Source organism: Enterovibrio paralichthyis (assembly GCF_019209835.1).
Taxonomy (GTDB): domain Bacteria; phylum Pseudomonadota; class Gammaproteobacteria; order Enterobacterales; family Vibrionaceae; genus Enterovibrio; species Enterovibrio paralichthyis.
This window is the reverse complement of the sequence record NZ_JAHUTS010000003.1, coordinates 288358-387581: the sequence shown is the minus strand read 5'-3', so window position 1 is coordinate 387581 and position 99224 is coordinate 288358. Positions and strand designations below refer to the sequence as shown.

Genomic DNA, 99224 nt, shown 5'->3' with positions numbered 1-99224 from the left:
TCGCGAGGGTAAGGGCTGTGGTCAATTGCAAAATAAAAGGCTCTAAGTATGGGGACTTAGAGCCTTTATAAGCCATCTGTTGGATCGTTCAACCGATCATTTATCTCTTAACTGATCGGCATTAGGGACGTCCCTGCCTTTTTCTTTGTTGTTTTAGGAATCTCTTCCTAATCCTTACTTCGCGTCAGCCAAGTCATTCCGGAAAGATAATTGCGACCCGTCAGGCGGGACATAATGACAACGGCCGAGACATGGACGATCACTGCAGCCAGTGTCATGTTCGCCAGCACTTCGTGCACCTCTTCCAGCCACTCTTCGCCCCAGAAGCGGTCGGTTTCCATCAAGATACCGGAGACGCTGGTGAGAATAAGTAACGTCCACAGTGCCCACACCATCATGGCACCTGCGGGGTTATGGCCAAGGTGATCATCTTTATGGGTCTGGAAAACCTCACGCAGATGCGCCAGTGCCTTGGATACAGACGGCAGAAACTGTCGCAAAGCAGCGGGAGAATCAACCACCATCCCCCAAAGCAGGCGAATTCCCAAGGCAACAAGCAACGCATAACCCGCCCATTCATGAATATCGCTTCCTTCTTCAACCACAAAGAAATTGGCGAGAAACAAAAAGGCGATAGTCCAGTGCGTCAGCCTGACGACGATGTCCCAGCGCGTCGGTTCAGTCATCTATTTCCTCTTTCACCTTTTTCATATTTGTCGGGTCAAAATAGATTTCAGCCCGTTTGCCATCGCTGGTGTGGCCATAAAGCTCATAACAGCCCGTGTCGGTTTTCTTAAACACTTTGATTTTATAGCCCATGGCTTCGACCTGCGCTTTGGCGTCGTCCATGCTCATCCAGTTGGATTCCGGTTCTTTGGTACAGGTAGGGTCAGCCATTGCCGAAAAAGCGGTGCCAAGGGCAGCAACAGCAAGCAGAGAGCGGGATAGTGTTGAAAGTGACATTGTATTTCCTCCATGGTGAATGCCCTTTCACACTACGCCCGCTGACTTAAGGATTACTTAAGGAATTGTCAATTTACTGTCGGCATGGTGAAAAAATGTCCATCTTGCCGTCATAGGCATTGGTCTTCACATCCATCAGTCCAAGCAACGAATGGAACAGGTTGTCCTGGCTGTAAGGCTTGCCCGTATTGCTCTGGAGGCACTGCTTGTCCAAGCCTTTGTCCTCATCAAACCCGGGCGATGACCAGAACAGCATCGGCACCCTGGTCTGGGTTTCAGGGGCCAGTGCGTATGGCATACCGTGCAGGAAAAGCCCATTCTCACCCAGAGATTCTCCGTGGTCTGAGATAAAGAACAGCGCCGTATTGTATTGCCCTTCCAGCGCTTTCAGTTTCTTGATGAGCTGTGACAATACATAGTCTGTGTAACGGATGGTGTTGTCATAGGTATTGACGATCTCCTCCACCGAACAGTTTTCGATGTCAGCTCGCGGACAATCCGGCTGGAAATAGGCCATGTCTTTTGGATAGCGCTGGAAGTAAGTCGGCCCGTGACTGCCAATGATATGAAGCGCGATCACACGATCCCCTTTCATGTCAGCAATTTCCCCGTCCATCCCTTCCAGCAAAGCCATATCAAAACAGGTAGAGCCGTTGCAGAGATCATCCACGCGCTGATTGTTCACTTCGGTACGGTGAATATGCTTCGCCACGCCCTTATCCCCGCCGTCGTTTTCTTTCCAGTAAACGTCAATTCCCGCACGGGACAGGATATCCACCACGTCATCCTGGTTGTCAGCCTGCTCCCGGTCAAAGTTGTCGCGGGTCATGTTGGAGAACATGCAAGGCACGGAAACCGCCGTCGCAGTGCCGCAGGACGACACATCCTTGAAGAACACCACATCCTCTTCCTGCTTGGTAAAGGCGTTGGTCTCTCTTGGGTAACCGGTATATTCGAAGTTCTGCGCCCTCGCCGTTTCACCGAGCACGAAAACCAGCAGGTCAGGTTTATCTGGGTTTGCCTTGGGTTCCTGCACCGCATCCAGGCCAATTTGTTTGTAGGGAATGGGTTCGGAGAAATAGCGATCTTTCACCAACTGGTAACCGCTATAGACAAAGTGGGTAGGGATAATCACCCGCTTCAGGTAGCTGTTATTGCGGCCAATAGACGCATAATCCTGGTAGTAACCCGCTGCGATAGCGCCAATTGCCACCAAAGAAATCACCACAGACAGCAGTTTGGTACCGAATAAATGCAAAACGCCTTTTTTGCTGATAGGCACAAACAGGATCGCCAGTGCCGGCAGTATGCCAAACGCAGTTATCCAGCCTATTGATGCAAAGCTGATGTAAGAGGTTGCTTCAGACGTGTTGGTTTCAACAATATTGACCAGCATATCCTGGTCGAAAATCGTGCCATAGAAAAAGCCCGCATAGGTGACTGCTGATGACACCAACACCAAAAGTGCAAAAAAAGGCCGGAATAGATACGGCCATGCAAAAACGTTAAAAATCACATTTAACGAAAAGAAAAAGAAAAACGGAATGGTCGCGACAAAGACAGGGTCGACATGCTCTAGCCCGTGGAAGATCTCAACCAAACGGTCGTAGATGGGCAAATTCATAAACAGCGCAAAATAGGCTGCCAAGATCATTGTTGCCAGCCACATTGGAATTGGCTTTATTTTCATAGTTCTCTCAGTTACAGGTAAACGCAGGAGTTAGGGGTGAAGCAGGAAACAGACTTTTCATTTCCCAATACAAACCCAACTTGAGTATCCAAATTCTGGTGCGGCGACATTCTATAATGCACCGTAAAGCAAGTTATCTGACCTAACTTAAGAAACACTTAAGGGTTGGACAAAATATCGCCTACAAACTATTGAGTCTTTGGTCAAAAACAAGGTTTTGGCAATTTTGGAAGTTCACATAACAAAAAACCGGCTCGTAGTGAGCCGGTTCTTTATTGATTAAGCACTCCGGGCGAACGTCCGGTTGCTCCAAGTCGCCTCAATGGGCTGTTTACCGCAGCAGAGCGCCATGATGATGCCGAAGCAGGCTCCCTGTGTGATCATGGCCGTACCGCCATAGCTGATGAAAGGCAATGGACTACCCATCACCGGCAGCAGGCCGCTTACCATACCAAGGTTGATAAATGCATACAGGAAAAAACTCATTGCCAACGCGCCACTGACCAAGCGTGAGAATGGTGAATTTGTGTTCGCTGCCAGCCAAAGCGCACGCCCGGAGATAAACAGGTACAGCACAATCATCACCGCACTGCCGATAAAGCCCCACTCTTCTGCAAACGTCGAGAAGATAAAGTCAGTATGGCTTTCCGGGATAAACCCAAGCTGGCCTTGCGTCGCACTCATAAAGCCTTTACCGCGCACACCACCAGAGCCAATCGCAATCAGTGACTGGATAATTTGATACCCCGAACCCAATGGATCAGATTCCGGATTCAGGAATTGGGTAACGCGCATTTTCTGGTACTCCTCCATAAAGAAGAACCACATGACTGGCACAACGGCCGCCACCAGTGCGAGTACAGAGCCAATGATGCGCCAACTCATCCCTGCCAGAAACAGCACAAACAAGGTATAGATGACGGTGAAAATAGCACCATCAAGGTCTGGCTGAATAACAATCAAACTGGCTGGAACCGCCGTCACTGCCGCACAAAGGAAAATCTTATGTAGTCCCGGTCTACCCGGGTCACGCACGATAAGCCATGCAGCCATCATTGGCACGGCAACTTTAACCAGCTCGGAAGGCTGGAAACGGATAGGCCCCAATGCCAGCCAGCGTTTGGCGCCATTCACTGTTTCACCGGCGGCGATTACCCCTAGGAGCAGGATGATGGTGATGACGAACAGGTGCGGCGCAAACTGTCGGTAGCGTTTTGCCGGGATCAGCGAAAACAACAAAAGGGCGAACATGGCAATCCCCGCTCGCGCCACGTGGCGTTCGAGGATTGGCATGCTGTATCCGCTGGCGCTCCAGACGCTCATTGAGCCAAGGGTGATCAGCGAGATGATCGCTATCAGCAGCGGAATATCGAATCTAAGATGAAATTTGTTCATTGCCTTGTTTTAACTATCTGAAAAACACAAAAACGCACCGAGCCTGCGCCCGGTGCGTTTTCCCTAATAAAATCAAGCTTTTGATGTTGGCGGTTTATTCCCACGCAGCAATTTGCGAATACGCCAAGTCAACGCGGTCATGATCGCAGCACACAGCGTGATGACAGGCGCTGCCATCAACCCCATGGTCACTGCACGGCTAAGGGTATCCGGCAGTGATGGCAAAAGGAAGCCGACGCCCGAAAGCAGACACACCCACAACGTAGCGCTGAGCCAACAAAAATAGTGGAATCGTGGTGCATCTTTCACACGCATACCCATCATCATCGGCACAATTGAGCGCACACCCGGGATAAAACGCGCCGCAAACAGCGCCACCAAGCCATGTTGACGCAACAGTGCATCCACGGTTTTCATGTTCTTTTCAGGCACTTTATCAAGCCAGGACTGCACCAGCGGCAGTTTGTTCAGCCAGCGTCCCTGCAAAAAGGCCAACCAGCTACCCACCGATGCCGCGATGATCAGCAACGGGAACGCGATAGCCGGGGTCAAAACGCCCACTGCCGCCAAGGTACCTACCAGCACAACCACACTGTCACAAGGCAAAGGTGCCGCGGGCAAAAAGCCGCTTTCCATACCGATTAAAACGGCGACGATAATATAAATCAGCACTGCACTGCCCGGTGCCAGTAAGGTATCGAAATCCTGATGCCAAAGGGCGATCAGCACTTCTTGAATAGCTTCAAACATGATATCTCCAACATGTTTTGGAAAAATAAAATAAAAAGGCGAAGGAGAAGCCGCTAACTAGCGCGTGTGTATATAGCGGAACTGGAAATTAGAAGGGTCCTGATCGGCACTTCTGCGTCGTTGGAGATCGAAATAGGACCAAGCCGCTAGAGTGGCAACCGCGCTGAAGAAAATGCGCAGCCCATTTTCAGGCAAATAAAGCCAGGGCGTCGCATCATTCCGCAGTGGTACCGATGAAAAAAACGGACGTTGGGCCGCGTTGCGGAGCAAGGGGGATACCGTCACTGCCCTTGGGGCTTTTTCACCAAAATCTAGGTTCTTAAACGCCTGCGCACTGACCCCGGAATTGCTGACGCTGAGCATGCTGAGACAAAGCGCAGCCGCACACATAGCGATAGCAAAAGGCAGATTTTCCAGCAGGCGTTTCAAGTGACATTCCTCATGTCTGAGATCAGACAGAATTTACTGCCAACGAACGGCAAAATACAACATATTTTATTCGTCGCCAGCGTTAGCAATCTCACAAGTTAAGATTCTGAACCACCTGACAACCACGCTTCACGTTTTGCCTGGTCAAGGAACGTCCAACACACCACCCGCGTGACCTTCTGTCCCTGCGCCATTTCAATGGTTCGCACTGCGTCAACGTTCATCGCTTTGAGCTGTTTATAGATGGCGTCCAGGTTCTCTTTTTTCGACACCATAGTGGTGAACCAAAGGCACTGGGTTTTACATTCTGCGCTTTGCTCGATCATGCGACGGATAAACGCTGCTTCGCCGCCAGGGCACCAAAGCTCCGCATTCTGCCCGCCAAAGTTCAGGCTTGGTTTACCCTGTTTCGCCACGGTTTGGACATCAAAGCGTTGTGTGCCTTTTTTGCGGGCATTGGCCGCCAGGTTACGCACTTTGCGTTCCGAGCCTTTGGTAGCCTCAGCCATGGAGGCATGGAACGGCGGGTTACACATGGTGAAAGTAAAACGCTCGTTGGCGTTAATGATGTCAGTGAAAATATGATCAGGATTTTTCTGCAGCCTGCACTGGACGCCCCCTTTCAGTGAGGGGTTAGCATCCACCAGCAGCTTGGCGCTTTTTACCGACACAGGGTCGATATCTGCACCGACAAACTGCCAGCCATAAACGCGGTGACCAATCATTGGATAAACGCAGTTCGCACCGGTGCCGATGTCCAGACCCTTTACTGCCTTTCCTTTCGGGATCTCACCAAAGGTCTCTGCCAACAAGTCGGCAATGTAGTGGAGATAATCCGCGCGCCCCGGAATCGGCGGGCAGAGGTAACCTGGTGGGATGTCCCAAAAGCCAACCTGATAAAAATGTTTTAACAGCGCTTTGTTGAGGGTCTTCACCGCCTCCGGGTTGGCAAAATCGACTGACAAATCACCAAACGGGTTTTTCTTTACGAAGGATTCCAGCTCCGGCGTCGCTTTGATCAGGGAAGGAAAATCATAACGTGCCCGGTGAGGGTTACGTGGGTGAAGCCCTTTCTTCGGAGCTGTTGGGGTTTTGTTTGGTTTAGCCATAATGATCTACCGTTGGCAGTGTCCGGAAATTGCAGGGCACGGATTCTAACACGGCATTCCATAATTCAAAGCAAATGACCAAGATAGACGTCAGTGACCCAGATAGACGTCAGTGATATAGCGGAAAGTCAGGAAACTCTTTTCCTGATAGCGCTCAAAAAGCATTTCCATCGCACTCACCAGTTTGGCGTACTCCGGCGTATCCCGGTCAGGGCAATATGACGAGGAATGCAGTCGCCCCAAAAGGCCATCGAAGTCAAACCGCTGCTGGTGTTCAAACGTCTGTTGTTTGACCTTGCCATCGAAAAACCCGGCGATGTCTTCAAAATCCAGGTTCATATGGCTGATTTGGCTGTAATCGGTAGCCAACTCATTAAGCAGAGCTTCGTATTCGCGTTGGAAAGGGTCGTTCAAATCGCGCGAGTTCCACACCAGGGCGACAAATCCACCCGGTTTAAGCACGCGCCGGAACTCCGCTTTAGCACTGTCGTTGTTGAACCAGTGGAATGCCTGCGCTGCGGTGATGATATCGACGCTGTTGTCCCCAAGCCCGGTTGCTTCTGCTGAGCCTGCTTGCGCCGAAAAGTCACCATTTCCGCCAAGCCATGCAACCGATGCTGCACGCATATTTTCGTTAGGCTCTATGCCGGTCACGCGACATCCCTTTGCCAATAACTGATGGGCGAAAATGCCGGTACCACAGCCGATGTCTGCAACCAAAGGCGTAGAGGAATCACAGGCGTCATAGATAAGATCCACGGCCGCCTGTGGGTAATCCGGGCGGTATTTCACATAGTCCGCTACCCGGTCTGAAAATCGTTCCTTCGAATCTTTTGACATATCGCTCCTTGTTTAGACGTGGGGTTTATCAATACTGTGCTCAGTAGGTTGCGGGGTAACTGTCATCACTTTCACACCGTTTGGCGTATCAAAGCGGTGCCAGATTCCTTTAGGCACCACGATCAATTCGCCCGCCGATAGAGAAACTGGCGTTTCTTCGCTGTCGTTGAGCAGGTAGATGGTCGTTTCCCCTTCCAGCACATGAACAAGTTCATCGCCCGGGTGACGCTCCCATTCGCTTTTGCCCGCGTAATAGGCAATGAAAACGCCACCGTCACGGTAGTCTGCCAGTGCGTCGAACGCCTCTTCCCCTTCACCGGTCAACGAGTGCTGCGGTGTACGGTTTTCCAGAAACGTTACTTTTTCAAACGCATTGGTCAGGTTGACTCTGCTTCCCTTCATTCCTTGTCCTTCGCTTACTCGCTGGTTTTGTTAAACCACTGCCCAAGTTTTTCTGCTGCCTTTTCGCCATGCTCGGCTTTCACATGCATGGCAACAGCCGCTGCGGCGGCCGCCAACGCGCCTAAATCATCAGAAAAACCGACTGCCGGCACCAAGTCCGGAATGGCATCAATCGGCGCGATAAAATAGCCCAGAGATGCAAAGATGGTGGTTTTCGCCCACTTTGGTGTGTCGTCATCGGTGGCGGAGTAGTAAAGCTTAATGGCATTTTCCAGCACATCGTAACCGGCCTTTTGCGCGAAATTCCGCGCTTTGCTCCAAAAGCCTTCTTCTGAAAACTCATCCAGGTACTTGTTGTCACTCATTGTCCGCTCCTTTTACTCACAGACTGATTACTGACTTTAACGAGCATTAACAAGAACCACAATATGGGAGATTTTTCACACAGATCACAATTGATAAAAAACCCACTTGGTCAGGCTGCTATCATTGGGCGCAAACAAAAAGACGGGAAGGATATAACGTCGATGACAAAATGGAGCCTGATCCGGCGATGGGTCACGTCTCAGTTTCAAAATCTCAGCGGCAAACATGTTGCAATTGGCTTTGCCGGTTATGCGCTGGCGAGTTGGATTTTGCTTCGCCTTGCAGGGGAGCAGGCGCTCACTTCTTCACTGCATGATTTCTTTTATTATCTGATAGTCACCGCCTCAACTGTGGGTTATGGCGACTTATCGCCCTCCACAGATGCCGGGAAATGGATAGTTTCGCTGTTTGTTATCCCGGTTGGACTTACCCTGTTTGCCGTTTGTATCAGCCGGGTGGCGGCTGTCACCATCGATTTTTGGCGCAAAGGATTACTTGGAAAAAGGAGCATTGACGTGTCCGGACATATTTTGATTCTGGGTTGGAATGAAAAACGTACCCTTCACCTTATCGACATGCTGCTCCATGAAGAGAAGGACAAACGCCCGATTGTGCTGTGTGTGCGGGTGGATATTGAAAACCCTATGCCTAAGCAGATTGATTTTGTCCGCACCACCAGCTTCACCGAAGAAACGGCCATGAACCGTGCCGGTGTGGCGGATGCCAGCTGCATTATTATCGACAACCCGGAAGATGACATTACGTTTGCTGCCGCGCTGTTCTGTGCCAGCAAAAACCCCAGCGCCCATATCCTCGCTTATTTCCAGGAGGAGGTACTGAGCGATCTGCTGAAAACTCACTGCCCGAACGCCGAATGTATTCCTTCCGTTTCCGTCGAAATGCTGGCCAAATCCGCTGTCGACCCTGGCTCTTCCGAGCTTCACCACGAGCTGCTCAATTCACAGAAGGGAATGACTCAATACGCCGTCAATTACCCCAGCGATGCCCGCCCAACTACAGTGGGTGACCTGTTCCTTTGGATGAAGCAAGACCATGAAGCCACCCTGATTGGTTTTCGTCGCGGTCGAGATTCCCATGTCAGGTTGAATCCCACCCTCTCACAGCAAATCCTGCCGGACGATTTACTTTTTTATATCGCCGATGAGCGGGTGCCGGAATTTAACTGGCGCAAATAACCGGAGCATGAAAAAAGGAAGCGTGAAAGCTTCCTTTTTACTCACCCTGCAATTGGCTTACAGCAGGTTCATTTTGTTGCGCAGGTTACGGCGCAGCAGGTAACCAATCTCCCTGCCCTGCTTGCCAAGGTACGCCCCCAGCAAACCACCGAATCGGGCACCGCTTCGCGAGCCTTCGTACAGGGTATCAAACAGCACGTTCTCCACTTCCACCAGGTAATTACGGCGGTCGTCAGAATCGAACCACGCCAGTGAATGTGAATTCAGTGGGCTGTTGATCAAGGTCAGCTGTTTCTCAGCCGGCAATTTACCCAACATTGCGCCAAACAGCTTGAGTAAGTTAAACGGACGCGGTGAAAGCTCGTTGGTGCGGGTAAATCCCGCTGCGAAGCAAACTGGAGCAATCTCAAGCCCTGATTCGTCCAGAATACAGTGACGCAGCAAAGATGCCGTACTTTCCGGCCACACCTCCACTTCCGGAGAAGGACGGCCAGCAATGTAGTCCCACTCATAGCCATAGCTGGCGACATCAATTTTGTTTAATGCCACGACAAGACGGCTGTCGAAATTTTCACCCAGCTCCGGGATCATAATGTCGGTGATCAGGCGGTAGCCTTCATTCAGGTTTTGCTGGGCGGCATCCATCACTACCACCACCATATCCACCAGCGGGTTGCCTTCTGCATCCTGTTCGCTGAGTGTCGCACCAATCTGCATATCCAGCTGTCTATCATGTTCAGCATTACCATTGTGGCCGGGATAATCCCACACCGTCAGGTTGCCCGCTTCATAGCGCTGGATTTCTGATTCTGAGGTGACTGCAGGCACTAGCGCCTCACCAAACAACGCTTTAATGGTCGAGGTTTTACCTACACCTTGTGGACCCGCAAACAGAATGTTCAGGGGTTTGTCGTCAAGTTGATGCAGACGTAGCTGCAGGGTGGCTTTCTTGAATTCATCAATCAGCGAAGAATGGCTGATGTCATAAGCCATTTGTTTGGAAAACGAGCTGCTTTGCATGGAATATCCCTCAGTTGGTACGTCTTAATCCACGTGTCTTAATCCACTTCGTTCCCTGAACTTTACGCAATGGCTCGTCTCAGCAATGTCTCACTCTTGAGCGCGATTAACATTTTGTTTACTTAGAGGATGTTGTACGGAAACCAAACGTGGTAGGCGTTGACGAAAATGGCCTGTGAGAACAGGCCATTCGGGGAGGATTATCAGACAGTAATGCCGAGCTGCAACCGTATCCGGTCACTGAGAATATCCCCCAGTGCCCGGCCATGGCGGCCAAGGAAAGCACCCAACTGCCCACCAAAACGATCACCGTCATAAGCGCCAATGTGAAGGGTATCGAAACAGAGGTTCTCAACGCTTTGCAGGTAAAGCAGCCTGTCGTCATGATCACGCCAGACATTATCGCCCTGACTGAGTGGCTGGTTGAGTAACAACAGCCTTTTTTCTTCCGGCATCGCCGCCATCATGCGTGCCAGTAATTTAAGCAGGTTATACGGTCTTCCGGTTGGCGACTCATGCCCCAGCGCGCTGAAGGCCAAGGGTTTGGTGTAGACACCCGTGTTGTGGATCAGCCGATAGCGCAATGTGGCCGCTGTGCAATCCAGCCAGATTTCTGCATCCAACGGCATCATTTCATCGACGCGCGAGCCACGGATCGAAGAGGCCACTTTGTCAGCTTTGCTGAACAGCACCATCAAACGTTGCTGCAGCTTCTCCCCCATCATCGGCAAGACGGTATGGCAAATATCGAGGTAAGCATCATCCAGATTACTGTTTGACGCGTCCAACACCACCATCACCAGATCAATCAAAGGCTCACCGCTTTGATCCGTTTCTCCTAGCAGCGCAGCAAGTTCAATTTGCGCCGCATCGGCATTTTGCCCATAGCCTGGCAGCGGCGCTTGAAATACGGTCAGGTTGTTCAGGGTCTGGCGGATGATCGTCCCCTCCACCGGTGTGCTCTCCTGTGTCTGGCTATTGCCGAAAAGGGCATTGAGCGTGGCCGACTTACCAGCGCCTTCCGCTCCAATCACCAAGATATTGGCGGTGGTTTGCGAAAGAACATCCAGCCTGCGGTTCAAACGCGCCTTATAGCCTTCGTCCATTTCAACACGTTTCGCAATGTCCGCCCTTATCGCTGCAAAAAGCGAATTGGAGGGTGGCTGCCCAGCGTGCGCCTGCTTTAACAACGCCAACGATTGGCGAAGATGGTTATTCAGATATTCATTTCCCTGCATGATGTTGGTTCTCCTCTAAAGACAGATTCACCACTGAACCACTCATCACTTTATGCATGGAATGACTTAACAGGTTGTCTCGCTGTTGATAGTCAAACTCAAACAATGGCTGTCCACGTTTAAAAACTCCCGTTTTTAACACGCCAAACACCCCAAAGTACCGCCGGTCTCCCCTTCTCCCGTATCTCTCACAACGGTGCCATGAGCGCCCTTTGTTCTCGGGGGAATTTTCGCAACGAAGAACAAATAAACTTAAGAAATGCAGACACAAAGGTCCGAAAAAGCGAAATAAACCCTTCCTTTATTTTTTGCCAATACCCATGAAACCGCGAATTCATTTTACGTTTAAAAGTTAAATCTGATTATTAAATCAGGCTCACATCTTTTATCACTAATAGGACGTGATTCATAAAGTGCACACATTTGAATTTCACAAAAAACGCTAATGACGAAACAAAAAGTTGCTGACTACGCTTTTCGTAGCCTGCTTTTAATGTCCAGAAATTGCATTTACTTTCGCCATTAAAACGTGGTTCAGGCTGACGTTAAGACGTTTCACTTCGCAATGACAATAGCTTGCATACCCAAACGAGCTGGAGGTGCTCGCTGCATCCTGCATCTTAAGTTTGATTGGGTATAAAACAACAATTAATGGAATTGCATATGCCTGTATATTTTTACGAAAACAATGTCAGACACAAAAACAAATACTGTCGACCGCGATCTCAGCGTAGAAATTAAATTCAGACTATCAATTTTCCACCAATAACGAGCGCAATACCAGCCAGCAAATCTTCACGAGGGTATCAAAATGGCAGACTCAACAGAAATAAAACCCACCGAGATTAATCCGCCACCAAAAAACTCACACAACCTTGAAGCAACCAAATATTTTATCTTCAATCAGACTGGCAACATCATGATGTCCAGTACCATTGATTCAAGCTCGGATATGTCAGATAAGGTGCAGCGAATATTCGCCGAAGTCTCTGTTTTCTTTGCAGGTATGTCGCGGGCGATGAGTTCGACAAAAAACCCGGCCACCGGTAAACCCTACTCCCTTTACAACTATGCGGCGCTGGAAAGCATCATCAAAGGCTCTGGCCTTTTCGTGCACGTCACCGAAGAGGATGTCACCCATACCAGTAAAAGTGGCGGCGCAACCTTCAGTAAAGAGTTGATTGAATCTTTACTCGGCCTTGCCACAGGTACCGGTCAACTGGCGTTTGCCTCTGCCATGATCTCATCTATCGGGAAGGAAGGGCTCAACATCTCCGCCAGCAAGGACAAAACCAACAGCAAGGTCGCCAACATTGTCTTTGTTTGCGAATACCTGCTTGGCATGCCCTCTATCAGTGCCATCGTGGTCTATGCCGACATGGCGAAGAACGAAGTCGCCTTCAAAGCAGGCCCCTGTATTAAAGGCCATTCATCCAGCATCACCCTGAACATGCACAAAGACACTTACATGTTCGTTACGCCAACCTTTATCCATGAATATGCCGGGGATCTGGACTCCATCAATGCGGATCCCAAATATCTGGAAATGATCAACTGGTTGAGCGGCCTGCTGTTGAGAACACCCGCTATCTTCACCGTCGCAGACCGCGGCAAAGGCTACGAGGCCGTGGAATCTGGCTCCGCCTTGGTGGCTGGCAGGGCTTACGCACTGCAAGGTCAGTTCATGCCGGTCGACAAGGTTTCCCTGGAGTGGGCGTCCGGCGCAACCACATCAACCTTTACCAACGCCAACTTCACTGGCGATCAAGTGGCATTCACCGTCACGGGTACCATGGATGATGAGTCTGCCATTAATCTGGTTGTCACCGACAAAAACGGCAAAAAACTGGTTGTTGCAGCCTCTCCTGGCTCGTTTACCGTTGCTGCGAAAGAGAGTTAAAACCCAGCCCCATCCCAATAAAAATGGGATGGGGTGTTCCCCGGGAGCCTGAGATGGAAGAAGCCACACTGACGGTTCAATCCCTTGTCGCAACGCAACCTTTGCTTGTCGGCTTACTGACAGGTGTGGTCGTCGCATTGCTGATCGCTTACTTCATCATCAAGCGTAGAAAGCCCAAAAACGAACCCGAGAAACCCGCCAAACAGGAAGATATGGTTTCTCCGCCCCACTACGTGATCCTGAATGAAACCGGCAACATTGTTATCGCCAGCCACCGCCATCCGACCGAAAAACTCCCCGAACCGGTGCAGCGTATTTTTATGGAGGCAATCACGACGCTTTGTATGATCACCAAAGCCATCGCTGCCACTATTGACCCGGAAACCGGCCGCCCCTGCTCTATCTACAACCAGTTCGCGCTGGAACGTATACTCGCCAACCACCCGCTGTTTGTTCACCTTGGCCAGGAGTCATCTCACTACAAGGCACGCAGGACGAAAGACTTCATTGAACAAACCTCCAACGATATGTTTGGCGTCAACGATAACCATGATGTGAACAAAAAGATGGCGGCGATTTACAACAGCATGAATGTCGCTGCTCAAACCATCAGCCAGCACGGAGAAAACCCTAACGCCCGTGTTGGACACCTCTCCCTTTACTGCGAAGACATTATGGGTATTCCAGTGATCACCGCCGTCCTTGTGCATATTGGTTATGAAGAAACGGTCAAACTCGCCGAGCAGGCGCAGAAGAAAGTGTGGGATATAAGAAAAGATTCAATCGGCATCCGAAAAGACTCATACCTTTACAACAGCCCCAGTATGCAAGAGCATTTTCCTGCAGAAACCCTGCAAATGGCGCTTAAACAGGCGCAGTCAGCGGTGTGGGTTGAGAAGAAAAAACCTGATGAGGATGAAAGCGAAAACCCGGCAGAAAAACCAGCCCCGGAAGGCTGATTCTTCCTCGCAGGATCACTGGGTCATGAGAGGTCTGCTTTGTCTGCTGCCGCAATCTGTTGTTGCGCTTTTTCAGACTCAGACTTCAACAGTTCATACCATTTTTTACCGCCTTCTACGTTTTCCTGAAACCAGATATACACCGGCGCGGCGGCATCCTGGAATTTGGCTTTTTCTTCAGGTGTTGGCACGTAAAGTTTCCCGCCCGCCTTTTTGAACGCTTCATAGGCAGCAATCGACTTACGCTTCGGTGACGCAAACGTAGCCTGTTGCAAGGCGCGGAAGCCATCCACAATCACTTTGCGAAGCGCAGGAGGCATATCAAGGAAAACCTCGTTGTTCATGTACCAAAGCGCTGACATATAGGCGTGACCATCCAGCGTGACGTATTTCAGCCCCGCTTCCGGAAACTTCATCCCCATAATATCGGTAATACCGTTTTTCGAGCCTTCCACCACACCGGTCTGGAAAGAAGTGTAAAGCTCAGGCCATGGGATCGGCGTTGGGCTTGCACCTAGCGCTTTCACCAATTCTTGTGGCAAGTCAGCCACCACAGTGCGGATTTTCAGCCCTTCAAGGTCACTCGGTTGTTTCACGGTGCGTTTGGTGTTGGCAAAGTTACGCCAGCCGCCGGTGTTACCGATCGCCATCAGGCGCAGCTTGTTGTCGGTGTCAGCCAGGATCGCTTTGCGTAGTTCACGCACAAAATCCCCTTGTAAGACAGCTTCCGTAGTGCGGTCATCCGGTAACACATAAGGCAGGTCAAGCACCTGAATGTAGGGGAACATGTTGGCTGCGCCGCCAGAGGTCGAAATATAGATATCGACCGAGCCATCTTCCACCGCCTGGATACACTCGGTGCCGTTGCCGCAAAGCTGGGTGCCGATGTAAAGATCTACCTTGATTTTGCCGTTGGAGTGGGATTCCACGAAATCTTTGAACACCACGAGGCCGTCATAGTCTTCGTCATTTTCATTGGAGTTAGCCACTGCACGAAGGTTGAAGTCTGCCGCCATGGCAGGAACCGACAACGCCGCGGTGGTCATTAACCCCGCCAGCAGTGCCAGCGCACTTCCCTTGAATGCCTTACGCATTTTGTTTGCCGTTATTTTCATACTTCACCTTTTCACTTCCGTGATTGCCAGCCAAAAGACTGTTTCCACATAAGGTGAGAACTTACGTTCTCGGTTGCTTATTTACCCAAACAACCTGAATCCTGCATCTTCAGGTCGATTAGGTTTAAAACCCAGACTCAGGCCAGTCCTAACCAGTGCGGGATAGTCATGGAAAGAGACGGGAAAAACGTAATAAGGAAAATCACGATCACTTCCACTGCCAGAAACGGCAGGATCGCGACAGAAAGCGTTTCGACTTTTTCGCCGGATACGCTGGAAGCCACAAAGAGCACCAGCCCCATCGGTGGCGTTGCCAAACCGACTGTAAGGTTCACGCTCATGATGATCGCGAAATGCACCGGGTCTATACCCAGACTGACAAAAACCGGGGCCAGGATGGGCCCCAGAATAATGATGGCGGGCCCCGCATCGAGGAACATGCCAACAACAAAAAGCAGGATGTTGATAAGAAACAGCAGCACCAGCGGGTTCTCGCTGATCCCGAGTGTCCATTGCGCCATGGATTCGGCCGCGTGGGAAAGGGACACCACGGTTTTAAAGGCCAGCGCCGCACCCACCAAAAGAAGCACCACCGCGGACGATTTTGCACTGGTGGTGAAAATATCCGGGATGTCTTTAAGCTTGACGGTGCGCAGCACAAACATGCCGACGATCAGGGTGTATAGCACAGCAATGGCCGACGCTTCCGTGGGTGTGAAAACCCCACCCAAGATACCGCCGAGAATGATCACCGGTGTCAGCAAAGGCCAGAACGCCGCTTTGGTCGCCTGCCCGCGCTCCCGCCAAGTAGCTTTTTCACTGGCAACGGGCAGGTTCTGGCGTTTCGCCATCAGGGCAATCAGCAACATCAAACCCAGGCCAATCATCAGTCCCGGCACAACGCCCGCCGCAAACAGCGCAGCTACCGAAATCTCCATGGTGTAGGCGTAAATGATCATGATGCCGGAAGGCGGGATGATCGGCCCAATCACTGAAGAGGCCGCAGTAATGGCAGCCGCAAATCTTCGCGTGTAGCCGTTCTTTTCCATCGCCGGGATCATCATCGAACCAATGGCAGAGGTATCTGCCACCGCCGAACCCGAAAGCCCCGCAAACAACATGCTCGACATGACATTCACATGCGCCAGGCCGCCGCGCACATGGCCAATCAGGGATTGGGAGAGATTGACCAGACTCAGGGTGATACCGCTTCGGTTCATCACCTCGCCCGCCAGCATAAAGAAAGGGATCGCCATCAGCGGGAAAGAATCAATCCCGTTATAGATATTGCGAAACAGTAAGGGGATATCCCGATCCATGCCTTCGGCATATATCATCAAGCCCGGTGCGGCGAGCAGCGCGAAAAACACCGGCATACCGATAAGCAGCAAAAGCAAAAACAGCGGTAAAAAGAAGATCAACATTTACAACCACATCCTTATGACAGCCTCATCCTGTTGCTCAGCGCTCTTCAGCGGGCGCAGCAACGGCATCCTCTTCCTTGATAAACAGTGCTTTCAGGAACATTTCGAGATTGGCGAGCAGCATGGTGCCAAAACACACCGGCATAGCGAGGTAGATCCACGCCCTTTTTAAGGGGAAAGAAGCCGCGCGGGTTCGGAAGCCGCGGTCAAAAAACTCCAGCGCCACGGTGAACAACTGCACCAACACCGCAAAAGCCAACAGCAGAAGCAACACGCGGATCACCCTGCCCACGTTATGCGGCAGGTAATTGAAGATCATATCGATGGAAACAAACATACCCTTGCGGTACGCCTGCGCCGCGACCAATGCCATCATCCAGATCATTAGCGCGCGGGCGACTTCTTCAGGCCAGGGCAAGGCGGCGTTGAACACATAGCGACACACAACCTGAAGCAAAATGCTGGCAACCATCAGTGCAACCAGCACCCAAGCAATAGAGGCACCCACCCTGTCTAGCGTATTGTTGACGCTTTCCAATGCGGAAATGACGGACTTCATTGCTGCCATTAAGCCACTTCCCCGACACGCCCAAAGCGGCTGCGTTCGAACACCAAACCTTCACCCTGCTGGGAATGGAAATGGTTCACTTTGCCAAGGAGAATGTCGTGGTCCCCTGCTGCCACAACGCCGTTCAGATCGCAGTCAAACCAGGCCACCGCCCCTTCAATAATCGCGCGGCCACTCGGCGCGCGTTGAATGCCAACGCCACGGAAACGCTCTTCGTGGCTGTCGCGGCAAAACTTCATGGCAAGTTCTGCGTGTTCAGCCGCCAAGACGCTGACCGTATAACCGCCAGATTCAAGAATGGGTTTCTTAGACGAAGAAGCACTGTTGATGCTCCAGAGCACAATCGCAGGCTCCAGAGAGACAGAGTTGAACGACGAGCAGGTCAGCCCGAAATCTTGCCCATCATGGTGGGTAGTAATGACCGTTACGCCCGTGGCAAAGCAGGACAATGCATTTCTCAGTTCACGGCTCATGCGACTTCCTCCCCTGCTGCTGCCGTCCAAAGTTCAAACCAGGTTTCCCTGTCTATGGATACTTTCAGGGCATCACTGATGCCGCGGATACGTTCCAAGTTGTTGGTGCCCAGCACAGGCAAAATGCCTGCGGGATGGGCGAGCAACCAAGCGATAGCGACGGCTTCAATACCGACACCCGCTTTGTCGGCTTCACGTTGCAACAGTGGCTTAACGCGGTTCGCCGCATCGCTGTTTCCAAACAATTCGCCGCCTGCCAGCGGTGACCACGCCATGGGCTTAATGCCGTCTTTTTGCATAAACGCCAGCGTGCCATCGGTGAAGTTATCGCGACACATCAGGCTCATTTCAATCTGGTTGGTGACCAGAGGGTGACGCATGCCCGATTGCAGCAACGCCCAGTCCCAACGCTTGAAATTGGAGACACCGACCGCTTTCACCAAGCCTTCTTCAATCAGGGAATCCAACGCCCCGCCTGTCTCACTATGATCCATAAACGGATCAGGACGGTGTATCAGCAGTAAGTCGAGATGGTCGGTTTTCAGGTTTTGCAGCGACTGTGTCACCGAATGGCGGATGTGCGACGCTGAGGTGTCGTAGTATTTCACCCGGCGCTCTGGGTACTTTTCTGAGAGCAACATGATGTCGCACTTTGAAACCAGCTGAATTCGGTCACGCAGCGACGGCGTGGCTTCCAATACCTGACCGAACACCTTCTCGCAGGCGTAGTCGCCATAGATATCCGCGTGGTCAAAAGTAGTAATGCCTTGCTCTAGGCACGCTTCTACTTTGGCGCGAACATGCGCTTCTGAGGTGTCTTTGTCATCCGCCAATCGCCAGACGCCATAAACCAAGCGGCTGAATGCAGGAAGGGATGGATGCAGTTCTGTGTATTTCATTATTTGCGCTCTCCTGCGCCAAGTGGAGTCAGTGGTGTGGTTGCCGGAACACGTCCGTATGCTTCGGGCATTGAGCAGGTTTTCAGCTCAGGCAGGATTTTCTGGCCGACAATTTCGCATTCAGATTTGTGCGGGTAGCCGGAGAAGATAAAGGCGCGGATCCCCATTTTTTGGTAGCGCTCAATTTTGCTCAGCACTTGATCGACACTGCCAACCAGCGCTGCGCCACAACCGGATCGTGCACGACCCACGCCTGTCCATAAATGGGGTTCAGTGAAGCCAAATTGATCCGCCAGTTCGCGCTGCTGCGACTGGAATGACACGCCGAGACTTTTCGAATCCAGCGCCCGTTCACGGATAACACGGCCAAATTCATCGTCCAGTTTCGACACCAGCGATTCTGCATACTCCTTTGCCTCCGCTTCGGTGTCGCGCACAATCATATGAACGCGAAGGCCATAATCGAGAGTGCGGCCATGTCGCTGCGCAACTTCATTCACCGCTTTCATCCGCGCTTCCAGCATGTCTTCGGTTTCCGGCCACATCAGATAGACATCGCAATCGGAGCCGCACAATTCGAGCGCATCTGGCGAATAGCCGCCGAAGTAAAGCAGCGGCCCGCCGTTTTGCTGGTAAGGACGGACAGGGTCTGTTGAAAGTGTGTCGAGTTTGTAAATTTCACCGTTGTAGCGGATTTCATCCTGCGTCCAGGCCTGACGCAGAATATCGACGACTTCTTTCGAGCGGCGGTAACGGTAGGCGCTGTCGGCCTTTTCGCCGGGGAAATCGGAAGAGATCACGTTCAGCGTCAGTCGCCCTTTCATGATGTGATCGAGCGTCGCCACCGCGCGTGCCAGCATTGCCGGATGTACCTCACCGCAACGGATGGCCGCGAGCATGTTGATGCGCTCAGTCAGTGGTGCCATTGCCGAAGCAAATGTCAGGGTATCCTGCCCAACCTGATAGGAAGAGGGGCAAAGAATGTTACGAAAACCCTGCTTTTCCGCCGTCAAAACGATATCGCGGGTGTTCTCCCAACTGCTTCGCAATGCACCGTCTGGCACACCCAGATAGCGATAGTCATCGCTGCAAATCGGTGCAAACCAGGACACCTCTGCGGCATCCAATCCCTCACTCGTGATAGGCACGACACTCATCTGAACTCTCCTGTTCTCTTTTTTAGAAGCAATAGCCAACCAACGTTCTTCTTGTTGCGTTTCACTCAAATCGAAATGAAAATGATTAGTGAATGAATTGTTAATAAATGCTATAAGAGAAACAGAAAAAGTAAATCAATGATGAATGAATTCATTCACCCTCTGGGCGGGAAAACAGAAAAAGGCCCAGTAACCTTCTAATATGCCGATGGTTATTATTTTTGAGATTTTTTGAAAATGAGTGAATCAACACGTTTGCCCCTGTTTATCCAGATAAGTGAGCTGTTGCGCAGGGAGATTTCTGCCGGGTATTGGCTACCCGGTGAAAGGCTGCCAACGGAAGCGGAACTGGCGAAAAAGCTGGATGTTGCCGTCGGCACACTGCGTAAAGCGCTGACTGAGCTGGAACAAAACGGCTTACTGGAGCGCATTCAGGGCTCCGGTACCTATGTGAAAAACACGCCGGATAATTCGGCGGTCTATCACTTCTTCCGACTTGAGCTGAAATCCGGTGGCGGCTTGCCTAACGCGGATTTTCTGAGTGTCGAGCGCCACACCAATACCTATGTGGCCTCATTGCTGGGGTTGGAATCCAATGCGCTTTTGTGGCGTTTCCGACGGCTGAGAAAGCTCGACCAGCAGCCCGCCGCCATGGAAGAGATCTGGATAAGTGGCGAACACATTGACGAAATCGACCCGGACGATTTGGTGGAATCGCTTTACGTTTATTACCGCGAGAAGCTTGGTTTCTGGATTTCGAAAGTGCAGGACAGCATTACCGTCGATCAGGTACCAGAATGGAAACACTCCGAATTCAAACCCGAAGTAGCATCTGCCTGCGGATACATCGAGCGCCTGAGTTGGTCGAACCGGGACCGCATCGAAGAGGTTTCCTTCACCTGGTACGACCCAGTGAACGTTCGCTACGCAGCAAGATGGACTTAAACCTGTTATTTCAATAAAGGATGGAATGGCATGACAAACAAGGTGATTCGCTACGGCATTCTCGGCTGCGGCATGATGGGACAAGAGCATATCCGCAATATCCAGCTGCTCGACAATGTTGAAATTACAGTACTTGCTGAGCCAAATGCAGAGATGCGGGAAAAAGCGCAAGCACTGGTGCCCAACGCCCGCACCGTCGAAGGGTTGGATGCCTTACTTGAAGCAGACGATATTGACGCGCTGGTTATCGCCACCCCCAACTTTCAGCATGCCGAGCAACTTCAGGGCATTATGAGCCGTTGCCTGCTACCAATCCTGATTGAAAAACCCATCTGTACCCAGCTCGCCGATGTCGAGCGTTTACTTGAAGCCGCGAAAGCCTACCCCGCACCGATTTGGGTGGCGATGGAATACCGTTACATGCCGCCCATTACCCTGCTGCTGGATTTGCTGGCGCAAGGGGAAGTTGGAGAGCGCCATCTCTTTTCCATCCGCGAGCACCGTTTTCCATTTCTGCACAAAGTGGATGACTGGAACCGGTTCAACCACAAAACCGGCGGCACACTGGTGGAGAAATGCTGCCACTTCTTTGATTTGATGCGATTGATGGCAAACGCCAATCCCGTCCGGGTTTACGCATCCGGCAGTCAGGCGGTGAACCACAAGGACGAAACCTACCAAGGTGAAACGCCGGATATCCTCGACAACGCCTACGTCATGATTGAGTTCGACAACGGCACACGCGCCAGCCTCGAACTTTGCATGTTTGCAGAAGGTTCGCGTTATCAGGAAGAAATCAGTGTGGTGGGCGACAAAGGCAAAGCGGAATGTCTGGTACCTGGCCCCGGTCGTTTTTGGCCAACTGATACCCTTGGCGAACCGCCGGTTGCGCAAGTCATTTCCAGCCCCCGCAACCCGAAAGGGCCGAAACAGATTGATGTCCCTGTCGATCCTGCCCTTCTTGAAGCAGGTGATCACAACGGTTCCACCTTCTACCAACACCAGAAATTCCAACGCGCTATTTTGGGCGAACAGGAAGTGGAAGTTTCACTGGAAGATGGACTCAAAGCAGTTGTGATCGGACTAGCGGCACAAGAGGCCATCCGGACACATCGTGTTGTGACATTCAACGACGGTGGACTGAGTTTCCAATAGAGAAACTTATGGTCGGTACCTTGTTCAGCTCCCAAATTCTCAATTGTGGGTCGGCACCCACATTTGTGCTAGAAAGCAAGGTTTTGGCTCTATAGTGAAACCAGCGGTGGAAAGGCAAACATGCGTGAAGAGATCTATGCCTTCAGAACAGTACACTCATGAAATCGTCTAACAACCTGTCCTATGAGAAAGCTATGGAGGTCTTATGTTTTCTGGTTGGTGGGACGTAATTTTTCTTTCTGTTTTCACTTTTCTTTTCTGGAAAGCGTTCACAATTCCTAGAAAGAAGCTACCGGAGGAAAAGAACATAGAGCCATTGTTATCTGAAACATGTGGCGGGTGTTTTAGCGGCAATTACTCCTCGTGGCCTCTTGTGCGCCATACCATCTATGACTCAATCATCGTAATAAAATATTGGGGAGGCAGTTACATACTCAATCGTGAAGATACAACGTTTGAGATAGCCGCCAGTGGCATAAAGTATTATTCGCCGTCCTATCCGTATCACAGCATTAATATTTACCTGTTTAACAAGACAAATGCTCTAAGGACTCTAAACAACCAATCTAAGGTTAGATCATGAAATGCAATATCATGCTGCTACCTAAATTTCCCGAGCGGGGCGGTTTCATTGTCAGGAAGGTAATCGAGTGGGTGGGGGTGTGAAAAATTGGAGAGTATTGGTGAGGCACTCGTATTTATCGCGGTACTATCTGCTTTTCTCGGAATCCCGATTGTTATGGGATTCATTGATGAGATTAAGCTAAGGCATAAACGTGTAACTTTGGAGAACTACGATTTGTTCAAGTTCAGAGCCGCAGGGAAGAACGTGGTTTGCAGTCATTGCAAAGGTGAGTACTTTCGCCACTCAAATTTCCTTCTTAACACGAGAGCAGCGAGTTTCTTTGGTTTAGATTGGGCGAACGCGAGTACAACATCTCTCGAATGTATGGACTGCGGTCAACTCACTCTATTTGCTCAGCAAAAAGTAGAGAAATTGCATGATTTATAGTGGATATAGGCAACAACTGAACGGTGTCTCTTACTCCGGTCGTGATCAGACAACGAGAAAATTGATGATGTCAGTCTGAAACAGAATTTGTCGTTTTTTCATTACATGATTCAGGAGAAGCTCCCTCTTCTCCCAAACTGAAAAGCCTTTTATCCCGCTAGTTGCAACTTCACCGCCCCTATCAGCGCTTCCAGCCCCGCTTGTACTTTTGAACGTGGGCAACCCAGGTTCAAGCGCACATAGCCCTTGCCTGCTTCGCCATAGACACCGCCATCCATGATCGCGACATTGAAATGCTCAATCAGATCGCTTTGAAGTTTTTGCATATCCAGATTCAACGGCGACAGATCAATCCACGCCAGATACGTCGCATCAGGCACCTGATAGTTCACCGCCGGGAACGCTGATTTCAGTGTGTCGCGTACCAGCGCATGGCTTTCGTGCACGTAGCCATTGAGGCTGTTCAACCAGGCTTCACCTTCGTTGTATGCGGCCATCATACCAATCACACCCAGAATCGACGGCGATGAAAGACCATCCACCTCTTTGAGTTTGAACAGGTAATCGTTACGCGCGTTGTCATCCGGGATAAACGCATAGGCACCGTTAAGCGCCGGAATATTGAAAGATTTCGACGCCGACGTGACCAAAGCCCAGCGGTTTTGCATGCCAAAGCCAAGCCATGGTGTATGCGGTTTAAACGCGACATCCATGTGGATTTCATCGGAGATCAAAGCCACGCCATGCTTGTCGCAAAGCGCCGCAATACGCGCTAACTCTTCTTTGCACCATACTCGCCCAGTTGGGTTATGTGGGCTGCAAAGCAGGAAGACTTTAGTTTGTTCATCCGCAAGTTGGCTTTCCAATAGCGCCCAGTCAACGTCCCAACCCGTATCGGTTTTGATAAGCGGATTACGCACACAGCGGCGACCCGCCCCTTCCACCAGCTTGTCGAAGGCGTCATAGGCTGGCGTTTGGAACAAAACACCCTCGCCCGGCTGGCTCCATTTCTCAATCAGTTTTGCGATGATGTAAATCACCGAAGGGCCGTAAACAATGGCGTTCTTGTCGATTTGCACGTCGAAGCGGCGTTGGTACCATCTTTCAATTGCGCCTTTGAAATCGTCATGGTTCCAGCGCGAATAACCCAGAACGGGGTGTTCTAAACGCGCTTTCAGGGCGCCCATTACCGGTGCTGGCGCGCCGAAATCCATGTCTGAAATGGTGAAAGGCAACAGCCCTGCCTTGCCGAACCTGTCCTGCACATAGTCCCATTGGGTGCAGTAAGTACCAAGGCGCTCAATGGGGGTATCAAAATCAAATGTCATGTGTGCCTTCTTGTCGTTTTTCTACACAAACAGGAAAACCCCCGACTTATTGAGCTGCGGGGGTTTAGGGGGAACAATTTATTAGCTTGCCGTTGCGCCCATCAGCGCCTGCATTTCATTTTTCACCAGGTGAACCTGGGTGCCGATAACCACTTGCAGGTTGTGCGCATCCAGCTTCACCACACCCAGCGCGCCGTAAGATTTCAGCTTGTCAGCATCCACCAGATCCATGTTGTTCACAGACAGGCGCAGACGGGTAATACAGTTGTCCAGCGCGGTGATGTTCTCTTTGCCGCCCAGTGCTGCCAGAATTGCTGCACCTTTGCCAGATTCGTTGATGAACGCTGCTTCCAGCTCAGAATCCACTTCTGCAGTATCCACTTCACGACCCGGGGTTTTCAGGTTGAACTTGGTAATCGCGAACTTGAACACTGTGTAGTACACCGCGAACCATGCCGCCGCTACGACAGGAACCAGATACCACTTGGTTGCTGTGCCTTGCAGGACACCGAACACCAGGAAGTCGATGATGTTGCCGTCGGTGTTTCCGATGGTCACGTCCAGCAGACCCATGACCATAAAGCCAATGCCAGTCAGGATAGCGTGGATGAAGTACAGCGCCGGTGCCACGAACAGGAACAGGAATTCCAGAGGTTCGGTAATACCACCTACCACACACGCCACCACGCCAGAGATCAGCAGTGCTTTAATCTTGCTGCGGTTTTCAGGTTTTGCGCAGTGGTACATCGCCAGTGCTGCACCCGGCAGACCACCTAGGAATGCTGGCATCTTGCCTTGAGACAGGAAGGCTGTCACTTCAGGGCTGAAACCGTTGGTATCCGCACAAGAAAGCTCCGCGTAGAAAATGTTCAGTGCGCCAGACACAGTCTCGCCACACACTGCCATGGTGCCGCCCGCTTCAGTAAAGCGAACCAGTGCTACCAGGATATGGTGCAGACCAACTGGCAGCAGCAGACGCTCACCGGTACCGAACAGGAATGGGCCGAACGCGCCAGCGCCTGCAATCAGGTTACCGATACCGTTGATGCCCGCGGCAAAGTAAGGCCATACGAATGGGATGAAGACACCCACAACACCCAGCGTGATGGCAGAGATGATTGGAACAAAACGCGCGCCACCGAAGAACGCCAGTGCATCCGGCATCTTGAAGGTGTAAAAACGCTGGTGCAGTTTGGCAACGATAATACCCACCATCACCGCGCCCAGAATACCGGTGTCGATAGATTCAATACCGATAATGCTCTTCACGCCGTAAGCCTTGCGCTCAGCGTCGTCACCCAACACGCCATTAACGGTCAGGAAGAAGTTGATCGCCAGATTAAACGCCGCGTAACCAACAAAACCGGCAAACGCAGCCACGCCTTTTTCTTCACGCGCCAGACCCAGCGGGATCGCAATCGCGAACATCACTGGCAGATAAATGAATGCCACCAAGCCAATCTTGGTCATCCACATAAACAGGTATTGAAGCAGAGTGTTGTCTAGGAAAGGGATCGCTTCACGAATGGCACCGCTCGACAGTGAGCTGCCGACACCCAGCAAAATGCCCGAGAACGCCAACAGCGCCACTGGCAGCATGAAAGTTTTACCCAGGCTTTGCAGGAATTCCCACATGGTGGTTTTTGTCGCTTTGTTCGTCATTACATCTCTCCAATGCATGAGAATATGACAGGGGTGTGCCGGGTCGAAGGGCTTGTCGAATATCGCAAGGCTAATCTCCCAACACACGGGACTATGTGTTTTCGAGGGCCATAGTAGTGAAATAAAATTTCGGTAAAACGTTTTATCAAAACAATTGTGATCTGCGCGACGATGCAAAATTCGCAAATTTGATCCGCTTTAAATTTTCAGCAGTTGACAGTATCCTTTCTTGGTAAAACGTTTTATCAATAACACACTGGCAGAAGACCAATTAAGGAAATCACTTGAAAAAAGTGACCATCACGGATGTCGCTGAACACGCGGGCGTCTCGGTAACGACCGTTTCTATGGTGCTCGGCAACAAGGGCCGTATCTCGCAAGACACCGCCGACAAGGTCAATCAGGCTGTGGCTGATCTGGGGTATGTGCGAAACCGCGCCGCAGCCAACCTTCGCTCCAACAGCAGCGAAATTGTTGGCCTGATCCTCAAAGACATCAGTGACCCTTATTACGCCCAGGTTGCAGCGGGGCTTTGTGAGGAAACCGAAAAACAAGGCTACATGGTGTTTCTGGCGCAAAGCGGCAATGACGAGAAATTCGAGCAATGCATGCTGACCATGGCACGTCAGGGCGTCGGTGGCATTGCCTTCTGCCCGACGAACGAAAACCAGCAGGTCAACGCAGACGTGCTGAAAGCGCACAACCTTCCGCTAGTCTGCATTTCCCGCGCATCCGTGAACCAACAGATTGATTACGTCGGGCCCGATAATGCGAGTGCAGCCAAAATGGCAACCGAACACCTGATTGCCAAAGGTCACCGCCGCATTGCCTATGTGGGCGGGAAAAGCAGCTCGCTGTGCCGAGCGGAGCGTATCGGTGGTTATTGCAGCACCCTGATGCAATTTGGCCTGCCCTTTAAACCAGAGTGGGTGGTGGAGTGCGATGCAGGCCAAGCCCCTGCTGCTTCGGCCGTGAAAGAGCTGTTGCTCAACCATCCGCAGATCAGCGCTGTCCTTTGCCACTATTCCTCAACAGCCGTTGGTGCGGTTCATGGCGCACACCGAGCCGGACGCGATGTGGGCAACGACACCCTGTTCAGCAAGGAAGTGTCAATTGTCGGGTTTGATGCCATGCAGGATGCAGAACTGACCGAGCCGCCGATCACCTTCGTCAATTCTGATGCCAAAGAGATTGGCAGACAGGCTGCCAAGCGCCTGATTGAGCAGCTTGAGAAAAATGATGAGACGCCGCGCAAAATCATCATTGCCCCCACCCTCACCAATGCCTGATCGCGCTGAGAGTTAAGAGAAATGCGGCGCTAAAGCTGATACATTAGCGCCATCATTTTCAGCTTCAGAACGAAAGACATTGGAACTATTCAACATTACCTGCCTAGGTAAGCCGCTTCGCCTTGAAGGCTCACTCGCTGGCTGGCAGGCGCTTTACTGGAACAACCAACTGGTTTCGCAACTGGCCGCCAGCGCTGATGAAGGCGAGAAAACCCACACCTTCCAACTCACTGCTGATGAAAACATCATCACGGTTGATGTCACTAGCCTCATCAACTGGCAGCCTTTCTCCATCGACTACAAAGTAACGGTGGATGGTGAAGTGATTGAATCCGGTACCCGCAACGAAAAAGACATCGAGCGCCAGCAGCCGGTTGTCGCCCCAGAGGGCAAACAGAAATTCAGTTTGATTGGTTTGGCCTCCCTTGGCCTGAAACTGCTGAAAAGCGCAAAAGTGGTGAAAGTTGTGCTGGCCGGTGCCAGTGTCGCGGCTTACTCCTGGCTTTTCTCGTGGCAGTTCGCCTTGGCACTGATCGCCTGTCTGGTCGTGCATGAATATGGCCATATCCGCGCCATGAAATACTTCGGCATGAAAACCAAAGGGATTTACCTCATCCCGTTTGTCGGTGGTGCCGCCCTTTCCGATGAGAAAATCAACACGCGCTGGCAGGATGTGGTCATTTCCATCATGGGCCCAACCTTTGGCTTGTTTATGTCTTTGGCATCCATGGTGGCCTACTGGGTGACCGGCAATATTTTCTTTGCAGGATTGGCGACGTTCAACGCCCTGCTGAACCTGTTTAACCTACTGCCGATTTTGCCACTTGATGGCGGCCACATTCTCAAAAGCATCAGCTTTTCGATGAACAGCGTGGTCGGGCTGGTAGCTTGTGTCGCGGCAGCAGCGGTAGGGGTTTACATCAGTTACGCCTTTGGGTTGGCGCTGCTCGGCTTCCTGTTGCTGATTGGCAGTGCGGAAATTCTGTTTGAGTGGAAATACCGCCATCACTCGCATCTGTTGCCATTGAGCCGCTATGGTCAAATCTTCAGTACCGTGTGGTATTTCTCAACAGTTGCCGCTTTGGTTGGCGTGATTATCTACTTCGCCACCAAGGGTGACGACATGCTGGCGTTGCCGCTGTTGATTCTGCAGAGTTAACTGAAATCACTTCTCTTAAAACGCCAGCAAACGCTGGCGTTTTTGTCTTCAGTTCTGGTCTAAATACTGGGCTCATGGGGATTGGGAACACCTTTCCCTTCTTCCAACAAGGGTTTTAAGCTCCCCCCCAAAAACAGCGCCCATTTTGCGTTGCAATGACGGAAGAAATTATCACCGTCAGGCCAATTGCGGTGCGAAAAATTCAAAGCACTTCCTCGTTCTGTGTCTTCAAGGGAAAACTCAAATTCCCCCATGTTAGCCCAGGGCCCATCAATGCATTGCCAACGCACGTTTTTGTCTTTTTCCAATGAGACAATCTTCATTGTCACAGAATGGTCTTGGTTGCAGCCAAAATAGAAAGTTGCCGGGTCGCCAGCTTGGCCACTGGTTTCACATTTTGCCCACCAAGCTGATAACTTCTCCTGTTCAGTCAACGCTTGATAAACCTGCGATGCGGGCACATCAATTTCGATTCGGTGCAAAATATCCATGTTGCTTCTCCTTATAATTAGTTAACCAACAGGTTAACTAATTAGGTAAAGAAAAAGGCATTTGGCTGCCTTTTCGAATTAAGCGCTGAGATATAACTCAAGCGCCCTGAGTGTCGCTTCCCACCCCGTTTGATGACCCTGATACGCCACTTCATTGGGTAGGTGTTCATGGCGCAGCCTCAATAACGAACTGTCACCAAAATCCTCGATATCAATAGAAACCAGAGTGCGGGCCTCTTGCCCTTCGCATCCGCCACAACGCTGGTCTTCCAGCATCCAAGTGAACACCAAGTGGTTATACGGAGACACCAAAACATATTCGCCAAAATGGTCAATCACATTGCCATCTTCATCTTCCAATACAATTCGGTACTTTCCACCCACCTGCGCATCAATGGAAACCTCCACCACACTGTGTGTCGAAGGGCCAAACCAACACGCCAGCACGTCGGGATTCGTCCAGGCGGCAAACACTTTCTTAGCCGGTACTGGATAAGTCTTTTTAAGATTCAGCGCACGGTAGCCTGCTTGAAAATCTTCTGTCACAACTGCTTTCCTTTCGGCTTTATGTCTTCCTCTTCTTCGAGAAATTGGCTAAGCGAATCGAGTTTTTGCGTCCAGAATGATTCGTAGAAGCTGAGCCATTTGTCTAGCTCGGCCAATGGCTTGCTATTCAGTGAGCACATGTGTTCTCGCCCCTGAATAGAACGTGTAAGCAACCCTGCCCGCTCCAATACCTTTAAGTGTTTTGAGACTGCGGGTTTGGACATGGTAAAAGGCGCGGAAAGCTCCCTGACCGTTTTTTCCCCTAGAGTAAGCTGCTGGACCATAGCACGGCGGGTTTTATCCGACAGTGCGGAGAAAATCAGATCCAACTGTTCATCATTTTTGTTAACCATATGGTTAACTATAGTCAAAAATACTCATCTGTCAAACGCCAAGATCTTCTGTACGGATTAGAAATCTTCCTCTTCAATTCCTAAGTTCAACCAGTCATTTCGCAATGACTACCACAAACATTATGTGATTTATGTCGCACGAATATGCAAGCTGAGGTAGTATGCGCCACCTTTTTTGTTTTGGGTTATTTTCCCGTGATTGCTCCATCCACCAATGCGCTTTATACCGACCTTTCCGGTTATTACGATTTGATGTGTGCAGACATCAATTATGAATCTCAAAGTGACTGTGTTCGCCGTCTTCACAGGCTGTTTGGCAATCAGGGAAAGCGCCATCTCGACTTGGCCTGCGGCACAGGCCCGCACATTCGCCATTTCATCGACACCGGCTTTCAAAGCAACGGCTTAGACCTGAACCAACCTATGTTGGATCAGGCAAAACTGCGCTGCCCGGAAGCTGAGTTTTCGCTGCAGAACATGTGCAACTTTGTCGTCGACCAACCGTACGACCTGATCACTTGTTTCCTTTACTCGATTCACTACAGCGGCAACGTTGAAAACCTGCGTGCCTGTATTGAAAGCGCCCACGCAGCGCTGGTAGATGGCGGTGTATTCTGCTTTAACGCAGTGGCGAAAAACCTGATCAATAACGGTTCTTTCGTGCGCCACATCGTTAACCACGAAGGCAGTGAATTCGCGTTCAAATCTGGATGGTTCTATGGCGGTGAAGGTGACAGACAGGCTCTGAAACTGAGCATTGAAAAGACCACAGACAAAGTGACCGAAGAGTGGCACGACGAGCACCCAATGGTAGCCGTGACCTTTGAAGAATTGACCGCGTTGCTTGAGCCGTATTTCGACGTTACCGTGTTCGAACACGACTACGAAAAGCTGGAAATGTGGAACCAGAATTCTGGCAACGCCATTTTTGTCTGCGTAAAACGTTAATTCAGAGCCCCGGATATTCCGGGGTTTTCTTTATCCTGCCAATTATCTCGCTGCACTTTCAAAACCATACTCGTTTACCCATTTGAAAATTATGGTTTTGCCTGAAACTTCAATTAATTATGTATCGAGCTCTTGTAATGTGCTTAGTGGCATGTTGCCGTTCTATGAGAAATCAAAATGAACGAATCAGAAATTCGAAGAGCAATTCAAAATAAGTTAGTTATTGAGTTTTCATATAGCAATAAGTTACGTGCAATAGAACCACATGTACTTGGTGTCTGTAATGGTAAAGTTCAGGTTCTTGGTTATCAGTTCGGAGGTGATAGTAGCTCTGGTGGTCTACCTGAATGGCGTAGATTTGACTTGTTAAGAGTTAATAACTTGCGGGTGACAACCCAAAGTTTTGCGGGACGTAGACCCTTTCCTTCAGGAGCACACAGTCCCTGGGATCAAGAGCTTGAAATAGTACCAGCCTAAACGATACGTTCTCATCTCCGATCAACAAGAAAGAGTACACTTTTGGCTGCACCTCAGCAGCCAAAAGCTATCGAATGACTTAGTCACCACACACGAGAAATCCATGCTCCAACAGCCGAGGCTACAACCCAACACCTTAACTAATAAGCACGAATATAAATCACCCGGTTCAGCGCCTTGTTATACCGCTTGATTGAATCTAAAGTAACCACTTGAGAGACCAGATTAGAGACCTAAATTATGACCTCTAGAATTTTGGCTGATGTTGCTGCAAGCATTACAGAGTTAAAAGCTAACCCTATGAAAGTTGCAACTAGTGCTGACGGCGAACCTGTTGCTGTATTGAACCGAAATGAATCCGTATTTTATTGCGTACCAGCGGAAGCGTACGAGATGATGATGGATAGGCTAGAAGATCTTGAGTTGCTAGCTATCGCCAAAGAGCGTGAGTCTGAAGAGAGCATTTCGGCAAGTATTGATGGCCTATAAACTCGCCATTAAAAAGAGAGCTCTCAAATAGTAGAAAAAGCTAATCGAGCGCTTAGAAAATCCATCGAAAGCCCTCAAACAACAAAGCCACCGCTCACTTATCTCTCCAGCATTACACCTCAAGGTCATTTCGCTGACACCCGTTTTACCCCAGATATTTTCTCCCAATCCACACGCGACGGTTTTAGCGCATAGCGCCCGGTGAACTAGGCTCCTGAGAACGACAAACGAGGAGAAACCTATGCTCAAACAGCCGAAGCTACAGCCCAGCGCATTGACCAATAAATACGAACTGACGTGGGATTTTGAAATTGAAGTGAATGGCGTGGATATCGTGGTGCCCAAGTATTTCCGTTATGACGGGGCGACCATTCCTGCTGCAGCATGGCAAATCACCTTCACCCCGTTCCACCCTGATGTGATGATGCCCTCACTGGTTCACGACTGGCTTTTCTACAACCATCAGGTCGATCGCGAAACCACGGACGATATTCTCTACAAGCTGCTGTTGCAAAACGGTGTCGACAACCTGCGCGCCAATATGATTTGGGGCGCAGTGCGAGCCGCAGGAGGCTTCTTCTGGGATAACGATGAAGACGACAAAAACATGTTGAGGCGGCTCTGCAAGCTGGTTAAAAACCGCGATAACTTTGATCGCTACCAGTTTCCGCAGGAAATCATCGACACCATGGATCAAGTGCGAGTAGCAGTTTAATCCACGACCATATAAAACAGGCAGTCAGACAGGGCGATGTCACGCCGGGTGGTGATCATAAATAGCTTCGATGCCTGTTTCAGGCGAAGCTCGCCATCTTGCTCATAGAACAAGGCATCAATCGGGTGACCGCCTTCGCCGTCGTTGGTGGTCATCGCATCCAGCCCCTTGGCACCAAGCCAGCCAATCATGCTGTCTGCCGCCATCCAGCCGAAATTGTGACGGTCAATATCCGGTGGCAGGGTCAAGTCGGCCTCATCCACTTTCCGGTCGTGGTAACACAATTCCAGTTCAAGTTTCAGCTGCACACGAACCGGGTGGTAAAGCAAGTCGAGCGGCCAGAATCCGGTGTGGTTCTGGAAGATGTCATCGGCATGGAGGAAATGGTGCAGGCCGTTTTTCGCTACCTCGTCTGCCGCAATATCCTGTGCGCCACCACATTCGATGGTCAGGATTGGCGTCTCTTCGGAGGTCTGCTCCATCAACGCGCCTAAACGCACGCTGCTGCAAAGCATCCGCTCGGTGAACAGAGAGGAAACATGGCGGTGTTTTTCGTCATCAACAATGGTGACAGCAAACGAAGGGCCCGAGCCGGAGGTGTTATGGATATCGACCACGGCTTCCGGTTTCAGCGCGCGGATCCGTGCCATGATCGCTGCGGCTACGTCATAGCTGTCATCGTCGCCATTGCGGCCAAAGCAACGGTTCATGTCCGGTTTGTTTTCCAGATGACGGGTTGAAAATGGTGTATCAAACAAGGCCGCATTCACGTTCGCGAGGCAGAAATGGGTGGTGACGGCACACTCAAAAGGTTGATGAAAAAAATGCCACAGCGCTTTGGTGCCAGATGGTTCATTGCCATGCAGCAAGGTCACCACCACACGGTGACGGGATTGATCCCGACCCGGCAACGTCAGCCAACTTGCCCCCGGCAGCGTATCCAGCCAGGCAACAAGCCCCCGCTCCAGTTCACTTTGGGTGGGCCAGCTAACGTCATGCAATTTCATTATTTCCTCTCGTCCGTGTTAAAGGGTAAAGCCCATTACTGCATCATAAAATGGGCCAGTGTGAAACCGGCTCACCTGATAAATATTGCTTTTGATACAAGGCAAACATTCTGTTCAGTGCTTCGTCTTTGGCATATTTGCGCTCGAAGTGTTCAAGCGTCGCCAGTTGCCAGCTTGCGCCGCTCTGACGTTTCGACACGCGGTGTTCAATCACCGCCATTAGCATATCGGCTTCCAGCCGCGAGATACCAAGGCTAATCAAAGCGTCCGCCACCTTGGGCAGGAATCTCGACAGCACATCGACCAATGGGTACTCCTGCAAAACGCCAAGCTCCGACTCCCAAAGGATATAGGCATCAACGCCATACTGGGCAGCACGGTAGAAATTGTATTTGGCAAATTCGAAAGGAAGCCTGTCCATCAGGCGATCCAAATCCTGCCGGAACACCTGCGCCAGTCCGATACAAAGCGCTGCGTTTGCAACCATGTCCAGCGTGGTTGGCCCTGCAGGCAGGCTGCGAAGCTCGATACGCAAGTGACCACCATCAGCATCATCATACACAGCGCGGTTCCAGCTCCAGATAGTGCTCTGGTGCAGCCGGAGCGCTTCCAGCCTTGGGCCACAGCCTTCTTTGCACCGTGAATTGTTGGTCTCCGGCAACAACACAGGTTGCAAGCTGACGCCCTGCCTGAAAAGTTCCAGCGCGCTTTTGCGCACATAACCGTTGCCAAACGACACACGGGCGGGCGCATGCCAATTCACGCCACACAGGTTACGGCTGTCGATTGACTGCTTAAACAACGGAATACGGGTTTCGTGCCACAACTTCTTTTGCAGGAAAATCGGAGAGTTGGCACCAATCGCCAGAGTGAAAATCGTCGCCAACTGGAAACTGTTATACCAATCCGCGAATTCATCCGGTGTCACCCGGTAATGAACCTGAAACGATGTGTTCGCCCCTTCAAGGGTTAAATCTTCCGCATCAATTTCAAGACTTTCCACACCATGGATTCGCACATGAAACGGCCCACCGCGGGATTTACAAAGGATTTCGGTTAAGGCGTGATACCGCGGTGAATCTGTCATGGAAGCCAGACCGAAATCCCCGTTTCGCAGCGTCGGCAGAATGCCAATCGGCGTGACGGTCACACCGTCTTTGGTTGCCAGCGCCTGAAGCGAGAGCAAGCGCTCATCCATTTTTTTCTTCAGGAAAGTGAATGGCGCGCCGCCGAATTCGGTGTAGGGGCAGTTGTATTCGAGATTGAAGCGGTTGATTTCCGCCGTCATCAGGGGGTCTGCGGCTTTGTCCAATAAATCGAGGTTGTAATGAGCCGGACGTCCGTTTTTGTCGGTAAGGTAAAGCTCAAGCTCTGCCCCCACAGTGCAGGTGCCAACACCCCACCCCGGCTTTTCCAGAAGAGCTTCCAGCTCATCCAGTTCATCCTTTAGCTGCTTGGCGAACTTTTCATGATCGCTGGCGCTAAACGAGGTTTTATTTATGCTCTGTCCCACGCTGTTATCCCTCGCCTGACTTCATTTTTAACATAGAACAAAATTCGAGCGCTTACAGGTAGCTAGCGGGGCAAGGCGGCAGAATCACGCGGCTTGTCCCAGATGTGAGTGGGCTTGTGCATCAAATTTCCGTGTAGAAGAAGGATCTGCTACACTCGCGCTCCGATTTTTTGGCCGGATTTTAGAGATGTCTGACACTGCGTTTTCACGCCTTCACCCTACCCTACAACAAACCCTGAACGAACTGGGCTACACCCAGCCGACCGAGATCCAACAACAGGCGATTCCGCAGGTATTGGACGGCAAAGACGTGATGGGCGCGGCGCAGACAGGTACCGGCAAAACCGCGGCGTTTACCCTGCCGCTGATCCACCGCTTGATTGAACAGGGCGTAAAAGGCGCAACCCGCGTGCTGATTGTTACCCCTACCCGCGAACTGGCGCAGCAGGTGTACGACAAAGTGGCAGAATACAGCCAACACACCCCGCTGAAATGCGTGGCGCTTTACGGCGGTGCGAACATCAATCCGCAGAAAAGCCAGCTGGCGAAGAAACCGGAAATCGTGGTGGGTACGCCGGGTCGTCTGCTTGACCACCTGCACATCGGTACCCTATCACTGGCTAGCCTGGATACACTGGTACTGGATGAAGCCGACCGCATGCTGGACATGGGCTTTATGCCCGACATCAAACGCCTGATGAAGAAAATGCCGCAAGAGCGTCAGACCCTGTTCTTCTCAGCGACCTATCCAAAGCAAGTGATGGATTTGGCTTACCGTCTGCTGAACAATCCGGTGCGCATCGAGGTTTCGACCGTCAACAGCACCGCCGATACCGTGAACCAGCTGGTGCACCCAGTTGATAGAAGACGCAAACGCGAACTACTTTCCTACCTGATTGGCAGCCGCAACCTGCAACAGGTGCTGGTGTTTGCCAAAACGCGCCAGACAACAGAAGCGCTCGCCAATGAACTGAAACTGGATGGCCTTGCGGCGGAAGCGATTCACGGCGAGAGAACCCAAGGCGCACGTAACCGCGCTCTGGAAGGCTTTAAAAATGGCACCGTGCGCGTGTTGATTGCAACGGATGTGGCAGCGCGTGGTCTGGATATTCCATCACTGGACACCGTGTTCAACTACGAACTGCCTCACCAGCCGGAAGATTACATCCACCGCATTGGACGCACTGGCCGCGCAGGCAAATCCGGCATGGCGATCTCACTAGTCAGCCGTGAAGAGGAAAGCATGCTGACCGCGATTGAAACTCTGCTCGACCAACGCCTGCCACAAGAATGGCTGGCAGGGTTCGAACCGGATTTGAAAGCGGATATCGAGCACCATGAAAAACGCGGTGGCCGTGGCGGTGAGAAGCGTCGCCTGAAGCACCAACTGCTGAAAAAAGCAGGCGCGAAAAAGCGATAAGCATCAATTCAAAATCAGGCGCATTCCGGTGTAGTATGCCTGCGCCCATAAATTGTTGAACGAACAAAAAATGTCAGAAAACAACGCAGTCAACATTCAAGAAAACCACGTCATGCTGGCTTTTCAGGTCATCCCACGCCTTAAAGAAGGCAACAACTTTGAAGTGGTCGACAAAGCCATTGAGGTGGTGAAGGCCGCCAACGTGCCATATCAGGTCGGTGCAATGGAAACCACCATGAAAGGTGAACTGGATTACCTGCTGGAAGTGGTGAAAAAAGCGCAGCAGGCTTGTTACGACGCAGGCGCGCTGGAAGTGATCACTAACATCAAAATCCACAGCAAGACAGAAGCGGCAACAGATACCTTCTGCACCTATCACCGCGGCGTGACCAAAGCCAACCACATGTTCGTAGAAAAGTAAGGCGCGTTCGCAACAGGCACAGTCACAGAATCCACCTTCGGGTGGATTTTTTCATCGCGCTGCTTTAGCAAGGAAATAAGCAAACCGAATATCCATCGCTAATACTAAAGCAGTTATCAGTAATGAGACGCACGCTCGTCATGAAAGACGTTGCGAAATCCCTTTCTTTTCTGTTACTTCTGGCTCTCAGTGGCTGTAGCGAAGAACCGAATACGGCCACGCTCCCTGCACTCTCGTCATTCAATTTAAGCAGTATCCGCGCAGCTACATCAGGCCCCAAACAACCCCTATTTACCTGGACAGCGGCATCCTCGATGGTTCAGAAACCACTGACACAGGCACGAAAACGTGGTCTGGTGCCACCTATCTTTTTGAAAACAATGGGGGAAGTTGGAGCCAAAGCGCTTACTTAAAAGCCTCAAATACCAATGAATATGACTATTTTGAACATAGCATTGATGTCAGTTCCGATAGCTTAACCGTGGTGGTTGGCGCTTACGATGAAGACAGCGAAGCGACGGGAATCACAATTGATGGATCAGAAACGACATACAGTGCTAACGCTATCTATTCCGGTGCGGTGTATATGTTCTAAAACGCCGCTTTGGATAGCGAGGTTCAATATTGGTTTTGGGACAAGTGATAGGACAACAACGTCTTTGAATGACAAACTCGCCAATTATTCCCAACCCTTACCCATCCCCTTTGTTCCATACCGAATGGTGATGCTTGATTAACGGCTTCGGTATCGAATAACTCCTCTAGAATCTTGCTTATTTCACAACTGTTACTATTTTTAAAACTGAGCATTTGTTGCTCGCCCCACTGCCCACGCAGCCGTATCAAGGAACACAAGAATGAAAACAAAAAGTATCATGTCTTTGGTGTTTGGCCTGATCGCCGTTCTGGCCATTGTCACCATCCTCCTAACGATAAACGTCTTGAACTCCACCAATGACCTGAAAAGCACGTCTGAAGTACGTTATTCGTCGTACCAGACCGCTGATGAACTTCGCCAAAGTTCGGATGACCTTACCCGTCTTGCGCGGACTTATGCGCTGACAGGTAACGAAGACTACGAGAAGATGTATCTCGATATTCTTGCGATCCGAAATGGTGAAAAACCACTGCCGCAGAAATATCACCAGATTTATTGGGATCTGGTTTTGGATTACGGCCAAAAACCGAAGCCGGACGGCCAGACCATCTCTATCCAGCAACGCATGCAAAATCTGGGCTTTTCCGATTTTGAATTTGCACTCCTTAAAGAGGCACAGGGCAATTCTGATGCCTTGGTAAATCTTGAAGTTGAAGCCATGAACGCCGTGAAAGGTCTGTATAAAGACCCAAACACCGGTAAATACACCGTCAAGGGCGAAGCGGATCCGGCCATGGCTGCCAAACTGTTGCACAGCAAAAAGTACCATGAAGAAAAAGCCAAGGTCATGAAACCGATCGATTCCTTCTTCTCGGAGTTGGAAGTGCGAACGCGGGGTCACTTCGAGGACGACTTCGACGCGCTGTATAACGCAGTTATATTCACGCTTGCAATTATGGTGTCCATAATGGCCGTGTCAGCTGCGGGCTTTATTGTGGTCAGCCGCTCAGTTTCTTCACCGGTTTCCAAGCTCAGCCAACAATTGAGTAAGATCAGTAGCTCTCAGGATGTTTCCCTGCGTATCCAAAACCTTGGCAAAGGCGAGGTTGCGAACATTGGTAAGCAGGTCAATGCGCTGCTTGAAAGCCTTGAAGCAGCGAACAAGAACCGCGATCAACTCTCGAAACAAATCTTCGATTTGTCTGAGTCTACAAGCGTCGCGGTGACTTCCTGCGCCGGCAGTGCAGATGCGTTGAAACGCGAAACCTACTCTGTGGTGGCTGCGGTGGAAGAAATGTCCACTGCCCTGTCCCGCGTAGCGGAAGTGACCCGCGATGCGGAAAGCAAAGCATCACAGAACGACGCGAATGTGGGTCAGGGTGAAAACGCGATGAATTCAGCGCTTGGTTCTATGTCGACCCTGCAATCAGAATTCTCGAAATCACAGTCAGCCATGAGTGGGTTGATTACCGAAAGTGCGCAGGTTTCCGGCGTACTGGATGTGATTAAAGCGATTGCCGAACAAACTAACCTGCTGGCACTGAACGCTGCGATTGAGGCAGCCCGTGCAGGTGAGCAAGGTCGCGGCTTTGCGGTGGTTGCAGACGAAGTACGTTCGCTGGCACAGCGCACGCAGGACTCCACCAATGAGATTGAAGAAATCATCGCCAGCCTGCAACAGAAAACCAACTCCATGGGTGATTCTATCGAACAGGCTGCAAAACTGATGGAAAGCTCCAGCCACAGCATTCAGGCAATCGGCGATGTCTTTGGCCAGATAAAAGACAGTACCCGCCAGATCTTTGCCCTGAACTCGGAAATTACCGCCTCGACAGACGAGCAATCCCAGGTGGCGAACAGCATTACCCGCAGTATTACCCAAATTGGCGATTTGTCTGCCGATGTGTCAAACAGCATCAATGCTGTCGAACAGTCGGTTACCTCGCTCAACCAAAGCGCCAAGTCGCTGGAATCGACGAAAAAAAGCGCTTAAGACCAAACGTGAAAAACACCAAAGGCCACATCATGTGGCCTTTGTCTTTTCTGGCTAACTGTTAAACGGTTAAACAGTCTCTAACGTTTTTCCAGCTTCACCGGCTTTGTCAGCATCCGCTTGCGTCTGTCCAACGCTTTCGGCTTGGTATCAGAGAGTACTTTGGTTACCCCTTTTTGCAGCATCAGGTTATTGGGGTAAGTGATGATGTTGCCGTTTTCGTGGCGCAGGAGAACGTGGAACATGGTGATATCGATGATCACCCCACTGACATCGTCGTCCTTGTCAGACACCTTTACCCTGTCGCCAATTCGGTAAGGGAAAACAAAGAAAATCAGGACACTGGCAGTCAGGTTACTCAGAATCGACCATTGGGCGAACAAAGCCACACCCAGCACTGCAAAGATGGATGAAAGAAACAGGGAAATATCGCCGAAGCCCAAATCCAGCAAAATGGTGAAAAACGCCACAAACAGTAAAAACAGGGAGGCGTTAAAGGATTTCATCACAAAGCGTTTGCGCTTCAGTTCTACCCGCTTGTTATCCGCCAGCGTTTTAATCCACTTTTGTCCGATGCGACGTAAAATCACATAAGCCAAAATCAGGCCAAGGCCGAGCAATACCTGCTTAACCCAAACATTTCCCTGTAAGAACTCGACCATCAAATAAACCTTAATCGCTTCAAAATAACCACTTCAATCACCACGACCACCAGCAGCGCAATGCAAAACAACGGAAAGGCGATGGGGTCCTGCGTGCCCGGTATCCCGCCAATGTTCACACCCAACAAACCGGTGAAAAATCCCGCAGGCAGGAAGATACCCGCAATCACCGAAAACAGGTAGGTATTTCGGTTCATGACTTCGGCCTGTTGCTGGTTCCAGTTGGCAACATAAAGGTCAATCTGGTCGAGATAGAACTCAATGGATTCATTAATGCGCGCCGTGGTATCCAGACAGTTTTTAAAGTGGTTACGTTGCGAAGCCAGAAACGGCAGTTTGGCGTCCAGCAAATCCTGATAGACATAGCTTTGCGGCTTGAGGTAACGACGCAGGCGCAACAGGCGGGAATAGGTCGCTTTAATAGGCTTTTCCGTCTCGCCGTTATCCAGCGCATCTATAAAATCTTCCACTGGGTCGAGGAAATCTTCAATGATGCTGTTGATACCGTTGGCCATGTGGAGGATCACTTCCGGCAGAGTTTTGGGGCCAAAGCCGTTTTCTAGCTGGTTGATCATCAGCGACACCGCTTTCGACGGTTTTTTGCGCGTTGAAATCACCGCGCCTTTGTACCAGAGAATACGAAGGCTGAGCATATCGTCTGGGTCCGAACCTTCATTGAGGTTAATCCCACGCAGGATCACCAAAACACAGTCGTCACTGAAACGTTCAAAACGGGGACGGGTGTCATCGGCCAGCAGGGAATCCACCACTTCTGTCGGGATCGCCGCCTCTTCCAGCCACTCTCTCAAACCCGCAGCATCACGTTGACAGTGGTACCAATTTCCCGGACACACTTTGTCACTTGCCTTGTCATGTTTTTGGGGTGGTGAGGAAGAAAAATCCCAGCTGGTGATGATTGATGCAGTCATAACTTATCCCTTTGTCTTTCCGGCCTAATATTAATTGTACAAATGGGGTTGTGGCGCAAATCTTTTTCATTGCAGTAGCACGCGCCTGTCACTTATTCTTGGCGCCTCACAGGAAAGGCGGTGTGAAATGGAAAACAATACAATTCAGGATGTGGTCGACGAGCTGCTGACGCACTCGGACGACACCAACACTCAACAGGCAATGATTGAACAACTCGAGCAGGACAAATCTGACGCAGATCTGGCCCTGTTGCTGGAATCTTTGCCGTGGTCTGAACGTCTCAGCACGTGGGACCAAATCTCTGACGATCGAAAAGTCGCGGTTCTGGTAGAAATGCGCCTCGATGCGAGCGCCTCTATACTCGAAAACCAGGACGAGAACCGGCTGCTTGCGCTGTTTACCGGTATTGATGCGGACACCCTGCTGGAATTGCAGGACAGCCTGCCGGAGCACCTGCTTGAAAACGTCATCGGGCGCATGGATGAGGAGCAACAACACCGTTACTCCGCCGCGCAACAATACGATGATGAAGAAGTCGGTCACTGGTGTGATCACCAGCCATTGGTGGTGCCGGCCAAAACCAAAATGAAAGTGGTAACAAGACTGCTGCGCCGCACCTTGCCACCACACAGCCATGTGATTTATCTGGTCGACAGCCGTGGCAACCTGGTGGGCGCAGCGCGGATTAACCGCCTGTTTGGCGCAGACCCTACCCTGCGGATCGCTGAATTTGCCGAAGAAGACTTTCCAACCCTGAACGCCAAAGATGATATCTATGCGGCGGCAGACAAAGTGGCCGCAAGTGGTGAGTCGTCGTTGCCGGTTGTGACTGACGGCGGATTGCTGATCGGCCGTTTGGATATGGGCACGGCTTACGAGTTACAAAGCGAAAGAGCCGAATCGCAAATGATGGCCTCTGCGGGTTTGGACGAAGACGCCGACTTGTTCGCCCCGGTACGAAAAAGTGCGCAAAACCGCGCTGTCTGGCTGGGTATCAACCTGATGACAGCGCTGTTAGCGTCATGGTTTATCGGTTTGTTTGAAGCCACGTTGCAACAAGTCGTCGCGCTGGCAGTATTGATGCCGGTGGTAGCTTCCATGGGCGGCATTGCCGGTAGCCAGACACTGACCCTGATTGTGCGTGGTCTGGCACTCGGACAGATCTCCCGTGCCAACTTAAAGCCCCTGCTCAATAAAGAAGTGAAAGTCGGCGCGCTGAACGGGGTGCTCTGGGCCGTGGTGATTGGCTTAGTGGCTGGGTTCTGGTTTGGCGATGTCAAACTGGGCGTGGTGATTGGTATTGCCATTGTCGCCAACATTGTCTGCGCTTCCATCTCCGGTATCTTCATTCCGGTGCTGCTGGACAAGCTGAAAATCGACCCAGCGCTGTCGGGCTCCGTGATCCTGACAACCGTGACCGATATTGTCGGTTTTGTTGCCTTCCTCGGCTTGGGTAGTTTGCTGTTACTTGGCTGATAATCTGAGAAAAATGCTTCAAACGCCCCGATTTTTCCGGGGCGTTTTTGTATCCCCTCTCCAATAACCTGCCCGCTGTCACATCCTCCCTGACGGCCTGATTCACAGCTCACTTTTTGCAGAATTTATCCACGCTGAGGTTAACAGGATGTTGTACGTTTATCGTTTATGCCACAACAACCCCCAGTCAATAGACGGGTGATTGTGGAAAAACAGAATGAAACGACAGGAGCGTTTGGTATGCACAATCTGGCTGTGAATCTGGAACGCAGCGCGGCGCTGTTTCCGCAAAAGACAGCGCTGAACATGGGGAACGACAGCTATTCCTATGCCCAGTTGGATGCGCTGGCATCAAAAGTGGCACACAACCTTGTCCGGCTGGGTTTGAAGCCGGGAGATAAAGTCGCCCTGTCCTGCCCCAACATTCCCTATTTCCCAATCGCTTATTACGGCATCCTGAAAGCAGGCTGTGTCGTTGTACCACTCAATGTGCTGTTCAAGCAGCGTGAAATTGCCTATCACCTCGGCGACTCGGGCGCCAAAGCTTACCTCTGCTTCGACGGCACCGAAGAGTTACCGATAGGCAAATTTGGCCGGGATGGATTCGATCAGGCAGACAAGTGTGAACACTTTGTTGCCATGCCAGGCGATCCGACTCAGGCAGACACTTCTCTCGCAGCGTGGTTGGTGCAGGAAAGCGACACTTTCAATACCATCGCACGCAATGGTGATGACACCGCAGTGATCCTCTACACCTCGGGTACCACTGGCCAACCAAAAGGGGCAGAGCTTTCCCACACCAATATGATGACCAACGCGATGTCGTCCCAGTATCTGATGCGTCTGGAACATAAAGACACCACTATGGCGACGCTACCTCTGTTCCACAGCTTTGGCCAGACCGTGATGATGAATGCAAGTATCCTCACCGGTGCAGCGATTGTGCTCATTCCACGATTTGATCCGGCATCTGTCATCACCCAAATTATCGCCCGCCAAGTCACCGTATTTGCCGGTGTCCCAACCATGTATATCGCCCTGCTCACCGCCAGCGAGCAGGCGGAAGAACAAGCTGAGCAAGTGAAGCAGAGCCTGCGCGTCTGTATTTCCGGTGGTGCATCTATGCCGGTAGAGATAATTCGCCAGTTTGAATCACGCTTCGAAGTGCCGATTCTGGAAGGCTACGGGCTGTCTGAAACCGCACCGGTTGCCACTTTCAACCACCTCGACAGCGACCGCCTGCCTGGCAGTGTCGGCCAGCCATTGTGTGGGCATCTGGTAAAAACTGTCGATTTGGCGGGAAATACCCAACCAGTAGGCGAGCATGGCGAAATCTGTGTGAAAAGCCCAAGCGTGATGAAAGGGTATTACAACCGTCCGGAAGCCACGGAAGCTGCCTTTATTGATGGATGGTTCAAAACCGGCGATGTTGGCCATATCGACGAACATGGCAACCTGTTCATTGTCGATCGCGTCAAGGATATGATTATCCGCGGCGGCTACAACGTTTATCCGCGTGAGATTGAAGAAGTGATGATGTGCCACCCGGACATTGAAATGGTAGCTGTGGTGGGGGAACCGCACCAGAGTCTGGGCGAAGAAATCTACGCGCATGTGAGGCTAAAAGCTGATGCCCAAACCGACAGCGAAGCCCTGATTGCCTGGTGCAAGGAGCAATTGGCCGATTACAAATACCCGCGCCAGATTGTTATCCGCACCTCATTTCCAATGACGGCGACGGGCAAAATATTGAAGCGGGAGCTCCACCCAAAACCTGACGAGGAGTAATTCCCCCAAGGAGGCTGCAATGGGTTAGCTTGAACACGTTGCAGCCTCCCCCACCCGGAAAGCTCTCACCCTTAATCTTTCAGCGCCTGCTCCACTGCCTTCACCGAAAAACCGTGCAATACGCGATCGCCAATTTTGATCACAGGTACACCGCGCGCGCCCAACGCTGCGTGTTCTTTTCTGCCCCTTGGGGTGCCCACATCGCACAGTCTGTAGGTCAGTTTTTTACTGTCAAAGTACTGTTTGGCCGCAACGCAATGGGGGCATTTGCTGGAGGTATAAAGGACGATCCGTTTCATCAGGCAGTCACCTTGGTTGAGACATTATTTGGCTCGAATTGTATACGATTCTTGGAGGGATTTCGTGTTGAGAAGTGAGCGGAGGCATGGAATGGATAAACAGCAAACAGTGTCACTCTAAATCGTGACACTGTCACGAAAGCTATAGAACACCTTTCTCTTTTAGCAGCTTCAAAACCTTTTCAGCCGCTTCGTTTGCGGGGACATCGCGGAGCACTTCACCACCGGATGATGCCTGCGCTGCGGTTGCAGCGCGAAAGCGATCGCGGCTTGATGCCGTTGCAGCGACGGTTTTGGTTCGCTTGGGGCGCGATTTCGCGGGTTGCCACTGCCAACCTTGCTTTTCAGTATCGTCGACTACAGCCACTTCCAGCACCTTGACTAACCCATCACGGGCTTTGGTAAAGGCACTTTGTCTGGCATCCGGTGCAGACTGGCTGGCAATGAGCACCGCGGGTAAGGTCGCCCGCAGCTTGCGCCTTTGACCACCTGCCAATGCCTGTAACACTTCCACAGCATCTTCTGAGCGCGAGAGCACAGTCACCACTTCCGGCACCACAGCGGCATTGAGGGCTTTGGCGACAAGGTACGGCACCATACCGGAGGATTCGCCCTGTTCAGCACGCGCACCGCAAAGCACCAAGGAAGGCTGCCCGCTTTTGACGAATTCGCACAACGCTACGCTGGTATCCGCCTGTTCGGGTTGTTTCAGCACGTTGAGTTTGGGCAGACCCATGCCGAGGTATTCTCGCACCGCCGCAGAATCAGGGTCCCCTGCCAGTACAACAGATGGTATCCCGTCTAGTGACAACGCCAATTCCAGCGCTTTGGCATCGCGCTCGGCGCGGCGTGGACGGCCGGAAAGGGGATGCTGACCAACAGAAACCAGCACCATCACATCAGAATTAACCTGCATGTTCCCACTCCCCTTTTGCATTGCCACTGCCGGATACCGCATCCACCAGCGCCTGCATGACTTCGCTGCTGTCGGCGATCACACTCAGATCGGCGCGTTTGACCATGTCGCAATTGGGATCAGCGTTGATCGCAATGACGGTTTCGCAATGGGTCATCCCCTGTAAATGCTGGATCGCGCCGGAGATCCCCACCGCGATATACACTTTAGCGTTCACATAGGTACCGGTCGCTCCCACCTGGGTTGACCTTGGCATATTGCCATTATCCACCGCTACACGGCTTGCACCTTCCGTCGCGCCCAGCGCTTTTGCACATTGATGGTAAAGCGCCCAGTTATTCACGCCATTTCCCGCAGAAAGGATAAATCGGGTTTCTGCCAGCGGAATATGGGCAGGGTCGACGGCGACGCGGCCGTTGTCAGTGACGGTTTGCGGTGCGGAAGTTTCTGGCATGCCCATCGCTTCTGCACCGCAAACGAATCCCGTAATCGGGTCGGCGACCTGCTCTTCCACCAGCAAGACGGGCGAGAGTTCACGTTGCGCCTGCAGGGAAGGATCACCACCGCCACAGGTGAGTGCTTCGTCGGCAAACAGCTTGCCCCGCGTCACAGGGCGAACACCCAGATTTGCCGCCAGCAAACGCGCCAAATGTCCCCCCACCAAAGAACCATCAGCCACAATCCAGTGGCGCACATTGAGGGAGTCATGGAGTGCCAGCAAGGTGGCCAACCAGCTATCCGGCGCAAACTGCTCGCCATTACCCAACATCAACACGCGATCCGCACCTGCTGCGGCCAGATCGTCATTTCTCGGGTGCAAGGTGATAAGCAGCACAGCGGTTGAATCGTGCGCCAGTTGGTGCGCCAGCCCCAACATGTCTTTATCCAGTACCGTGAGCTTTTCGCTGTCGGCATCGGAAAACACCACGATGTAATCCGTGGGCGTTGCAACAGAGCGAAGGGGAAGCGTCGCCGCTTGCGCCTTTTTCGCCTGCCCTGTCATTTGCGCAGCATCACCGGAGCGGTCAATGCGCTTGATGCCTTCTGCAGAAAGGTAACCCTGCTGGTGCGGATTTTTGCGCAGCAAGCCAGAGGCGGAAACGCTGACTGCTGACACCGCCGCATCATGCTCTGGGTGCAGGCGATTGCGGAGGATCCTTTGTTGGCGCGGGTCAACCCGTTTTATCTCGTCCATCTCGCTATGCCCCTTTTGCCTGCGTGTCGTCCGCGACTGCATCGAGCAGCATGACTGCAATATCGCGCACTTCCGGCCTTGGCATGACCACGCCTTCCAGCATCACGGCACATTGTGGACACGCCACCGCCACCATCGAAGCACCGGTTTCACGCGCATCGTCCATGCGCATATCGGCAATGCGCTGCTCGCCGGGTATATCGGTGACGGGTGCACCGCCACCACCGCCACAACAGCGGGAGCGATAACCGGATCGCTCCATTTCACTAACGCTCAACCCGATGGCCTGCAGTAAGGCACGAGGCGCGTCATAGCCACCGTTATAGCGGCCAAGGTAACAGGGGTCGTGATAGGTCACTGTCTGCGCTTTTAAAGGCTTCAGCGTCAAATTGCCAAGCTCGACAAGATCAGCAAGCACCTGAGTGTGGTGGAAAACTTCATAGTTTCCGCCGAAATCCCCGTATTCATTTTTCAACACATGAAAAGCATGGGGGTCAGGCGTGACGATACGGTTGAACTGGTATTTGCTCAGGGTCTGGATATTGGCTTTGGCCAGACGCTGGAAGGTGGCTTCATCACCAAGGCGACGCGCCAAATCACCGCTGTCCAGTTCTTCATTGCCAAGGATAGCGAATTCAATACCGGCTTTCCTGAGCAGGGTCACCACGGCGCGCAGGGTGCGCTGATATGCCAGGTCAAATGCTCCGTCACCCGCCCAGAGCAGCACATCGGTACTGCCCACGTCAGCGAGAATATCCAGCTTCAAATCCACTGCCCAGTGGGCACGGTTTTTAGGTGAGAAACCGTTGGGGTTATCCGTCGCGATCAGGTTTTGCAGTGCGTCGACGCCTTTCCCCGCCGTCGCCCCTTTTGCCAAGGTGAGGTTACGGCGCATATCGACAATGGCATCAACATGCTCAATCATCATCGGGCACTCTTCCACACAAGCGCGGCAGGTGGTGCAAGACCAGACCGTGTCGGCATCCAATAAGCCATCAAACAGCGGTTTATCCGGCGCACCAAAGCGGGTTTCCGTCGGTTTCCCCGGATACGGGCTGCCGCTGTATTGGCTGGTGTCATTGCCTGCCATGCCCACCACCAGATCCTGAATCAGCTTCTTGGGGTTGAGCGGCTGCCCAGCCGCGAATGCAGGGCATACTTTCTCGCAGCGGCCGCACTGCACACAGGCATCAAAGCCCAACAGTTGATTCCAGAAAAAATCCGACGGCTTTTCTGCACCCAGCGTGTTTTCGTTCAAATCAATCGGCTTAAGTCCCGTTGAACGGCCACCACCAAAACGCTCCTGCCGACGGTGAAATCCCAAATGCAGCGCGCCTGCAAAGGCATGCTTCATCGCCCCGCCCCAGGTCATACCCACCACCAATATAAACAGGCCGTAACCGATACCGGCAACCACCGCCAAGTCCAACACCAGGGTGGTATCACCGTCATGGAACAGGGTGACAAGTGCCAGAATTAAACCGGTGATGGAAAAGGTCAGCAGCACTACAGGTAGCCGTTGCCAGACTCCTTTAGAAAGATTTGGCGGAGGATTATTTCGACGTTTCTTCACCTGAAACGCACCATAAGCCATGCCTGCAAAGGCAAGTAACAGCAACACATGGAAGAAGGAGAACTGAAGCCCAAGCACGAATATCAGCACCATCAGCACCATGGCGGCAACAAAGCCGCCTGCCGTGGCGACATGGGTGCGGGCAAAGGCGTTATCCCTTGCCACCACATCGTGCAAGTCTTTCAGGTATCGCTCTGGAATGGCCTTCAATGCAGCAAAAACAGGTTGCGGCGAGCCCTTACCCCGCCGCCAAATACGGATACGCTGGAACGCACCTGCGATAAAAAGGAGAACGGCGACGACCAGCATTGGGCCTATCAGGGCTGTCCACATATCCGCTACCCCGCCGTGGCTTACAGATCTTTAAACAGACGCAGCGCGTCGTAGATGGCTGCGTGAATATTGCGCTGGGCGCTGCAATCACCGATGCGGTAGAGCAGGTAACCGCCACTTTCGCTGAATGCAGGCTGCGGTTCGAAGGCAAACAGGGCATCAATATCCACCTGCCCGTGGTTGCGGGAGCCTTCTTTCAACGCATAGTAGAGGGATTCATCCGGCCTCACGCCGTTTTCGACAATCACCTGATCCACCACCCGCTCTTCACGCACGCCGGTGTATTCGTTCTCAAAGCGGGCAATCAGTTTGTCCCCTTCGCGGTAGACAGATTCCAGTACCAGATCCGGTGTCATCACCACATCGCGCTCATAGAGGCTGCGGTAATAGGTCGGGAAGCTGGTGCCGCCGACTGCCACGCCGGGTTTGATGTCGTCGGTGACAATCTCCACCAGTGAGCCTTTTGCCGCGAGGTAATCGGCAACCGACATACCCGCGAATTCGCAGATGGTGTCGTAAATCACCACATTTTTGCCCGGCTCCACCGCGCCGCTCAGAATGTCCCAGGTGCTGGTGATCAGGCCATCATCCCCGCCCCATTCCGGCTGCTGGTTGATAAAGGGTTTGCCACCCACCGCCAGCACCACGACATCGGGATTTTCCGCCATGATCACGGATTCATCCGCGGTGACATCAAACACCAGATTCACGCCAAGCCGACGCAATTCCAAATCAAACCAACGGGTGATCCCTGCAATCTGCTCGCGCTGTGGCGCTTTGGCTGCCAAGGAAATTTGGCCGCCCAGCGTGGCGCTTTTTTCAAACAGGGTGACATTATGACCGCGCTCGGCACACACCCGCGCCGCTTCCATGCCGCCGGGGCCACCGCCGACCACCACCACTTTGCGAATCGGGCCATCGGTTTTGCTGATAATGTGCGGCACTTTGCCTTCGCGGGAGGTTGCCGCGTTCTGGATACAGAGCACATCAATGCCCTGATACTGGCGGTCTATGCAGTAGTTCGCGCCGACACATTGGCGGATTTGGTCGGTCTGGCCGAGTTTCACTTTGGTGATGAGATGTGGATCAGCAATGTGGGCGCGGGTCATGCCGACAAAATCAATCAGGCCACTTTCCAGCGCGCGCGCTGCCTGCACCGGATCTTTGATGTTCTGCGCGTGCATCACAGGCACATTCACCACACTGCGGATGCCCGCCGCCAAGTGGATAAAGGGCTCTGGCGGATAGGTCATATTAGGAATCACATTCGCCAGCGTATTGTGGGTATCGCAACCCGAGCCCACGATACTGAAGAAATCAATCATCCCAAGGCTGTCGTAGTAAGCCGCGATCTCTTTCATATCATCTTGATTAAGACCATCCGGGTGGAATTCGTCCCCTGTCATACGGATGCCAACCGCAAAGTCCGGCCCTACAGCTTCACGCACCGCTTTCAGCACCTCGGTACCAAAGCGCATACGGTTTTCAAAACTGCCGCCCCATTCATCGGTGCGTTTATTCACGCGGGAGCTCCAGAACTGATCGACCAGATGCTGGTGCGCGAAAGAAAGCTCGACACCGTCCAACCCGCCGTCTTTCGCCCGTTTGGTGGCTTTGGCGAAATCCCCGATGATGCGCCAGATCTCTTCTGGCTCGATGGTTTTACAGGTAGCGCGGTGAACCGGCTCTCGGATGCCGCTTGGGCTCATCAAGGTTGGCCAGTTGCCGCCATCCCAGCGCGAGCGTCGCCCCATGTGGGTTATCTGGATCATGATGTGTGCGCCATGTTTGTGCATGGCATCCGCGAGGTTTTGCAAATGGGGGATGACATCGTCGGTGCTCATGTTCACCGAACTCCACCAATGCTGCGGGCTGTCGATAGACACCGGGCTGGAACCGCCACACACACAAAGTCCAATGCCGCCTTTGGCTTTTTCCTCGTAATACTTGATATAGCGCTCGGTGGGCATCCCGTTTTCTGTGGCGTATACCTCCGCATGGGCAGTGCTGATCACCCGGTTGCGAATGGTAAGTTTGTTAATCGCCAAAGGCTGGAAAATCGCATCAAACTGGGACATGGCATTTCCTTGTTGGTTTTGGGTCCTGGGTCCTGGGTCCTGGGTCCGCTCCTACGCTTAAGCGCCCGGCTTTACTTCGAAAAGGCCAAATTCACAGCCGTCTTCCGAGCCGCTTTGCAATTGCACCGCGACCGTCTTTAGCGGGAAGCCGACGCTCTCTGTGACCTGATCCATCGCACCGGCAAACCAGCCTGTGAACATGTAATCCACTTTGCGGTTCACCTTGCCGTAGTAATAAACAAAAGCGGAGTTTTCGAGCCTCACCCGCGCTGTACCGCTGGACACATCCAGCGTCTCGATAAAAAACTGTCCCCAGCCACGCTGCGACAGCCGCTTCATGTAGTGGTCGAACACCTCAGCGCCGGAAATGCCGTGGGTTTCCCCTTCCTGTTCGCACCAGTAATAGGCAGATTTGTAGCCCGCTTTGTAGAGCAGTTCCGCGTATTGCTCTGCGCCGATGGCATCCTCCACCGCCGCATGGTTATTGATAAAAAAGTGGCGCGGCACGTAGAGCATGGGCAAACCGTCCGTGCTCCAGACGCCGGTTTCGTCGTCAACCTGAATGGGAATTTCCGGTGGGTGATGCCCCATGATTGCGTTCTCCGTATCTTTAAATAAGTGAGGAAAATCAGGCTTCGTTTTCGCCCCAGACTTCTTTCAGTACCTTGACCCAGTTGCCGCCCATGATTTTGCGCACTTTCTCCGGCGACCAGCCATCAGCAAGGAGCGCGGCTGTCAGGTTTGGAAATTCACCGACAGTGCGGATACCTTTGGGGTTGATGATTTCGCCAAAGCGGGTCAGGCGGCGGGCATAGCCTTTGTCGTGGGTGATCCATTCAAAAAACGCCTGATCGTGCCCCTGGGTGAAATCCGTGCCGATACCAACGCAGTCCTCGCCCACCAAGTCGACGATGTAATTAATCGCTTCAACGTAATCTTCAATGGTCGAATTGATGCCGTTTTTGAGGAAAGGGGCGAACATGGTGACGCCGATAAAGCCATCGTGGTCGGCGATAAATTTCAGCTCTTCATCAGATTTATTGCGTGGGTGTTCTTTCAGGCCGAGCGGCAGACAGTGGGAATAACAAACCGGCTTTTTCGATTCGAGAATGACTTCTTCAGAGGTTTTGGGCCCGACATGGGAAAGGTCGCACATGATGCCAACACGGTTCATTTCCGCCACCACTTCACGGCCATAGCCGGAAAGTCCGCCATCGCGTTCATAGCAGCCCGTACCGACGAGGTTCTGTGTGTTATATGCCATCTGGGCGATGCCAACACCGAGCTTTTTGAAAATCTCAATGTAGCCAAGTTTGTCTTCAAAGGCATGGACGTTCTGGAAACCGAGCATGATGCCGGTTTTCCCTTCACGTTTGGCAGCGAGAATGTCATCCGTACAGCGAACCGGGCGGATAAGGTCGCTATTTTCCTGCAGCAGTTGATTAAACTCGACAATGTTGTCAACAGTGCCCTGAAAACCCTCCCACACAGACACGGTGCAGTTGGCGGCAGTCAGCCCTCCTTTCGCCATGTCTTCAAAAAGCGCCCGATCCCATTTGGCGATGATTAGGCCATCAATGATGATAGCGTCGCGGTGCAACTCAGCAGCCGTCATGTTGGTGTCTGACATGGTGTTCATTCCCTGCGAAGGTTTCCTTTGTACCAAAGTAACCAACCGAGAGGTGAATCAGCGACGCGATTGCGACAATTCAATGATGGAATGCGTCAGGGGGATATTGAGATATTTATAAATTCTCACACTCTCGCCCCCTTTGTTCGCGTTTAAACTGTGCTAATGTGGTTTTCACACTCCCCTACACCACGATAAAAAATGAAAATTTTCAGCAACTTCGAAAGCGGAAACATCAATGTGGTTTCTGCTGATTCAGCGGACAATATCCAGCTGACGATCCCGGCCGATAACCAGACTGATATCGCACAATGGTTCCATTTCCGTTTGGAAAGCACCTCCACCGAGCTGCACCAGTTCTCAATTCTGGATCTGGCTAAATCTGCCTATCCGGAAGGTTGGAAAGATTACGACGTTGTCGCTTCGTATGACCGCAATGAATGGTTCCGTATCCCAGCTGAATTTGATGGCGATACCCTGCGCTTTTCGGTGATCCCGGAAGCCAGCTCCATGTATTTCGCTTACTTCGCGCCTTATTCATACGAGCGTCATCAGGATCTGCTGCACAACGCCCAGACTCACTATGCCTGCAAACTGGAAACCCTGGGTGCAACGATTGATGGCAACGACATCAGTCTGCTGACCATTGGCGAGCCAGCGGAAGGTAAGAAAAACATCTGGATCATTGGTCGCCAACACCCAGGCGAAACCATGGCGGAATGGTTTATCGAAGGTCTGCTGATGCGCCTACTGGATGAAACCGACACCGTGGGCAAAGCGCTGATTGAAAATACCGTTATCCGCGTGGTACCCAACATGAATCCGGACGGCAGCATTCGCGGTCACCTGCGCCACAATGCAATTGGTGTGAACCTGAACCGTGAATGGCAAACGCCATCGGTCGAGCGCAGCCCGGAAGTGTTTTACGTGCGTGCGCGTATGTTGGAAACCGGCGTAGATATGTTTCTCGACATTCATGGTGATGAAGCGATTCCATACAACTTTGTCGCAGGCAGCGAAGGTGTACCCTCTTACGATGAGAAAATGGCTGCGCAGGAAAACCACTTCAAGCAGGTATTGCTGACCATCACCCCAGAGTTTCAGGACGAGCACGGCTACCCGAAAAGCGAGCCGGGCAAGGCAAATCTGACGGTAGGTTCAAAGTGGGTGGCAGAGGAATTTAAGTGTTTGTCTTACACGGTCGAAATGCCATTTAAAGACCACCATGATCAACCGGATGAAGTTTATGGTTGGTCTCCACAACGCAGCGCCGCATTTGGCAGCGATATGCTCGCCGCGATTTGGGCGACATTGCCGAAGCTTTGATAGGCTGATTGAAATGAGAGCGCCACCGGAAGGTGGCGTTTTTTTTGGACTAGCCCCAAAGCTGTGCAGAACTGAATATCAGTTGCAAATGCAAATTAATTTTTGCCATACCATTCTTAACCTGAACTTGGGGCTGTCGAGTTTCTAGCGCGAGATTCACAAAAGTTGAAAAGAAACTGCAGCCAACGCTACCTAATAAAGCTCAGCTGGCCTACCCCAATGTAAAGCGGATAACTTTTTTCAACAGCGCCGCGTATTAATGCTGGAGCGATAGGCCCGCTACGTACCAATTTGACCCCTTAAAACAGGCAAATCGAAGGGTTTTAAAATATTGATTTTATAGGCTTTTATTTTAATGTCTTCGCATAAGCATAATGGTAGTCTTGCTTTCAGTTCAGCAAGGAGCCCTCATGGAAACCTACAATCATACTTATCGGTACCACAACTTTTCACATAAAGACTTAAGTGCTCTCACGTTCACTGCTTGCACTTTTATTCGCTGCGACTTTCGACGTGCTAACTTGCGCGATGCGACATTCGTTAACTGCAAGTTCATTGAACAGGGGGATATCGAAGGCTGCCACTTTGATGTCGCAGATCTTCGCGATGCAAGTTTCCAACAATGCCAACTTGCGATGGCAAACTTCAGTAACGCCAATTGCTACGGTATTGAGTTACGTGAGTGTGATTTAAAAGGTGCCAATTTTTCCCGAGCAAACTTTGCCAATCAAGTGAGTAATCGTATGTACTTTTGCTCAGCCTTTATTACTGGATGTAACCTTTCCTATGCCAATATGGAGCGGGTTTGTTTAGAAAAATGTGAGCTGTTTGAAAATCGCTGGATAGGTACTCACCTAGCGGGTGCATCACTGAAAGAGTCAGACTTAAGTCGAGGTGTTTTTTCCGAAGATGTCTGGGGGCAATTTAGCCTACAGGGTGCCAATTTATGCCACGCTGAACTCGACGGTTTAGATCCCCGCAAAGTCGATACATCAGGCATCAAAATTGCAGCTTGGCAGCAAGAACAGCTTCTCGAAACGCTGGGTATTATTGTTTTTCCTGACTAGATGCTTATGAATACCTGCTGAGGGCCGCAAGCAAGATAGACTATATACGGCATCAATACATTTTCTAATCTAAATCACCCGAGCTAGAGCAATGCCTCTAGCTCACTTTTGTCCCTATTGAATCCACAATTTTCATAGTCCGTCTGTTGGCACCAAAGCAAAATATGCCCAACAAAATTGACATCAATAATCCCACTTCCTATACAAGATTGGGCAGCGTCAAAATAACGGTGTCAGCTTCCTCTTTGCTTTACACACAACAACCGATTTGGCTTCAATATTTAAGGGATTTAGATGAAGACAATACCCTGCACTTTTTTCGTGTCATCGCTGCTTTTTAGCCTTGCCACGTTTGCAGATGACCTTAAAGCAACGCCCCTCCCTCAACTTGGCGCAGACAGTGAAACCGTCACGGTTTCTGGCTTGTCTTCCGGCGGCGCAATGGCGGTGCAATACGGCGTCGCTTATTCTTCAGAAGTGAAAGGTGTTGGTGTGATTGCAGGCATTCCTTATGACTGCGTCAACGTGCTGAGCTTTGACCCGAAAGACCCTTTCGCCAGCCTGACCAGCATTTCCCGCGCATTCCACTGCATGGAAAAGGGCGCGGATGTCGACAGCCTGCTGGCGATAACCCGCAAGCGTGAGAAAGAAAGGCACATTGACGACATAAGCAACCTGGCCAATCAGAAAATATGGTTGTTCAGCGGCACCGAAGACCCAACGGTGAAGCCTGTCACTATGAAAGCGGTGAATGAATACTACAAGCAGGTGAATTCCGGGGATAACATCACTTTTGTCGATACGATTCCCGCAGGACACGCCTTTGTAACCGACGAATTTGGCAACGGGTGTAACACAACGAAAAGCCCCTATATCAACAACTGTAACTACGACAGCGCAGGCGAAATGCTGTCTTGGATTGTCGGTCCATTGGACAAAGAAGCGCCCAGAAAACCCGGTAAACTTCTGCGGTTCGACCAACGCCCTTTTGTAGACAGCACCCTGGCCAGCATGGATGAACAAGGCTTTGTGTTTGTGCCCGACAGCTGCACCAAAGAAAAAGGCTGCAAAGTGCATGTCGCTTTTCATGGATGCCAGCAGAACAAAGACACATTGGGCGATGAATTTGCAAAAGAGGTGGGGCTAAACGAGTGGGCTGATGCCAATAACATCATCGTGCTTTATCCCCAGGCGAAAACCAGACTGCTGTTGAACCCGAAAGGCTGCTGGGACTGGTGGGGCTACACCCGCCCCGACTACTCCTACAAATCCGGGCTGCAAATGAAGGCGGTCAATAATATGGTGAAGCACCTGCTGAAAAACCCGGATGCCTCTTAAGGTCTCGTTCGTTGCCTAAACGCCACCCCATTCGGGTGGCGTTTTCATTCTAAGCACCCGAGTAAAAGCGCCGCTTTGGGCTGAACAAAACCGTGTATTAAAAAGCTCTGTAGCCTCCATCTGTTAAATCCCAATTTAGTCTGTATAATTCGCCGCCTGTTTGTTCGCGCAAGCTGGTCTGGCGCTCTGAACACCCTCTTTCATTCACCTAGGAATACGTCTTTGATTTCAACCGCTAACATCACCATGCAATTTGGCGCGGAGCCGTTGTTTGAAAACATCTCGGCAAAATTTGGCAACGGTAACCGTTATGGCCTGATTGGCGCTAATGGCTGTGGCAAATCGACCTTTATGAAAATCCTGAGCGGCGCACTGACGCCAAGCTCTGGCAACGTGTCGATCACTCCGGGGTTGAAGTTGGGCGTGTTGAGCCAGGATCAGTTCGCGTTTGAAAGCTTTAACGTGATTGACGTGGTCATCATGGGTGACAAAAAGCTGTGGGAAGTGAAGCAAGAGCGTGACCGCATCTATTCCCTGCCAGAAATGAGCGAAGAAGACGGCATGAAAGTGGCCGAGCTTGAAAGCGAATTCGCGGAAATGGACGGCTATACCGCAGAAAGCCGCGCGGGCGATATCCTGATCAAAGCGGGTATCGAAGAAAGCTTCCACTTCGGTCTGATGCAGCAAGTTGCCCCAGGTTGGAAACTGCGCGTGCTGCTGGCACAGGCGCTGTTTGCAAATCCAGATATCCTGCTGCTCGACGAACCAACGAACAACTTGGATATCCACACCATCGGCTGGCTGGCAGAAGAACTAAGCCAGCGTAAGTGCACCATGATCATCATCTCTCACGACCGTCACTTCCTGAACACCGTGTGTACCCACATGGCAGACATCGACTACGGCGAGCTGCGTATTTATCCGGGTAACTACGACTACTTCCTTGAAGCGTCTGGTCTGCAACGTGAGCAACTACTTGCTAGCAACGCGAAAAAAGCAGCTGAGATCAGCGAACTGCAAGAGTTCGTCAACCGCTTTGGTGCTAACGCATCGAAAGCGAAGCTGGCAAGTTCCCGTGCGAAACGCATGGAAAAGATCAAACTGGACGAAGTGAAAACCTCCAGCCGTATCAGCCCATCAATCGATTTTGGCGAAGGCAAGAAACTGCACCGTCAGGCGCTGGAACTGTTTGAACTGGGTCACGGTTATGACGGCGAAATGCTGTTTGAAAACGGTAACCTGCTGCTGGAAGCGGGCTCTCGCCTTGCGGTTATTGGTGAGAACGGTGTGGGTAAAACTACCCTGCTGCGCTGCCTGGTCAACGAACTGGAACAAACCCAGGGCGTGGTGAAATGGGCAGAGAATGCGTCTGTTGGCTATTGTCCGCAGGATTGCACCGCTGATTTCGACAACGACATGACCATCTACGAGTGGATTTCACAATGGCGCACCGCGAAGCACAACGACCTGATTGTGCGCGCAATTCTCGGCCGTTTGCTATTCACCGAAGATGACGTGAACAAGAAAGCCAAGAACTGCTCGGGTGGTGAGAAAAACCGCCTGATTTTCGGCAAACTGATGATGCAAGACATCAATGTGCTGGTGATGGATGAGCCAACCAACCACATGGACATGGAAGCGATTGAAGCGCTCAACAGCGCGCTGAAAGTGTATCCGGGCACCCTGATTTTCGTCAGCCACGATCGCGAGTTCGTGTCATCGCTGGCGACCTCAATCATCGAGATCAAAGACAAGAAGCTGGATTATTTCCAAGGCACCTACGATGAGTACCTCGCCCACCAGCAAAAACTGCTGAATGTGGCATAAGCCGACCAGCGCTTTTAGTTAGATATGGAGAGACAAAAACGCCACCCCCATCGTTACGTGTATAACGAATGGAAGTGGCGTTTTTTATTGCGCGTTTTATTTTAAAAGTTCACCTAACTCATTGTGCAGGCTTGGTTTCAGTAAAGCTCGCCGGTGCAGGATGGTATTCAATCTTATAGAACAACCGGTAAAGCACAGGCACAACAATCAGGGTTAACACGGTAGCAAAACCCAGACCAAACATAATGGTCACGGCCATGGGTTTGAAGAACACATCGGGCAGCAACGGAACCATACCCAGCACAGTGGTAATGGCCGCCATACAAACAGGACGCACGCGGCTGACTGCGGCATCCACAATGGCATCGTACTGATCTTTGCCGCTCGCCATTTCAATGTTGATCTGGTCAATCAGAACGATACCGTTTTTAATCAACATCCCTGAAAGGCTCAGGAAGCCCAGCAACGCCATAAAGCCAAATGGCGTATCGAGCAGCAGCAAACCGGTTGTTACACCAATAACCGCCAGCGGTACAGTCAGCCACACAATCAGTGATTCTTTCACCGAGTTGAATAACAGCACCGTCACCAGGAACATAAACAGGTAACCCATAGGCATGGTGGTAAACAGGCTTTCCTGCGCATCGCCAGAAGACTCATATTCCCCACCCCATTCGATGTAGTAGCCTTTCGGCAGTTCGATCTCTTCCACCATTGGCTGAATACGTTTTTGCAGCGTGGTGGCAGTCACTTCATCCTGAAGCGGATCAGGGTCAGCCATCACGGTGAGGGTACGTTTACGGTTCTCACGCATGATGAGTGGGTCTTCCCAAATCAGGTCATAACCCAGAATCACCTGTTGCAGTGGAATGTAATCTTTCAGCACCGGGCTCCAGATCTTCATGCCTTCCATGGTTTTCACGTCAACACGCTCTTGTTCTGGCAAGCGCGTCACGATGGGCATTAAGGTGGTGCCGTCGCGGTATACACCGACATTCAGCCCCGAGAACGTCATCATCAGCAGGTCATCGACATCCGTCTTAGTGATGCCGTAGCGGCGCGCCTGACTCTCGTTAAATTGGGGTTGCAGGATCTTGGTACGTTCACGCCAGTCGTGGCGAACGTTCACCGCATCCGGATCCGCATTTAAGATGTCCGTCACCTGGGCGGCAATGGTGCGAAGTACGGTAGGATCGGGGCCAATGATGCGGGCTTCGATTTTAGAACCGGCTGACGGCCCCAACTCAATGCGCTTGAGCTTGTACTGGACGTTCGGGTAGTCGTCATCAATGTGTTGACGAATCGCTGCCATGGTCGGCACCACAGATTCGTAATCCTTCACACGGATGATGAGTTCACCGAAGGCGGAATAACTCTTCTCTGGCGCGTAGGTCAGCATAAAGCGTTGCACGCCTTTGCCGGCGCTGGTGTTAACGAACTCGACATTGGGTTGATCCAAAATCCATGATTCCAGCTCGACCAGTTTGTCTTCTGTCGCCCGGATATCTGTCCCTTCCGGCAGCCAAATATCCACCATTAACATTGGCGTGGTAGAAGATGGGAAGAACGACTGTTTCAGCAGCGTGAAGCCATAGAGTGCTGCCACCAGCGCTGCCACCAGCACGATCATAGTGAGGTAAGCACGCTTCATGCAGATATCCAGAAACTTCTTGTAAACCACAAACAACATGCCGTTGTAGGGATCTTCCGTTTCACTGCCTTCTTCGACCATCTCTTCCTTAAAGAACAGGCTGGCAAAGAAAGGGGTCAGGGTCATAGCGGTAAACCAGCTCAACATCAGGGAGATCAAGAGTACGGAGAACAAGGTGCCACAGTATTCGCCGGTCGCATCACTGGACAAACCAATTGGCGCAAAGGCGGTGACAGCAATGACGGTCGCACCGAGCAGCGGCCATTTTGTTTGCGTGACAATGTCAGAGGCGGCTTCTGTCTTCGTTCGCCCTTTCTTGAGGCCGATAAGTATCCCTTCCACCACCACGATGGCGTTATCCACCAACATACCGAGTGCGATAACCAAAGCACCGAGTGAGATACGCTGGAGATCGATAGCAAAGTACTTCATGAAGATGAAGGTACCCAGAACCGTAAGCAGCAGGATCAAGCCAATAAGCAGACCTGAGCGCAAGCCCATAAAGAACAGCAAGACGATGATAACAATCGCCACGGCTTGTCCTAGCGACACCACAAAGCCTTGTACGGAGGTGTCTACCTCCAATGGCTGCGCGTAAACCACACCGATATCGATACCAATCGGCTGGTTTTCTTTAAGTTCTGCTAATCTGCGCTCAAGACGTTTGCCAACTTCAACGACGTTGACGCCATTGGCAAAGGAGACGCCAAGATGCAGCGCCTGGTCGCCGTTGTACATCAGGATATTGGTCGGCACTTCCTGATAGCCACGCTTGATGTCCGCGACATCTTTCAGGTAGATAAGCCCTTGGGAGCCCGCTTCATTGATGATCAGGTTACCCAGCTCTTCGACGCTCTTAAATTCGCCCGTGGGGTGAATGCGAAGGTATTCGTCGCCGTGGCGCAGCGCGCCCGCACTGGAAACGAGATTCTGGGTCGCTAATAGCTTGTCGATGGTATCCGGTGAAATCCCCAGATTGGAAAGCCGTCGCATTGAAATCTCTATGAAGACTTGCTCTTGCTGGGTACCGGTGACCTGAACCTTGCCGACGCCTTCAACCAGTTCCAAATCCCGGCGCAGAAAGTCCACATAATCGGAAAGTTCCTTATAGGAATACCCTTCCCCTGTGATGGCTAGCAGAACACCAAATACATCGCCGAAATCATCAATCACTTGCGGTTGCCCGACACCCGGCGGCAAACTGCCTTTGATATCATTCACTTTACGGCGCAACTCATCCCAGATTTGTGGCAGGTCATCCGGGCCATAATTGTTTTTCATAGAGACGGTGATCTGCGACAAACCACGGCTGGAAATGGACCTGACTTCGTCGACATACACCAGTTGCTGAACCGCCTTTTCAAGCGGGTAAGTCACTTCCTCTTCGACCTGTTGCGGCGTCGCCCCGGGGTAGCTTGTGATAACAAGCGCATCTTTAAGGGTGAATGCGGGATCTTCAAGCCGTCCCAGTCCAAAGAAAGACGTGGTGCCGCCAATCAGGAATATCAGCGTCAGCATCCAACTGATGACTTTGTTATTGATAAAGTAGCTGGCTACGGTCTGTTTCATCAGTTGATTTCCTTCTTCGCAACGATATTGACTGACTGTCCAGCTCGCAGGCGATTCACACCTTCTGAGACAACTTTATCTCCACGCTTCAAGCCGCTGGTGACGAGCACGCCTTTCGGGGTGAGTTCACCGACGTTCACTTTGCGTTTTTCTACTGTGTTATCAGCACCCACCACCCACACAAATTTGTTTGGAGAGGCCAGCGCATCACCATCTTCGTTGAAGACGGTCTCGATGGGGATTTCGATTTGGCTGGCGCGATCGTTGTAAAGCCCTAACTCCTCGACCACCACTTCCACTGTCATGCCATCAAGGATGAATTTGTCCTCCGGCATGGGCATGGTCAGCGTCACCATAAACGACCCGGTCTCAGGGTCAGGTTGCGCGGTATATTCCTTTACGGAAGCCGGATAGGCTTTGCCATCATCGGTGCGGACATGGGGGCTGATGGTTGCGTTGTTTTCTTCCCGGGTTTTACCACCGTGTTTGGAGAACAGCACATCAGGCACCTGAATACGGATATCTACCTGTGTCGCGTCATGAATATTAAGAATGGATTGCCCAATGCCCACCGTCTCGAACTGTTCAACGGGAACACGGCTGATGACACCGTTAACAGGCGCTTTCAACTCGGTGTAGGAGAGCTTGAGCTTTGCCAGCTCAAGTTCTGCTTTGGCGATGGCACGCTGGGCACCGATTTCGTCAAATTGAGATTTGGCCAGCAGCCCCTTATCCACCAAGGGTTTTGAGCGCCGGTACTGGCTGTCTACCACATCGAATTTGGCTTGCGCATTATCAACCTGAAGCTTGTACTCCGTCGGGTCCAAAGTCGCCAGCACCGTATCTTTCTCGACGATGTCACCAGCGTTCACATTGATTTTGTTAATCTCACCCGCCACAAGGAATGAAAGCTCAGCGCGGTCTGCCGCGGCAGCAATGGCCGGGAAGTGCAACTCACTACCCATTGAATCATCGCCAATCTCCACCACATCCACGTTTAATATCGCTTTCTCTTTTGTTGAAGGCGGTTTGTCGCATCCTGATAGGGTTAAAGCCAACGCTGTTATAGCGAAGGTAAGGCCAATTGGATTTTTCATACTAAAGCCCCCGCTCCTTCACCCATGGAAACACCACCATGCCTTCTTCAAGGCTGGAGACACCATTCACCACAATCACATCACCGTTGTTCAGCCCAGCTTCGAGTTTGTTGTCTTCACCCAGTTCAACCGGAACACGGGACACCGCACCATTGGCCGCAACCCGCCAGACATGGGTACCTGAGTCATCAGTTTCTACCGCGGTTTCTGGCAGTTCATTTTGGCTTGACGCTGAAATAGACGTAGAGACTTGCGCAGCCATACCCGGCAGCACATTGACGTTCTCCGGGCGTGGCAGGGAAACCGTTATACGGTAAGAAGCGGTCGTGGTATCGGCTTCGGTATCGACTTCCTTAAAATCGGCTTCAAACTCCTGAGCGGGGTAGGCATCAAACCTGAGAAGGGGTTTGGAGTGCGTTGAACCGTTTTCAGCATCAAAAAAGCTGAATAACCTTTCCGGCAATTGGAAACTCACGTTGATCACATCCTTGGTTTGGATGTTCATGACGGGTTCCATGGCATTGGCATATTCGTTTTTCTCTTTCAGTCGCAGAGAAATCGTGCCGCTGTAAGGCGCTTTTAAGGTGGTGTAATTAAAGTTTGATTGCGCCAGATCCAGACCTGCCTGAGCTTCATTCAAGTGGGATTTTGCTTTATCAAAATCCTGCTCAGAAATGACGTTGGTTTTCTTGAGCTGCACTGCACGGTCGTATTGCACTTTTGCTAGCTGATGACTGGCCTTGGCCTTTTCCAACAGCAAGCGATATTCATCCTTGTCCAGCTCAGCGAGCACGTCACCTTTTTCAACGTCTTGCCCTGCAAATACCGGAATATCAATAATCTCCCCTGCGACACGAAAAGCCAGCACCGCTTTATCATCGGCTTCTACCGTGCCAGGAAACACGCGCACTGCGTCTTTATCTCCGATTGCGACGGTCATGAGTTTTGCTGGACGGGCTTCTGGCTCAGGGATGGGGGGCTCTTCACTACAACCGCTTAGGTATAGGGAAACCAACGCTAAAGAAAGCGCTTTTTTCATGGTCGCACTCCTTGCTTTGCGCCGACGGGATATATTGACGACACGGATGGCATGACTGGAAATATGTACTTTGAAAATAGTAGCAACTTCTATTTGTCTATGGGTCTTTGAGCGCGGAAAGAAAAAGAAATATTGTTTACTTTCTGAGGATTGAGATACGCAACAAGGGGGTTAAGTACGGGCGTGGCAGTAAAAAAAACCTCTGCAGGCAGCGAATGCGTTGAAGGTTGAAGAAACCGTATGTCGACGATTGCAGATAAAAAAACGCCACCCGGTAAAGGTGGCGTTTCATAGAGAGTGCTGGTTTAAGGCAAATTTAGTTTGTTGTCGCCGTCGTCGGCATCACACATTTCAGAATATCTGCCAGTGTGACAACACCAATCATCTGATCACCTTTGCTCACCACAGCAAGCTGCACACTCGCTTCACGCATACGCGCCAGCGCTTCGTATACCGGCGTGTTCGCTTCAAGCACATAAGCTTTACGGGCGATTTCACGCGCAGGGCGGTCAGCAGGTTCCAGCAAGGTATCACGCACATGCACTACAAGTGGTTTCAGGCCACGGCTTCCGCACAGCAGAATGCGCAGGTGTCCTGTTTCCATCGCCTTCACACGTACATCAGCAATAGAAGCACGTTTATCAACGTGAGCCATTACCTGCCCTTCTGTCACCAGGGTTTCCACCGCAATGGAGCTGGAGTCAATAAGGCCTGAAAGTTGACGTTGGATATCCGGCTTCAGCGTACCCACTTTACCGGAGTGCTCAACCAGCTGGCGGATAGTATTGATATCCTGCCCACCGACAGCGGCGCTTTCCACTGGCTCAACGCCTGACGCACGAACCAATCGGTTTGCAATGCGGTTAATCCAGTTCAGCAGCGGACGCAGCGGCCACACGTAAGCACGGGCAACAATACCGATAGCCAGCGCTGACTTTTCAGGGTGCGCGATAGACCAGGATTTCGGCGCCATCTCACCCACAACCAAGTGCAGGAAGGTGACCACGAATAGCGCAAAACCAAAGGCCGCTGCATCGGCTGCCCAGTAAGGCAGTCCCATTGCAAGGAACACAGGGCCAACCCAATGGTCAACCGCAGGCTTGGTTACCGCACCCAATGCAAAGGTACAGAAGGTAATACCTAACTGGGCACCTGCCAGCATCAGCGTCAGGTCATTCATGCCACGCAGTGCTGCACGTGCTGATGCGCTTTCCACTGCCATTTCTTCAAGGCGGTGGCGGCGTGCGCCCATCAAGGCAAACTCGATGATAACGAAGAAGCCACTCAATATGATGAGAGCGGCAGTGACCAGAGTAACAATCAATGGATCCGTGCTCATTCTTCACCCTCCATGATTGGTTGCTCTACCAGCTTCACGCGAACCTCGGTCGGTACGTGGCGCTCAATGCGTAACACTTCCACCTCTAGATGGCGTTTGAACAGCTCACCGGATGCAAATTCCGACGGATCGACAGGCAGGTCGATGTTAACCGTTTCACCTTCTTCCGGCAGTGCACCGCGCTCAGCTATCAACAGACCTGCGATGGTTTCTACATCGTCTTTTGGCAGATCATAACCAATCGCTCGTTCTACTTCGTCGATGTGAACATCACCTTCCATCAGCCAGACGTTATCGCTTTGCGATACCACCGCTTCGCCAGCGTCGGCATCATGCTCGTCGGTGATTTCACCCACGATTTCCATCGCCAGGTCTTCAATCGTCAACACGCCTGCAAAGCCGCCGTACTCGTCGATAACACAAGCCAGTTGATTGGTAGACGTGACAAGCTGATCCAGTGCGTTCGGAAGACGCATCAGCGTTGGCAACACAGTCGCAGGACGCATCACTGAGGCTACCGTGTCGTCTGTGTTACCAGCGTCGATATGCGCCAGCACATCGGAAAGGTGAACCACACCCACAGGCGCGTCATCATCGTTGATAACCGGGTAACGCGTATGCGCCTGCTTCATCAGCGACAGCAGTTCGGTCAACGTGGTCTCCGGTTCAACCCAGTCCACCTGCGATCGCGGCACCATGGCGTGTTCTACATCGCGCTCTGGGAAATCCAGGATGCGGTCCATCATCAGTGACAGCTCAACAGGCAAGTCGCCGCTATCGCGCGAGTTCGCGATGATGTGGTGCAGGTCTTCTTCCGACGCGCTCACATCCAGATCGTGAACCGGCTCAATACGCACCGCGCGCAGCAGCAGGTTAGCTGACTTGTCGAAGAAGCTGATGAACAAGCTAAACACTTTCATGTAGATCAGTGTCGAGCGAGACATCATGCGGGACATCGGCTCTGCATTCGCAATGGCTAGGTTTTTCGGGTACAGCTCACCAAAGACCATTTGGACAACCATTGCCACACCAAGGGTGACAACCGTACCGATGGCGATACCTGCTTCCAGCGAAAATCCAAAGCTTTGCAGGATTTGACCTAGAGACTTACCGACCAGCGGCTCTGCGACAAAACCAAGCACAAGGCCTGTCACTGTGATCCCAAGCTGGGCACCGGAAAGCATAAAGCTCGTACGTTTGGTAACGGCAAGCGCGCGCTTGGCGGCTGCATCGCCGGTGGCTGCTAAGGTCGCGAGTCTTGCGCGGTCTACTGCCATGTATGCGAATTCTTGAGCAACGAAATAACCGTTTGCTGCAATAATCGCCAGGATAAGAAAAATGCCGAAAAGCAGGCTTAGAAGGGGCTCAATCATAGTTGTGTCCTCCCTTGGTAGTTTGAAACCAATACAAGATGACACAACAGACTAGAGTTGGGGTCCACGAATTATTCCTAATGTAAAAACAGGAAGCGCAGTATATGGCGGCTGAATCCATGTCGTCTAGTCAATATTCGCATGACACCGCATCAACACTGGCGATAAGCGTTACTAACCACTCGAGTGAAGACTCAACACCAACGCCACTTCCATGAAGAAAACTTCAGCCGATACCCAATGCAGTGCATGTGTTGAGGTTACGATTGGTTACAAAATGGCAGCACTAGAAGTGTGGTTTCTACACAAGTTCGTGTTGTTCATCATGACAATGTGCCATTAGCAGCTCCGCTCCCCTGTTTCCGACAACTTCGAACCCCAACCTTTGATAGAGACGTTTAGCCGGATTTGTCCTGATAACACTTAATTTTACTGTGGCTCCCGTCTCCCGCGCTTTTGAGATCACGTCGCCAATAAGACGGCTTCCAATGCGTAAGCCCTGGTAGTTGGGGGCAATTTGGATCTGAATGATGTGCCAACAGTTTTGCTTCGCATCGTATCTGGCCTTGAACAGCCCCATAGGTGTGCCTTCAAACTCGACGATTTGTGCGCTTGAGAATTCGAATCGTACACGCTTTTCGTATTCCTCTCGGCTAGTTGCCATCCCTGCTTCTTGCAGGTACTGCCTCATGGTTTTGTCTCGAAGCGCCAGCAGGAAGTCGATGTCTGATTCTGTTGCGGGGCGAAGGTGTAATGTCATGAATTATCATTGACCTTATATCGACATCACTTTTGCTTCGGGATGCTGACGAACATAGTGATGGAGGAGTTCTACAAGGTTGTCTTCGTACTTGTAAAAGGCATTGTCGAGCGCATCGAGCGAGGCATGGTAGTGTTCATCATCCTCAAAAGGCGACAATTGCTTCCAGCGTTCTGCCCGAATCGGAGAAGGACTGGCGTCTGGAAACCATATCATGGCCTGAGCCAACAATTCAGCAGATCGGCTTGCGCCGATGGCCCGGAGATTCGAGAGTATCTCCGCACAATGGTCGCCAAGGGAATTGAAGAACAACTGATCAAAACCACCGTTGTGAACCTCGCCATCGAAGCACCATAGCAGGTAAACAAACCTCGCTTCTGGGCTTAAACGTTCAAGGTGTTCGGTTGTGCCGTCATCCGGATCAAAAACCGCGTCCAGGCAGAGTTTGAAAACTTCCAGTGCGGGTTCTTCTGCTTCGGCATAGTCCTTAAATTTCATGAGCGTCCTTGGTTACCTTGAATGCAAAAACAGGAAGAAGCAGACTTCACTGCCCTTCCTGCTTTCTAGATGGGATTAAGTGTAAACCCAATCAAAACAACCCGACAATCTCTCCGTTTTCATCCAGCGAGATGCTGAGTGCTGCAGGTTTCTTCGGTAAGCCCGGCATGGTCATCACATCACCACACATAGCAACCACAAAGCCCGCACCCGCCATTAAACGCAGTTCGCGTACAGGCAGGATATGGCCGCTTGGCGCGCCAAGTTCAGTGGGTTCAGAGGTAAAGCTGTAAGGCGTTTTGGCAATGCAGACTGGCAGGTGCCCAAAACCCAGTTGATGGATTTCATCCAACTGCTTTTGTGCGGCAATGTTGAACTGCACGTCTTTCGCACCGTAGAGCGAAGTGGCAACTGCGCGGATTTTGTCATCAATCGGCATGTCGTCTTCGTAGAGGAAGTTTACCTCTGGCTTTTCACCTTCCAGCATGGCTTTCACGCCTTCTGCCACGGCTTTCGCACCCGCGCCACCTTCAGCCCAGTGTTGGGCTTCTTCCACGCGCGCACCATGAGACATACAAACTTCGCGGATAGCCGTCAGCTCTTTCACATCGTCTGTTGGGAAGCGGTTGATAGCGACCAGCGGCGTTAAACCAAACTTCTGCATGTTCTCGATATGACGTGACAGGTTTGCCGCACCGCGTATGACAGCATCAACATTCGGCTCATCAAGGTGGTCTTTTGCCACACCGCCCTGCATTTTCAGCGCACGTACAGTACACACCAGAACGGCTGCATCCGGACGCAAGCCAGAGATGCGGCATTTGATATCGATAAATTTCTCCGCACCCAAATCTGCACCAAAGCCTGCTTCGGTCACGACCACATCGGTCAGACCAAGCGCTGTGCGTGTTGCCATGACGGAGTTACAACCGTGGGCGATGTTCGCGAAAGGGCCACCGTGGATCAGCGCCGGGTTATGTTCCAGCGTCTGAATAAGGTTTGGCTGGATGGCATCTTTCAGCAATACCGTCATTGCGCCTTGTGCACCCAGGTCAGCGGCTGTCACGGTTTTGTTGTCGCGGTCGCGGCCAATAATGATGTTGCCGAGACGGCGCTCCAGATCTTTGCGATCTTCCGCCAGACACAAGATCGCCATGATTTCAGAGGCGACGGTAATGTCGAACCCGGTTTCCCGTGGCTGACCATGTGCAGGGCCACCCAAGCCCACCAAAGTGTGGCGCAATGCGCGGTCGTTCATGTCCATCACTCTGCGCCAGCTGATGCGGCGTGGGTCGAGGTTCAGCTCATTGCCCCAGTGAATATGGTTATCAATTAACGCAGCCAGCAAGTTGTGGGCAGACGTAATGGCATGGAAATCCCCATTGAAATGCAGGTTGAGGTCTTCCATCGGGATCGCTTGCGAACGGCCACCGCCCGCAGCACCGCCTTTCACGCCAAAACATGGCCCAAGGGACGGTTCACGCAAACAGACACTGGCGCTGACACCAATCGCATTCAAAGCGTCAGTCAGGCCGATACTGGTGGTGGTTTTACCTTCACCGGCCGGCGTAGGCGTGATTGCGGTGACCAACACCAGCTTGCCTGCTTTGCGTTGTGGGATTTGTGCCAAATCGAGTTTGGCTTTGTAGTGGCCGTATGGGATCAACGCATGGTGTGCGACACCCAGTTTGCGTTGTGCCACTTCAAAAATCGGCCAGGGTTTTACGGCGCGCGCGATTTCAATATCGGGTGAACCCGGAGGAGGTAAAGCTGTCATCGTGTTATCCGCCAGTACTACGTTATTCTGTGTCTTCATAGACTTTCCCACATTTTATACCGTTTGTTGGCACAACAAGAAGCACAAGCACAGATGCCATGGGTAAATGTCTGCAAAACAGGCACTAATAACAGCCAGTGTGGCTTGGTCAGCGGGTTGGAAATGATTCAGAACCGTCCGGTTAAGTGGTATTTGCGTCAAACAGAGGAAAAGAATGGTATCGCGGCGACAAAGTTGGATCGTGAAATGCCCATGGGTGACGACACAGATTCAAACAGTGGGTAGGCTATACCTAACTACCCAATACACGTTCAAGAAAGGGACTGCTTTATGCCGAGAATTCTTTGTTTTGGCGATTCAAATACCTGGGGTTACAACCCTTCCAATGCAACTCGGTGGCCGGAAGGCGTTCGCTGGACATCTCGCTTAAACACACTTCTCAATCACGAATCCACCACACCCTGGTATCTGGCAGAAGAAGGGCTGAACGGACGCACGACGGTCTGGGATGACCCTACCAAGCCGCACCGAAATGGCAGTACTGCATTACCTATGGTTTTACTGACACACCGTCCGCTGGACTGGGTGGTGATCATGCTTGGCACCAACGATTTGAAATCTCTGTATCCCGCATCTGTCGCATGGATAGGAGAAGGTCTGCGCACCCTGATTGGCCAGGTAAAAGAGGCTGACAATGCTGGCGAACCAACACCGCGCATTCTGGTTGTTTCTCCACCACCAATGCACGATGGTAACAACTGGGCAGCTGGATTTACGGTTGGCAGACAAAAATCCATCGAGCTTGCAGAAGTCTACCGTCAAGTTGCCAAGGAAGAAGGCTGCGTCTTTTTTGAAGCGGCGACAGTATGTGAAGCATCACCCATTGATGGTCTTCATATGGATGAAGCAGCTCATGCCGCCCTTGCTGACGGCATTGCCAACACACTGAAAGGCCTGTGACCCAAACGCAGGTTGATAACGTAACCTCCAGAAACACAACAAGAAGATTGATTGCGCTATGAGTAAAAAAATCCTGTTTCTCTTTTCACTTTTCCTACTGACTGCCTGTCAGTCTGTTCCCGAAGGCGTCACGCCAGTCACTGGTTTTGATGAACAGCGATATCTGGGGAAATGGTATGAAATCGCCCGGCTTGACCACTCATTCGAACGCGGCCTTTCGCAAGTCAGCGCAGAATATGAACTCCGGGAAGATGGCGGTATCAAGGTCATTAACCGTGGCTTTAATGCTGAGGAAAATGAATGGAGCGAAGCCATTGGCCGCGCTTACTTTGTGGATGGCAAAGAGACGGCACACCTGAAGGTGTCGTTTTTCGGGCCGTTTTATTCCTCTTATGTTGTTTTCGAGTTGGGCGAGAACTATGACTACGCTTTCGTCTCCGGCTACAACAAGGACTACCTCTGGTTACTTGCCCGAACGCCCACGGTGTCACAAGAACTGGTGGAGCGATTCAGCCAAGTGGCCAAGGAAAAAGGCTTTGATACCAGCGAGCTGATTTTTCCCCAACAGCAGTAAACACCCAAAGCCCGACATTCAGATCGGGCTTTTCTTTCGCCCCATAGGAATCATGTCCAGATTTCACAATTCACAGACTGATAATTTGGTCAGCAACGCTAACTATCACTACACTCTATCAGGCAAAACCAACTTACTTCGCGAGGTTGTTCTGAGGTATCGCTTTCTGTTTTAATAGCCTAATAATAAAGTAATAAATAGATAATCATGCCAATCACAACAGACACAAAAGCAATGCGCGAGACGCTCAAACGCCTGAATGATGATGCCACCGCGTCGATGGACAATCAGGGGCAATGCACCGTCCAAGTTGCAGATCTCGCCACCTTGCTGGCCGCTTATAAAATTGAACTTAACAAGAACCGCAGTCTGTCAAAACCCCATAATCAGCTTTCAGATGCTTAAGGCTTTTGCGACAAACTGCGAGATGTAAACACCGCGCATGCCGGATCCGAAGGGCGCTGGCATGCCTATATGCAGGGTAATCATGTCAATCTCGCTGGAAAAAGCCGCTAAGCCCGAAGACTGGGCGCTCATCGAAAACTTCCTCATCCAAGCCATCGTCCGGCTTGAAACCGCTGGCATTCCGCTTTGGGCAAGGGACGAAGTGACCACGGAGGTGCTTCTAGCCAGTTATGGTCACGATTCGCTCTATCTCGTGAAGGAAAACGGCCAAACCATTGGTGGCGTTTTTATTCTGGAAAGCGACCCGCTTTTCTGGCCGAAAATCACCGACAACGACAGCCTCTTTTTCCACAAACTGGTGATTGGTGATGCCTTTATTACCCGCGGCATTGGCCACCGGGTACTCCAAGCCATGGTGGAATTGACGAAACAACAGGGTCGGCACTGGCTAAGGTGTGATTGTCACGGAGATCGGCCAAGGCTCCGCAATTTCTACGAATCGTTTGGTTTCTACTTCATCGAACGGCGCGAAGTAGAAGGCTTTGACGCCGCCTTGTATGAGTATCCCTGCCTCTAGGGTCTGTTGACCTTTGATGATGATTTTTGCAGCAGTTTGTGGGGATTTTATGCAAGGCAGAGGCTTCGATGTGTAGCTAGCCTACATGAGAAGCCGATAACACAGCAGAAATTCCCCACAAACGCTGCCCGAAGGGTTCTGCCCTAAGCGTTTTATGCTTTGTTGAGGTGTATTTGCTTAGAATAACTAGGCGGCACACACCTCGCCGCGCCTAAAACGCTTATGGCTAGAACAAAATTTAACCACCAAAGGTCAACAGACCCTAGCGACTCGGTGGAATAAACCCGGCCTGTGTCAGTTCATCCAGCAAGGCTTCGCATTTCTGTTTCAGAAACTCGCGCAACAGCCTTGCGGCAGGTGTGATGGACTGGCGGCTTGGAAACACCAACCAAAGCTCTGTCATGATGGGCGGATAGTCACTTAACAAACTCACAATACGTCCAGACAGCAAGTCTGCCGCCATATCCAACGCCGATTTCGCAGCCACGCCTTTTCCTGCCACACACCAACGACGCACCAAGTCCGCATCGTTCGACGCCCGGTTTCCGCGCACCCGCACTTTTAGTTTGTTGGTTCCATCATCGAAATCCCACACGTCATGCAACATATCACTAAGCTGGAACAGCAAAGCATTGTGCCGGGCGACTTCCTGCGGGTGTGTTGGTTCACCGTGCTTTTCTAGGTATTCAGGGGACGCGCAGAGCAGGCGCGGCACATCGCAAATTTTAAATCCGTAAACGTTGGCATCACCGGGCGAGCCATACCGCAGCGCAATATCAATGGCATCGCGGTAAAAATCGACGTTGCTGTCGCTCACATTCGCTCTCAGGCTCACCGCAGGATGGGCGTCCATAAATTCGTCCAGCCAGGGCAACACCACATTGCGCCCCAAATCCGATGAAACCGCCAGCCGCAACTCACCATCAATGATATCGAGTTCGTCCTTGACTATCCGGTTGGCTTGGTCAAGCAACTGCAACGCCTGCTCGCACTGGGGAAGATAGCGCTCCCCCGCATTGGAAAGGCGCAGGCTGCGCGTTGTGCGCACAAACAGCTCAAGCCCCAACGCCTGCTCTACCCTTTTCACCGCTGCACTTGCTGTTGCGGTTTGCATGTCCAAGTGTGTCGCTGCTGCAGTGATACTGCGGAACTCTGCCACTTTCAACACAACACGTAAGTCGTTAATTTGCATGCTACCCCGCCCTGATTATCAATTATATTTTGACAATAATTCCAAGATTACGCCGTTTATCCTCAAGCTGCCAGTGCCTATTCTCTCTTCATCAAAACAAAAACCTTGCGGGAGAATGAAAATGAAAGCGATTGGATACAGCAAAAGCCTGCCAATTACCGATGCAGAATCCTTGGTAGATATTGAACTGCCTATGCCGATTGCGGCTGGCCTTGACCTTTTGGTGAAAGTCAGCGCCATCGCTGTTAACCCGGTGGATTACAAAATCCGCCAGAATGTGGCACCGGAAAACGACAGCTATAAAGTGATTGGCTGGGATGCCGTTGGAGAGGTGGTCGCAGTTGGTGAAGGCGTGAAAAACTTCACGGTTGGCGACAAGGTTTATTACGCCGGCGATCTGGGCCGTCAGGGCAGCAATGCCGAATACCAATTAGTGGATGAACGCATCGTTGGGTACAAACCGAAAAGCCTGTCCGATTCAGAAGCAGCCGCACTGCCACTGACCTCCATCACGGCCTATGAACTCTTGTTTGATCATCTGCGCCTAGAACAGCTGACACCATCAGACGATAAGAAGTCAGAGGATGTGCTGTTGGTCGTGGGAGCCGCAGGTGGAGTGGGTTCCATTCTCGTTCAGCTCGCAAAGCAACTAACCGGTGCCACCATCATCGGCACAGCCTCGCGTGAAGACTCCAAGGCCTGGGTGAAAAAACTCGGCGCGGATTATGTTGTCAATCACAGGGAAGCCCTTCAACCGCAAATTGAAGCCCTTGGCATTGGTCAGGTGACCCACATAGCAAGCCTTAATGCGACAGAAAGCTATTTTGATACTTACGCTGAGTTACTGGCACCGTTTGGACACATCGCCATGATTGATGACCCGGCACACATCAACGTCATGCAGCTGAAAAGCAAAAGCCTGACACTGCACCTTGAGTTCATGTTTGCCCGTTCTATGTTTGAAGCGAAAGATATGCAAAAACAAAGTGACCTGCTGAACCATGTGGCGCAATTGGTAGATCTTGGCCAAATCCAGACCACGGCGGGTAAGCATCTTGGTACTATCAACGCTGCAAACTTGCGAAAAGCACATGAAGAACTCGAGTCCGGCACGGCAATCGGGAAAATCGTTCTAGAAGGCTTCTAACTTTAAGAAAAATCAAGGATTAAAAATAGGGATTACGCGATGAGTAGATTGACAATTGTTGCCAATATTTTTGCAAAACAAGACAGTATTGAGCTGGTGAAATCAGAGTTGATGAAGCTGATTGATACCACTCGTGCGGAAGAAGGGTGTATTGATTACGATCTGCATCAGAACAACGAAAATCCCGCCCACTTCCTGTTCTATGAAAACTGGCAAAGCCGGGAATTATGGCAACAACACATGGGGAACCAGCATCTGGCCGACTACCTTGCAGCGACTGAAGGCGCCGTAGAAAGCTTTACACTTCATGAAATGACGGTGATTGGCTAAATTCCTAACATAAACAAGGCCTGTTCTGACAACAGGCCTTTGTGCTTTCGGCGTGTATTTTCACAATTCAATATCTACCCGGTTGCGGATATAGGTCGGAACCAAGAACTGTTCATCAAGATGAGTAGGCGTGATTTTGGGCGGGGCATCGACAATTTCGCTGAGCGATTCGTAGCTCACACCGATAACCCGAGCCGCTGTCATCAGTCCATTGATAAAGCTTTTCTTATCCGCCACTTTACGATATTCGCCGATAGGAATAGCGCAAAACTCTTCATATTCTTGTTCTATAAGCGCCAGTAATTTTTTTTGTTTTTCCATACACATTTCCAATGATTTCAGTAGCTTGAATAGTATCCATCAACTTAAAAACGTCAGCTAAGAGGTGGATCCAATTCCTGACCAAATTGTCCAGAAACCCTTACTTTCTCTGAAATTTTTCCAGCGCGTTTTCTGTGGGTTCAAACTCCACCACAACCCATTCCAGCTTTGGCAATAAATGCAAATGCTCCATTACCTCAGTAAGATTTACTTCCCCTTCACCCAATGCGACGGATTGCCCGCGGGAGAAATCCCTGAGGCGTAAATAGGTAAATGATCTGGCAGCGGAAGCGATATTTAACCGCTCCCTACCCGGCTTGATAAGCAAATCTGCTCATCAGGTTGTAAGGTTTGGAGAACGCGCACATTCTGTGCAATCACTGTAGTGAGCTACTGCGTCCGGTATCGTTTTGGCGTCGTGCCCGTGTGTTTCTTGAACGTCAAGGTAAAGGCACGTTCAGACTCATAGCCCACCTGCTCAGCAATGTCATAGATGGGCAGAAGGGATTCGCGCAACAGCTCCTGCGCCCGTTGCATACGAAGGTTGGTCAGATAGCCAAACATAGGCAGCCCCACCAGCGAGGTAAAACGGCTGGCAAACGCAGCCCGCGACATACCAATCTGACTGGCGACGGACTCCAGTGTCCATGATTGCTGGGGATTATCGTGGAGCAGTTGTAAAGCGCGGGAGATACGCTTGTCGTTGAGCGCATCCAGAAACGGACTTTTCTGCTCCCGGCCAAAGTTGATGCGGATAAGCTCGACAAGGATGATTTCCGTGAGTTTATTGACGATAAGCTCCGAGCCCGGCCCTTGCGACAGGTATTCCGCACTGAGCTGATCGAAGGTACTGCGCAACCAGGGAAGGGATTCGAAATCCTTATCCCGCACAATAGTGACGCGGGGGAAGACATCCAATAACGGGGTTGTGGCGGTTCGGGTGAAACTGAACGAGCCGCAGAGCAACATGGTGGATTCATCCAGATCTGGCTTGCCCTTTTCAGGGGACTGGCTGGAAAGAATATGGTCTTGTCCCGGGCCAAGAAAAATCAAATCCCCGGCCTCTAAACGCTCCACACGCCCATCAATCTTTGCCCAACAGCGGCCCCGTCGGATCATGTGAAAGCTGGCGTAATCCAGATCAGTAAAGGTTTTTGTCCATGGCGCATCCACCTGGCTGCAAAAGTACACACTGCCCATCACTCGGATGGAACGCAGGATGTCACTCATCACTTCCATTTCTTATCCCCCAACTGGACGATCGATGTATTCAATCAAGATTATTGTGCATAGATGGTACGGGTCGCAACCTCTAAAGTAGTCTCATACCAAAACGAAACAGGGATATGACCATGACCAAGATTGAAATCTACACCAAGAGCTACTGCCCACACTGTAAAAACGCCAAGAAGGTATTGGGACGAATGGGGTTAGCTTACCGTGAAATCGAAGTAGACGATGACCAAGTGTTGTTTATTGAAATGCTGGAGCGAAGCCAGCGCCGCACCGTGCCACAGATTTTCGTCGGCGATATTCATGTTGGCGGAAACGACGATTTACTCAAAGCAATCAGCACTGGAAAGTTTGAGAAGATCCTTGCCAGTCAAAGCCCTGCGGCTTAACAACCCAATTACAAACGGATCCAGATTTAAAAGGAGATACACCATGACAACGCTCAATAAATACAACGCTCGCATTAACGAAGAAAGCGTCGGTTTCGCGCACTCACTCAACACCTTCGCTGACAATGCAGTCCGCTTTTCCATCGTGATTGTGCTGGCATGGATTGGCGCAATGAAATTTACCGGATACGAAGCCGGGGCAATTGAGGGCTTGGTTGCATCCAGCCCCCTGACAAGCTGGCTCTATTCGGTATTCAGCCTGCAAGGTGCATCAAACCTGATTGGTATTGTGGAAGTGCTGACAGCTGTAGCCTTGGTATTGGCACCGTTTAGCCGCTCCATTGCCATTTTGGGTGCAGCGAGTGCAACCGTGACCTTTGCCGTCACCACCAGCTTTCTGTTTACTGCACCAGTGACAGAAGCAAGCCTTGGCGGTTTCCCGGCAATTTCCGTGGTGCCAGGTCAATTCTTGCTGAAAGATATTGTGCTCTTGTCTGCTGCGCTTTCCCTGCTGGCTAAAGCACTGCTTCGCGGCGAGTAATCGCTAACTGAAAGCGAATCACGCCGGAAAACACTATGAACCATTAAGCTCCCTGAAGCCGGACATCATGCTTTCATGTCGTCCGGCTTTTTCTTTTAGAGAACCAAGCCTAAATACCCACCCACAAGTTTTACTAAAATATTTTATTCCTCACAGATGACTGATAGACTGGACAAATTCGACGGAACACCCTGTTCGCTGTAGGTTTAACGCCTCAAACCATCAGGGAATGTGAGACCCCAAGGACTATCAATCATGGCTACTTTAAAAGACATTGCGGAAGAGGCTGGCGTTTCTCTTGCCACCGTATCCCGCGTATTGAATGATGACCCCACCCTTAGCGTCAAAGAAGCCACCAAACGCCGTATCCTCGAAATTGCCGAACAATTGGAATACCGCACCAGCAGCTCCAAGCGCGCCGTCAACCAACAACGCCAGAAACACCAATTCCTCGCGCTCTACAACTACAAACAGGAAGCCGAGGTTAACGACCCCTATTACCTCTCTATCCGCCACGGCATTGAAACCCAGTGCGAGAAACGTGGTGTCGGCCTGACCAACTGTTATGCCAGCGACAACGAGTTAGATTTCACCCACATCACCGGTATTTTACTGGTCGGGCGTTGTGACAGGGCGCAGCTGAAAAAACTGCCAAAGCATCTCAAGGAAAGTGTCTGCCACATCGACTATAGCCAGCCGGACAGCCCGAATGACTGCGTAGATATCGACCTGGGTAAAATCAGTAAACAGGTGGTCGATTTCTTTATCAAACAAGGTTATGACCGCATTGGCTTTATTGGCGGGCAGGATTCGCCGGGCAGCGCGGATATCCGTGAACTGGCGTTTACCGTGTACGGGCAATTGAAAAACGTGGTGTTTGATAAAGATATTTACCGCGGCGACTTTACCAGCCAAAGCGGATATCAACTGGCGAAAACCATGCTGGAATCCGGCGACTATCCTAAAGCGCTGTTTGTGGCTTCAGATTCCATCGCTATTGGGGTGCTACGCGCCATTCACGAGCAGGGCTTAACCATGCCAGATGATGTCGCACTGATCAGCGTGAATGATATTCCTACCGCCCGTTTCACGTTCCCGCCGCTTTCGACTGTACGCATCCACTCGGAAATGATGGGCATTCAGGCAGTAAACCTGCTGATTGATAAAGCCCGCGATGGCCGTACCTTGCCGCTTCAGGTGTATGTACCAAGCCAACTGAAACTGCGCGGCACCACAAAACCGCTCTAACCGCGGCAAAACATTCGTTCAAAAAGCACTGATTATTCAGTGCTTTTTTGTTTCTCTGCCCTTTCTGCTTTCTCTGCTCTACCTGCTTTTTCTGCTCTTCCTGCTCTTCCTGCTTTCACCTAAAAACCGTCCTCTCAATAACTCAAACCGCGATCACGATTTGTGCACGGACGGAAATGCAATTCGTGACATAGTTAAAGTAAAACGAAAACTTTATTTTGTTTTAGTAAAACTTTTACTTATATCTACACCCCAGAGACACCCAATATCTTTTTTGTCATAAGAACGTCGGCCCCCTGAATGCGGGAAAGCCGAGGGAGATACAAAGTGAACAACTGGGAAAACTTTTTACATCTACACGAAAACCGCATGGCTCCAAGAGCCTATTTCTTTTCCTACGATTCTGTTGAACGCGCCAAATCTTTCCAGCGCGAACTGAGCAACCATTTCCAGTTACTGAGCGGCCAGTGGCAGTTCCACTACTTCAGCAACCCACTGCTGGTGCCTGAAGAGTTTTACTCACAGAAAATGACCACATGGGGCGAAATTACCGTGCCTAACATGTGGCAAATGGAAGGCCATGGCGATCTGCAATACACAGACGAAGGCTTCCCTTTCCCAATTGATGTGCCTTTTGTCCCAAGCGACAACCCAACCGGCGCGTACCAACGCACTTTCACCCTCGGCGAAAGCTGGAACGACAAACAAACCATCATCAAATTCGATGGTGTTGAAACCTACTTCGAAGTGTATGTAAACGGCCAGTATGTGGGATTCAGCAAAGGCAGCCGCCTGACCGCAGAGTTTGATATCTCTGCCTTCGTCAATCAGGGTGAGAACCTGCTGAGCGTGCGCGTAATGCAGTGGGCAGACTCAACCTACATCGAAGATCAGGACATGTGGTGGACAGCGGGTATCTTCCGCGATGTTTACCTGGTGGGTAAACACAAGGCCCACGTGCAAGATTTGACTATCCGTACTGACTTTGCCGATGACTACCAAAGTGCGACGCTGAGCGCCAACATCGCGCTGGAAAATCTGTCAGCCCAGGCTGCCAATGTGTCGGTTGAATATACCCTTTACGATGGCGCTGCGCTGGTTGCGTCCGGCGATTGCGGTGCCCTGAACATCACTGACACCGCATCGGCACAATTTGCCATCGACATGCAAAATCCAAAGCAGTGGAACGCCGAAACGCCAAACCTGTACCAGCTGTTTATCACAGTAAAAGACAGCAACGGCAAGGTACTGGAAGTGATCCCGCAGCGCGTCGGTTTCCGCGATATCAAAGTGCGTGACGGTCTGTTCTATGTGAACAACCAGTACGTGATGCTGCACGGCGTTAACCGCCACGACAACGACCACATCAAAGGCCGTGCGGTTGGCATGGATCGCGTTGAGAAAGATATCGTGCTGATGAAGCAGCACAACATTAACTCTGTGCGCACCGCTCACTACCCGAACGACCCACGTTTCTACGAGCTTTGCGACATCTACGGCCTGTTCGTGATGGCGGAAACCGATGTGGAAACCCACGGCTTTGCCAACGTGGGCGATCTCAGCCGCATCACTAACGATCCGGAATGGGAAACCGTGTTTGTTGACCGCGCGGTGCGTCAGGTTCAGGCACAGAAAAACCACCCATCCATCATCATGTGGTCGCTGGGTAACGAATCCGGCTACGGCTGCAACATCCGTGCGATGTACGCGGCGACCAAAGCGCTGGATGACACCCGCCTGGTTCATTACGAAGAAGACCGTGATGCCGAAGTGGTTGATGTCATTTCCACTATGTATTCACGCGCACAGCTGATGAACTACTTCGGTGAACATCCACACGCCAAGCCGCGCATTATCTGCGAATACGCCCACGCCATGGGTAACGGCCCTGGTGGCCTGACGGAATACCAGAACGTGTTCTACAAGCATGACAGCATTCAGGGTCACTTCGTCTGGGAATGGTGTGACCACGGTATTCTGGCACGCGACGAAAAGGGCGAGCCTTTCTACAAATACGGCGGCGACTACGGCGACTACCCGAACAACTACAACTTCTGTATGGATGGCCTGATCTTCCCAGACCAGACGCCAAGCGCTGGCCTGAAAGAGTACAAGCAGGTTATCGCTCCAGTGAAAATCCGCGCGGTTGATGCTGCCAAGGGCCGCTTTGTGGTGGAGAACCGTTTCTGGTTCAGCAATATCGATGACATCACCATCAGCGCCGATATCCGTGCTGAGGGTGAGACGATTGAAACCCTGAATCTGAAAGTGACTGACTTAGCGGCCAACAGCGAACGTGCGCTTAACATTACGCTGCCAGAGCTGGATGAGCGTGAAGTGTTCATCAATTTCACGGTGCGCAAAGATTCACGTACGCTCTACAGTGAAGCGAACTTTGAATTGGCGATTTACCAATTTGAACTGAAAGCCAATACCGCAATCGCGCCGGTTTTGGTCAACCGCAATGCAACGGCACTCAACATCAATGAAGCGCGTTTGGCGTATGTGATTGATGGACACAACTTCCGCCTGGAGTTCTCAAAAGTGTCGGGCAAGTTGACTTCATGGCAAGTCAATGGCGAAGAGCTGATTGCCTCTGAGCCAAAGCTCAACTTCTTCAAGCCGATGATTGATAACCACAAGCAGGAATATGAAGGCCTGTGGCAACCAGCTCACCTGCAAATCATGCAGGAGCACTTCCGCACCCTGAATGTGGAAGAAACCGGCGGAAAAGTGGCAATCACCACCACCAGCATCATTGCACCGCCAGTGTTTGATTTTGGTGTGCGCTGTACCTACCGCTACCTGATCAACGCGGAAGGCCAGCTGAATGTGGAACTGTCCGGCGAACGTTATGGCGACTACCCGCATGTGATCCCTGTGATTGGTCTGGATTTGGGCATCAACCAAAGCTTCGACCAGGTGCAGTACTACGGCCGTGGCCCGGAAGAAAACTACCAGGACAGCCGCCAGGCCAACCTGATTGATGTGTACCAAAGCACGGTATCGCAAATGTTTGTGAACTACCCGTTCCCACAAAACAACGGCAACCGCCAGCACGTGCGCTGGGCAGCATTGACCAACCGTCATGGCGCAGGTCTTCTGGTGAAACCGGAGCAGGAGATCAACTTCAGCGCCTGGTACTACACCAACCAGAACCTGCATGAAGCACAGCACACCAACGAGTTGGAAAAGAGCGGTTACATCACCCTGAACCTCGACCATCAGGTCATGGGTCTTGGCTCCAACTCTTGGGGCAGCGAAGTGCTCGACTCTTACCGCGTCTACATGAACGACTTCCGTTACGGCCTGACCCTGATGCCAATTCAGGCAGGCGATTGCAGTGCGAAAACGCTGGCGAAGCACAACTTCAGCCAGGACTTTTTCACCACCACTTCCACCAACGAGGCGTAAACCATGATCGTGTTAGAGAGCTTAGAGCAATTCAAAGTGGTGTACCGCAACGGCCGCAAATGGAACCGCTGTGTGGAAGCCATCAACAATATCCAGAACATCCAGCCGGAAGTGATGTACTCCATCGGTGACTCGCTGGTGTACATGGTGACCGAAGGCGAAGCCGCAACTGAGCGCTTTGAAGGCAACCGCCGTTACTTCGATGTGCACTACTACCTGGCGGGCACGGAAGAGGTGGAGTTCGCGCCGAAATCCGCCCTGACCGTTGAGCAAGCCTACCAGGACGAAACCGACCGCGAATACCTGAGCGGCAATGGCGAGCGCATCACCCTGCGCGAAGGTCAATTGGCGATTTTCGAGAACGACAAAGCCTACCGCGTAGTGAGTAACAACGCGGTGCGCAAAGTGGTGCTGAAAGTGACCATCGAAGACGGCTACTTCCTGAATAAATAGAAACAACCCTCTGTACAAAACAAAAAAGGAGGACGGCAGCTTTGGCTGCCAGTCCTTCAGATGAACGATAGCAATACCGCAAACACGAACAGTATCGACACCTACATATAACGTGACTCTTCGGAGATAGAACAATGTCTGACACTAAACGTAATACCATCGGTAAGTTTGGCCTACTCTCTCTTACCTTTGCCGCTGTATTTAGCTTTAACAACATCGTTAATAACAACATTGAAATCGGGCTTTCATCGGCACCGATGTTCTTCCTGGCGACCATTTTTTACTTCATCCCTTTCTGTCTGATCATTGCGGAATTCGTTTCCCTGAACAAAGACTCGGAAGCAGGCGTGTACGCCTGGGTGAAAAGCTCTCTCGGTGGACGCTGGGCCTTTATATCAGCCTACACCTACTGGTTTGTGAACCTGTTTTTCTTCACCTCTTTGCTGCCAAGGGTTATCGCCTACGCGTCCTACGCATTCCTGGGTTATGAATACATCCTGACCCCGTTTACCACCACTGTGCTGAGTATGATGCTGTTTGCGGTGGCGACGTATGTGTCGACCAACGGCGCGAAAATGCTGGGGCCTATCACATCAGTGACCTCCTCACTGATGCTGTTGTTGACCCTTTCTTACATCATGCTGGCGGGCGCGGCGCTACTGGGCGGCATCCAACCGGCTGACCCAATTACCGTTGAAGCCATGGTGCCTGATTTCAGCTGGGCGTTCCTTGGCATTACTACCTGGATTTTCATGGCGGCAGGCGGCGCAGAATCGGTGGCGGTTTACGTCAACGACGTGAAAGGCGGCTCCAAGTCCTTCGTTAAAGTCATCATCGTGGCCGGTATCTTTATCGGTGTGCTCTACTCCGTTGGCTCTTTGCTGATGAACGTCTTCGTGCCAAGCAGCGAGCTGAAGTTCACCGGTGGTTCTGTACAGGTATTTGAAGGTATGGCGGCTTACTTCGGTCTGCCGGAAGTGCTGGTCAACCGCTTCGTGGGTCTGGTTTCTTTCACCGCGATGTTTGGTTCGCTGCTGATGTGGACAGCGACTCCAGTAAAAATCTTCTTCTCTGAAATTCCTGAAGGCATCTTCGGTAAGAAAACCGTTGAGCTGAACGAAAACGGTGTACCGGCGCGCGCTGCGTGGATCCAGTACCTCATCGTGCTGCCGCTGATGATTATCCCTACCCTGGGTTCAAACACCGCACAGGATCTGATGAACACAGTGATCAACATGACGGCTGCGGCTTCGATGCTGCCACCACTGTTCATCATGCTGGCTTACCTGAACCTGCGCTTGAAGCTCGACCACCTGGAGCGTGACTTCAAGATGGGTTCTCGCACAACCGGTATCGTCGCGGTATCCATCCTGATTGGTATTTTCACTGTCGGCTTCCTGGCTTCTACCTTCCCGACAGGCGCTGACATCATGACCATCATCTTCTACAACGTGGGTGGCATCGTGACCTTCCTGGGCTTTGCCTGGTGGAAATACAGCCAGTACGAGAAATCACTGGACGACGCTGAGCGCCAGAAAGAAGCACCACCTGCTTCGCTGATGGCAGATAACGCGTAACACACCCGCGGCAGGGAAAGCACTTCCCTGCCGCCTTAAAGTTATATCCAAGCCTCCCGTAGGGATCTTCATTGGGGGCTTCGCTATAACCAACGACAAAAATAAGAAATGCTAGGGGCTGTTGACCTTTGGTGGTGATTTTTGCAGCAGTTTGTGGGGATTTTATGCAAGGCAGAAGCTTCGATGTGTAGCTAGCCTACATGAGACGCTGATAACGCAGCAGAAATTCCCCACAAACGCTGCCCGAAGGGTTCTGCCCTAAGCGTTTTATGCTTTGTTGAGGTGTATTTGCTTAGAATAACTAGGCGGCACACACCTCGCCGCGCCTAAAACGCTTATGGCTAGAACAAAATTTAACCACCAAAGGTCAACAGCCCCTAGATATGGAGTACCAGAATGACTGATTCACTTCGCGGCACGATTGGCAAGTTCGCCTTGCTGTCGATGACCTTTGCTGCGGTGTTCAACGTGCGCAACATCGTTAACAACAACATTGAACTTGGCCTTAGCTCCGCCCCGATTTTTTTGCTGGCCACCCTCGTTTACTTCGTCCCTTTTGTGTTCATCATTGCCGAATTTGTGTCTGCCAACAAAAACTCAGAATCCGGCATGTATGACTGGCTGAAACAACCACTGGGCACCAAGGCCGCCTATCTGGGCTCCTTCCTTTACTGGTTCGTGAATCTGTTTTGGTTCGTTTCCCTGCTGCCAAACGTGATAGCTTATGCCTCATACGCCATGCTCGGTTACGAATACAGCTTCTCGCCAATGGTGACCTCCATTATTTCTATTGTGCTGTTTGCTGCAGCCACCCACATTTCCACCAAAGGCGCAAGCTGGCTGGGCAAAATTTCAGAAGTCGTGGCATACGGCGTGTTTGCCCTGTTCGGCATCTATGTACTGGGCGCACTGATGGCGCTGGGCGGCGACCATGTGCCTGTGCAACCTATTACCATGGAAGCCATGACCCCGACCATCAACTGGGCGACACTGGGTATCATGTGCTGGATTTTCCAGGCGGCAGGCGGCGCGGAAACCGCAGCGGCTTACTTGAACGATGTGAAAGGCGGTCAGAAATCTTTCATCAAGGTGATCATTGCAGCGGGCGTGGTGATTGGTGCCATGTACGCGGTGGGCTCACTGCTGGTGAACGTGTTTGTGGCGCGTGAAGATCTGACTTACGCAGGCGGCATGGTGGAAATCTTCACCGGTATGGCGCAGTACTTCCAGATTTCTGAAACCCTGGTTGGCCGCTTCGTCGGTATCATCCTGTTTATCGCCATGTTCGGCTCCATGATGATGTGGACAGCAGCGCCGGTGAAAATCCACTTCTCTGAAATTCCAAAAGGCGTTTACGGCGAGAAAACCACAGAGCTTAACGAGCACGGTGTGCCAGTTCGCGCAGCATGGTGGCAGTTTGCATTTGTGTTCGTGATGCTGGTGGTGAACGGCTTCGGCTCTGAATCTGTTCAGGAGATGATGAACACCGCCATCAACCTGACTGCAGGTACTGCAATGCTGCCACCTATCTTTATCATGGTCGCCTACTTCGTGTTCCGCCTGAAACACGACGACACACCACGCGATTTCCGCATGGGTTCGCGCAAGTTCGGTATGTCTGTGGTCTCTGTGCTTATCGCCATCTTCGTGGTCAGCATGTCAGCGTCTGCGTTCCCAACGGGTGTGGATCTGGTTCGCGCCTTCTTCATCAACGTGTTCATGACTGCCGCGTTCTCGGCACTGGCATGGTGGTGGATCAGCCGCTTTGAGAAAAAACAGCAAGGCGCTGAAATCAAAGCAACACCTGTTGAAGCCTGATACAAATAAGCATCCAATTTAAACAGCGCCTCCGGGCGCTGTTTTGTTATTGCCACACATGTGAATTCTCTTTGTCCTCGCCCAATACTCTTCTTGTTGTGACACACTGAATACGTTTTAATCATTCTTCGCCAAGTAGTTGTTTCATCACCCCGCGCAAGGACGTCGCATCATGTTTAAAAGGGCTATCCCCTTTATCTTTGTTTTACTGTGGAGCACAGGCTTTATCGGCGCCAAGTTTGGTCTGCCTTATGCCGACGCCGCCACTTTCCTGTTTATCCGTATGGTGCTTAATGTGCTGGTCTTTGCGGTGATCCTCGCCGTGATGCGACCAGCGATGCCAAAAGGCAAGACCTTGCTCCATGTATTGGCCTCGGGGTTGATGATCCACGGTTTCTACCTTGGCGGTGTATTTGCGGCGATAAGCTATGGTATGCCAGCGGGGCTCTCCTCCCTGCTGGTTGGCTTCCAGCCCATCCTGACTGCGCTGATTGTGATAAGCCTGTCCAGCGAGCGTCTGAATATCGCCCAATGGCTGGGTCTGGTGGCCGGTATTGTGGGTATTGGGCTTGTCGTGCAAGGCAAGATGAGCTGGAACGCCGACGCGCAACCAGTTTATGCGTACCTCTTTGTATTTTCTGCGCTTATTGGTATCACCCTTGGCACCCTATACCAGAAGCATTTCTGTCAGGGTGTGGATTTGGTGGCCTGTGCCATGTGGCAATATGTCGCGGCGGGCATTTTCTTCCTGCCATTGGCCTGGTTGGTGGAAGGCTTCCATGTTACCTGGTCGCTGACATTCATCCTCACCATGGCATGGTCAGTACTGGCGCTCTCTGTGGTGGCAGTACTGCTATACCTCTACATGGTGGGACAGGGCGCGGCATCGAAAGTCACCTCGGTGATTTATCTGGTTCCGCCAGTCACCGCTATTCAGGGCTGGCTATTTTTTGATGAAGCCTTTTCAACCGCCACCATTCTCGGCTTCGCCGTGTGTGCCTTGGCCGTATTTTTGGTGATGCGGGCGCCAAAGCTTGGGAAAGCCAGCTGATAAATGGATTCGTCAGGACGCACTCTGTCAGATTCCAATTCAAGAGCTTCTGATAAAGTTCTTAAAGCAAAGCGAGAGTCGTGTGGGAATGTTGTATTTTATCGTTCGTAATTTTGTGGCGCATGATGATATTTCATTAAAAACATGCATTTGTGCCTAAAGGGAGTAATCAATCATGGTTGGTAAAATCAACGCTATCAGTATTTATTTCTCATGGTTTTTTCTAGCGCTAACAATTATCGTTTTTGTTTCCGATATGCTTAATTTTAACGATAGTGAAAGTGCAATTGTCGTTTGTTTTACGGTGTTCATGTTTTTTTCATTTGTTCATTTTATTTTAGCGTGTATTGTTCGGTGTCCTTACTGCAATAAATGCATCACTATTCAAGGATTTAACAAACCTCATCCAAGGTCTGATGGTAGCTGGTCAAAAACTGCCATAAAGTGGTTTAGTGGTTTAGTGGTTATGTTCGCTGCATTCATTGTGGTAACGGTGTAAAAACGAATGGCATAGGTGGGATGTAAATTATGGAAAATAAAACAACTAAAGAAAAGTTATTTCTTTCCATTAGATTGCTTATCATACTATTCGGCTTAGTAACAAGCTTGACTGTTGTCCAACCAGTGCCTGACTATCAACTACCCAGCCCTTTCCTATTATTTGTGTTAGTCCCTGCCATATTTACAATTGTTATAGGCGTTCAATTTTTCAACCCTATTTCAGACTCAACTTGGCAACCACCTTCATGGTGGCTTAATCCATTTAATATTTCGCAGCCATATCAATTTTCCCACCTGGCTTTTTGCTTTTTCTTAGCTAGTGGCGTTGGACTCGCTATATCAAGCACTTACTCTTCTAACAGTTTAAAATATGGGCTTTGCCAAGTAGCACTTGGCCTTGGTGGTATAGTAGGCATTAATATTTCACAATATATTTATGCGCGTAAAAACCCATAGCAAGTGCCTATCCTAGTTCTATTCAGCCTGCTTTTTTGTGCCGGTTACAGACAGCAAACGTTAGCTATTCTGGAGGATCAGTTCTAATTGGTTAAATTTTCGAGAAAGGCTAAATATGGATACTCTGGACTTCTAGTCATCTTCTCTATCTCCTAACAGTAGATGAGTTTAACTTTCGGAGTATGACTATTGTAGCCACGGCGCTTCTACTCCTGTCTGCGGGATGTTTAACTAGCGCTGCAGACATGACTTTGTCCGCTTTATTTCATTACGATAGTGACAATCCAATGCATCCTTACAAGCTTTACCTCTGGCTTTTATTAGCCATTACTATAGGACTTATAGTTTTGGCATTTGTAGGATTACATTTTTTCGAAATACAGATACAAAACCATTAGACCCAAAAGCTAACAAGGCTATGAATGGGACGCTTTGTCAATGCGGCAAATTTTCAAAGTTTAGTGAATACAATGTATTAAAGCAGTTTTGGGCGGTTCGGTAAGCGCCCGTTATTGCAACGTTAGGTGAACCATGAAATACAAAACTATGACATCCACCTCAAAACGCTGGTCAAAAGGAATCACTGGAAAGCAAACAACCCCACAATTGTCCAACTTGGTGTAGGCACCAAGAATATGGCGAGACAAATGCTCTCTGTTGGGCTCGTGGTAGATATCATATTCTCCGTCGCGGTTAACGCAGTAGATACTATTTTGCGGGACGATAGAATGTTGAGCGACTTCATCGGAAGAACTGCCACTGACGTGACAAAAGGCTTTCTTTCCACCGGAATAGGCACTCTTGCAGCAGTAGGTATTACTGCATTATTCAGCGTTCCAATAGTAGTCGGTTGGACTACATTTGCAGTTGTGACATTCGCTGCTAACCAAATACTCTCTGCTTTAGATGACAACTATGGGATATCGGATGCGCTGGTGGAACAATTAAAGGCGAATTAACAGTGAATCATCGAACTATGCAACTGCTCACTATCGCACTGTTGGCAGCAATTGGTGCGGCTTGCTTTGCGTTGGGCTTCCTTGACGCAATTATACAACCCTTCACTGCACTGCCTGATAAGGTAAAGCTGTTGTCACTGATAAACCATGCAGTGCTGGTTACCACCCCCTTTTTGATGGCCGGGATCATCGCAACTGGCGTCCACCAAATGACTCACCCCAAAAGGAACCCCCAGAGCTACGGAAGGTGGTGGAAAACCATCGGATGCATCGTCGCCACCGCTTGTTTGTTTGCCGTTATAACACGCATCAACCTTGAGTACCGAATCAACAAAGCCGACTACGTACCTTGCCACAGTGAATCTTACCAATCCGCCAAAACCAGTTGGCGCGTGTTTGCTAGCGAAGAATCACTGTGCGACCGCAGCCTTTAAGTGCCATATTTGGCACTTTTATACACAATCAACCTTCACACACCTGTCATGTGTCATATTTGTCACTTTTGACGATTCTACTCTCCCAACACCTCTTAAAGTGACTTATATTTAACATATAGAAAAAGCCTTGGGGCAAAACCAATTAATAGGCCATATATGTCACTTAAAAGAAAAGGAAAAGCAGTAAAAGCGGAACCCATGCCAAACCTGAATGTTGAATTCAACATGATCACGTTAGGGCTGGCGATCCGCGCCAAGCGCACTCAGTTGACTTGGCGCATAGAGGATCTCGCTGAAAAAGCCGACCTTTCACGGCGAACCATAATGCGAATGGAAAAAGGTGATGCTAACGTCACGCTTTCTAACCTGCTAACTGTCTTGGACTTGCTTGGATTGTCTTTAAAGATTGTCGACATTGCCGCGCTACTTGGCTCTTCAAACAAAAAACTGAAAACAAAGCTCGCAGAGGAAGACGGTTGGTATGAATAGAACTCAAACCTTGGATATTTATATAGGCAAAAACACCAAGGTCGGCACACTGTCCCTGCCTGTAGGCACCGAAACTGAATTTTCGTTTCGCTATGAAGAGAAATGAAAGCAGGTAGGCTTCCCTATTTCCCCGCACATACCCTTTGATGACAGCGCGCCTTCTCGCAGCATTGAAAACTACCTCAGAAATCTATTGCCAGAAGGAGACTCTCTCCGGCAGCTATGCGAAAGCACGACAATTTCTAGAAACAATACGTTCGGCCTAGTGCGCGCGATGGGCGCAGAAACATCAGGAGCATTATCATTTCGCGACTCGGGAGCACAACCTATAGAGACACGCTTTCGCCTTGTGCCCGAAGATGAGTTAGCCAGACGTCTTGAGCACAGCATGGATCCATTAGTTTTTTGGGACGGCAAAATCCGACTATCTGTCGCTGGCGTACAAAGCAAACTGAACTTGTTACGGAACAATGATGAATGGGGGTTTGGAGAAGGGGATCTTTGCTCTAACTACATCCTCAAGTTCGAAAACGGGAGAGCCCCCTGCATCGCTGTGAATGAGTTTTTTTGCATGACATTAGCGGAACGCATTGGCACATACGGTGAACCAAGGTATCGATAAGGACGAGATCCGTCACATCGAACTTTGCATAGAACTGACACGAGAACAGTGCGAGCGCCTAATTGAAATTGCCGAAGTTATCCCGGAAATGAGCGAACTATTATAAGCCTCGCTAGTCATCCGGAGGCTAGGTGAAAAGTGGCGCTTTCATTGAAGCGCCATGTAGCCAGACTCAGTTTAGTGTTGTTTTAAACATGTCATAAAAGGCAACCTGAGCCGCAAGGCTAAAATGTGCTAGTTCAGACCAGAGCCGACACTTCGATTTGAAAAGAAGAGAGTTACGCACTTTGACTAAACTAGGATCGGTTTGAATCGCTAGTAAGTGCGGCGACAAGTCGCCGCAACTCATCTTTCAGCGATGGTGCTGCTATTCGTAGGAGAATAGCGCTTGAAGACTTTCGTTTGCTGCCACCTTGTCAAATGCAGGGAGATCATCTTCAGGTAACAAGTTGGCCCACTCGAGTTTTTCCAAGTCCTCCTCATCGATTTCAGGTTGTGTGCGGATCGCTAACAGATGATTCCATTCCTCTATGCCTCCACAATCCTCAGCCGGGCAGCCACCATTACCAGCCGTGACTTTTGGTACTGTATTGACTTTGGTCGACACTTTTTCAAGCGTAATTTTGTGCTGCCAGTTGTCGCCAAAATCGTAGATGTAGTTGAGACTATCTCCTGCCTCGGCTAACAAATGGCCGACACACAGCAACTCGCTTTGTTCTTCGTTAAACCATTGCCCATGCTGTTCAAACCCAGAGCTATGCGCAAAGTCCCATCCCATTGCTGTCTGCAATATAGAATCCAACTCATCCAAGGTCACTTGATTGCTTACCTGGAGTCGCCGCCAAATCTTTGGACGTGCTCCTTCCAGTTCCACTTTTATCGTCAATCCCATCTTCGGTGGCAGTTGCTCGAGTAAACTGTCTGCAAGGTAATTCTGATAATCGTTAAAACTTTCAGTAGCAAGCCATTCAAATAAATCGAACTTCTTCCGTATCAGCCCTTTTTCGTCTAGTGCGCAAGCCATATCTAGATACTTATCACGTGCACGAAAATCGGGCTTCTTGCCCAATGCCGCCACGGCTGCACAATATGTAAGGCGTGCCTGAAAGCGGACGGGTTCTTTGTAGTAATAGCCGCGAAGGAGGTCTTTTGCTTCTTTAGCGATGGACACGACAGGCTCTGGTGCTATCCAGTTTCCTAGCATTGAGTCGTAGGGTCCACCCCACTTGCGGTGCATTTCCTGTCGTTTCGCATCCGGTGCGAATGAAAGTGCTTCACACCAAGAATCCAATGAAAATGGTTGAGGTGCTATCCATTCAGGAGGCAACATTGATATCCAATAAAATGATGCAATGTCTACCGGTGTGCCCTGCTGCACGTTGACTGACAACACCCATGGCAGTATGGATGCCAATGCATCTGGGGAGAGCTGGGTGAAGCCAACTTCGTTGCTGACTTGCTTGATAAACTGACTAACTGAAAGTTCTGGCGCAACATGTAAAAGGCTTTCCCGTACCCCAACATTGAAATCAAACATGAAACTCAAGGTGCAAGGTTCACCATTGAGGTTGATTGAAGCAATCATATTGACGCAATCTGCGCCATCCACCAGCGTCGAATAGAGCGCTTTTACTTTGACAGGCTTACTGGCTTTACCTGCTTTCATTACCTGTTTTTGCCATCGGGTAAAGAACTCTGAAATTGACGGGTGGCGATTAAATCGAGCACACAAGGTCAACAACGAAGGTTGGGTTAGCGCCTTCCATTTTTCGGGCTCCATAGCGTCTAACTGTTCTGCGCAAGCCAGAGAAACAGGTTCTTCAAAGTACTGTGTCATCAATAGCAGCGAATCGACACCCCATGAATACTGCAGCGCCGCACCGAACAGTGAAGGATAGGCTTCCGGCGGAAGAAGTGATGCGCCTTGTTCAAACAACTCAAAAAAGTCAAAGCCAGTCTCAATCGAGTCTGAGCTTAACAAGTCATGAAAATCTGGGGCTTCAGCAGCAAAAAGTGGCGCTACATTACCGCCGTAGTCTTTCGCCATTAATGCGGGCACATCCAACGAAAGGGAAATTTGATTGCGTTTCAAAGAAGTCAGGGTATGCATAAAGATACGCTCACAAAGCACACCCTCTTCGTCCAATTCTTCTATCACCTGCTCGAGAGCTGCGCAAATTTCCGCTTTTACTGGTGATGGCATCTTGCGCATCGTCGTCGCCAACTCATTGACTGCGGCATCCACCCACGGATAGATGCCTTCGCTCATTTCATTGGCAATATGATCAGGCACACTGAGCACGACTGAGAGCAACCCAAATACATTTTCAGGATCCCGAAACCATTCAAGTTGTTCTGAGGTCAGTTTTCGTGAGGACTCAGGTTGGGAGAGGTAGTTTAAAATAGCGCCAACCAGCACTTCCGGTGTCAACATAGTAGTGTCCGTCAAGAGAGTAATAGGGATTGCCTTTAGGGGTGTTGGCTCCCATTTCGGCATCAAAATACGACGTTGACACAAATCGCGTCTATCTGCCAGAACCACAATTTAGACCAGCGAAAAAGGTGTGACGAAACACCACACCTTTATCTCGCTTAGGCAACGCATTCCCACTACGCCTGTTTAACCGGCGTCAATTTCTTCGAATACAAGCTGCTTCCCGCCAAATCTTTCAGCGTGACTGTCATTTCCTCTGATTCTGCATCGATATCGACCTGACCAAAGAACTGCAAGCCGGCAGAAGGAGGCAGGTTTACCTTACCGCCTTCAGGGTGCTTGCTGTAGAGCACCTGTGGGCCGAAGGTGTTATCCATGTCGTTGGGGCCGAATGTGCCGGCATTCAGGGGGCCGGAGACAAACTCGTAGAATGGCGTGAAATCCTGGAACTGCGCTTTGTCTGGGTCGTAGTAATGGGCGGCGGTGTAGTGCACATCGGCTGTCAGCCAGACCACGTTTTCAATCCGGTTCTGTTTGATAAAGCGCAGCAACTCAACCATTTCCAGCTCACGCCCTTTCGGCGCTCCATCGCCGTTGGCAAGGTTTTCGAACGTGGATTTGTTCTTCCAGTCGTCATAAACAATCATGCCTATGGGCATATCAGATGCAATCACCTTCCAGGTGGCTTTGGAGGCCAGCAGTTGCTGCTTGAGCCAAAGAATCTGCTTGCTGCCAAGGAACGCTGTCTCAGCCGATGCCGTGGTCTGGTTGTTGGCACCGTTATCACCACGGTAGCTGCGCATGTCGATGGCAAACACATCCAGCAATGGGCCGTAATGGAATTTTCGGTAGATGCGTTGAGGGTCGGTGGCCGAGCTGCGGATCGGGTTCATTTCAAAGAAGGCGCGGCGGGCGCGGGCAGAAAGCAGGGCGACACTTTGTTCGTTCTGGTAACGCGGGTCATTCAACACTTCTGCCGGATACCAGTTGTTAACGGTTTCATGGTCATCCCACTGCACAATCATCGGCACCTCCTGATTGAAGGCGCGCACGTTTTTATCCATCAGGTTGTACGCAAAGTTGCCACGGAACTCCTGCAAGGTTTCCGCCACTTTGGATTTCTCCGGCGTCACGACGTTTTTCCACACGTCGCCGTTATCCAGTTTCACTTCAGCCTTAATTGGGCCATCGGCGTAAATGGTGTCGCCACAGTGAATGAAGAAATCCGGTTTGGTCTGGCGCATGGTTTCGTAGATGCGCATCCCGCCCCACTCCTCATTGATACCCCAGCCTTGCCCTGCCGTATCGCCTGACCAAAGAAAACGGATGTTGGATGCAATGGCGGGAGGCGTACTGAACGAGCCCACAACCGGCTCTCCCCACACCTGCCAATCCTTTAGCGACTGGTAACGCACGCGGTAAAACACTTTCTGCCCCGGCGCGAGATCGGTAAGGGCAAGTTTGCTGGCAAAGCCGGTTTCAGCCAACGCATTCGGGCCTTGCAGCGTGATAAATTTGCGAAAATCTTCGTAGTAGGAAACGTCGACCCACATCTGGGCTGGGGAATCTGCCGATGACCAAATCATGGCTTGCCCCTGCGAAACATCACCACTGGCGACTCCATAAGGCATTGAAGGGCGGTTGGTATCGCCCCGCGCAAAGGCTGGTGCAACACCGCCCAACAACAGGGTGCCGGACGCGGCGGCTGTGCCCGCGATAAAATGGCGGCGATTGATCCCGCTTTTCGCTTTTTCAGACATTTCGATAATCCTTTTCGTTTGCTAACTGACCGTGGCTGAAACGCCAAGAGAAAAAGCTTAGAGAGCAAAAGCGACGAATTGGATAAAGGCGCATGTCGGCTTTGTGACAGCGAAAAGGCGAAATTGAAAAGTTATGCAGTGTCAGTGGGTTACAAAATCGTCTCGATTTCTAGACTTAATGGCAAGTTTTCACGGCTTCTGTAAAGCGCCACGCAACCTGCCGCCCATTGTTCAAAATTCAAACAAAACTAAATTCTGTAAATTGAGCTGAAATAAATATTAACTGAATATATTGCTACCAATAACAATTTGAATTGACTTTTTATTCGGATTTTAAGACATTTTATGCCTCCTTTTTTCTTGAGAATGATGGAATGTCTCAAACACATGTTGAAACACAGGAAGGTGTATCCCGCCCAAGTAAATGGCAGATGCCGGATACGCTTATCCTGATCTTTTTCGTGGGTCTGTTCGCTGCGGCGATGACTTACCTTATTCCGGTCGGCCAGTTCGACAGCCAGCAAGTGACCTTCATGGTCGACGGCGCAGAAAAAACGCGCACGGTCATTAACCCTGAATCTTTCCGTCTGGTAACCGACGAGAATGGCGACACGGTTTACAACCCGGTTAAGTTTTTCGCGTCTGGCGGCGGCATCGGCTTGATGAACTTCCCGTTTGAAGGTCTGGTTTCAGGCTCGAAGTGGGGTTCAGCGATCGGCGTCATCATGTTTATGCTGATCATCGGCGGTGCATTCGGCATTGTGATGCGCACCGGCACCATTGATAACGGCATCCTGAAACTGATCGACAAAACCAAAGGCAGCGAAGCGCTGTTTATCCCGGTTCTGTTCTTGCTGTTCTCATTGGGCGGTGCCGTATTCGGCATGGGTGAAGAAGCCGTTGCGTTTGCCATTATCATCGCCCCGCTGATGGTGCGTTTGGGCTACGACGGCATCACCACTGTGATGGTCACTTACGTAGCAACTCAGGTCGGTTTCGCAACGTCGTGGATGAACCCATTCTCCGTGGCGATCGCCCAGGGCATCGCGGGCGTGCCGGTTCTGTCTGGCATGACATTCCGTATGGTAATGTGGGCAGGCTTCACGCTGGTGGGTATCGCATTCACCATGATGTACGCGGCAAAAATCAAAGCCAACCCGAAAGCCTCTTACAGCTTCCAGTCTGACGCGTACCTGAAGAACAAGTCACAGGAAGAAACTGAATCCCGTTGGGGTCTGGGCGATACTCTGGTGATCCTGACCGTTCTGGCAACCACGGTTTGGGTTGTTTGGGGCGTTGTCGCACACGCTTGGTACATTCCAGAAATCGCGTCCCAGTTCTTCACCATGGGCTTTGTGGTCGCAATTATCGCAGTCATCTTCAAGCTGAACGACATGACCATGAATGACGTGGCAAGCTCCTTCAAAGAAGGCGCAGGCATCATGCTGGCTCCGGCACTGCTGGTTGGCTGTGCAAAGGGCGTGTTGCTGATGCTGGGCGGTGGCTCCGAAGAAGCAAGCGTACTGAACACCATCCTGCACAACGCGGGCAGCACCATCAGTGCCCTGCCTTCTGCGGTAGCAGCGTGGCTGATGTATGTGTTCCAGTCTGTGTTCAACTTCTTTGTGACCTCTGGTTCAGGCCAGGCAGCGCTGACCATGCCTCTGCTGGCACCGCTTTCTGATATCGCTGGCATCAGCCGTCAGGTAGCGGTTCTGGCATTCCAGCTGGGCGATGGCTTTACCAACATCATCGTACCGACTTCAGCATCGCTGATGGCAACACTGGGTGTGTGCCGTATCGACTGGGGTAACTGGGCGAAGTTTGTTTGGCGCTTCATGGTGTTGCTGTTCATTATTGCGAGTGTGGTCGTTGTAGGTGCACATCTCACCGACTTCGCGTAAGCTCATAGAGTAAAAGAAACAATGAAAGGCGGGATATTTATACCCAAACAACCTGAAGATGCTGTATTCAGCGAGATTGACTGGTGTTGTGATCGCGGCGTTCCTTTGTAGGTGTAGTCATCTCCATCAAAAAGGAACAACAAAGAGCACGGCATCAGTCAACTCGCCCGAAGGGAGGACATCAATGCGCCCACTTCTTCGTTAAATTCCACGGAAATAGAACGACTATTCCTCGTGAAATTTGCCTCGAATTGAACGCATTGATGACCTCTGAATGCGAGCATCGTCAGGTCGTTTGGGTATATCTCGCCTTTTTAAATTTTGTCGTACTGAACGGCTAAAAAAATAAGAAAGATGACAATGACGAAGTTTATCGACGGAAACAAAATCGACGGGTTGCCAGTGATTTGTGCACTGGATGTGAAAGAACTGGATGCCGGAGAGCACAAGTTCTGGTTCCGTGCAGCAACCGATGCGCTGGCGCAATGGCAACACCTGCCGGTTTGGGTATTTAAGGGTAAAGAAGCGGGCAAACACATTGTGGTAACCGCCGGTGTTCACGGTGATGAATACAATGGTGTGCTGGCTGCTCAGGCGATTGCACGCGGGCTGCGTGGCAAGGCGCTGAATGGCTCGATTACTATCGTTCCTACCATTAACCTGAGCGGCATGCTGCACCACAGCCGCGACTTCTTTTCGTCTGATCCAGATGTTTCCTGCGGTAACCTGAACCGTCATTTTCCGGGCAACGCCAACGGCAACGAGCCTCAGCGTTACCTGCACAGCATCTGGCACAACCTGCTGAAATCCAATGCAGAGCTGGCCATTGACCTGCACACCCAGACGTCTGGCACGGTTTACCCTCTGTATGTGTTCGCGGATTTCCGTGTTGCTGACGCGGTGAACATGGCGCGCCTGATGAACCCGGATGCGATTCTGGACGATCCAGGCGAAGCGGGTGTACTGGAGACGGTATGGAACCAGAACGGCATTCCAAGCATCACCGTTGAAGCCGGTGTTGGCCGTTATACGGACAGCGAAATGGTGGCACGTACCGTCGCTGGCGCATTCAATATTTTCACCCACTACGGCCTGATTGAAGGCGAAGTGGAAGCAGTTCGCCCAGCGATTGAAAGCAGCCAGGTCACCAGCCTGCGCGCGGAGCAAGGCGGCTTTGTCCTGCCACAGGTGAGCCTGATGCAGACCGTAGAGAAAGATCAATTGCTGGCGGTGCAATACGACAGCTTCGGTGTCGAAGAACACCAGTATCTGGCGCCTTGCGACGGTGTAGTGTTGAGCCATAACGTCGAATCTATCCGTGCAGCAGGCTCGCTGGTTGTTCGTCTTATCCATCCGGAAAATAGCATCAAGCACTGATAGCCAGTCAGACGCCAGTGTGTCGAATTGACATGCAAAATCGGAAAATCGCGCTGTTGAAGCGCGATTTTTTTATCTTCATTTTTTGCTTCCCCTCGTTTTCCCTGCGTTAAACCGAGCCTGAGCCTGATGGCACACTGCTTGCTGTGGTCACCGTTACAAGAACCCAGAGACGGAAGCATGCAGATCTTACACTGGCTCAATGAACAACGCCTGTTGATGCTCAAGCGCGTGAAAACACATTTCGTTCACGCCACCGCGTTGTTCGTGGGGCTGTCCTGCATGGTCTGGTATGTGATCCCCCATCCGGTGATACCGGTGGCGATAGGCATTGTCCCCCTCGCTATTCTGATCACCCTTTCCCAGCCTGTGCTGCTAGGGCTGATGTTCATTGCCTTCTCGTTTTTCCGCCTCCATGAAGCCTTTCCCCAGCTCTACTCGCTGAAAATCCCGCTGCTGCTTTCACTCGGCACCCTGACCACACTGGCTTGGCACATTGCTATCAGCGGCAAACTGAAAATGTATGCTTCTAAGGAATTAAACACCTTCTATGCCTTCTTTGCCCTGGTGGTGATTGGTATCCCGCTGGCGAGTAACATCGGCGAAGCCATCGCCTACTTTAAAAACATCTACGTCAAAATCGGCATCATGACACCCGCTTTGGCGTGGCTACTTACCGACCTCAAGCACTACCGAAACACCTTAATCATGATCACCGTGTCCGGCTGCGCCGTCGCTTTTGTGACCCTGATGAACAAAATCAATGGTATCGGACTGGTGGAAGAAACCCGTGTTACCGTCGGCCGCGAGCTGGGTTCCGTGCTCGGTGACCCCAACGATCTGGCGCTGGTGCTGCTGTTTCCCTTCTCATTTACCATCAGCATTGTGATGACGCCCGGCCTGTCGAAAAAAGTCCGCTTTGTCGGCTTTCTCGCCGCTATCGCCATTTTTTCTGCCATTATCGCCACCCAAAGCCGTGGCGGATTACTCGGCATCATGTCTGCCGTGGGTGTGCTGGCCTGGCGGCGGGTGCAATCAAAAGCCTTGCTGTTTATTGGCGGCGGCATTGTGATGGCAATACTGTTTGTCGCCGCCGGGATCAGCGGGCGCAAGTCTGGCGGCGCGGCAGAAGAAGGGTTGGATGCCTCAGCCCAAGGCAGGCTTTATGCGTGGGAAGCGGCGTTTTTAATGGCGGTCGATAACCCGATATCCGGTGTCGGCATCAACAACTTTTACTTCAACTATTTCTTCTATTCCCCCCATTGGGATGGCCTGAACCATGCCGTGCACAGCACCTGGTTTGGGGTGCTGGGAGAAACCGGCTTCCTTGGCCTGATTGCGTTTATGGTGATGACGCTAACCATTTTCTTCTCCGCCAAAAGAACCACCGATGTGGTGATGCAGAAAAGAGAAATCTACCCACCGGTTATACGCTGTATCTCTGAAGGGCTCTACTCCGGTGTGATTGCCTTCTGTGTCTCCGGCACCTTCCTGACCCAAGGCTTTACCTGGCCTATCTACATACTGACGGCACTCACGGCCTCGGTTGCACGCTATGTTGCTTTACAGGAAGCTGACAACACGCAAAAACGCAACCAATCCAATCACGATGCAGGAAATGAGGGTGATGAAAACACACAGGAAAATGTGAAGCGGGTACCCCCTTACGGGTCACGGCGACGATAGCGCTCAAACTCCCACAAAAATCCTTTCAACATTGCCCTTCCAGCCTCACGCAAGTGAGTTTTCCCCTCTATCTTATAAATAAGAATACGAACGGAAATATGTACACGCACAGGTCTCTCTGTCCGGAATTATTTCGCCAAACCGATTTCTCATTTCTACTGTCAGAATGAGAAAAGCATGAGTCCAGCGAGCGACACTTAGCCTTATCCCTATGTATTTAAACAAAAATAAATAGTGGCATGAAACTCGCTTTATCCCTCATACCCAAACTGATGAGGAAACAAAAATGCAGATTGAACGCATCCACCAGCCTGATAACACTCTGCTTCTCGTTGTTCGCGGAGACATGGACGCCCACGGTTGCAGCAAAGTCCAGACCGAACTGGATGATCTGGTGACCACGGAGCTGAAAAG

The 99224-nt window shown here is 51.1% G+C and carries 92 protein-coding genes and 1 pseudogene (1 of these 93 running past the window's edge); 45 read left to right on the top strand and 48 right to left on the bottom strand.

The features are described from left to right. Positions 1 to 167: 167 nt before the first annotated feature. From KU854_RS05995 to KU854_RS05950, 10 genes are all read right to left on the bottom strand, one after another. Positions 168 to 686, bottom strand: a complete 519-nt coding sequence (locus tag KU854_RS05995) for a cytochrome b/b6 domain-containing protein (RefSeq protein ID WP_218357531.1) — start codon at positions 684 to 686, stop codon at positions 168 to 170. After that, positions 679 to 963 (bottom strand): PepSY domain-containing protein, encoded by a 285-nt coding sequence (locus KU854_RS05990; protein ID WP_218357530.1) that lies wholly within the window; start codon positions 961 to 963, stop codon positions 679 to 681. Before KU854_RS05990 ends, KU854_RS05995 begins: the two co-directional genes overlap by 8 nt. Before the next feature lie 73 nt (positions 964 to 1036). Beyond that, complete coding sequence (locus KU854_RS05985) at positions 1037 to 2653, bottom strand: phosphoethanolamine transferase (RefSeq protein ID WP_218357529.1); 1617 nt, start codon at positions 2651 to 2653, stop codon at positions 1037 to 1039. Positions 2654 to 2932: 279 nt separating this feature from the next. Next, positions 2933 to 4048: a rod shape-determining protein RodA gene (gene rodA / locus KU854_RS05980; protein ID WP_218357528.1), complete on the bottom strand. Its 1116-nt coding sequence runs from the start codon at positions 4046 to 4048 to the stop codon at positions 2933 to 2935. A gap of 72 nt (positions 4049 to 4120) precedes the next feature. After that, the gene (locus tag KU854_RS05975) at positions 4121 to 4798 is read right to left on the bottom strand and encodes a DedA family protein (RefSeq protein WP_054780092.1); all 678 of its coding nucleotides are present in this window, start codon (positions 4796 to 4798) and stop codon (positions 4121 to 4123) included. Between the two features lie 57 nt (positions 4799 to 4855). After that, positions 4856 to 5227, bottom strand: coding sequence for a hypothetical protein (locus KU854_RS05970; protein WP_218357527.1), 372 nt, complete (start codon positions 5225 to 5227; stop codon positions 4856 to 4858). Between the two features lie 98 nt (positions 5228 to 5325). Next, complete coding sequence (gene rlmF / locus KU854_RS05965) at positions 5326 to 6336, bottom strand: 23S rRNA (adenine(1618)-N(6))-methyltransferase RlmF (protein ID WP_218357526.1); 1011 nt, start codon at positions 6334 to 6336, stop codon at positions 5326 to 5328. Positions 6337 to 6426: 90 nt separating this feature from the next. Beyond that, positions 6427 to 7176, bottom strand: a complete 750-nt coding sequence (locus tag KU854_RS05960; protein ID WP_218357525.1) for a class I SAM-dependent methyltransferase — start codon at positions 7174 to 7176, stop codon at positions 6427 to 6429. Positions 7177 to 7188: 12 nt separating this feature from the next. Next, a complete protein-coding gene (locus KU854_RS05955) occupies positions 7189 to 7578 on the bottom strand; it encodes a cupin domain-containing protein (protein WP_218357524.1) in 390 nt (129 codons plus the stop codon). Between the two features lie 14 nt (positions 7579 to 7592). Then, on the bottom strand, positions 7593 to 7943 hold the full coding sequence (locus tag KU854_RS05950; protein ID WP_218357523.1) for a YkvA family protein: 351 nt from the start codon (positions 7941 to 7943) through the stop codon (positions 7593 to 7595). Positions 7944 to 8105: 162 nt separating this feature from the next. On the opposite strand from KU854_RS05950, the gene KU854_RS05945 reads away from it, so the two are divergent. Next, a complete protein-coding gene (locus KU854_RS05945; RefSeq protein ID WP_218357522.1) occupies positions 8106 to 9140 on the top strand; it encodes an ion channel in 1035 nt (344 codons plus the stop codon). 57 nt (positions 9141 to 9197) lie between these two features. Here KU854_RS05945 and KU854_RS05940 read toward each other — a convergent pair whose 3' ends face one another. Both KU854_RS05940 and KU854_RS05935 read right to left on the bottom strand, forming a co-directional pair. Continuing rightward, a complete protein-coding gene (locus KU854_RS05940) occupies positions 9198 to 10160 on the bottom strand; it encodes a GTPase (protein ID WP_218357521.1) in 963 nt (320 codons plus the stop codon). Between the two features lie 203 nt (positions 10161 to 10363). After that, a complete protein-coding gene (locus tag KU854_RS05935) occupies positions 10364 to 11398 on the bottom strand; it encodes a GTPase family protein (RefSeq protein WP_218357520.1) in 1035 nt (344 codons plus the stop codon). Positions 11399 to 12209: 811 nt separating this feature from the next. Between KU854_RS05935 and KU854_RS05930 the strand changes: the two genes are divergently transcribed. Next, a complete protein-coding gene (locus KU854_RS05930) occupies positions 12210 to 13298 on the top strand; it encodes a hypothetical protein (protein ID WP_054780098.1) in 1089 nt (362 codons plus the stop codon). A 53-nt stretch (positions 13299 to 13351) separates the two neighbouring features. Then, a complete protein-coding gene (locus KU854_RS05925; RefSeq protein WP_218357519.1) occupies positions 13352 to 14257 on the top strand; it encodes a hypothetical protein in 906 nt (301 codons plus the stop codon). A 23-nt stretch (positions 14258 to 14280) separates the two neighbouring features. Here KU854_RS05925 and KU854_RS05920 read toward each other — a convergent pair whose 3' ends face one another. From KU854_RS05920 to KU854_RS05895, 6 genes are all read right to left on the bottom strand, one after another. Then, positions 14281 to 15372 carry a TRAP transporter substrate-binding protein gene (locus KU854_RS05920; RefSeq protein WP_218357518.1) on the bottom strand — a complete coding sequence of 364 codons (1092 nt, stop codon included), beginning with the start codon at positions 15370 to 15372 and terminating at the stop codon, positions 14281 to 14283. A 137-nt stretch (positions 15373 to 15509) separates the two neighbouring features. After that, the gene (locus KU854_RS05915; RefSeq protein WP_218357517.1) at positions 15510 to 16796 is read right to left on the bottom strand and encodes a TRAP transporter large permease; all 1287 of its coding nucleotides are present in this window, start codon (positions 16794 to 16796) and stop codon (positions 15510 to 15512) included. A 37-nt stretch (positions 16797 to 16833) separates the two neighbouring features. Further along, positions 16834 to 17355, bottom strand: a complete 522-nt coding sequence (locus KU854_RS05910) for a TRAP transporter small permease (protein ID WP_418885843.1) — start codon at positions 17353 to 17355, stop codon at positions 16834 to 16836. Positions 17356 to 17363: 8 nt separating this feature from the next. Next, entirely contained in the window at positions 17364 to 17837 is a 474-nt protein-coding gene (locus KU854_RS05905) for a flavin reductase family protein (protein WP_218357515.1), read from the bottom strand. Beyond that, complete coding sequence (locus KU854_RS05900) at positions 17834 to 18736, bottom strand: aldo/keto reductase (protein WP_054780101.1); 903 nt, start codon at positions 18734 to 18736, stop codon at positions 17834 to 17836. The genes KU854_RS05905 and KU854_RS05900 overlap by 4 nt, the downstream gene beginning before the upstream one ends. Then, the gene (locus KU854_RS05895; RefSeq protein ID WP_218357514.1) at positions 18736 to 19893 is read right to left on the bottom strand and encodes an LLM class flavin-dependent oxidoreductase; all 1158 of its coding nucleotides are present in this window, start codon (positions 19891 to 19893) and stop codon (positions 18736 to 18738) included. The genes KU854_RS05900 and KU854_RS05895 overlap by 1 nt, the downstream gene beginning before the upstream one ends. Before the next feature lie 237 nt (positions 19894 to 20130). Here KU854_RS05895 and KU854_RS05890 point away from each other — a divergent pair, with 237 nt between their 5' ends. Together KU854_RS05890 and KU854_RS05885 are read left to right on the top strand one after the other, a co-directional pair. Then, complete coding sequence (locus tag KU854_RS05890; RefSeq protein WP_218357513.1) at positions 20131 to 20838, top strand: GntR family transcriptional regulator; 708 nt, start codon at positions 20131 to 20133, stop codon at positions 20836 to 20838. A gap of 30 nt (positions 20839 to 20868) precedes the next feature. After that, positions 20869 to 21993, top strand: coding sequence for a Gfo/Idh/MocA family protein (locus tag KU854_RS05885; RefSeq protein ID WP_218357512.1), 1125 nt, complete (start codon positions 20869 to 20871; stop codon positions 21991 to 21993). Between the two features lie 1161 nt (positions 21994 to 23154). On the opposite strand, the gene KU854_RS05880 is transcribed toward KU854_RS05885, so the two are convergent. Both KU854_RS05880 and malX read right to left on the bottom strand, forming a co-directional pair. Further along, positions 23155 to 24333 carry a MalY/PatB family protein gene (locus tag KU854_RS05880; protein ID WP_218357511.1) on the bottom strand — a complete coding sequence of 393 codons (1179 nt, stop codon included), beginning with the start codon at positions 24331 to 24333 and terminating at the stop codon, positions 23155 to 23157. A gap of 81 nt (positions 24334 to 24414) precedes the next feature. Beyond that, positions 24415 to 25995 (bottom strand): maltose/glucose-specific PTS transporter subunit IIBC, encoded by a 1581-nt coding sequence (gene malX / locus KU854_RS05875; protein WP_218357510.1) that lies wholly within the window; start codon positions 25993 to 25995, stop codon positions 24415 to 24417. Positions 25996 to 26279: 284 nt separating this feature from the next. On the opposite strand from malX, the gene malI reads away from it, so the two are divergent. Both malI and KU854_RS05865 read left to right on the top strand, forming a co-directional pair. Further along, a complete protein-coding gene (malI, locus tag KU854_RS05870; RefSeq protein ID WP_218357509.1) occupies positions 26280 to 27284 on the top strand; it encodes a Mal regulon transcriptional regulator MalI in 1005 nt (334 codons plus the stop codon). A gap of 79 nt (positions 27285 to 27363) precedes the next feature. Further along, positions 27364 to 28443 carry a site-2 protease family protein gene (locus KU854_RS05865; protein WP_218357508.1) on the top strand — a complete coding sequence of 360 codons (1080 nt, stop codon included), beginning with the start codon at positions 27364 to 27366 and terminating at the stop codon, positions 28441 to 28443. A gap of 59 nt (positions 28444 to 28502) precedes the next feature. Here the strand turns inward: KU854_RS05865 and KU854_RS05860 are convergent, their stop codons facing one another. The 3 genes from KU854_RS05860 to KU854_RS05850 all read right to left on the bottom strand — a co-directional run bounded on the left by KU854_RS05860 (position 28503) and on the right by KU854_RS05850 (position 29833). Continuing rightward, positions 28503 to 28934: an SRPBCC family protein gene (locus KU854_RS05860; RefSeq protein ID WP_218357507.1), complete on the bottom strand. Its 432-nt coding sequence runs from the start codon at positions 28932 to 28934 to the stop codon at positions 28503 to 28505. A 78-nt stretch (positions 28935 to 29012) separates the two neighbouring features. Further along, entirely contained in the window at positions 29013 to 29480 is a 468-nt protein-coding gene (locus KU854_RS05855) for an SRPBCC family protein (protein ID WP_218357506.1), read from the bottom strand. Then, positions 29477 to 29833: an ArsR/SmtB family transcription factor gene (locus KU854_RS05850; protein WP_218357505.1), complete on the bottom strand. Its 357-nt coding sequence runs from the start codon at positions 29831 to 29833 to the stop codon at positions 29477 to 29479. Before KU854_RS05850 ends, KU854_RS05855 begins: the two co-directional genes overlap by 4 nt. Positions 29834 to 30085: 252 nt before the next feature. Between KU854_RS05850 and KU854_RS05845 the strand changes: the two genes are divergently transcribed. The 4 genes from KU854_RS05845 (at position 30086) to KU854_RS05830 (ending at position 32462) form a co-directional block, all read left to right on the top strand. After that, positions 30086 to 30781, top strand: coding sequence for a class I SAM-dependent DNA methyltransferase (locus KU854_RS05845; protein ID WP_255555440.1), 696 nt, complete (start codon positions 30086 to 30088; stop codon positions 30779 to 30781). A gap of 177 nt (positions 30782 to 30958) precedes the next feature. Further along, positions 30959 to 31258: a hypothetical protein gene (locus tag KU854_RS05840; protein WP_218357503.1), complete on the top strand. Its 300-nt coding sequence runs from the start codon at positions 30959 to 30961 to the stop codon at positions 31256 to 31258. Between the two features lie 240 nt (positions 31259 to 31498). Next, a complete protein-coding gene (locus KU854_RS05835; RefSeq protein ID WP_218357502.1) occupies positions 31499 to 31747 on the top strand; it encodes a type II toxin-antitoxin system Phd/YefM family antitoxin in 249 nt (82 codons plus the stop codon). A gap of 241 nt (positions 31748 to 31988) precedes the next feature. Continuing rightward, entirely contained in the window at positions 31989 to 32462 is a 474-nt protein-coding gene (locus KU854_RS05830; RefSeq protein ID WP_218357501.1) for a DUF1353 domain-containing protein, read from the top strand. Here the strand turns inward: KU854_RS05830 and KU854_RS05825 are convergent. Together KU854_RS05825 and KU854_RS05820 are read right to left on the bottom strand one after the other, a co-directional pair. Then, positions 32459 to 33469 carry a M14 family metallopeptidase gene (locus KU854_RS05825; RefSeq protein ID WP_218357500.1) on the bottom strand — a complete coding sequence of 337 codons (1011 nt, stop codon included), beginning with the start codon at positions 33467 to 33469 and terminating at the stop codon, positions 32459 to 32461. The genes KU854_RS05830 and KU854_RS05825 overlap by 4 nt on opposite strands. Positions 33470 to 33512: 43 nt before the next feature. Continuing rightward, on the bottom strand, positions 33513 to 34982 hold the full coding sequence (locus KU854_RS05820; protein ID WP_218357499.1) for a glutamate-cysteine ligase family protein: 1470 nt from the start codon (positions 34980 to 34982) through the stop codon (positions 33513 to 33515). A gap of 187 nt (positions 34983 to 35169) precedes the next feature. Here KU854_RS05820 and KU854_RS05815 point away from each other — a divergent pair, with 187 nt between their 5' ends. The 5 genes from KU854_RS05815 to KU854_RS05800 all read left to right on the top strand — a co-directional run bounded on the left by KU854_RS05815 (position 35170) and on the right by KU854_RS05800 (position 39414). Continuing rightward, complete coding sequence (locus tag KU854_RS05815) at positions 35170 to 36402, top strand: DEAD/DEAH box helicase (protein WP_218357498.1); 1233 nt, start codon at positions 35170 to 35172, stop codon at positions 36400 to 36402. Between the two features lie 112 nt (positions 36403 to 36514). Beyond that, positions 36515 to 36823, top strand: a complete 309-nt coding sequence (locus KU854_RS05810; RefSeq protein WP_218357550.1) for a thiamine-binding protein — start codon at positions 36515 to 36517, stop codon at positions 36821 to 36823. Positions 36824 to 36945: 122 nt separating this feature from the next. Further along, positions 36946 to 37236, top strand: a complete 291-nt coding sequence (locus KU854_RS24800) for a hypothetical protein (RefSeq protein ID WP_255555433.1) — start codon at positions 36946 to 36948, stop codon at positions 37234 to 37236. After that, entirely contained in the window at positions 37119 to 37418 is a 300-nt protein-coding gene (locus KU854_RS25140; RefSeq protein WP_418885842.1) for a hypothetical protein, read from the top strand. Before KU854_RS24800 ends, KU854_RS25140 begins: the two co-directional genes overlap by 118 nt. Positions 37419 to 37680: 262 nt before the next feature. Then, the gene (locus KU854_RS05800) at positions 37681 to 39414 is read left to right on the top strand and encodes a methyl-accepting chemotaxis protein (RefSeq protein ID WP_218357497.1); all 1734 of its coding nucleotides are present in this window, start codon (positions 37681 to 37683) and stop codon (positions 39412 to 39414) included. An 80-nt stretch (positions 39415 to 39494) separates the two neighbouring features. Here the strand turns inward: KU854_RS05800 and KU854_RS05795 are convergent, their stop codons facing one another. Both KU854_RS05795 and KU854_RS05790 read right to left on the bottom strand, forming a co-directional pair. Then, complete coding sequence (locus KU854_RS05795; protein ID WP_218357496.1) at positions 39495 to 40076, bottom strand: mechanosensitive ion channel family protein; 582 nt, start codon at positions 40074 to 40076, stop codon at positions 39495 to 39497. Beyond that, a complete protein-coding gene (locus tag KU854_RS05790; protein ID WP_218357495.1) occupies positions 40076 to 41005 on the bottom strand; it encodes a CorA family divalent cation transporter in 930 nt (309 codons plus the stop codon). The genes KU854_RS05795 and KU854_RS05790 overlap by 1 nt, the downstream gene beginning before the upstream one ends. Before the next feature lie 127 nt (positions 41006 to 41132). Here KU854_RS05790 and KU854_RS05785 point away from each other — a divergent pair, with 127 nt between their 5' ends. Together KU854_RS05785 and KU854_RS05780 are read left to right on the top strand one after the other, a co-directional pair. Continuing rightward, positions 41133 to 42482, top strand: a complete 1350-nt coding sequence (locus KU854_RS05785; protein ID WP_218357494.1) for a magnesium transporter — start codon at positions 41133 to 41135, stop codon at positions 42480 to 42482. 240 nt (positions 42483 to 42722) lie between these two features. Next, positions 42723 to 44270, top strand: coding sequence for a long-chain-fatty-acid--CoA ligase (locus tag KU854_RS05780; protein ID WP_218357493.1), 1548 nt, complete (start codon positions 42723 to 42725; stop codon positions 44268 to 44270). 71 nt (positions 44271 to 44341) lie between these two features. Here KU854_RS05780 and KU854_RS05775 read toward each other — a convergent pair whose 3' ends face one another. The 7 genes from KU854_RS05775 to KU854_RS05745 all read right to left on the bottom strand — a co-directional run bounded on the left by KU854_RS05775 (position 44342) and on the right by KU854_RS05745 (position 52294). Next, positions 44342 to 44569: a glutaredoxin family protein gene (locus KU854_RS05775; protein WP_218357492.1), complete on the bottom strand. Its 228-nt coding sequence runs from the start codon at positions 44567 to 44569 to the stop codon at positions 44342 to 44344. 142 nt (positions 44570 to 44711) lie between these two features. Continuing rightward, positions 44712 to 45485, bottom strand: a complete 774-nt coding sequence (locus KU854_RS05770; protein ID WP_218357491.1) for an electron transfer flavoprotein subunit beta — start codon at positions 45483 to 45485, stop codon at positions 44712 to 44714. Further along, positions 45475 to 46680, bottom strand: coding sequence for an electron transfer flavoprotein subunit alpha/FixB family protein (locus tag KU854_RS05765; RefSeq protein WP_218357490.1), 1206 nt, complete (start codon positions 46678 to 46680; stop codon positions 45475 to 45477). The genes KU854_RS05770 and KU854_RS05765 overlap by 11 nt, the downstream gene beginning before the upstream one ends. Before the next feature lie 4 nt (positions 46681 to 46684). Further along, positions 46685 to 48586: a (Fe-S)-binding protein gene (locus tag KU854_RS05760; RefSeq protein ID WP_218357489.1), complete on the bottom strand. Its 1902-nt coding sequence runs from the start codon at positions 48584 to 48586 to the stop codon at positions 46685 to 46687. Positions 48587 to 48606: 20 nt separating this feature from the next. Continuing rightward, complete coding sequence (locus KU854_RS05755; protein ID WP_218357488.1) at positions 48607 to 50664, bottom strand: oxidoreductase; 2058 nt, start codon at positions 50662 to 50664, stop codon at positions 48607 to 48609. A 57-nt stretch (positions 50665 to 50721) separates the two neighbouring features. Beyond that, positions 50722 to 51255, bottom strand: a complete 534-nt coding sequence (locus KU854_RS05750; RefSeq protein ID WP_218357487.1) for a DUF5943 domain-containing protein — start codon at positions 51253 to 51255, stop codon at positions 50722 to 50724. 37 nt (positions 51256 to 51292) lie between these two features. Further along, positions 51293 to 52294 carry a dipeptidase gene (locus tag KU854_RS05745; RefSeq protein WP_472848980.1) on the bottom strand — a complete coding sequence of 334 codons (1002 nt, stop codon included), beginning with the start codon at positions 52292 to 52294 and terminating at the stop codon, positions 51293 to 51295. A gap of 201 nt (positions 52295 to 52495) precedes the next feature. On the opposite strand from KU854_RS05745, the gene KU854_RS05740 reads away from it, so the two are divergent. The 4 genes from KU854_RS05740 (at position 52496) to KU854_RS05725 (ending at position 57852) form a co-directional block, all read left to right on the top strand. Then, positions 52496 to 53620 carry a M14 family metallopeptidase gene (locus KU854_RS05740; protein ID WP_218357486.1) on the top strand — a complete coding sequence of 375 codons (1125 nt, stop codon included), beginning with the start codon at positions 52496 to 52498 and terminating at the stop codon, positions 53618 to 53620. Between the two features lie 410 nt (positions 53621 to 54030). Beyond that, the gene (locus KU854_RS05735; RefSeq protein ID WP_218357485.1) at positions 54031 to 54687 is read left to right on the top strand and encodes a QnrS family quinolone resistance pentapeptide repeat protein; all 657 of its coding nucleotides are present in this window, start codon (positions 54031 to 54033) and stop codon (positions 54685 to 54687) included. A 294-nt stretch (positions 54688 to 54981) separates the two neighbouring features. Next, the gene (locus KU854_RS05730) at positions 54982 to 56025 is read left to right on the top strand and encodes an extracellular catalytic domain type 2 short-chain-length polyhydroxyalkanoate depolymerase (protein WP_218357484.1); all 1044 of its coding nucleotides are present in this window, start codon (positions 54982 to 54984) and stop codon (positions 56023 to 56025) included. Between the two features lie 222 nt (positions 56026 to 56247). Then, entirely contained in the window at positions 56248 to 57852 is a 1605-nt protein-coding gene (locus KU854_RS05725; protein WP_218357483.1) for an ABC-F family ATPase, read from the top strand. A 118-nt stretch (positions 57853 to 57970) separates the two neighbouring features. Here KU854_RS05725 and KU854_RS05720 read toward each other — a convergent pair whose 3' ends face one another. The 8 genes from KU854_RS05720 to KU854_RS05685 form a co-directional block, all read right to left on the bottom strand. Beyond that, entirely contained in the window at positions 57971 to 61072 is a 3102-nt protein-coding gene (locus tag KU854_RS05720) for an efflux RND transporter permease subunit (protein ID WP_218357482.1), read from the bottom strand. Continuing rightward, the gene (locus KU854_RS05715) at positions 61072 to 62169 is read right to left on the bottom strand and encodes an efflux RND transporter periplasmic adaptor subunit (protein WP_218357481.1); all 1098 of its coding nucleotides are present in this window, start codon (positions 62167 to 62169) and stop codon (positions 61072 to 61074) included. The genes KU854_RS05720 and KU854_RS05715 overlap by 1 nt, the downstream gene beginning before the upstream one ends. 1 nt (position 62170) lies before the next feature. Beyond that, positions 62171 to 63208 carry an efflux RND transporter periplasmic adaptor subunit gene (locus KU854_RS05710; RefSeq protein ID WP_218357480.1) on the bottom strand — a complete coding sequence of 346 codons (1038 nt, stop codon included), beginning with the start codon at positions 63206 to 63208 and terminating at the stop codon, positions 62171 to 62173. Between the two features lie 316 nt (positions 63209 to 63524). After that, positions 63525 to 64547 carry a CNNM domain-containing protein gene (locus KU854_RS05705; RefSeq protein WP_218357479.1) on the bottom strand — a complete coding sequence of 341 codons (1023 nt, stop codon included), beginning with the start codon at positions 64545 to 64547 and terminating at the stop codon, positions 63525 to 63527. After that, the gene (locus KU854_RS05700) at positions 64544 to 65920 is read right to left on the bottom strand and encodes a hemolysin family protein (RefSeq protein ID WP_218357478.1); all 1377 of its coding nucleotides are present in this window, start codon (positions 65918 to 65920) and stop codon (positions 64544 to 64546) included. The genes KU854_RS05705 and KU854_RS05700 overlap by 4 nt, the downstream gene beginning before the upstream one ends. 301 nt (positions 65921 to 66221) lie before the next feature. Continuing rightward, positions 66222 to 66680 (bottom strand): GNAT family N-acetyltransferase, encoded by a 459-nt coding sequence (locus tag KU854_RS05695; RefSeq protein WP_218357477.1) that lies wholly within the window; start codon positions 66678 to 66680, stop codon positions 66222 to 66224. A gap of 15 nt (positions 66681 to 66695) precedes the next feature. Next, positions 66696 to 67178, bottom strand: coding sequence for a DMP19 family protein (locus KU854_RS05690; protein WP_218357476.1), 483 nt, complete (start codon positions 67176 to 67178; stop codon positions 66696 to 66698). Positions 67179 to 67269: 91 nt separating this feature from the next. After that, complete coding sequence (locus KU854_RS05685; RefSeq protein ID WP_218357475.1) at positions 67270 to 68994, bottom strand: formate--tetrahydrofolate ligase; 1725 nt, start codon at positions 68992 to 68994, stop codon at positions 67270 to 67272. Positions 68995 to 69285: 291 nt separating this feature from the next. Here KU854_RS05685 and KU854_RS05680 point away from each other — a divergent pair, with 291 nt between their 5' ends. From KU854_RS05680 to KU854_RS05665, 4 genes are all read left to right on the top strand, one after another. Next, positions 69286 to 69915, top strand: a complete 630-nt coding sequence (locus KU854_RS05680) for an SGNH/GDSL hydrolase family protein (protein WP_218357474.1) — start codon at positions 69286 to 69288, stop codon at positions 69913 to 69915. Between the two features lie 58 nt (positions 69916 to 69973). Beyond that, positions 69974 to 70489, top strand: a complete 516-nt coding sequence (locus KU854_RS05675) for a lipocalin family protein (RefSeq protein ID WP_218357473.1) — start codon at positions 69974 to 69976, stop codon at positions 70487 to 70489. 207 nt (positions 70490 to 70696) lie between these two features. Further along, positions 70697 to 70894, top strand: coding sequence for a hypothetical protein (locus KU854_RS05670; RefSeq protein WP_218357472.1), 198 nt, complete (start codon positions 70697 to 70699; stop codon positions 70892 to 70894). A gap of 82 nt (positions 70895 to 70976) precedes the next feature. Further along, positions 70977 to 71471: a GNAT family N-acetyltransferase gene (locus KU854_RS05665; RefSeq protein WP_218357471.1), complete on the top strand. Its 495-nt coding sequence runs from the start codon at positions 70977 to 70979 to the stop codon at positions 71469 to 71471. Between the two features lie 262 nt (positions 71472 to 71733). Here the strand turns inward: KU854_RS05665 and KU854_RS05660 are convergent, their stop codons facing one another. Further along, complete coding sequence (locus KU854_RS05660) at positions 71734 to 72663, bottom strand: LysR family transcriptional regulator (protein ID WP_218357470.1); 930 nt, start codon at positions 72661 to 72663, stop codon at positions 71734 to 71736. 121 nt (positions 72664 to 72784) lie between these two features. On the opposite strand from KU854_RS05660, the gene KU854_RS05655 reads away from it, so the two are divergent. Together KU854_RS05655 and KU854_RS05650 are read left to right on the top strand one after the other, a co-directional pair. Then, positions 72785 to 73810 (top strand): zinc-binding alcohol dehydrogenase family protein, encoded by a 1026-nt coding sequence (locus KU854_RS05655; protein ID WP_218357469.1) that lies wholly within the window; start codon positions 72785 to 72787, stop codon positions 73808 to 73810. 39 nt (positions 73811 to 73849) lie between these two features. After that, the gene (locus tag KU854_RS05650; RefSeq protein ID WP_218357468.1) at positions 73850 to 74140 is read left to right on the top strand and encodes a putative quinol monooxygenase; all 291 of its coding nucleotides are present in this window, start codon (positions 73850 to 73852) and stop codon (positions 74138 to 74140) included. Between the two features lie 60 nt (positions 74141 to 74200). On the opposite strand, the gene KU854_RS05645 is transcribed toward KU854_RS05650, so the two are convergent. The 3 genes from KU854_RS05645 to KU854_RS05635 all read right to left on the bottom strand — a co-directional run bounded on the left by KU854_RS05645 (position 74201) and on the right by KU854_RS05635 (position 75700). Next, the gene (locus KU854_RS05645) at positions 74201 to 74461 is read right to left on the bottom strand and encodes a hypothetical protein (protein WP_218357467.1); all 261 of its coding nucleotides are present in this window, start codon (positions 74459 to 74461) and stop codon (positions 74201 to 74203) included. Positions 74462 to 74561: 100 nt separating this feature from the next. Further along, positions 74562 to 74789, bottom strand: coding sequence for a hypothetical protein (locus tag KU854_RS05640; RefSeq protein WP_218357466.1), 228 nt, complete (start codon positions 74787 to 74789; stop codon positions 74562 to 74564). 62 nt (positions 74790 to 74851) lie between these two features. After that, positions 74852 to 75700 (bottom strand): AraC family transcriptional regulator, encoded by an 849-nt coding sequence (locus KU854_RS05635; RefSeq protein ID WP_218357465.1) that lies wholly within the window; start codon positions 75698 to 75700, stop codon positions 74852 to 74854. A 113-nt stretch (positions 75701 to 75813) separates the two neighbouring features. Between KU854_RS05635 and grxC the strand changes: the two genes are divergently transcribed. The 13 genes and pseudogenes from grxC to KU854_RS25040 all read left to right on the top strand — a co-directional run. Further along, entirely contained in the window at positions 75814 to 76083 is a 270-nt protein-coding gene (gene grxC, locus KU854_RS05630; protein ID WP_054779165.1) for a glutaredoxin 3, read from the top strand. 43 nt (positions 76084 to 76126) lie between these two features. Then, on the top strand, positions 76127 to 76624 hold the full coding sequence (locus KU854_RS05625; RefSeq protein ID WP_218357464.1) for a YkgB family protein: 498 nt from the start codon (positions 76127 to 76129) through the stop codon (positions 76622 to 76624). A gap of 255 nt (positions 76625 to 76879) precedes the next feature. Next, entirely contained in the window at positions 76880 to 77872 is a 993-nt protein-coding gene (gene ebgR, locus KU854_RS05620) for a transcriptional regulator EbgR (protein ID WP_218357463.1), read from the top strand. Between the two features lie 327 nt (positions 77873 to 78199). Next, the gene (ebgA, locus tag KU854_RS05615) at positions 78200 to 81286 is read left to right on the top strand and encodes a beta-galactosidase subunit alpha (protein ID WP_218357462.1); all 3087 of its coding nucleotides are present in this window, start codon (positions 78200 to 78202) and stop codon (positions 81284 to 81286) included. A 3-nt stretch (positions 81287 to 81289) separates the two neighbouring features. After that, positions 81290 to 81739 (top strand): beta-galactosidase subunit beta, encoded by a 450-nt coding sequence (locus tag KU854_RS05610; protein WP_218357461.1) that lies wholly within the window; start codon positions 81290 to 81292, stop codon positions 81737 to 81739. 134 nt (positions 81740 to 81873) lie between these two features. After that, entirely contained in the window at positions 81874 to 83316 is a 1443-nt protein-coding gene (locus KU854_RS05605) for an amino acid permease (RefSeq protein ID WP_218357460.1), read from the top strand. A 396-nt stretch (positions 83317 to 83712) separates the two neighbouring features. Beyond that, the gene (locus KU854_RS05600; RefSeq protein ID WP_218357459.1) at positions 83713 to 85134 is read left to right on the top strand and encodes an amino acid permease; all 1422 of its coding nucleotides are present in this window, start codon (positions 83713 to 83715) and stop codon (positions 85132 to 85134) included. Between the two features lie 172 nt (positions 85135 to 85306). After that, positions 85307 to 86185 (top strand): DMT family transporter, encoded by an 879-nt coding sequence (locus KU854_RS05595; RefSeq protein ID WP_218357458.1) that lies wholly within the window; start codon positions 85307 to 85309, stop codon positions 86183 to 86185. A 528-nt stretch (positions 86186 to 86713) separates the two neighbouring features. Further along, the gene (locus tag KU854_RS05590) at positions 86714 to 87142 is read left to right on the top strand and encodes a hypothetical protein (RefSeq protein ID WP_218357457.1); all 429 of its coding nucleotides are present in this window, start codon (positions 86714 to 86716) and stop codon (positions 87140 to 87142) included. A 524-nt stretch (positions 87143 to 87666) separates the two neighbouring features. Further along, the gene (locus KU854_RS05585; RefSeq protein ID WP_218357456.1) at positions 87667 to 88101 is read left to right on the top strand and encodes a hypothetical protein; all 435 of its coding nucleotides are present in this window, start codon (positions 87667 to 87669) and stop codon (positions 88099 to 88101) included. A gap of 2 nt (positions 88102 to 88103) precedes the next feature. Further along, positions 88104 to 88535: a hypothetical protein gene (locus KU854_RS05580; protein WP_218357455.1), complete on the top strand. Its 432-nt coding sequence runs from the start codon at positions 88104 to 88106 to the stop codon at positions 88533 to 88535. A gap of 201 nt (positions 88536 to 88736) precedes the next feature. Beyond that, positions 88737 to 89027 (top strand): helix-turn-helix domain-containing protein, encoded by a 291-nt coding sequence (locus tag KU854_RS05575; protein ID WP_218357454.1) that lies wholly within the window; start codon positions 88737 to 88739, stop codon positions 89025 to 89027. Then, a pseudogene (locus KU854_RS25040) lies at positions 89020 to 89622 on the top strand (HipA N-terminal domain-containing protein); the annotation flags it as partial. The gene KU854_RS05575 and the pseudogene KU854_RS25040, both read left to right, overlap by 8 nt. Before the next feature lie 394 nt (positions 89623 to 90016). Here KU854_RS25040 and KU854_RS05565 read toward each other — a convergent pair. Both KU854_RS05565 and KU854_RS05560 read right to left on the bottom strand, forming a co-directional pair. Continuing rightward, a complete protein-coding gene (locus KU854_RS05565; protein WP_218357453.1) occupies positions 90017 to 92083 on the bottom strand; it encodes a plasmid pRiA4b ORF-3 family protein in 2067 nt (688 codons plus the stop codon). A 176-nt stretch (positions 92084 to 92259) separates the two neighbouring features. Further along, the gene (locus KU854_RS05560) at positions 92260 to 93843 is read right to left on the bottom strand and encodes an alkaline phosphatase D family protein (protein WP_218357452.1); all 1584 of its coding nucleotides are present in this window, start codon (positions 93841 to 93843) and stop codon (positions 92260 to 92262) included. Positions 93844 to 94217: 374 nt separating this feature from the next. Between KU854_RS05560 and yfcC the strand changes: the two genes are divergently transcribed. The 4 genes from yfcC to KU854_RS05540 all read left to right on the top strand — a co-directional run. Beyond that, entirely contained in the window at positions 94218 to 95747 is a 1530-nt protein-coding gene (gene yfcC, locus KU854_RS05555; RefSeq protein ID WP_418885837.1) for a putative basic amino acid antiporter YfcC, read from the top strand. Between the two features lie 360 nt (positions 95748 to 96107). After that, positions 96108 to 97124: a succinylglutamate desuccinylase/aspartoacylase family protein gene (locus tag KU854_RS05550; protein WP_218357451.1), complete on the top strand. Its 1017-nt coding sequence runs from the start codon at positions 96108 to 96110 to the stop codon at positions 97122 to 97124. A 180-nt stretch (positions 97125 to 97304) separates the two neighbouring features. Next, complete coding sequence (locus KU854_RS05545) at positions 97305 to 98810, top strand: O-antigen ligase family protein (protein WP_218357450.1); 1506 nt, start codon at positions 97305 to 97307, stop codon at positions 98808 to 98810. 286 nt (positions 98811 to 99096) lie between these two features. Then, positions 99097 to 99224, top strand: the 5' end (the start) of a protein-coding gene (locus tag KU854_RS05540) for an STAS domain-containing protein (RefSeq protein ID WP_054779156.1). The gene runs 199 nt beyond the window's last position; the window shows 128 of its 327 coding nt (coding positions 1-128); it begins with the start codon at positions 99097 to 99099; its stop codon lies off the right edge, out of view.

What these genes read in the sequence shown, in the direction of transcription:
- KU854_RS05560 (WP_218357452.1), bottom strand. Translation starts at nt 93,843, where the DNA reads ATGTCTGAAAAAGCGAAAAGCGGGATCAATCGCCGCCATTTTATCGCG.
- KU854_RS05705 (WP_218357479.1), bottom strand. Translation starts at nt 64,547, where the DNA reads ATGAGCACGGATCCATTGATTGTTACTCTGGTCACTGCCGCTCTCATC.
- KU854_RS05935 (WP_218357520.1), bottom strand. Translation starts at nt 11,398, where the DNA reads ATGCAGGGAAATGAATATCTGAATAACCATCTTCGCCAATCGTTGGCG.
- KU854_RS05945 (WP_218357522.1), top strand. Translation starts at nt 8,106, where the DNA reads ATGACAAAATGGAGCCTGATCCGGCGATGGGTCACGTCTCAGTTTCAA.
- KU854_RS05565 (WP_218357453.1), bottom strand. Translation starts at nt 92,083, where the DNA reads ATGTTGACACCGGAAGTGCTGGTTGGCGCTATTTTAAACTACCTCTCC.
- KU854_RS05605 (WP_218357460.1), top strand. Translation starts at nt 81,874, where the DNA reads ATGTCTGACACTAAACGTAATACCATCGGTAAGTTTGGCCTACTCTCT.
- KU854_RS05680 (WP_218357474.1), top strand. Translation starts at nt 69,286, where the DNA reads ATGCCGAGAATTCTTTGTTTTGGCGATTCAAATACCTGGGGTTACAAC.
- KU854_RS05930 (WP_054780098.1), top strand. Translation starts at nt 12,210, where the DNA reads ATGGCAGACTCAACAGAAATAAAACCCACCGAGATTAATCCGCCACCA.
- KU854_RS05900 (WP_054780101.1), bottom strand. Translation starts at nt 18,736, where the DNA reads ATGAAATACACAGAACTGCATCCATCCCTTCCTGCATTCAGCCGCTTG.
- KU854_RS05600 (WP_218357459.1), top strand. Translation starts at nt 83,713, where the DNA reads ATGACTGATTCACTTCGCGGCACGATTGGCAAGTTCGCCTTGCTGTCG.
- KU854_RS05730 (WP_218357484.1), top strand. Translation starts at nt 54,982, where the DNA reads ATGAAGACAATACCCTGCACTTTTTTCGTGTCATCGCTGCTTTTTAGC.
- KU854_RS05625 (WP_218357464.1), top strand. Translation starts at nt 76,127, where the DNA reads ATGACAACGCTCAATAAATACAACGCTCGCATTAACGAAGAAAGCGTC.
- KU854_RS05880 (WP_218357511.1), bottom strand. Translation starts at nt 24,333, where the DNA reads ATGACATTTGATTTTGATACCCCCATTGAGCGCCTTGGTACTTACTGC.
- yfcC (WP_418885837.1), top strand. Translation starts at nt 94,218, where the DNA reads ATGTCTCAAACACATGTTGAAACACAGGAAGGTGTATCCCGCCCAAGT.
- KU854_RS05860 (WP_218357507.1), bottom strand. Translation starts at nt 28,934, where the DNA reads ATGGATATTTTGCACCGAATCGAAATTGATGTGCCCGCATCGCAGGTT.
- KU854_RS05595 (WP_218357458.1), top strand. Translation starts at nt 85,307, where the DNA reads ATGTTTAAAAGGGCTATCCCCTTTATCTTTGTTTTACTGTGGAGCACA.
- KU854_RS05685 (WP_218357475.1), bottom strand. Translation starts at nt 68,994, where the DNA reads ATGAAGACACAGAATAACGTAGTACTGGCGGATAACACGATGACAGCT.
- KU854_RS05720 (WP_218357482.1), bottom strand. Translation starts at nt 61,072, where the DNA reads ATGAAACAGACCGTAGCCAGCTACTTTATCAATAACAAAGTCATCAGT.
- KU854_RS05545 (WP_218357450.1), top strand. Translation starts at nt 97,305, where the DNA reads ATGCAGATCTTACACTGGCTCAATGAACAACGCCTGTTGATGCTCAAG.
- KU854_RS05985 (WP_218357529.1), bottom strand. Translation starts at nt 2,653, where the DNA reads ATGAAAATAAAGCCAATTCCAATGTGGCTGGCAACAATGATCTTGGCA.
- KU854_RS05830 (WP_218357501.1), top strand. Translation starts at nt 31,989, where the DNA reads ATGCTCAAACAGCCGAAGCTACAGCCCAGCGCATTGACCAATAAATAC.
- KU854_RS05635 (WP_218357465.1), bottom strand. Translation starts at nt 75,700, where the DNA reads ATGGAAGTGATGAGTGACATCCTGCGTTCCATCCGAGTGATGGGCAGT.
- KU854_RS05790 (WP_218357495.1), bottom strand. Translation starts at nt 41,005, where the DNA reads ATGACTGCATCAATCATCACCAGCTGGGATTTTTCTTCCTCACCACCC.
- rlmF (WP_218357526.1), bottom strand. Translation starts at nt 6,336, where the DNA reads ATGGCTAAACCAAACAAAACCCCAACAGCTCCGAAGAAAGGGCTTCAC.
- KU854_RS05700 (WP_218357478.1), bottom strand. Translation starts at nt 65,920, where the DNA reads ATGATTGAGCCCCTTCTAAGCCTGCTTTTCGGCATTTTTCTTATCCTG.
- KU854_RS05885 (WP_218357512.1), top strand. Translation starts at nt 20,869, where the DNA reads ATGACAAACAAGGTGATTCGCTACGGCATTCTCGGCTGCGGCATGATG.
- KU854_RS05905 (WP_218357515.1), bottom strand. Translation starts at nt 17,837, where the DNA reads ATGAGCCGTGAACTGAGAAATGCATTGTCCTGCTTTGCCACGGGCGTA.
- KU854_RS05840 (WP_218357503.1), top strand. Translation starts at nt 30,959, where the DNA reads ATGAACGAATCAGAAATTCGAAGAGCAATTCAAAATAAGTTAGTTATT.
- KU854_RS05775 (WP_218357492.1), bottom strand. Translation starts at nt 44,569, where the DNA reads ATGAAACGGATCGTCCTTTATACCTCCAGCAAATGCCCCCATTGCGTT.
- KU854_RS05925 (WP_218357519.1), top strand. Translation starts at nt 13,352, where the DNA reads ATGGAAGAAGCCACACTGACGGTTCAATCCCTTGTCGCAACGCAACCT.
- KU854_RS24800 (WP_255555433.1), top strand. Translation starts at nt 36,946, where the DNA reads ATGAGACGCACGCTCGTCATGAAAGACGTTGCGAAATCCCTTTCTTTT.
- KU854_RS05590 (WP_218357457.1), top strand. Translation starts at nt 86,714, where the DNA reads ATGGAAAATAAAACAACTAAAGAAAAGTTATTTCTTTCCATTAGATTG.
- KU854_RS05660 (WP_218357470.1), bottom strand. Translation starts at nt 72,663, where the DNA reads ATGCAAATTAACGACTTACGTGTTGTGTTGAAAGTGGCAGAGTTCCGC.
- KU854_RS05990 (WP_218357530.1), bottom strand. Translation starts at nt 963, where the DNA reads ATGTCACTTTCAACACTATCCCGCTCTCTGCTTGCTGTTGCTGCCCTT.
- KU854_RS05765 (WP_218357490.1), bottom strand. Translation starts at nt 46,680, where the DNA reads ATGGACGAGATAAAACGGGTTGACCCGCGCCAACAAAGGATCCTCCGC.
- KU854_RS05850 (WP_218357505.1), bottom strand. Translation starts at nt 29,833, where the DNA reads ATGGTTAACAAAAATGATGAACAGTTGGATCTGATTTTCTCCGCACTG.
- KU854_RS05960 (WP_218357525.1), bottom strand. Translation starts at nt 7,176, where the DNA reads ATGTCAAAAGATTCGAAGGAACGATTTTCAGACCGGGTAGCGGACTAT.
- KU854_RS05835 (WP_218357502.1), top strand. Translation starts at nt 31,499, where the DNA reads ATGACCTCTAGAATTTTGGCTGATGTTGCTGCAAGCATTACAGAGTTA.
- KU854_RS05795 (WP_218357496.1), bottom strand. Translation starts at nt 40,076, where the DNA reads ATGGTCGAGTTCTTACAGGGAAATGTTTGGGTTAAGCAGGTATTGCTC.
- KU854_RS05825 (WP_218357500.1), bottom strand. Translation starts at nt 33,469, where the DNA reads ATGAAATTGCATGACGTTAGCTGGCCCACCCAAAGTGAACTGGAGCGG.
- KU854_RS05755 (WP_218357488.1), bottom strand. Translation starts at nt 50,664, where the DNA reads ATGTCCCAGTTTGATGCGATTTTCCAGCCTTTGGCGATTAACAAACTT.
- KU854_RS05740 (WP_218357486.1), top strand. Translation starts at nt 52,496, where the DNA reads ATGAAAATTTTCAGCAACTTCGAAAGCGGAAACATCAATGTGGTTTCT.
- KU854_RS05910 (WP_418885843.1), bottom strand. Translation starts at nt 17,355, where the DNA reads ATGAAGTCCGTCATTTCCGCATTGGAAAGCGTCAACAATACGCTAGAC.
- grxC (WP_054779165.1), top strand. Translation starts at nt 75,814, where the DNA reads ATGACCAAGATTGAAATCTACACCAAGAGCTACTGCCCACACTGTAAA.
- KU854_RS05815 (WP_218357498.1), top strand. Translation starts at nt 35,170, where the DNA reads ATGTCTGACACTGCGTTTTCACGCCTTCACCCTACCCTACAACAAACC.
- KU854_RS05690 (WP_218357476.1), bottom strand. Translation starts at nt 67,178, where the DNA reads ATGAAATTTAAGGACTATGCCGAAGCAGAAGAACCCGCACTGGAAGTT.
- rodA (WP_218357528.1), bottom strand. Translation starts at nt 4,048, where the DNA reads ATGAACAAATTTCATCTTAGATTCGATATTCCGCTGCTGATAGCGATC.
- KU854_RS05800 (WP_218357497.1), top strand. Translation starts at nt 37,681, where the DNA reads ATGAAAACAAAAAGTATCATGTCTTTGGTGTTTGGCCTGATCGCCGTT.
- KU854_RS05745 (WP_472848980.1), bottom strand. Translation starts at nt 52,294, where the DNA reads ATGTCAGACACCAACATGACGGCTGCTGAGTTGCACCGCGACGCTATC.
- KU854_RS05650 (WP_218357468.1), top strand. Translation starts at nt 73,850, where the DNA reads ATGAGTAGATTGACAATTGTTGCCAATATTTTTGCAAAACAAGACAGT.
- KU854_RS05675 (WP_218357473.1), top strand. Translation starts at nt 69,974, where the DNA reads ATGAGTAAAAAAATCCTGTTTCTCTTTTCACTTTTCCTACTGACTGCC.
- KU854_RS05695 (WP_218357477.1), bottom strand. Translation starts at nt 66,680, where the DNA reads ATGACATTACACCTTCGCCCCGCAACAGAATCAGACATCGACTTCCTG.
- KU854_RS05995 (WP_218357531.1), bottom strand. Translation starts at nt 686, where the DNA reads ATGACTGAACCGACGCGCTGGGACATCGTCGTCAGGCTGACGCACTGG.
- KU854_RS05655 (WP_218357469.1), top strand. Translation starts at nt 72,785, where the DNA reads ATGAAAGCGATTGGATACAGCAAAAGCCTGCCAATTACCGATGCAGAA.
- KU854_RS05770 (WP_218357491.1), bottom strand. Translation starts at nt 45,485, where the DNA reads ATGCAGGTTAATTCTGATGTGATGGTGCTGGTTTCTGTTGGTCAGCAT.
- KU854_RS05915 (WP_218357517.1), bottom strand. Translation starts at nt 16,796, where the DNA reads ATGTTGATCTTCTTTTTACCGCTGTTTTTGCTTTTGCTGCTTATCGGT.
- KU854_RS05895 (WP_218357514.1), bottom strand. Translation starts at nt 19,893, where the DNA reads ATGAGTGTCGTGCCTATCACGAGTGAGGGATTGGATGCCGCAGAGGTG.
- KU854_RS05750 (WP_218357487.1), bottom strand. Translation starts at nt 51,255, where the DNA reads ATGGGGCATCACCCACCGGAAATTCCCATTCAGGTTGACGACGAAACC.
- KU854_RS05760 (WP_218357489.1), bottom strand. Translation starts at nt 48,586, where the DNA reads ATGTGGACAGCCCTGATAGGCCCAATGCTGGTCGTCGCCGTTCTCCTT.
- KU854_RS05780 (WP_218357493.1), top strand. Translation starts at nt 42,723, where the DNA reads ATGCACAATCTGGCTGTGAATCTGGAACGCAGCGCGGCGCTGTTTCCG.
- KU854_RS05575 (WP_218357454.1), top strand. Translation starts at nt 88,737, where the DNA reads ATGCCAAACCTGAATGTTGAATTCAACATGATCACGTTAGGGCTGGCG.
- KU854_RS05710 (WP_218357480.1), bottom strand. Translation starts at nt 63,208, where the DNA reads ATGAAAAAAGCGCTTTCTTTAGCGTTGGTTTCCCTATACCTAAGCGGT.
- KU854_RS05920 (WP_218357518.1), bottom strand. Translation starts at nt 15,372, where the DNA reads ATGAAAATAACGGCAAACAAAATGCGTAAGGCATTCAAGGGAAGTGCG.
- KU854_RS05955 (WP_218357524.1), bottom strand. Translation starts at nt 7,578, where the DNA reads ATGAAGGGAAGCAGAGTCAACCTGACCAATGCGTTTGAAAAAGTAACG.
- KU854_RS05735 (WP_218357485.1), top strand. Translation starts at nt 54,031, where the DNA reads ATGGAAACCTACAATCATACTTATCGGTACCACAACTTTTCACATAAA.
- ebgR (WP_218357463.1), top strand. Translation starts at nt 76,880, where the DNA reads ATGGCTACTTTAAAAGACATTGCGGAAGAGGCTGGCGTTTCTCTTGCC.
- KU854_RS05940 (WP_218357521.1), bottom strand. Translation starts at nt 10,160, where the DNA reads ATGCAAAGCAGCTCGTTTTCCAAACAAATGGCTTATGACATCAGCCAT.
- KU854_RS05810 (WP_218357550.1), top strand. Translation starts at nt 36,515, where the DNA reads ATGCTGGCTTTTCAGGTCATCCCACGCCTTAAAGAAGGCAACAACTTT.
- malX (WP_218357510.1), bottom strand. Translation starts at nt 25,995, where the DNA reads ATGACGAACAAAGCGACAAAAACCACCATGTGGGAATTCCTGCAAAGC.
- KU854_RS05785 (WP_218357494.1), top strand. Translation starts at nt 41,133, where the DNA reads ATGGAAAACAATACAATTCAGGATGTGGTCGACGAGCTGCTGACGCAC.
- KU854_RS05610 (WP_218357461.1), top strand. Translation starts at nt 81,290, where the DNA reads ATGATCGTGTTAGAGAGCTTAGAGCAATTCAAAGTGGTGTACCGCAAC.
- KU854_RS05665 (WP_218357471.1), top strand. Translation starts at nt 70,977, where the DNA reads ATGTCAATCTCGCTGGAAAAAGCCGCTAAGCCCGAAGACTGGGCGCTC.
- KU854_RS05550 (WP_218357451.1), top strand. Translation starts at nt 96,108, where the DNA reads ATGACGAAGTTTATCGACGGAAACAAAATCGACGGGTTGCCAGTGATT.
- KU854_RS05950 (WP_218357523.1), bottom strand. Translation starts at nt 7,943, where the DNA reads ATGAGTGACAACAAGTACCTGGATGAGTTTTCAGAAGAAGGCTTTTGG.
- KU854_RS05645 (WP_218357467.1), bottom strand. Translation starts at nt 74,461, where the DNA reads ATGGAAAAACAAAAAAAATTACTGGCGCTTATAGAACAAGAATATGAA.
- KU854_RS05715 (WP_218357481.1), bottom strand. Translation starts at nt 62,169, where the DNA reads ATGAAAAATCCAATTGGCCTTACCTTCGCTATAACAGCGTTGGCTTTA.
- KU854_RS05845 (WP_255555440.1), top strand. Translation starts at nt 30,086, where the DNA reads ATGTGTGCAGACATCAATTATGAATCTCAAAGTGACTGTGTTCGCCGT.
- KU854_RS05670 (WP_218357472.1), top strand. Translation starts at nt 70,697, where the DNA reads ATGCCAATCACAACAGACACAAAAGCAATGCGCGAGACGCTCAAACGC.
- KU854_RS05890 (WP_218357513.1), top strand. Translation starts at nt 20,131, where the DNA reads ATGAGTGAATCAACACGTTTGCCCCTGTTTATCCAGATAAGTGAGCTG.
- KU854_RS05975 (WP_054780092.1), bottom strand. Translation starts at nt 4,798, where the DNA reads ATGTTTGAAGCTATTCAAGAAGTGCTGATCGCCCTTTGGCATCAGGAT.